The following is a 115,343-nucleotide window of genomic DNA, read 5'->3' as shown; positions in this document are numbered from 1 at the left end:
TTTGCGAGGATGGACTAACAATTGAAGAGACAATAGGAAATGTATTGGAGTTATTTGAAGAATAGGAGGCACAGACCTCCTATTTCGGTTTATAATTTGGAAAAATAATTTTACAAAAATACATTTTGTGTTATAATAGCAAAGAAGTATAAATAATATTGGGAGAAATATGACTGAAAAAGATTCAGTATCGAATGGAAATCTGATAATTGAGGTGTGAAATGGAACAGTATATTATTAAGGGTGGAAATCCGTTAGTAGGGGAAGTAGAGATAGGCGGAGCAAAGAATGCAGCATTAGCTATTTTGGCGGCAGCAATTATGACAGATGAGACTGTTACGATAGAAAATTTACCGGATGTCAATGATATTAATGTATTGTTGGAAGCGATGGCAGGGATAGGAGCCACTATTCAGCGAGTAGGCCGCCACACAGTACGGATTAATGGAGCAGGTGTGCAGGATTTCAGTATTGAGTATGATTATATTAAGAAGATTAGAGCATCTTACTATTTGTTAGGGGCGCTACTTGGCAAATATAGAAGAGCGGAAGTTGCACTTCCGGGGGGATGTAATATTGGAAGCAGACCAATTGATCAGCATTTAAAAGGATTCAGAGCCTTGGGAGCCGGAGTGGAAATTGAGTATGGAAAGATTATTGCCGAGGCTGAGAAGCTAGAGGGAACGCATCTTTATTTTGATGTTGTGAGTGTTGGAGCTACAATCAACGTGATGATGGCTGCTGCGATGGCGGATGGTATTACGATTCTTGAGAACGTTGCGAAAGAACCACATGTAGTGGATGTTGCGAACTTCCTGAATAGTATGGGAGCCAATATTAAAGGCGCTGGAACAGATGTCATCAAGATTAAAGGTGTGGAAAAGCTTCATAAGACAGAATATTCGATTATTCCAGACCAGATTGAGGCAGGAACATTTATGTTTGCGGCAGCAGTGACAAAAGGTGATGTGACTGTTTTGAATGTAATTCCAAAGCATTTAGAAGCGACGATTGCGAAGCTTGAAGAGATTGGATGCGAAGTGGAGGAGTTTGATGATGCAGTGCGTGTAGTTGCAAAGACACGTTTGAAGCATACACAGGTAAAGACACTTCCATATCCTGGATTCCCAACAGATATGCAGCCACAGATTGGTGTGACGCTTGCACTTTGTGAGGGAACAAGTATTATTGCAGAGAGTATTTTTGAAAATCGTTTTAAATATTTAGATGAATTGGCTCGTATGGGAGCGATAGCTAAGATTGAAGGAAATTCTGCAACGATTGAAGGTGTTGAGAGATTTTCGGGAGCAAGAGTAAGTGCTCCGGATTTACGTGCAGGTGCAGCGCTTTGCATCGCAGGACTTGCGGCAGATGGAATTACGATTGTGGATGATATTGTTTACATTCAGAGAGGATATGAGAGGTTTGAAGAAAAGCTTAGAAGTCTTGGCGGAATGATAGAACGAGTGTCCAGCGAAAAAGAGATTCAAAAGTTCAAGTTGAAAGTGAGCTAAAACAGAAGAGTGAAAGGGGTGAATGTATTGCATTCACCTTTTTGTACATTAAACAAGAAGGAGTAAAAAGAGATGGCGGAAGAAAACAGAAAGAAACATCATCGGGGAAGAAAGAAGAAAAAGGGTGGAAGCAATATTGTTTCGAATATCATCCTTGTAATTGCAATTGTAGTATTTGCGGTTTCGGCGTACAAATTATATGGTATTTTTTCGGAGTACAATAAAGGGGACAAAGAATACCAAAAGATTCAGGATTTGGTCATCAATACAGACAAGAAGGATGACACGAAAGAAGAGACATTTTCCGTTGATTTTGAAAAATTATTGGAAATGAACTCTGATGTGGTGGGATGGATTCGGTTTGACGAACCGTCGGAGATCAATTATCCGGTTGTTCAGGGAAGAGATAATGAAGAATACTTAAAAAGAACATTTGAAGCTAACACAAATAAATTGGGAACACTGTTTGTGGATGTGAATAATCCGGGAGATTTTTCGGGAAGAAATACATTCATTTATGGACATAACATGAAGAATGGATCCATGTTTGCGCAGTTGTTGAAATATAAAGATGACAGTTTTTACAAAGAACATCCATATTTTTACATCTATACACCGGACGGAAAAGTAAGAACATATGAGATTTTTTCAGCAGGCGTAGTAAAAGATACTTCCGACAGCTATATTATGGAATATTCAGACGATGCGGCGTTTCAGACTTATATCGATTACATAAAGCAGCAGTCGGCATATCCGACAAGTGCTGAAGTGACGACAGCGTCTAAGATTGTAAGTCTGTCAACGTGTACTAATGTCAGAGATGATGAACGTTTTTTGGTACATGGAGTGATGCTCAAAGAAGAAGCAGTAAAATAGGAAGGGGCAGAATATGGCTGATATGTATGAAGTTGGCGATGTTGTGAGGCTGAAAAAAAAGCATCCATGTGGAAGCTTTGAGTGGGAGATATTAAGAGTCGGTGCTGATTTTCGTCTCAAATGTACAGGATGCGGACATCAGATCATGATTGCGAGAAAGCTTGTAGAAAAGAATACAAGAGAATTAAAGAAAAAATAATAAAGTGCTTGCGCCGAGCTTGAAAATGTGGTAAAATGCCAAATTGTGATATATTATTTTATTCCTTGTTCCTGAGACATTCAGGAGCCAGAGACCATAAGGAGGTGCAAGTGACATGAACAAATATGAATTAGCAGTTGTTGTCAATGCAAAAATCGAAGACGACGCTAGAACAGCTACAATCGAAAAAGTGAAAGAATTAATCGCTCGTTTCGGTGGTAACGTAACTGACGTTGATGAATGGGGTAAGAAAAGATTAGCTTACGAAATTCAGAAGATGAAAGAAGGATATTACTACTTCATCCACTTCGAATCTGATGCTACAGTTCCAGCTGAGATGGAAGCAAGACTTCGTATCATGGATAATGTACTCAGATATTTATGCGTTAGACAGGAAGCATAAGAGAAGAGAGGAAATCGTATGAATAAAGTAATTTTAATGGGACGTTTAACAAGAGATCCAGAAGTTAGATATTCGCAGGGCGAGAGTGCAAATGCAGTTGCCAGATATACATTGGCAGTTGACCGCCGTTTTAAACGCGATGGAGATGCAACAGCAGATTTTATCAACTGTGTATCTTTCGGAAGAGCGGCAGAATTTGCAGAGAAGTATTTGCGTCAGGGAGTAAAGATTGCGGTAACCGGTCGTATTCAGACGGGAAGCTATACGAACAAAGACGGCGTGAGAGTTTACACAACAGATGTTGTTGTTGAGGAACAGGAATTTGCAGAGAGCAAAGCAGCCAGCGCATCAAACAGTGGATACCAGGCAAGTCCTAGTCCATCACCAAGTGCAGACATTGGAGATGGATTCATGAATATTCCAGACGGAATTGATGAGGAATTACCATTCAGCTAGACGATATTGATTGTGTAGTAAATTTTAACAGTCGTATTCGATGAGTAAAATAGGAGGTATTGACAATGGCTTACGATAAAGGTAATAAAGCAGATTCTCCAATGAAGAGAAGAGGCGGACGCAGAAGAAAAAAAGTTTGTGTATTCTGTGGAAAAGAAAATAACGAAATCGATTACAAAGATGTGGCTAAATTAAGAAAATATGTTTCTGAAAGAGGAAAAATTCTTCCAAGAAGAATCACAGGAAACTGTGCAAAACATCAGAGAGCTCTTACAGTAGCAATCAAGAGAGCAAGACATATTGCTTTAATGCCATACGTTCAGGAGTAATTTATTAAGTAAAGAAACTGTTGCTTTCGCAAATATTATTTGCGGGGCAGCAGTTTTTTTGTATAGAAAATACAAAAAAAGAAATGTAGAAAGAAGGTATCTGTTATCTATTGATGTATTGATGGAGGAACATAGCATTTTGTAAAAGAACTAAGGATTTTATTTGCACAATAGATATATTTTTTTGTACAAAAAACCACAAATGCAAAAAGTATATTGATAAAAATTAGTTATTTGGTATAATCTGAAATGAAAGTAAGTAGATTTGGTTGTCAAAACGACTAATCGAAAAATAGGAGGTAAAATATGAAGAAGAAAATGGTCTTAAGACTATTGAGTCTGGCTATGGTTGCATCTATGACAGGTACAATGCTTCCGTCGAATCTTCAGATTGTATCAGCAGAAGACGCTGTAGTTGCAGAAGAAAAGACAGAAAAAGCAGAAGAGACAACAGTGCTGGAAGATGGAATCAATGATAAGTGGACTCAGGAAAACAAAGTTGGTGAAGATGCTGTTTGTGCAGTAGAAGATGGATGGCTTCATTTAAAGTCTGGAAAAGGGAATGGAAACGATCCGGGAACAAAACCAGCAATGTTTGTGAATCCTAACGTATTCGATTTTACGAAAGAGGGTTATTTTGAATTTACGATGAAATCGAATAATGAAAATACTGATCAGAATAATAGTGACAGATTTGGTATTTATCTTGGATATAATACAGACACAACAGGACTATTCATTGGCTATGATAATGGCGGATGGTTCTGGCAAAAGTATGGTTCACCAAATAGTCCGTGGTATAAGGGTGAAAGAATATCAGCACCAACAAAGGAAGCAGAAGTAAAAGTACGTGTTGATTGGACAGCTGATAAAAAAGTGACTGTGAAAGTGAATGATAAGGTGGCTTTTGCAAATGAAGAATTTGCAAGCATTGCTAATTTGGGGAATAAAATTGCGTTCAAATGTGGAAGCTTTTCTCAAAAAGTGTCAGATGTATTTTTGAAAGACATCCACTATACAGAACAAAAAGAAGCTGCAAAATATGCTGTAACTGGAAAAGTAACAGACGCAGATGGAAAAGCTTTAGAGGGAGCAACGGTCACAGCGGGAGATCAGACAGCAAAAACAGGAAAAGATGGTAGCTATTCTTTAAATCTGACAGCTGGAACATACGAGCTGAGTGTGAAAAAAGGCGGATATTATACAAAAACGCAGAACATAACAGTAAAAGATAAAGAGTTGGAAGTAGGAACTCTCAAGATTGAGAAAATTGCAGAGACGGAGGAAACAGAAATACTGTCTACAGATGACATGGATGTCTATGTGGCAAAAGATTTCCCAAATGTCGTAAAGTATCAGATGAAAAAGGGAGACCTGAAAGGAAAAGTTTTTGAAGGTCAGAGTTACAAGCTTGATACAATCCGTATCAATGGAACAGATGTAAAACTTTCTAAAGATGATGTAAAAGCAACATTTGAAGGTAAAAAAGCAACTTATGTAATGACTGTAAAAGATGAAGCAAAGAACATTGACGCAGTGATCACAGCAGAGTTAGTTGCAAAAGATAACACAGTTGCATTTGAGATCACAAAAGTTGAGAACAAATTGGATGAAGCTGCTCCGGGAAAAGAAGTAGCAGAAGGAAAATTAGGACATCCGATTCAGACAATCGAGATTCCAAACCACAGCCTTGTATCTGTAAACAGTAAACAGGAAAATGCGAATTTGATGGGAACTGCGATGTCTACAAAGACACAGGTAAGCGGTGATGAGTATGTGGAAGTGACAGCCGACACAGAAATTCGTAACAGAGATTATATGTATGCGTTTGTTTCCAATGATGAGATGAGTGCCGGTCTTTGGAGTAACTCAGAGTATGAAGGACGTAATGCTGGAGCAAGTTCTTCAGGTGGTTCTAGCAATACAAGAGTTATGTCTACATCGGAACAAAAAGATGGATATGTATCTATGGGACTTGGAAGTTCTGCATGGTATTGGCACAGAGTAATGACAGACTCTCACAACCGTACATGGGTATTAGAAGAGACAGAAAATCCAAAGATGAAAGTTACGATTACAGGTGATATCAACGAAGATAAAGATATTGACTGGCAGGATGGTGCCATTGCATTCCGTGATATTATGAATAATCCATTCAAGAGTGAGGAAGTTCCGGAATTAGTTGCATATCGTATCGCAATGAACTTTGGTTCTCATGCACAGAATCCATTCTTAACAACATTGGATAACGTAAAACGTGTGGCAATGCACACAGATGGTCTTGGGCAGTCTGTGTTGTTGAAAGGATATGCAAATGAAGGACATGACTCTGCACATCCTGATTATGCAGACATTGGTAAGAGAATCGGTGGACCAGAAGACATGAAGACTTTGATGGAAAAAGGTGCTGATTACGGCGCAAGATTTGGTATCCATGTCAATGCAGGTGAGATGTATCCGGAAGCAAAAGCATTTAAAGATGACAATGTTCGTCGTAATAAAGATGGAAGTCTACGTTATGGATGGAACTGGATCGATCAGGGAATCGGACTTGACAGTATCTACGACCTTGCAACAGGTGAGAGAGAAGCTCGTTTTGATGAACTCCACAAAATCCTTGGTGGAGATGGAAAAGATATGCTTGACTTCATCTATGTAGATATCTGGGGAAATAACACAGGTAGCCCGAATGATGACTCTCAGCAGACACGTAAGTTGTCAAAAGAGATTAACGACAATGGATGGCGTATGTCCAACGAATGGGGTGGAGCTAATGAATATGACTCTACATTCCAGCATTGGGCAACAGACCTTACATACGGTGGAAAAGACGCAAAAGGTGAGAACAGTGATGTGATGCGTTTCTTGCGTAACCACCAAAAAGATTCATGGGTAGGAGATTATCCGTCATATGGCGGTGCGGCAGTAGCTCCACTTCTTGGCGGATATAATATGAAAGACTTTGAAGGATGGCAGGGACGTAATGACTATGATGCGTATATTACCAACCTTTATACACATGACTTGACAACAAAATTCATCCAGCACTATGAAGCTGTGGACTGGGTAGACGGAAAACCAGTTAATGTAGGCGGGGCAGCAAACTGGACACCAGAGATGAAGATCACATTGAAAGATAAAGATGGTTCTACATTAGTTCTTGAGAGAGGATCAAACGATCCAAGCAGTGCGGCATATAGAGACAGAACAATGACTTTGGATGGAAAAGTGATTGCGAAAGGTGCAGTATCACAAGGTGACAGAACAGACGATGATATCCGTAACGGCAACAAGAAAGGAACAGAGACTTATCTGTTACCATGGATTTGGGATTCGCAGACAGGAGAAAAAGTAAAATCAGAAGATGAAAAACTGTACCACTGGAATACACAAGGTGGAACAACTGAGTGGGAACTTCCGAATAGCTGGGCAGGTCTGAAGGATGTAAAAGTATACAAACTGACAGATCTTGGGAAGACAGATGAGAAGACTGTAAAAGTCGTTGGCGGAAAGATTACATTAGATGCAGAATCAGAAGTTCCATATGTAGTATGTAAAGGTGAAGAAGGAAACATTGAGGTAACCTGGAGTGAAGGAATGCACATCGTAGATGCAGGATTCAACAGTGGTAGCCTTAATATGTGGAAAAAAGAGGGCGAAGGAACAGCTGAGATTGCAAAGAGTCAGCACAGTAATCCAATGATGAAATTGGACGGAAAAATTTCTATGACACAAGAACTGACAGATTTAGAAGCTGGAAAACAGTATGCAGTTTTAGTAGGTGTGGATAACAGAAGTGATGCAAAGGCATCTGTTGAAATCAAGTCAGGAGACAAAGTGCTCGGATCTAATTACACAACACGTTCCATTGCAAAGAACTATGTAAAAGCATACACACATAATACAAACAGCTCCACAGTAGATGGAAACAGCTATTTCCAGAACATGTATGTATTTTTTACAGCGCCGAAGTCAGGAAAAGTAACACTCACAATTTCACGTGCGGCAGGAGAGGGATCTTCTTACTTTGATGATATTCGTATCGTTGAAAATGATTCTAAGAACATTACAACAAACGATAAAGGTCAGGTTGTAAAATTTGAGCAGGATTTCGAGAAGAGCGTACAGGGACTTTATCCATTCGTTGTTTCTGGAATCGAAGGTGTAGAAGATAACAGAATCCACCTTTCTGAGAGACATGGTGACTATACACAGGCAGGCTGGGATGTGAAGAAGATGGATGATGTTCTTGGCGGTGACTGGTCAGTGAAGATCAACGGATTGACACAGAGATCTACATTGGCATACCAGACAATTCCACAGAACTTCCGTTTTGAACCAGGTGTGACATACAATGTAAGTTTTGACTATCAGGCAGGTAGTGACGGAATCTATGCAGCAGCAGTAGGAATCGGCGAATATAACGGAAATGTTCAGCTTACAGAACTTCCAAAACACATGGGAGCAGATGCAGATGGACACTTCACAACTCAGGTTACAGGTGATTCTACAGGACAGACATGGTTTGGTATTTACTCTACGGACAAAGCACCGGATCTTCAGGGAGCACAAGGTTCGGCACAGAACTTTGGCGGATACAAAGAACTTGTTCTTGATAATCTTGTAATCGAAAGAGTGGAGGAAGATGTAACAGAAGATTCTTTGAAAGGATTACTTAAAGACGCAGAAGGTAAATATAACGAAGCAGACTATAGACCAGAAGTATGGAATAACTTCCAGAAAGAGCTTGCAAAGGCACGCGTTGCTCTTGACAAAGACAACTCTACACCGGAAGATATCGAAAAAGCGTACTATGCATTAAAAGCTGCAATGGTTACAATGGATAACTCAAAGGGTCTTGATGCAACAGATGCCTCAAGAGATATTTCAACAGAAGGTATGACTGCTACAGCAGGAAGTGAACAATCTCAGACAGGCTCAGAAGGACCTGCAAGCAATGTATTGGACGGTGATGAGAACACAATCTGGCATACTGTATGGGCGGGAACACCTATTGAGAACCATTGGATTGATATTGCAACTGCTGAACCAACGACAGTAGGTGGAGTGAGACTTCAGCAGAGATCTTCAAAGAATGGTGTAATCAAAGAAGCACAAATATGGGTGAAGACAACAGATGCAGCCAATAATGCGAAAGAAACAGATGCGGAAGGATATGTAAAAGTAGCAGACGCAAGCTTTGGCGGAAGCGGATGGCAGGTAGTTACATTTGAAGACGTTGAGAATGTAACAAACGTTAAAATCAAACCAACAGCTACATTAGGGGATACTCCAAACAAGTTCTCGGCAGCAGCAGAAATTCGTTTGATGGGTGCAAAACAGGAAGTAGAATTTGAAGTTGATAAAACAGGCTTAAAAGAAGCGATTAAAGCAGCAAAAGACTTAAGCGCAGAAGACTACACTCCGAATACATATAAAGTATTATTAGACAAGATTAAAGAGGCAGAGAAAGTTGATGCTGATGAAGCTGCGACAGATTATGATGTGCTTCTTGCGATTGCGAATTTAGAAGAAGCAATTGAAGGTTTGGTAGTAGTAGAAAGACCAGAAGCAGGTGATAAAACAGCATTAAATGATTTGATCGCACAGTACAGTGGATTGAATGCAAAAGACTATACAGCAGAGAGCTGGAAAACATTTGCAGATGCATTGGAAAATGCAAAAGCAGTTGCAGCAAAAGAAAATGCAAGTCAGGGTGAAATTAATCAGGCAGTAGCAAGATTAACAGCTGCACATGCAGGTCTTGTGAAGGTAACTGACGAGACAACAAAAGCAGATAAGTCTAAACTTCAGAAGTTCTATGATGAATGCGTTGCTTACTACAAAGAAGCAAATCATTCAAAAGCAAACTGGAAAGCATATCAGGAAGCACTTGCTACAGCGAAAGCAGTTTTAGCTGATGGAAATGCAACACAGAAAGAAGTAGACAGTGCATTAGAAAAATTAATCGATATTACAGCTAAGATGAATGCTGAATTGAAAGATTCTTCGAAGGCACCAAAAAATCCATTGACAGGTAAAGACAATGTTGTTAAGACTGGCGACACAACATCTCCAATTGCATGGACAGTTGCAGGGTTAGCAGCAGTTCTTGCAGTCGTAGCGGCATTCTTTGCAAGAAAAAGAAAAAACACTAGATAAACAGCTGAATAGACTGTAGTTAAAGGGAGCACGATAGTGCTCCCTCTTTGTGCGTGCTTTTTTACTTTCCTTATAAGCAAAATGGTGGTATAATACAAATTGAAACTTTAGGATTTTGAGGGCAAAGAGATGAAAAAAGACGTACACTTAAAGGGAATGCTGAGGCTATATATGCAATGGCCGGCGATTATGTCAATATTGTTGATTGCAATGAATTTGTGGATATATTCTGTGGACAAACGTGCAGGGATAATTATGAGTTTGTGTGTTGCAGTGTATATTGTGATAGTCGGAGTGTTATATTTTTATAATAAGACGATTATTTTTTCAGATCTGGTTGATTTCGCGGCTCAGTATGGTTCCGTACAGAATGTGTTGTTAAAGGATTTACAGTTTCCGTATGCGATTCTTTTAGAGGATGGACAAATTATATGGAATAATACTTGCTTTTCAGCAGTATTTGGGAATGAGGCAAAAGCAGGAACATATCTTAGCAAATATATTCAGGAATTGAACCGAAGCGTATTTCCGAAAGACGAAGATAAGCCAATTGAAAAAGAAGTAAGTTATAATGGAAGAGACTACCGTGCGGTTATGTCTAAAGTACCGGTGAAAGATTTGCAGGAAGCGGAGAATATCTTGCAGATGAGAAAAGGGCGGGAATATTTTGTGACTGTTACATTGAATGATGTAACAGAACTGAATGAGTATATCCGTTCCAATGAAGATCAAAAGCTGGTTGCAGGATTGATTTATATCGATAACTATGATGAAGTTATGGAGAGCATTGAGGAGGTACGTCAGTCATTGCTTGTCGCGTTGATTGACAGAAAGATTAATCAATATATGTCTATTAATGACGGAATTGTTAAAAAGATGGAGAAGGACAAATACTTTTTCGTAATTAAAAAGGCATATTATAAAGAGATGGAGAAGAACAAATTCCCTGTATTGGATGAGGCGAAAAGTGTAAATATTGGAAATACAATGCCGGCTACATTGAGTATCGGCATAGGAATAGCAACAGATACTTATGCTCAGAGCTATAATTATGCACGTGTAGCGATTGATTTGGCACTTGCACGTGGTGGTGACCAAGCAGTTATAAAGAGTAGTAATGGAATTACGTATTTTGGTGGTAAGCGGGAGCAGACGTCAAAGAATACGAGAGTCAAAGCAAGAGTAAAGGCGGAAGCACTTCGAGAGTTCATCACGGCGAAGGATCAGGTTATTGTCATGGGACATAAGATTGCGGATGTGGATTCGTTTGGGGCAGCGGTTGGAATTTACCGTGCTGCGCTGACGATGGAGAAGAAAGCTTACATTGTGTTGAATGATATTACGACATCTGTCCGCCCGCTGTATCAGGCGTTTTGCGAGAGTCCTACATATCCGGACGACATGTTTATTCGATCAGAGGATGTGAGTGATGTTATCAATGACAGTACAGTTGCAGTTGTTGTTGATACGAACAAGCCAGAGATGACAGAATGTCCTGAGTTGCTTAAGATGACAAAGACGATAGTTGTATTTGACCATCATAGACAGAGCAGTAATATTATTGAAAATACAGTTCTTTCTTATATTGAACCTTATGCTTCGTCTTCGTGCGAGATGGTAGCAGAGGTTCTACAGTATATTACGGATGATGTGCGTATCACGAATGTAGAAGCAAACAGTATGTATGCCGGAATTGTGATTGATACCAATAATTTCATGAGCCGTACAGGAGTACGAACATTTGAGGCGGCTGCATTTTTGAGAAGATGTGGTGCAGACATTACTTATGTGCGAAAGATTTTCCGGGATAATATGGAGTCTTATCGTGCAAAGGCAGAGATTGTAAGCAGTGCGGAAGTGTTCTGTGACGAGTATGCAATTGCAAGATATGAGAATACAGAAGTAGATAGTCCGACGATTATTGGCGCACAGGCGGCAAATGAGTTGCTTAATATTGATGGTATTAAGGCGTCGTTTGTATTGACAAAATATAATGGAAGGATTTATGTAAGCGCAAGGGCGATTGATGAAGTAAATGTGCAGATTATTATGGAACGTGTCGGTGGTGGAGGACATATGAACACTGCGGGAGCCCAATTCCAACATACGAATATGGAAGAGGCAATCGAGACGCTGAAAGAGACAATCTATAAGATGAAAGAAGAAGGAGATATTTAGTTATGAAAGTAATTTTGTTAGAGGATGTAAAAGCACTTGGTAAAAAAGGTCAGATTGTAAATGTAAATGACGGATATGCAAGAAATTTTATTCTACCTAAGAAATTAGGATTGGAAGCAAACAACAAAAATCTGAATGATCTGAAATTAAAAAAGGCAAATGATGAAAAAATCGCACAGGAACAGCTGGAAGAAGCTCAGGAACTTGGAAAGAAGATTGAGGCAGGAAAAGTGGAGCTTGCGATTAAAGTAGGAGAGGGCGGCAGAACATTTGGTTCGGTATCTACAAAGGAAATCGCAGCTGCTGTAAAAGAACAGATGGGATATGATATTGATAAGAAAAAGATACAGTTAAAAGAAGCGATCAAGACGCTTGGAACACATAATGTACCTGTGAAACTTCACACGAAAGTAACAGCAGAATTAAAAGTGGTCGTGAAGGAAGCGTAGGAGGCAGACTATGGAAGAAGCACTCATAAAACGAGTTCTCCCACACAGCATTGAGGCTGAGCAGGCAGTCATTGGGGCGATGCTGATGGATAAGGAAGCAATACTGACGTCTTCTGAGATCATCAGCGGTGAGGACTTCTATCAGTCAGCATATGGAATTTTGTTTGAGACTATAGTGGAATTGTTCAATGAAGGAAAACCGGTTGATTTGATCACTTTACAGAACCGTCTCCGGGAAAAAGATGTGCCGGCGGAGGTTAGTAGTTTGGAATTTGCGAGAGACTTGCTGAGTGCAGTACAGACATCTGCAAATGTCAAATATTATGCGGAGATTGTCTCGGAGAAAGCGATGTTGCGCCGCTTGATTAAGCTCAATGAGGAGATTGCCAATATCTGTTATTTAGGTAAAGAGCCGTTGGAGGCGGTGCTTGAGACAACCGAGAAAAAGGTGTTTGAACTTGTTCAGAGAAGAAATACCGGAGATTATGTGCCGATTAAAGATGTCGTCCTAAGTGCATTGGAAAAGATTGAAAAGGCATCAAAGACAAATGGAAGTGTTACCGGAATCCCGACCGGATTTTTGGATTTGGATTATAAGATGTCAGGACTTCAGCCTTCGGATTTGATTCTTGTGGCTGCAAGACCGTCTATGGGAAAGACGGCATTTGTGCTGAATATTGCGCAGAATGTGGCGTTTAAAGAGAATAAAACGACTGCCATTTTCAGTCTGGAGATGTCAAAAGAGCAGTTGGTAAACCGCCTGTTTTCTCTGGAGTCTCAGGTGGATTCTCAGTCGCTTCGTACAGGTAACCTGAAGGATTCGGATTGGGAAAAGCTGATTGAAAGTGCGGGAATCATCGGGAAGTCGAATCTGATCATCGATGATACACCGGGGATTTCGATTTCGGAACTGCGTTCAAAATGCAGAAAGTACAAGCTGGAACATAATTTGGAATTGATCATTATCGACTATTTGCAGTTGATGACAGGGCGTGTGGGAGGAAGAAGCGAGTCCAGACAGCAGGAGATCTCAGATATTTCGAGATCGTTAAAAGGTCTGGCGAGAGAGCTGAACGTGCCGGTGATTGCATTATCGCAGTTAAGCCGTGCGGTAGAACAAAGACCGGAGCATAGACCGATGCTTTCCGACTTACGTGAATCAGGAGCAATCGAGCAGGATGCCGATGTGGTAATGTTTATTTACCGTGATGACTATTATAATAAAGACACAGAATTAAAAAATGTAGCAGAGATTATTATTGCAAAACAGAGAAATGGTTCGATTGGAACAGTCAATTTGACATGGCTTCCGAACTATACGAAGTTTGCGAATTATCTGAAACAAGATAGCTGAGTATTTAGGGGACTATTCTACGAAATAGTCCCCATTTGTTATATGTTATTTCACTTCTTTTTTTCGTTTTGAAACTATAGTGAATGCAAGTAGTGCGAATATAGCCGTGAAGGCTGGTATTGAGGTATGGCTGCTGTCGCCCGTTGCTACTGCATTTTGTTTTGTATTTTGACGCAAATCCTTTGGCACATCATTATCAGACATTTTCTGTTTGTTCATAACAATTACGTAATCGGATGCATGGCTGAATGTCAACGTTACATTTCCGTTCTCATCAATCATTCCTGCATTGATAAATACAACCTTTCCGTCACTGTCATAGTAGAACAAATTACCGTACTGTCCGTGGTATTGGCTTCCGACGTTGATTGTCAGACTTGCCTTGAAACCAAAATCTCCATTGTGTGTCAATGATAACTGCTGAGTCGGATTATCACCTGCTAGAGATTGAATTACTTTATTTGGAATGGCATTAGAATTTTGTTTTACTTCCAAATTGATGTCTTTCAAATCTTCTGCAAGAATATCTTTTCCGTTGATTGTCCAAGTATATCCACCCATATCTAACTTGATCTCAACATCTTTGCCCTGTACGGCTTCTAAAACATCTTTCGGAACGACCGTGGCGCCATCCATAGAGATTGTAATGCTTTCGCCACCGGAAGCATTGTTCAGATCGTTTACAACATTGTCAATCACATCTTGAGGAAGCTGTGGATTAGTTGGCTGTTCAGGAACAACTGGCTCTTCCGGGTTAGTCGGTTTGTCTGGCTCTTCCGGGTTAGTTGGCTTATCTGGCTCTTCTGGCTCTTCTGGATCAGTTGGTTTATCTGGCTCAGAACCATCTTTGTCACCATATCCATAAAAGTGCATATCGTGCTCTACCTTGAAAGTAGTTTCTTCTGTAGGTTTTTGAACCCATGTTATATTTTTATAGCCATCGAAAGAACTTGGTATTGTTACAGTCTCACCTTTTTCGGCAAGCTGACAGTAGATATATTCAAAGTCAGGTTCTCCACCGCCGTACGAACCAGGATTTTTAAACATGTCATCTAAGACATAACGAACCATATAATTTTCATATTCTGCATTCAAGTAAACTTCTTCATAGTTTGTAGAAATTACTCCTGACTTTTCGGAAATGTTCCAACCACTGAATCGAAGTCCTTTATACATAGAAGGGAGTTCTTGATTGCGTAAAGTCTGGTACGCTGTCTCGTAGGTTGTGCCTTTCTCCAAGACGAGTGCTTTTTCAATTGACCAGAGTTGTTGCCCTTTGGTGTCATAATAAAGTTTTGTAGGATTTATGACAACCTTTCCGGTGTAAGAAGCACTGAATCTCAGAGAAACTCCGCCTGCTTCACCGAGAGGAGTGTCTAAGTCCGGCAAATAACTTGTAGTTTCCCATGCTTCAAATTGGACTCCAGACAGACCGTCTTTTATCTGATATTGCTCTGCCTGCTCGATAGCCTGTTGATAAGTTGTTCCCTTGTCAAAGAGTAACGTATCTTGGGCATGGTTCCAAATTCCTTCATGATTCAAGTATCCGTACGATGCGTTTACAATATTTTTATTGTAGACAGCCTGAACAGATAGATAAATATTTCCCGCAAGAGGTTTATTCGCATCGGGAATATTTGTAATTGTCCAATGATCAAACTGTAAATCTTTATAAGTTGTCTCCGGGGCAGGTTGTTTTGCAAGATACTCTTCTACATCCTTATATGTGCTTCCATTTGGAAATAGAATGATATGATTGCTATCGTATTCCCATCCACCATTTTCATTTACATATTCATAAGAAAAAATTACTGGAGTTTTTTCATATTTGGCGTATAAGCTTATATATGAATTGCTTATAATAGGTGTGTTTTCGTTAAAGTCCTGTCCGTTTTGATCTACCCATCCAATCTGTTTTAATCCCTGATATCCGTCTTGCATTTCAGGTACTGTCAGTCCGGTTTCTTTCCAGGTTGTTCTTCGTTCCACATCTGCCTTTGAAAATTCTTTTACAGTATTCCAAGTGCCATCTTTTCCAAAAGCATGAAATCTGACATTTACATTATAAGTTGGGGTTACAAATGTTGTTCCATCTGTCACATTCACATAGAACGGATAGTCTGTAGTCAAATCAGGATATTTTTTGGATGCATCTGCTTTCATGTTTGAATTGTTTCGTACATCGATATCCGACAAAAACCATTCACATGGGTAAGTATCTTCTGTGACCTCAAAGACTCCTGTATATGTACTGCTTTTTGCATCATATTCTAATGACACAAATTGAGACCATGTGTCAATATCAGCAGAAGGTCTGAAATAAGCAGAACCATAGTCTCCCATTGTTTCTTTGCTTTCTACTTTGACAGATAATGTGACTTTTTCTCCCTTTTTCAATACTTCTCCATTTTTTTCTAATGAAATAGAAGTGATCTGTGGAATGGAGCTTTGAGACTCTGGAACTTCAAACCAAAAGTTTTTCATATTCTCCATTTGAAGATTCCATGTTGCACCGTCAACATTTTGATAAATCGCATTTAATTCCCATTTCCCGGCAGGATAATCGGCATAAACGAGTCCTTTGTACTTTCCGTCGGTGCTGTCAAAATCTGCCGTAGTTCCAAAGGTGTGATGATTTGCGTCATTTCTAAATTCAACTGTAATACCGCTTTCATCTGTTGGAAGTGTATCTCCCTCTAATTCAAATGAGTAGGCAAGTTGGGTTCCCGCTTCTACAGTTTGCTGATTAGAAGCCAGTGTGAAATTTCTGACGGATACAGTTGGAAATTCAGAAAGCTCAATTTTAACAGCATATTTATGAGTACCAGCACTAGAATCCCAACATTCCCAGTTTACATAATTTGAATTTTTATCAACAGCTTTAATAGTAGTGATAACAGCTGAGTCAACATTTCTTTCTGAAAGTGTGCAAGTCAACTCATATCTCTTTTCAGTCTCATCATAAGTGCATGTGAGAGAATTTCCGGATACATACTGTCCACCTTTTTGATAATTCAGATAAGCGTATATTGAGTTAATACCACTATCTGCATCGTAGGCATACACATAAAATTTAAGCGTATCCCCCACTTTTAAAGTCTGCCCGTTTTGAGGAAATTCTACTCTTTCAATTACTGGTTTTGTAGTGTCATATTGGTTGTCAGCAACGGTCTGAACGGAATCCCCTTTATCCCCTTCTTTCTGTGCTGTCTGAGTATCATCGGTCTGCTCAACCGACGGTTTTGCTGAAGTTTCTTCAGCGCTTGCAATTCTTGGGACTGCCATTGACAGTATAAGCGACATGGCAAGTAGAACTGCACTGCATTTTTTGAGTTGTTTTCGTTTCTTCATGTTCCTTTCTCCTTTTTCCTCTTGATTTTGAAAGATGATGTCCCAATGTTACGTTTGCCAAAACTTTTCTTTCTATAATCTAGTATAACTCTGAATATATTTTTTCAAGGGAAGATGAAGTAAATGTAAAAAATGGCATAAATTAGTAAAAAAATAGTGTTTCATTTGGAAAAATATGCTAATATAAAAAAGTAAAATAAAAGTGTACAAAGTAAAAAGAACAAAAATTGTACGAAAAAGGAAAGGAGAAAGTATGAAAAAGTTAATGAAAAAACTTTCGGCAATCTTATTAGTAGCTGCTATGGTGTGCACAACATTCCTCAGTTATATGCCATCACTGGATGTGTTGGCAGCACCAAAGATGATGGCGCATCTGAAAGCCGGAAGTGGTAATGCAAATGGGCATTTTGGCAGTGCAACGCCGGAAGCATTTGTTTTGTCTAGTCAAAAGGTTACTGGAGAAGATTTAAGTGCAAAGATAAAGGTGGCGAGTGAAAAGGCTCAGACAAGACTACGCTTTGTGACGAAGTATGTGGATGATACACATTGGGGGTTCTTAGCTTACGATGGGGCAAGCGGATGGTTCTACCAGTATAAGAATGGAACAGCAGAAAGTTGGCCTTCGTTAAGTGATCTTCCGGTTGTGAACAAAGAAGATGTGTTAAGTATTAGCACTTCCTATAAAGAAGATGGTCTTAACATTACAGTGGAAAATGAGACTACAAAACAAAGTGGGAAAGCTGTGGTAAATAATGAAAATGTTACAGCTTTGAAAACACAATCTGGAAAGATTGGATTTGGTGCCGGAAAATACAATCAGGAGTATACAGATATTTATTTCTCAGATGTGAAAGCGGGTGAGACTGCATACACAGACTACAGCAGTTGGACTCTGTACAAAGACCTTGTAGGTCAGGTATGGGAACCATCTGTGGAAGTACCGGATGGCGGAGATGGAGGCACAGATCCGGAACCACCTTCAGGTGAAGGGAGAGCATGGATTGAACTAAAAGGTGGAAGCAACAATGGTGGCGGACACGCCTATGGCGATGCGAGCAAAGCTGCACCGGTACTGCTTCTTGATGATGACAAGAAGATGGAAGAGTCAGGAGAACTTTCACTTGCTGTAAAGCCAAGCGGTAACTGGGGAGTATTCTATACTTATGTAAATGATAATAACTGGCTGTATGTTGGATATGATCCGAGTAGTAAATGGTATTATCAGTATAAGCTGAATGGGGAAGAAAGCTATCCGGGAATTCCTGGTCTGCCGACGCCGGTAGAAGGAGAAGAGCTTCAGATGTCTATCTCATTAAACAGAGAGACATTATCCGTGACGGTAAACGGAGTGACGCAGCGTGTGACAAATCAGTCATTGATCAAATTCAGCGAGCAAAATGCTGGAAAAGGTCGTTTTGGTGTGAAAACAAACGGTGCAACAACAATTTCTTTTGCCGACGTTAAATACGGAGAAGAAAACTGTATGGAAGACAAATGGGTATTCTGTGCAGAGCGTGATGGACAGAGTTTTAAGAAAACATATTCGAAACTTGTACCACTTACAGGTACTGTTACGGAAAAAGGAAAAGGTGCATTGGCTGATGCAACTGTTCGTGTGGGAAATAAGTCTGCAACAACTGATGCAAATGGAAAATATCAGTTTGACGGATTGGAGCTTGGGACTTATAACATGGCTGTTTCCAAACCAGGATATCAGGCGTTTTCCGGTGAAGTAAAAGTAGAAGATAAAGAGAACAATGTAAAAGATATAGAACTGGAATTAAAAGCTCCGTTGGATCTGACTAAATACGATTCGATTTCATCTGACGAGATGAAAGTATATATTGGAAAAGAGTTTCCGGTTGTTGCAAGATACCAGATGCTTGCAGATGGACAGGAGATTGCAGATACATATTTCCGTGGAAATGAGACAGAGTTGAATCAAGTGGCGATTAATGGTGTTTCTATTGTTCCGACAGTGAAAGTAAAAGAGACCACAGCTGATTCTAGAACATATGCGATGCATATGGAGAAAGACAATATCAATTTGGATATGGATGTCAAAGTCAGCGTAAAAGAAAATGACCTGACTTGGGAAGTTGTAAAATTAGAAAAGGCAGAAGGATGTGCGAAAATCGCAACAATAGATGTTCCGGGACTCAACCTCCTGACTGTAGATGCAGTGGAGACAGGAGCGAACTTTGCAGGAGCAAAGACATCTACAACAACAACTGCTTCTGGAGATGTGTTTATTGATTTTAAAGATGGATTTGTACCATCTGAGACAGATGGATATCTGTATGGATTCCTGACAAATGAAAAACTAAGCGCAGGTCTTTACAGCAATTCCGAGATAGAAGGAGACAAACGTGTCATCCGCAATAATGGCGCAGATACAATGAGTCTTACAAGCTCTGCATGGTACTATGAATTAGGAGATAAAAACGGACAGAAGAATGCTTCAAAATACGATGCTTATCCGGTAAGTGAACTTCCGTGTACAAAAGTTGCAATCGCAGCAGATGCAAACGGCGATGAGACAATTGACTGGAATGACGGTGCACTTGCATTCCGTGATATCATGAACATTCCATATGGCTCAGAAAATATCAAAGATTTAGTAAACTATCGTATTGTTATGAACTTTGCAAGTATGGCATCGAACCCATACCATACAACAGCAGATAATATTAAGAAAGTATATCTTGCAACAGACGGTCTTCCACAGGCAGTTATGTTGAAAGGATACGGCAACGAAGGACATGACTCTGCAAACTCTGAGTATGCTGATATTGCAGAAAGAGAAGGCGGAGTGGAAGATTTTCAAGAGTTAATTAAGATTGCACATGACTATAATACTGAGATTGGTATTCACGTCAATGCACAGGAAATCTATCCGGAAGCAGCATCTTTCAATGAGAAGATGATTGAAGGATCTTCAAGTTATGGATGGGGTTGGTTAGACCAGTCTGTGACAATTAATAAGCTGTGGGATTTATCAAGTCAGGCAAGATGGAAACGTTTTGTACAGTTGTATGACAGAATTAACAATACAGAGCACCTGAGTATTAAATGGCCGGAAGCTGTTAAAGACTCTCAGGGAACAGTAGATGCTTCAAAAGCGGAATTAAAGAAAGAAGCAGAATCGCTGGAAGATAATATGGATTTCATTTATCTTGATGTATGGTATCAGGATGCGTGGGAGACAAGAAGAATCGCAGAAGAAATCAATTCATTAGGATGGAGATTCTCTACAGAGTTCAGTGCACAGGGGGAATATGATTCTACATGGCAGCATTGGTCTACAGATGCAGCGTATGGTGGAGCAACTTCAAAAGGATTTAACAGTGATATTATTCGTTTTATCAGAAATGATCAGAGAGATTCTCAAGTATTGAATTATCCACAATTTGGTGGAACAGCAGACAATCCGTTGCTTGGCGGATATCGCCTGTATGGATTTGAAGGATGGGGCGGAGATAAAGATTACGACAACTACATTCTTCAGACATTTAACCAGAACTTACCGACAAAATTCTTACAGCACTATTATGTGACAGATTGGGAGAATTACGAAGAAGGAAAGTCTCCGGTTGGAAACCATGAAAAACAGATCACATTGAGAAATGATAATGGCGATAAGGTTGTTGTCACAAGAAATGAAGAACAGCGTAATGATGAAAACATTGAGCGTACAATTACATTAAATGACAAGAAAGTATTAGATGATGTAACATATCTGCTCCCATGGACAGACAATCAGAATGGCAATGAAAAGTTATATCATTGGAATCTGGACGGTGGACAGACAACATGGGAACTTCCAAATGGATGGGAAGGACTTGCAAATGTTGTGATGTACGAGCTTTCTGACCAAGGACGTATCAATGAGACAAGCGTGGCTGTATCTGGCGGTAAAGTGACATTGGATGCAAAGGCTGCTACTGCTTATGTTTTAGTAAAAGGCAATGCGGCAGGAGTGAAAGAACTTGCAAATGATTTTGGAGAGTACGATTATGTGACAGATCCAGGATTCAATGGCTATGCAGCCGGTGAAAGATTATCTGCAGATGAGTGGTCAGGAGATATCAATGACAATGCAGTTGTAGTAGAAAAAGCAGACACAGGTGATCAGAGATTGGCATTTAACAGTCCTATGGATAGCGTATCTGTGACAACTACAATTTCAGGTTTGAAAAAGGGTACAGATTATGTAGCAGAAGTTTATGTGGAAAACAACAGTGATGCAAAAGCTTCGATTGAAGTCAATGCAGGAGAAAAGAAAGTTTCTAATTATACAGAGCGTTCGATTCTCAATAACTATGTAAAGAGTGACCAGAAGAACGGAAGCAAGATGCAGCGTATGCAAGTTTCCTTTACGGCAGAGAGCGAGACTGCACAGTTGACACTTTCCAGGGCTTATGGTGATGGCTCTACTTATATGGACGACATTCGTGTAGTGCAAAAATCTTTGAATAACTTCCAAAAAGATGGTGTGTTTAAACAAGATTTTGAGACAGTCGTACAGGGATTGTATCCATTTGTATTGAGTTCGGCTCAGGGAATCTCTGACCCGGTGACACATTTGTCTCAGAAAAATGAGCCATATACACAGGCAGGATGGGGCGGAAGACTTATTGATGATGTCATTGAAGGTGAATGGTCGGTGAAGCATCACGGAGCAAACACGGGCATTATTTATCAGACACTTCCACAGAATTTCCGCTTTGAGCCGGGTAAAGTGTACACGGTAGAATTTGATTATCAGTCAGGTCCGGATAAAGGATATGCAATGGTAATCGGTGATGGAACAACTTACACAGCTCCGACAGAAGAAAATTGTCTTGCACAGGCGCGCGGTAAGAGTGAGCATGTGAAAATGGAAGTAGTCGGCAGCGGAAGTGGGCAGACATGGATTGGTCTTTATTCGAATGGAAAAGCCGGAAACACAAAGGTCGGCGAGACAGACTTTACATTGGATAATCTTGTAATCACAGAAGAGAAAGATGCAGTATCCGTTATATTGGAAAATACAGAACTTTACAAAGGTGAGACAGCAAAAATCTATGGCAATAATCTGGATCAGATTACATGGAAAACAAGTGATGACAAAGTTGCAGTGGTAGACAAAGAAGCGGGTGTTGTAAAAGCACTTTCAGCGGGAACAGCAACTTTGACAGCAAAATTGCCAAAAGATAAAGAAGTTACATTTGAGGTGAAGGTGGCAGACAGCGCTGTCATAGAGATTCCAAGAGAGGAATTGAAAGATATGACATCTTCTGCAAACACAGAGGAGACTCAAAGTGAGAATGCGGGAGCAATCAATGCTTCTGATGGAGACACATCTACAATCTGGCATTCAGGATACAGTGGAGGACAATTTGTAGTAAGCAAAGATAATCCGGCAGTTCTTACAGTAGATTTGGGAAAAGAATTGTCCGTAGATGGATTCAAATTCCAGCAAAGACCGTCAACAGCAAATGGTATAGTATATCAGTATCGCTATGAAGCGTTTGATGAGGCAGGAAATAAAGTTGCTTCCAGTGAGACAATTTCCGTTGATGATGCACAGAGAGCAGGCGGAAAGTGGATTACAAATATGTTTGAAGATGTCTCTGGAGTGAGAGATGCTAAGCGTATGGTAAGAACAATTAAGATTTACGTAGAAGAAGGAAAAGGAAACTTTGCGGCAATTGCAGAAGTAGTCCCACTTCGTATACAGAAGGTTGCAGAAACAGTAACATTAGATGATGCTACAATCAAGGCTGGAGAGAAAGTGAAACTGGAAGTAAAACATGAAGAAGGTACTATTTTGACAGGACTTGTATGGACTTCTTCGAATGAAAAGATTGCAAGAATCAATCAAAATGGAGTGGTCGTTGGAGTGGAAGCCGGAACAGCAACGATTACAGTTAAGAATGCGGCAGGATTAAAGGCGGAATGTACAGTGACAGTTATACTGAATACAGAAGTGTTAAAAGCTTTAATTGAAGAGTATGAGAAGTTGGATCTGTCTCAGTATCAAGATGGAAAAGAGAAGGAAACATTCATACAGGCATTGAAAAATGCAAAAGCAGTTATCAATACAGCAAAGACTCAGGAAGAGATTGATGCAGCGGTAAAAGCATTGCAGGAAGCGAAAGGTGCTTTGAAACCGATTGATAAACCACAACCATCTGTAGATAAATCAAAATTAGAAAAATTCTACAAAGAATGCCTTGCCTACTATAAAGAGATGAATCATTCAAAAGAAAATTGGGCAAAATATCAGGCGGTACTTGCCGATGTAAAAGCAATTCTTGAGAATGAAAGCGCAACACAGAATGATGTTGATAATGCATTGAAAGCACTTATAGATATTACAAAAGTAATGAACAAAGAGCTGGAAGATGCAGGTAAAGAGCAAACAACACCAGAAACAGGAGGAAATGGTGGAAATAACGGTAGCAACAACGGTGGAAATGATAGCGTGACAACTGGTGATATGACAACATGGGGAATGACAGCTGTTATAATGCTACTGGCTGCAGGTGCGGTAGTTGTTGTGATCAAAAAAAGAAGCAAAATAAGTTAAATATAAAACATTATGTATACTAAATGACACGAATCATTTTTTTGATTCGTGTCATTTTATATAAAATGATTATTTTTATGGATAATAATGGAAAAAATATGTTAAAAAGTTAAAAAGTGTGGTATAGTGAAAAGTGTATATGTGCAAATTGCAAAAAAAAATGAGGAGGGTAGAGAAAGAATAGGAAAAAATGTAAAAATATTAAAAGGGAAATTATGAAAAGAAAACATTTGAGACGTGCTTTGGCAGGTGCATGTGCTGTAGTTGTGGCAACATCTGGAATGGCATTTCCACAAGCAAGTGCACAGGAGAAAGAAACAAACAATAATGAATTGAAACTGTGGTATAACAGTCCTGCAGCTGATAGCTATGATGGATGGGAAAAATGGTCTCTGCCAATAGGAAATAGTGGAATTGGTGCGAGCGTATTTGGCGGAGAGACAAAAGAGCGTATTCAGCTGAATGAAAAATCATTATGGTCAGGGGGACCAAGTGACAGCAGAAAAGATTACAATGGAGGTAACTTAGTACAACAAGGGAAGAACGGAGAGACACTCAAAGAAATTCAAAAATTATTTGCGGAAGGGAATAACAGTGCCGCAAGTGCAAAATGTGATCAGCTTACAGGTGTTTCTGATGATGCCGGAGTGAATGGATATGGATATTATTTAAGTTACGGAAATATGTATCTTGATTTTGACTATGCTTCAAATGCTGAAGTCAGTAACTATGAGAGGTATTTGGATCTGAATACTGCTATTACAGGCTTGGAATACGACAAGGGCGGCACACATTACACGAGAGAGAATTTTGTGAGTTACCCTGACAATGTTCTTGTGACAAGATTGACAGCAGATGGAGATGAAAAACTCAATCTAGATGTCAGTGTGAAGCCGGATAATGAAAAAGGTGGCGGAAGCAATAAGCCACAGGAACAATCTTATAAGAGAGATTGGGAGACGACTGTAAAAGATGGGTTGCTCTCCATAGATGGACAGTTGAAAGATAACCAGATGCAGTTCAGTTCTCATACAAAGGTTTTAACTGAAGGAGGAAAGACGGAAGATAATAAAGATAAAGTAACAGTAAAAGATGCAAAGACTGTTACAATTATTACGTCTATCGGAACGGATTATAAGAATGATTATCCAGAATACCGTACAGGAGAGTCAAAGGAAGAAGTGTCAAAAAGAGTGAAAGCTTATGTGGATAAGGCTTCTGCAAAATCATATGATACTTTGAAAGAGGCTCATGTAAAAGATTATTCATCTATTTTCGGGCGTGTAAAACTTGATCTTGGACAGGTTCCATCTGAGAAGACTACCAATGAATTGTTAAATGCATATAAAGCTGGAAATGCTACGGATGCAGAACGTCGTTACTTAGAAGTGATGTTGTTCCAGTATGGACGTTATCTGACCATTGAATCTTCAAGGGAAACTCCAAAAGATGATGCGTCGAGAGCGACATTGCCATCGAACTTACAGGGAATTTGGGTTGGTGGAAATAATTCTGCATGGCATTCAGATTATCATATGAATGTAAACTTACAGATGAATTATTGGCCGACCTATTCAACAAATATGGCAGAGTGTGCAGAACCACTCATTGATTACGTGGATTCTTTGCGGGAACCGGGACGTGTGACTGCGGAAGTTTATGCGGGAATTAAGAGTGAAGAAGGTCAGGAAAATGGTTTCATGGCTCATACACAGAATAACCCATTTGTATGGACTTGTCCGGGATGGGCATTTAACTGGGGATGGTCACCGGCAGCAGTACCGTGGATTTTACAGAACTGTTGGGAGCACTATGAGTATACCGGTGATTTGGAGTATATGAAAGAAAACATTTATCCAATGATGAGAGAAGAAGCAATTCTGTATGATCAGATGCTTGTAAGAGATAAAGATGGGAAACTAGTGTCAGCTCCAAGTTACTCACCAGAGCATGGACCAAGAACAGAAGGGAATACATATGAGCATACTTTGATTTGGCAGCTGTATGAGGATACAATCAAAGCAGCAGAGCTTCTCGGCGTCGATAAAGATAAAGTGGCGCAGTGGAAGAAAAATCAAGCTGATTTGAAAGGACCTATTGAGGTCGGAGCAGATGGACAGATTAAAGAATGGTATGAAGAAACAACTTTAGGAAGTGTACCGGGAAGTGATGCGGCAGGACATAGACATTTATCGCATATGCTTGGATTATTCCCAGGAGATTTGATTTCTGTAGACACACCGGAATGGTTTGAGGCTGCAAGAGTATCTATGGAATACCGTACAGATGAAAGTACCGGTTGGGGTATGGGACAGCGTATTAATACATGGGCAAGACTCGGAGATGGAAATAAGGCTTATAAATTAATCACAGATTTGTTCAAAAAAGGAATTTTGACAAACCTTTGGGATACACATGCACCATATCAGATAGACGGTAACTTTGGTTATACATCAGGTGTAGCTGAGATGTTATTGCAGAGTAATATGGGATACATCAACCTTCTTCCGGCATTACCGGATGTATGGGCAGATGGAAGTGTAGATGGATTAATTGCACGTGGCAATTTTGAAGTCAGCATGGATTGGGCAGATGGTGCTGTAACAAGAGCTGATATTTTATCAAAGAATGGAGGAACAGCAACAGTTCAGATGGATAATGCATCTCTTGCAACAGTTGTTGATGAAGAGGGAAATGTTGTAGAACTGAAATCACTCAGCAAAGATAAGATTTCTTTTGAGACAAAAGCCGGAAAGACATATACAATCAAGGATGTTCCAAAATCTATTACTATTCCATCTGGTCTGACAGTAGAGCGTACTGTGGACGAAGGAATTGATCTTACATGGAATGCGATAGATGGAGAAGGTGTTAAATATAACGTGTATCGTCAGATTGATGGTGGAGATGTTCAGAAAATTGAAACAGGTCTTTCAGAGACAACTTACAGGGATACAGCGATTGATGAACACTTTGAAAACATTCAATATCAGGTGTCTGCGGTTGTAGGCAAAGAAGAATCTGAAAAAACAGAGAAAGTATCTGTGAGAGATTTAAGGAATATGGCGGGTATGATTGATAACGCAGATTCTCGAATTGTATACGAAGGAGGATGGGGAAATTGGACACAGCCAGAAGGAAACTACAATGATACCTGTCAGTTTATCAATTCACCAACGGGTGGAGAGACTGCGACTTTGGAATTCGTAGGAACCGGAATAGAAGTGATTACAGTTACCAATGCGGATAGAGGACTATATGAAGTATGGATTGACGGTAAGAAGGATAAGGATGTAGATACTTATTCAGCACAGACAAAACGACAAGTAAAAGTATATGAGAAAACGGACCTAGAATATGGAAAGCATACGATTAAATTAGTTGTTAAAAATGAAAAATCTGAAGCCAGCAGAGGAACAAAGGTTGAGTTGGATGCATTTAAAGTGCTGGATAAGACAGCGGAGCAGCCAAGTGAAGTAAAAGTATCCAGCGTATCAGGAATTACGACTGTTGGAAAAGCAAATAGTACAGTTCAGATGAAAGCTGATGTACTTGCGGCAGTTGCAAAAGCAAGAAAAGACACGAAAGCGGAAGTGAAAGACCAAAGTGTTACATGGTCTTCGTCAGATGAAAGCATCGCAACAGTTGATGGAAATGGTCTGGTAACATTTAAAGAGAAAAATGGAACTGTGAAGATTAAAGCGGTATCGAATGCAGATACTTCTAAGTTCGGAGAACAAGAGTTTAAAGTGGCAATCAAGAAAGATGGAGAAGTCACAGAAACGATTGTAGAAGATGGAACAGTGCCGGCAAGTGGAACTGAGGGAACGAAAAATCCGAATATTACATGGAGTGAGCATAACTGGAGTAACTGGGCGGGTGAGCGAGATAAACATCATGGTGGTACAAAGACGGAGTGTAGTGTAAAAGGCGCCTACTTTGAATACAAGTTTAGCGGAACCGGAATTGAAGTATATGTTCAGAAACATGAGAATTTTGGAGCGTTAGAGGTATTTATCGATGGTACAAGCTATGGAAAGCAATCTTTGAATGGGTCTAGTAGTGGAGACAATCAGCAACTCTTATTTTCAAAGAAAGATTTACAGAATAAAGAGCATACAGTAAAATGCGTGATTGTTGAAGAACGTGGAAAGACACAGGCAAACCTTGATTACTTAAAAGTGCTCAAACCAGCACAATCTGTTACAGTAGATAAAGCTAAATTACAGGATGTAATCACAGCAGCTTCTCAATTGTCGGAAACAGCGTATGATGAGACAAAATGGGCAACGTTCAAGAATGTATATAATGAAGCAGTAGCAGTCATGAACAAAGATAATGCGACAGACCAAGAAGTTAAAGACGCAGTGAAGAAATTGGAAGATGCGATGCAAGCGCTTGGAAAAGCACAGGCACCAGTTGTAGACAAGGAGCAAGGAAAAGCAGTCTTAGTGGAAAGCACTTCTGTTGCATTAAAATGGGATGCGGTACGTGGAGCTACTTCTTATAAAGTTGTATACGGAGACAAAGAACTTTCAGCAAATGAGGAATATTTGAAAGTGACAGATCTGAGCCCTGCGACAGAATATACATTCAAAGTGTATGCGGTCAATGAAGGTGGAACATCCCAAAAAGCAATTGAAGTGAAGGTGACAACAACAGCAAAAGAAGAGAATGTAGTTGTACCGGAAGTAACGGATATTCAGAAAGTAATCTTAGATGGCTCTTCTGTGAAATTGGCATGGAAAGCACCAAAAGAAACAGAAATAGGCGGATATATTATTTATGTCAATGGAGAAAATGCTGCTACAGTTGATACAGAAGAATATACGATGAAGAATTTAAAAGCAGGCGAGACATATGTTGTAAAAATCATTGCAGTAGATAAAAACAATAACCAATCACTGCCGACACAATTTTCATTTGTATTTAGTCAGGAAGAGGGACAGAAAATTGTAGGAGTTGGAACACTTGAGCCTATCGAAGTTTCAAAAGGAACAGCATTTAAGGATTTGAAACTTCCAGAAAAAGTTACTGTTACATTAGAGAAAGTAAGATTAGATGCAGAACTTGTAGTAAAATGGACTGAAGGAAATTATAATGGAGATGTAGCAGGAACTTATACATTAGAAGGAACACTTCAATTGATAGATGGCATTCAGAATCCGAAAGACATGAAAGCAGAAATAGAAGTGACAGTAAAAGATTCAACTACAGATCCGAATCCAGATCCAAAACCGGATCAGGTGGATAAAAAGGCATTGAAGAGTAAGCTGGATGAAGTAAACAAGTTTACAAGCGACTTAAAAGAAAACGTATACACGAAGAAATCAATTGAGGCATACAAGGAAGCATTAAAAACAGTTCTTGTAGATGCACAGGCTGTATATGATGATAAAGATGCGAAACAAGAAGAAGTAGACAGTGCGGTTTCTCAGCTTACAAGTAAGTTTGAAGAAGCGAAAAAACTTCTGAAAAAAGTTGACAATCCAACACCGGAAAAGCCAGACAATACAAATAAAGACAAAACGGATAAAAATACACCAACTACAGGAGACAACAATTCCTATTTGTGGTTAATGTTATTTATGTTGGCTTCAGTTGGAACCGTCGGTATTGTGAGCAGACGTAAAAGAACAAATTAAATTGATTAATATGGGCTATCAGTTAATATGGATTTTTAGCCCATTCATTTCAAAATAGAAATCTCCCGTAGAATTCAATGCTTTTTAGCATCTTGTTTTCTACAGGAGATTCTTCTTTATCAGGAGTGGAGAGATGACTTCGGCGACGTATGGAACAGCGATTCAGGTAGATCTGTATAATGCAGATACTCATCAGGTAGCTAATCAACTAAGGGGAGCATTTCAATATGATGGAACAAGAAGAATAAAAGGGAGTAAGAAAGTATTTAGTTTTTATCTAAAAGGAGAGAATCCGGGTGCTCCAAAAGGCACTGTGTTTCAAAACGTAATAACTTTTCAAATTTCTAAAAATCGCTATTAACTGATAGCGATTTTTGTATATAATTGTATTTTGAATGAAAATATAATGGGCGAAATAAATTAAAAAAATGATTTTATGGTGAAAAAATTGTTGTATTTGCCATGCTAAATAGATATAATAAAAAGGAAAATTATGTAAATAGCATTATTTTAGGAATGCGGAAAGTGAGAAAAAGCATGATGAGATGGAAAAAGCAAGGTAAAACATGCGTTAAAAGAGTGCTTGGCGGAACGATGGCAGCAATGTTAGCGGTATCTGGAATGAATTTGACAGGGACATCAACTGCACAAGCGGCTTCCGTAAAGACAGAGCAAGATCCGATGAAGATTCGTTTTGATGAACCATTATCAAAGGGAGAGCTGACAGGCTCTTCAGGAAACTTTACAGGGGCAGGAAGTGATACAGACTGGTGGCAGCAATTGTCTCTTCCGATTGGAAACTCTTATATGGGGGCAAATGTATACGGCGAAGTGGAGAAGGAACATCTTACCTTCAACCAAAAGACATTGTGGAATGGTGGACCTTCCGAGACACAGGAACATACGGGAGGAAATATCGACAAGGTTGGAGAACAATCGATGTCAGATTATGTGAAATCAGTACAAAATGCATTTCTGAACGGAGATAGCAATGCATCAAATATGTGTAATTCATTAGTTGGAGCAAACACAAGAGAATATGGCGCTTATCAGGGATGGGGAGATATTTATCTTGATTTTGACCGCATAGATCCGCCAAAAGAAGATAGTCAAATTATCGGCGATAATAGCGACCAGATTACATATGGTGATGGTTGGGCTTCATATCCACAAGGCAGTTGGGAAGGTGGTTCAGAACACTATAATCCAAATCCGGGAACATTGACTGTAAAATTTACAGGAACCGGAATTCAGATGATTGGTGTAAAAGGTCCGGATATGGGAAATTTCACAGCAGTTGTCGATGAAGATGAGAAGACAAAAGTTACAGGAACGATGACTCAGGAGACAAGACAGGAAGGACAAGTTCTTTTTGAAATCTCTGGATTGGAATATGGGGAGCATACATTAAAATTTGAATCTTCTGCAAATGGAACTGCTAAGAAGACATCATTTGATTGTTTCAAAGTGTTAGAAGGTGAGACAATCGATTGGAATCCGACAAGCCAAAGCGATAAGACTCAGTTTAAGGGAGAATGGGCTCGTTACGACCGCAGCAAAGAAACTGATGCTAATTCTTGGTTTGGCAAGGATGAGGTATTTGTAGATGCTGCTAAGGCAGAGAATGCAACGATTACTTGTAAATTCAAGGGAGCAGGATTTGAGCTTTTTGGAGCAAAAAGTAATGCAGTTGGAAAATTCCAATACCAAGTAGACGGCGGAGAGTGGAAAGAAGTAGATACAAACGATAGTGCATTTGCAAGACAAAGCCTTTTGAAAGTGAATGGACTTGATAAATCGAAGGAGCATACACTTACGATTAAAGGCGTAAAAAACAACAAAGTATCGTTTGACGGTATCGTGACAACGATGAAAGAGACAGAACCTGAAAAACCGCAGGAAGAACATACAGAGACAACGAATTATGAAAGAGCGTTGGATATCGATACAGCACTTGCAACAGTGTCTTATGATAGAGATAATACACATTATTATCGTGAATATTTTGCAAGTTATCCGGACAATGTGATCGCGATGAAACTGACGGCTGAGGAAATCAAAGGCTCAGAAGGAAAGATGCGTCCATTAGAGTTTGAAGTGAGTTTCCCTGTAGATCAACCAAGCAATGCAGCTCTTGGAAAAGAAGTGACGTATACAACGACAGATGACTCTATTGTTGTTGCAGGTAAGATGAAAGATAACGGTCTGAAATTAAATGGAAGACTGAAAGTCGTAACAAAAGATGGAAAGGTTGCTCCAATGGAAGATAAAGAAGGAACACTTTTTGTCAGTGGTGCAACAGAAGTATACATTTATGTGACAGCAGATACAGATTATGAGATGACATATCCAAAATATCGTACCGGAGAGTCTGACGCAGAACTTGCAAATGATGTGAAAGCGGTCATGGACAAAGCAGTAGAAAAAGGCTATGACAAAGTAAAAGCAGATGCTCAGGCTGATTATAAGAATATTTATGACAGAGTAAAGATTGATTTTGGTCAGGAAGTATCAGATAAGACAATCGATGAATTGATCAAAGCATATAAAGATGGTAAGGCAAGCACAGAAGAAAAAGCCTATTTAGAGACGATGATTTTCCAGTATGGACGTTACCTGCAGATTTCTTCTACAAGAGAAGGAGATAAACTTCCGGCAAATTTACAGGGAGTTTGGCTAGATTGTACAGGTGCAGCAAATAGTCCGGTAGCATGGGGAAGCGATTACCACATGAATGTAAACCTTCAGATGAACTATTGGCCAACCTATGTGACCAATATGGCAGAGTGTGCAGAGCCATTAATTGACTATGTAGAAGGGCTTCGTGAACCGGGGCGTATCACGGCATCTACTTATTTTGGAATTGATAACTCAGATGGAAAACAGAATGGTTTCATGGCAAATACACAAAATACACCATTTGGATGGACTTGTCCTGGTTGGGCATTTAGCTGGGGGTGGTCTCCTGCAGCAGTTCCGTGGATTTTGCAGAATGTATATGAAGCATATGAGTATTCAGGTGATATAGAAAAATTAGAATCTGAAATTTTCCCAATGTTGGTGGAAGAAGCAAAGTTCTATATGTCAATCTTAAAAGAAGTGACGGATGCAGACGGAACAAAACGTTATGTAACAATTCCGGCATACTCACCAGAGCATGGTCCATACACAGCAGGAAACGTATATGAAAATGTACTTGTATGGCAATTATTTAATGACTGTATCGAAGCGGCAGAGGCGCTGAATGCAAACAAGGCAGGAACAGTTTCAGACGAACAGATTGGGGAATGGACGAAATATCGTGATGGATTAAAGCCAATCGAAATCGGAGAGAGTGGACAGATTAAGGAGTGGTACGATGAGACTGCACTTGGTCAGACAGCAAGTGGAAAGATTTCAGGATATGATCCAAAACACCGCCATATGTCGCATTTACTTGGTGTATATCCGGGTGATTTGGTAACTGTAGAAAATAAAGCTTATATGGATGCAGCAAAAGTTTCTTTGACAGAACGCGGCGATAATGCGACAGGATGGGGAATCGCACAGAGATTGAATACATGGGCAAGAACAGGTGATGGAAATCACTCTTACCAGATTATCAATCAGTTTATTAAAACAGGTATTTATTCAAACCTCTGGGATTCTCATGCACCATACCAGATTGACGGAAACTTTGGATTTACAAGCGGTGTGGCAGAGATGCTATTACAGTCTAACGCAGGATATATCAATCTGCTTCCAGCGATGCCGGATAATCAGTGGACAACTGGTTCTGTGAGCGGACTTGTTGCAAGAGGTAACTTTGAAGTAAGCGAGAGCTGGAAAGATGGAGCTTTGACAGAAGCAACTATTCTTTCTAAAAATGGTGGAACTTGTACGGTACAGGCCGGAGATTGGAAATATGTTGAAGTAAGAGATAGCAAAGGCGATAGAGTACCTGTATCAGATGTTGAAGGAAAAGACGGACGAGTTACTTTTGAGACTACAAAAGGAGAACGCTATGTTCTGACAAAATCAGAAACCCCGAGTGCTGAAAATGTGATTGTTACATTTAAAGACGGGGACAAGACGATTGAGACAAAAACGGTAGTCAAGGGAGAAGCGATTGGAAGTCTTCCACAAGCACCGGAAAAAGAAGGGTATACTTTCAAAGAATGGAATACCGAGAAAGATGGCAAAGGTGACATTGTCACAGCAGAGACAACAGCTGAGGGAGACATGACAGCATATGCAATATTTGAACAAAAGGGTCCGGTAAGTCCAGAAAAACCGGACAAGACAGAAGCACAGAAATATTATGATGCGTGTTTAAGCTATTATCTAAAAGGCGATTATACAGCAGAGAGTTGGAAGGTTTATGAGTCTGCTATGAATGCGTTGAAAGCTGCACTTGCAGATGAAAATATTTCAAAAGAAGATTTGCAGGCGGCAATAGATGCAGTTGCAAAAGCAGCAAAAGAGTTAAAGGCAATAGAAACTTCAGCACCAGATGAAAATAAAGATTCCAATGAGTCAAATAAATCAAATGATGTGAAAACTGGAGATACAGTTTCGGTAGGGGGGACTGTGAGTGGACTTGCAGTGGCGATTTTAGCGATAGCAGTGGTAATTTTAAAAAAAAGAAGAAAATGCTAAAATGAATTAAGGCGGTTCGGAATTGAACCGCCTTAATTAGTGTCGTATATTTTGTTTATGTCTCGAACAGTTTTCTCAACTTCCTAATTGGTGCAGAACGCGAAGATTCTTTGCGATAAGTCTGTTGTTGACGGATTAGATGATCAAGTTTCTTATAACGATCTTCTTCCTGCCGATCCTGAGCTTGAAAAAGATAATTCATTTCTTTGAGGATGCTTTGGGAAATAGCCTGACTGACAGATTCCTCAAGAAGTTTATTGTTTTCAAGCAGTGCATTTTGAAAGACTTCTTCTATTTGCGATTGAATTTTTTCCAATGACTCATTAGAAGGCATATCCGGTTGTTCTTCAACAGTGGAGTTTGAAACAGTTAGCTCTTCTTTAGTTTCTTTTTGAAGTTTAAGTTTATCTCTCGTTCGAAGCATATCAGGGATGAGTCCCTTTAATTCTTTCAATTGTATTCCTTGCTCTTTTAGTTCTTTGATACAGCAAAAAAGCTGTATGTCATCTTCTGTATAGTACCGATGTCCCATTTCCGTGCGCCCTATAGATAGTGAAAGTTCTTCTTCCCAATATCTTAAAACATGGGTTTCAACATTCACACGTTTGGCAGCTTCTGAAATCATATAATGAACTTCGCCCATACAATATTAACCCCCTATTAAATTAGAATGAATATGTAACACATATATCATACCATAAGATAGTCCATAAACTATAAAAAACCGCTCATCAAATTTCGACAGATTTTAAAGAATCAAGAGGTTAGGAGTGAACAGTAATAATGATTACTTTTTGAGGATAGTTTGTGTTAAGTTGTATTAGCTACTGAAAAAGCTTGATAGTTTACTAGAAACTCTGAGAAACCGGATTATCTGCCAGTCTATTACAAATCAAAAATCAATTTAGAACTCAGTAAAACACAGATTAAATTTACCGAGGAATTCTTATAGAATAAATATTGAAAATAATTTTATGCAGTTCAAACGGTGGCTATTGACAAAAAGATATAGGCATGTGACAATAAATTTATCCGATAAATGATACCGGAGAATTAAAACAAAAGAAGGAAGGAAAAGAAGTGTGAAAAAGAAAAAGTTAATGAGCTTATTTGCGGGAACACTGGTGTTCTCAATCGCGTGCTCTACTGTGTTCACTTCGCCGATGAGTGCAGTTTTGGCTGAAGAGCAGGCGGTGGGGGAAAGCGGCTCAGAACGGGAAAGAAAAGCAGCAGACGCATCTGTGGAAGAAGGTGTGATTGCCAAAAACCCAAACATTCAGTACTTGTCGGATTTGAAAGAAGAGTCTGCAAGCGTTGGATACTGGGGGCAGATTTTTAAAGACTGCGTTGTCAATAAGGGCAACGAAAAGAAAGATAATCTCTGGGTGCGTTATAACAATGAGACGTTGAAGTTCGCAAAAGGTATTGGCGCACATGCGACATCGACAGTTATCTATAATATTACGGATGTTGTAAAGACAAAGAAGTATTTTGTAGGTTATTTGGGAATTGATGCGAGAACAACTTCCAGTGACGGCGTTACATTCAAGATTTCTCTTTCTGATGACAACAAGAATTGGGAGGAGGTATATAATAGCGGAGTTGTCAAAAATGAGGCTAAATATGTCAAAATTGATCTTAAAAATAAAAAATATATTAAATTTTATGCAGATCAAAATAAAAGCAATGGAAGTGACCATGCAGTTTATGCCAATGCAGGATTCGTGGCAGAGAATTATAAGCCGTCGGACGGTTATGATCTTCCGGTGCAGACAGTGGAAGAGCTTGATGCGGAGTTGAGTAAAATTGATTACAATAATGAACAGCAGGTAAAAGATAACACGCATAAGATTTATCAGCGGGAACTTGTGGACAAGGCAGGTTTTTACACGCTTCACAACGTGTATACGATGCAGAATGGCGTCTACAAAGATGCGATTGATTATCTCTTGAAGAATGAGGATGCGCTGTCGTATTACATCAATGGCGGTCCGAAGCCGGCGCAGGGAACTTACTACAACTCGCTCGTGGCATTTGGAAAGATTTACAACGCGCATAAAGCAGATTTTGAAGACAAGAGTGAGAATAACTTTAATCTGCGTCTTGCAATCTCGGTAGCCTCAGTCTATGCGAATCCGGAGGGAGTCCGTTTTTGGAATGGAAAATATCAGGGACAAGACCCGGCGAAGCGATATGCGACTTATAAAGAGCTGTCTAAAGACGGTGGAAGGATGGATGCAGGTGCGGCTGTGGCGGCTGAGAATAAGATTGATAATGGGAAGTGGTCTGCGAAAGAATTTCGTGCACTGTCAGTGCCGATGATGCGCTGGGTGGTTGACGCCCGCATGAACGAGGATGAGTTCTACTGGCTTGCGGACTATTCCATGGCATGGGGGAAAGAACATAAAAAAAATTTCCTGGATTCTTATATGTATATGAAATATGAATTGAAGGATTGGAAATACGAAGACGAGAAGTATTACAGCGCAGAGAACAAGCAGAAATGGACAACAAAATATAAGCTCGACGGATATTTTGACGAGGATAAGAAATACGGAGCTTCAGTGAATGGCAAGAAGATTATCCGTCTGTGGACAATTTGGGAAGAAGGCGGCGTGTGTGGGGCCTTTGCGAAGTCGTACACGAACCTTGCGGAAGTATTCGGGCGTCCATCTATTACATGCGGACAACCGGCACATGCAGCGGCAGTTACATGGATGTGGAATCCGAAGGGCGGAAAAGCCGGCACAGGACAGTATGAGTGGCACATTCAGAATGACGTATTTAACTGGCGCGAGACACACAGCGAATATTCAGACTATATGCTTGGCTGGGGAAATCGGACGAAAGATAAAGACGGTCAGGCGTCAAGTTATGTGACACTTGTGACGGATGTATTGGAAGGCAAATGGGATACATATGTAGAGGCAAAGAAATATACGCTTCTTGCGAATAGCTTTACAGATGCAGCGAAAAAAGAAGAGATTCTTAATAAAGCGCTGAAAAAAGAACCAAAATTCTTAGACGCATGGTATGGCAAGTTAGATATGCGCCTTGACAATGAACAACTTACAAGCGAGCAGGCGTTAAGCTTTGCGAAGGAGATTGAGCGTACATTCAAATACTATCCGATGGTTATGAGTGATCTGTTATCAGAGATTCGGGCGAAAGTAACAGATACAAGTCACCAGATGGAATTGGATACGCTGCGTCGTAATGCGTTGCTAGAGGCATCAACACTAAAAGATAATGATTATGAAAAGAGTGGAACAAGACAGCCGAACGTGGCAAGAATTGTTGCGGAGGGATTGTTAAAGGGCGACACGACTGCTTTGGCGAGCTTCTCATTTGACGGTGAGGATGCAGGGAAACTGGTACTTAACAGCAACTATGATACGTCTACTGTTCGTGTGAGATATAGCTTGGACGGCGGAAAGACATGGACAGAGGCGACATTGCAGGGCACAGAAGAGCATAAGATTTCACTGGCAGACAAGTTGGCAGAGATTAAGCCGGATACGGATATTAAGGTTGGTCTGGTAGGAACAGATGTCGTTCACACGATTGACATTTTACCGACAGAGTCGCCGAAGAATAAAGTATACTTGAATGATCAAGAAGACTTGTTCGTCGGAGATGTGAAGAGCTTGGAATACAGCAAAGACGGCGGCAAGACATGGCAGGCATATCCGCAGGATGGACTGAAAAATGAGCTTCGTTTCACTGGAGATCAGAATGTGTTGATTCGTTATGGGGCTCACGGAACCTATGTGACAGGGGAGTCGGAAGCGTATGCGTTCAAGACAGCAGAGGTGAATGAGAAAAATCAGTACTTGCAGCTTCAGCATGTGACGCTGGAAAAATTCTCTTCACAGAATAATAACACAACAGAGGCGGCAGCGAATCTGCTCGACGGAAATCCGAATACAAAATACCACTCTAATTACAATATCACGGATGAGAAAGAACTTGTATTCAAATTTGATCAATCACGCTATATTTCATCAATCGAATATGTGCCATCTTCATCTGTGAATGGACGTTGGAAACAGGTTAAGATTTTTGGAAGTAACGATGGAGCGGCATGGAAAGAACTGACGACAAGCGAAGTGTTGGAAAATAACATGAATGCAAAACAGATTCCATTGAACTCGGATGAGGCATGGACTTATCTGAAAGTGAAAGGTCTTGAGACATACAGCAGTGACAGTCGTAAAAATATGTTCTTCAGCGGAAGTATGGTAAATTTCTATGAGGATGTTACAAAAGATGTTGTGGAAGCGCCGCAAAATGTAGCGGTAAGTGAGGTCAAAGAGACTTCTGCGACTGTGACATGGGATGCAGTGGAAGGCGCAAAGGGATACAACGTATATGTTGACGGAGAGAAAGTGAATACGGAACTTGTGACAGAGACAAGCCGCGCACTGACAAATTTGACAGCCGGCACAAAATATACAGTTTCTGTTGAGGCAATCAGTGAAAAAGATACGCTATCTGCGAAAACGAGTGTGGAATTTACAACTGCACAACATGTTGCTGCAAAACCGACAGAAGTAAAAGCAAATAGAGTCGGTGAGACAACAGCGACCATCATATGGAAAGGGGTAGCCGAAGCTGATGGTTACAATATCTATGTAGGCGATGAGAAAATGAATCAAGAGCTTGTGAAAACGACAAGCTATGACTTGACAAATCTGGCAGCGGAGACAGAATACACGGTATCAGTTGAGGCGGTTGAAAAAGATGGAGCGGTTTCTGAAAAAGCAGCTGTGAAGTTTACCACTGCGAAACATGGAGAAGAAATTTTCGTAGAAAAACCGACAAAAGTAAAAACAGATCAAGTTGGTGAGACAACAGCAGCCATTACATGGGAAGCAGTAGAAGAAGCAGAAAGTTATAACATCTATGTCAATGGTGAGAAAAAGAATGAAGCGCCGGTGACAGAGACAATGTATGAGCTGGTTGGTCTGACAGAGGGAACAAAGTACAAAGTTGCAGTAGAGGCTGTTGGAAAGAACAATGTACTTTCTGAGAATGCGGAAATAACGTTTACTACGAAAGAGCATGTTGTGGCTGTGCCGACAGAAGTAGAGGCAATAAATATCACCGAGACAACAGCGGATATCACATGGAAAGCGGCAGCTGGAGCAGAGGGGTATAATATCTATGTTGGCGACAAGAAGGTGAATACAGAACTTGTTATAGGAACAGACTATGACTTGACAGGTCTTGAGGCTGGAAAAGAGTATACTGTATCTGTTGAGACTGTGGAAGCAGGTGGAAAAGTTTCTGAAAAAGCAGCTGTGAAGTTTACCACTGCGAAACGAGAGGAAGTTGTTGTGCCAACACCGGAAGAAGTGAAGGCAGACAAAATTACAGCGCATTCTGCGGTGATTACATGGGCAGGCGCAGAGGGTGTTGCCGGATACAACGTGTATGTGAATGGAGAGAAGATTAATACAGAGTTGATAACAGGAACAAGCTGTGAATTGAAAGATTTGAAATCTGAAACAGTGTATACTATAAATGTGGAGGCTGTCGGATTAGACAATCAGACATCAAGTCAGACGACAATTACATTTACGACTGAGAAAGAAGATACAACAATGCCAGACGGTGGAGGGACATCCGGGACACCAAATGGAGCGGATGAGACACTAGATGGTGGTGATAATACAGTAGATTCAAACGACAAGATAGCAGGTAGTGGAGATACGTCATCTGAAAAACCAAATGGTAATGGTGGAAAACCAGCGCCACAGACAGGGGATATCTCAGGAGTTGGAAATTCTATGATGATGCTTGGGGTTTCCGTAAGTGCAATTTTAGCAGCAGTGAAAAGAAAGATTCAAAAGTTCTAAATCAGCTTTATGAAAGGGAAATTATCTTTTATACAGATAACGTTAAAAGGGGTTGTCGGGAAATGATAGTCCTCAACAGAGAGAAAATGATTAACGACAATCTAGTCTATACTCTGAAAAAAGTAATGGATTTAGATTTTCTAGCTTATTAGCCAATTGTTCAGACAAGGGAAGAACCGGGTATAATCCAATTATGATGTATGCTGTAGTTACTTACGCAAACATGCGTGGGATAAGAGCCGTTGACCGTATTAAAATTGACATCCGAAGTACAAAGTAAGAGAGGTCATTGAAAAAAATCTGACGCAGACTGCAGCGGCTGTGAGTATAAAGCTAAATGTCTTTAGCAATATAATGCCGAAAAAGTGTGTTTTCAAAAATGCAGTTGAGGGGTTTTTGTGCCCTAAAATACATACAGAAAAGAAAAAATACGAATCTCTCGTAGAAAATCAGGTATGAAAAACACTGATTTCTATGGGAGATTCGTATTTTAAGATTTAGAGGCTAAAAATCGATATTAACCGACAGCCCCTTTTTGTTTTGGTGATCACTTTTCGATTATTTATTATTCAGCAGAAATTGCTCCTGTTGGGCATTGTGCTGCACAAGCGCCACAGTCAACACATGCATCTTTATCGATTTCGTAGTGGTCAGCACCCTGAGAAATAGCTCCTACAGGACATTCAGCTTCGCAAGCTCCACAGCTTACGCATTCATCACTAATTACGTGTGCCATAGTATGTATCCTCCTTTTTGTACATTTGATAGATATGAAATATATCTACCCTTTCATTTATTTTAATACAAACAGACTAAATATACAAGCGATTTTATGCTTTCAATTTAGTACATTTATAGGCAGACAAAATAATATTTTTTGCTGCTGATGCCTCTTCCTTAGTTGCTTCCGGTGTATCTTTTAAAGGATAATCCATGTTAAGATTTTCGTATTTTACTTTTCCCATGGAATGATACGGAAGCACGTCCAATGCATGGACATTGTTCAGTGTACCAAGAAAATGCCCTAATTCTTCCAAGTATTCTTTATATAAAGTAATCCCTGGAACTACAACATGACGAATCCAGACTGGAATATGCTTTTTATCAAGATATCTTGCAAATGCAAGAATACGCTCATTCGAATGAGCAGTAAGTTCTTCATGTTTTTGAGGATTGATGTGCTTGATGTCAAGCATAATTAAATCTGTCACTTCAAGAAGCATATCTAGTTTCTTCATAAATGTCTCATTATCTGGTTGAAACATGATACCGGAAGAATCAATACAAGTGTGAATTCCATCTTTGTGAAGTTTGGTAAATAGTTCAATGAGAAAATCCATCTGCATCATAGGTTCTCCACCAGTCACAGTAACACCACCGTTGTGATAAAATGGCATATTACTGTAGAAGCCTTCTAACACTTCATTTACGCTCATCTGAGTGCCTTTATTTGGCTCCCAAGTATCTGGATTATGACAATAGAGACATCTCATAGGACAACCTTGGAAAAAGATTACATAACGGATTCCGGGACCATCTACTGTACCGCAACTTTCAATAGAATGAATATAACCTTTGGTCATAAAAAAGTCTCCTTTCGCAAACCGTACCTTTTGGCGCTTCTTTTGTTGCTACGCAACTATGTTTGCTCATATACGTTCGTCCACCTCATTAGTAGAAAACCGGCCAGGTTTCCATGCGAGCATGATCCTGTCCGGCTTTTACTAATGTGTGAACTTTATCTCTTACATGCCTTCGTGGAATGTACGTGAGATAACATCGTCCTGCTGTTCTTTTGTTAATTTGATAAAGTTTACAGCGTATCCTGAAACACGTACTGTTAATTGTGGATAGTTTTCAGGGTGTTTTTGAGCGTCTAATAAAGTCTCTCTTGTAAATACGTTAACGTTTAAGTGGTGTCCACCTTGTTCTACGTATCCGTCTAACATGTTTACTAAGTTATCTACTTGTTGTTGGTTTACTGCCATCTTAAATTCCTCCTTCAATATTATTCGTTGTCGATGCTTTCCATGATGTTTGGAATATTGCAAGCCTGATTTCCGCATTCTTCGATTCTGTCAAGATCTAAGTCTCCAACGAATATCTGGTCTTCTTTTCCAAGAGCACCTGGAATGATTGAGAATGTATTTGAAATACCGTCTTGTGCGTGTCTGAATGGAATCTTAGCAACTGAAGCGAGTGATGCTAAAGCACCGTGAGTATCACGTCCGTGCATTGGGTTAGCACCTGGAGCTAAAGGCTCTCCCATTTTTCTACCATCTGGTGTATTACCAGTTTTCTTACCATATACTACGTTAGAAGTAATTGTTAAGATAGAAGTTGTTGGCACACCTTGGCGGTATGTATGGTGTTTTCTTACCTTGTCCATAAATGAACGGACAATTTCAACTGCGATTTCGTCAACACGGTCATCATTGTTACCGTATTTCGGGAATTCACCTTCTACTTTGTAGTCCACAACTAATCCGTCTTCATCTCTTACTGGTGTTACTTTTGCATATTTGATAGCACTTAATGAGTCAGCAACAACAGAAAGTCCTGCAATACCTGTTGCGAAGTAACGTTTTACTTCTCTGTCATGAAGTGCCATCTGAAGTTTTTCATAGCTGTATTTATCATGCATGTAGTGGATAATGTTCAATGTATTTACATAAAGTCCTGCTAACCATTCCATCATGTCATCGAATTTTGACATTACGTCATCGTAGTCAAGATATTCGCCTTCAACCGGACGGTATTTTGGTCCAACTTGAACTTTCAGTTTCTCGTCAACACCACCGTTGATTGCGTATAATAAACATTTTGCAAGGTTTGCACGAGCTCCGAAGAACTGCATCTCTTTACCAACTTTCATAGAAGATACACAGCAAGCAATTGCGTAGTCATCTCCGTGAGTCTGACGCATTAAATCATCGTTTTCATACTGGATAGAAGATGATTTGATTGACATCTTAGCACAGTATTCTTTGAATGCTTTTGGTAAACGTGTTGACCAAAGGACTGTTAAGTTCGGCTCTGGAGCTGTACCCAAGTTATCCAATGTATGAAGGTAACGGAATGATGTCTTTGTAACAAGTGGACGTCCGTCAACACCAACACCGGCAATGGATTCTGTTACCCATGTAGGGTCACCTGAGAACAATGCGTTATATTCTGGTGTACGTGCAAATTTTACAAGACGCAACTTCATAATAAAGTGGTCAATGTATTCCTGAGCTTGTTCTTCTGTGATTAATCCTCTGTCTAAATCACGTTGGATATAGATATCAAGGAATGTAGAAGTACGTCCAAGGCTCATAGCTGCACCATTTTGTTCTTTTACAGCTGCAAGGTATCCGAAGTATAACCACTGGATTGCCTCTTTTGCATTTGCAGCAGGTTTGGAAATGTCATATCCGTAAATCTGACCTAATTTTGCTAAGTCTCCAAGTGCACGGATCTGTTCTGACAATTCTTCACGAAGACGGATGTTTTCACCAGTCATTCTTACTAAAGAAGTAGCAAGTTGTTGTTTTTTGTCTTCGATTAACCAATCTGTTCCGTATAATGCAACACGGCGGTAGTCACCGATGATACGTCCACGTCCGTATGCATCTGGAAGACCTGTGATGATAGCTGATTTTCTGGCTAATCTCATCTCTGGTGTGTAGGCATCAAATACCCCCTGATTGTGTGTCTTTCTATATTCAGTAAAGATTTTTACAACTTCAGGATCTACTTCGTATCCATTTTCATGGCATGCGTTCTGAGCCATACGGATACCACCAAATGGTTGAAGAGAACGTTTGAAAGGTTTATCTGTCTGGAAACCAACGATCTGCTCTAGGTCTTTGTCTAAGTATCCCGGTCCGTGAGAAGTGATTGTAGATACGATCTTTGTATCCATATCTAATACTCCGCCTGCTTCACGCTCTTGTTTAGAAAGTTCCATAACCTGAGCCCAAAGTTTTGTAGTAGCTTCTGTAGGTCCGGCTAAGAAAGAGTCATCTCCTTCATACGGAGTATAGTTTTCCTGAATAAAGTTACGGACATTTACAGATGTACGGTTCCAACGTCCCGGTTTGAACCCATCCCAATTAGAATTCCAATTTTTTTCCATTGGTAAAATCCTCCTGTTAGATATAATTTATTAGATAAAAAATGAATAATATTTCAATCGAACTCATTATAACTTAGATGGTAATGTAACGCAAGGCATATATTGTACAAAAACGGATACAGTATACAATTTTTGATAAAAATTTATCAAAAATTAGAATGGTGATAAAAATTAAGAAATAATTTATCCCATTTTTTTTGATTTTGGTGTATAGTGGTAAAGGATAAATTTAAGAATTGACTTAGGAGAATTATAAATATGAAGAAAAGATGGAAAATAATTGTAGGAATTCTTTGTATTGCTCTAATAGGAACAGCATGTTCGAAAAAAAAGGTAAACGATGGAGAAGAGCAGCAGACAACCATTAACAAGACTGGAAAAGAAGAAAATGAGAATCAGAGTAAGCTTGATGTACTTCGTCCGATTGCATATTCGAATGTTGAGAATCTGAATCTGGAACCAGGGTCATATATCTCTATCATAGGAAGAAACAGTGGTGACAGTTATTGGAATGAAGTGAAAGCAGGTGCGGAAAGAGCTGTTGCGGATATAAACTCCATGCTTGGATATAAAGGAGATGACAAGATTCGTTTGAATTTTAGTGGACCAAGCGAGAGCGATGATGTGGATGAACAGATTAATATTTTAGACGAAGAACTTGCCAGATATCCGATTGCAGTTGGGATTTCAGTGGTAGATGCGACAGCATGCGAGGTACAATTTGATCTTGCTGCAGAGAATGATATTCCGATTGTGGCATTTGATTCGGGAAGTGAGTATCAGGGAGTCGTAGCTACATGTTCCACGAACAATCAAGAGGCTGCAAAGACGGCGGCGTCAAAGCTTGCTTCTATCATGGATGAAAATGGGGAAGTGGCATTGATTATGCCGGATTCTCAGGCTATGAATACGAAGGAAAGAGAAAAAGGCTTCCGGGACGAAATTGCAGCATCGTATCCGAATGTGCAAATTGTGGATGTGTATTACATGGATCAGTTAGAGGAGAAGGCAAAGGCGATTGCGGAAGAAAAGAACGCAGCTAAAGCAGAGGGAGAAGAAGAGGTTCAGGCGGAATCACTGACACAGGAAGATGTTATAAAATATATTTTGGAGCAGCACCCGAATTTGAGAGGAATTTGTGCGATGAATCTAGGCGCGACAAAACTGGTAACAGATGTGTTGACTGAGTTGGAACGGGATGATATGAGTGTGGTTGCATTTGATGGTGGGAGCGATCAGATGAAATTGTTAAAAGAAGGCAAGGTGAATGGTCTGATTGTACAGAATCCGTATGGAATGGGATATGCGACTGTTGTTGCAGCGGCGAGAGATGTGTTAGATCTTGGTAATGAAGCGGTGATTGACAGTGGATATACATGGGTAACAAAGGAGAATATGAACAAGAATGCAATAAAAAGGATGCTTTATTAAGCATCCTTTTTAGCTCTTTTTAGCGAAAATGTAAATTCCGTGCCTACACCTTCGGTACTCACGACATTGATATTTTGCTTGTGTGCCTGAATGATTTCTTTTACGATGGAAAGACCAAGTCCCGTTCCTTTTTTGTCCTTTCCACGAGAGAGATCAGATTTGTAAAAACGCTCCCAGATTTTATTCAGACTTTTTTTGGGGATGCCGATTCCGTGGTCTTTAACAGATACAAACACCTTTTCATTGTGTTCTGTTGTTTCAATTATAATTTCGGAATCGTTTGGACTGAATTTGATTGCATTATCCAAAAGGTTATACAGAACCTGCTGGATTTTTCGTTTGTCTGCAGAGACATACAGTGTCTTTGCTGCAAAAAGCAGTTTGATAGAGATATGTTTGGCTGTACAGGTTCCTTCAAACGTAGCTGCTGTATTTTTGATGACTTCATGAATATCAAAGGACGTTTTTTCAAGAAGTAAATTCTTAGTATCAAACTGGTTCAGCGTCAGAAGATCCTGGGTTAAGTCGGTCAAACGTTCTGTCTCGAATAAAATAATCTTGAAATATTTGTCCTGCATTTCTACTGGAATTGTTCCGTCTGCCATCGCTTCCAAATATCCTTTGATGGATGTAAGTGGAGAGCGAAAATCATGGGAAACATTAGCAACAAATTTTTTTTGATAGTCATCCATATCTTTTAATTGCGTAGACATATAGTTTAGGGAAGCAGACAAATATCCAATCTCATCCTGTGTGTTGACCGGTATCTCGTACTCCAAATTGCCAGAGGCATATTGCTTTGCTGCTTCTGTAATTTTCCGAAGAGGGCGGTAGACAAAGAACTGAAATGCCGCCAGAATGGAAAAAGAAAGCAGGTAGATGACGAAAGCAGTAATATAAACCGGAAGTAAAAGAGTCTTACATTCTTCTTCTAAGTGTGAAACCGGTTTGTGAATGAGTAGATATCCTTTCACAACATAGCCGTTTGTCACAGGTGTAATGGTTGTAATCATATTTTCATCAAAATAATTGTGGTAGTTACCAATCTGATAAGTATCACTTCCGTTTTCGGCCGGATTAAAATTATCAATTTTATCTGGAGCCAAAGGCTGCCCGGATAAAGTAGAGGAGGTAATCAGTGTTCCATCAGCTTCCACAAACCATAAATTAGCAGTAGTATATTTTTGCATTCCTTCTAATTGCATATGGACATCTGGAAAAGAAATATCTTCTGAAAAATATTGGGGAAGATATTCCGAGGATAAGGTCGAAGCGTCGGTGTAAAGCCTCTCAGCAGTTGTTTTTTCCAAACGATAGGAGAGCATTTGAGGAGCAATTGCGGATACTGAAAATAAGATCAAGAACCCAAATGCAATGTAAACAATAAAAAATTTTAAATGTAATGCACTGCGCATATTATTTTACCTCGAATTTATAACCAATTCCCCAGACAGTGGCAAGTCCCCAGGTATCATGGTTCTTAATCTTTTCGCGAATTCTCTTAATATGGACATCGACAGTCCGCGTATCACCGACATATTCATATCCCCAGATTTGATCTAAAAGTTGTTCTCTCGTAAATACCTGATTTGGAGAAGAGGCCATGAAATACAAAAGTTCAAGTTCTTTTGGAGGCATCTCCACCTGTATGTTGTCGACAACAACAGAATAATTTGTAAGGTTGATGACGATCCCTGGATAGGAAACGCATTTGCCCCTTTCTTCAGAAGAGGTATCCGATTTTCCGGACTGATATCTTCGGAGTACGGCTTTTACACGGGCAACTAATTCCTTGGCATCAAATGGTTTGATAATATAATCATCTGCACCTAGTTCCAGACCGAGTACTTTGTCGAACACTTCACCTTTGGCTGATAGCATGATAATTGGAACGTTTGATTTGGAACGAATTTCTCGGCAGACCTGATAGCCGTCGATTCCCGGCAGCATCAGATCTAAAAGAACTAGATTCGGACTGTAACTGTCAAAGGCAGACAGTGCATCTTCACCATCGTGAACCATCATTGTATCAAAGCACTCTTTTGTAAGGTAGAGTGAGATTAGCTCTGCGATATTCTCGTCATCATCTACGATTAGTATTTTTTGTTTTGTTAACATTGACCTTCTCCTTTTCCATTGCGACTAAATGACTATTTGAATTCTACGATTGTAACACCGGCATCCCCTTCACCAAAAGCACCAAGACGGTAGGATTTCACATGTTTTTGGCGTTTCAGGTAGCTGTGGATTCCGTTGCGAAGCGCTCCGGTTCCCTTTCCATGGACGATACGAACAGGACTCACATGCGCAATGTATGCATCATCCAGATATTTATCCAGTTCGGCGATAGCCTCATCCACAGTCTTTCCAAGGAGATTGATCTCCGGGCTTACTGCAAGCGATTTGCTCATCTTCATCTTGCCGGTGGAGGTACGTCGCATCTGTTTGGCTGTGATGGTCATCGGTTCCTCGATGATCTCTAAATCCGAAATGTTCACTTGCGAACGAAGGATTCCCATCTGTACAAAAAGATTTCCTTTGGCGTCTGGGAGGGAGCTTACCGTTCCGGTCAGATTCATGCTGAGAACTTTCACGGACTCTCCTAATCTGAAATCGCTTGGTTTGTGCTGTTTCTTTGGTTTCTTCTTTTCCAATGTCATGCCGGATTGTGTCTTTGCCATTTTTTTGCGTAAACGTTCCCGTTCTCGTTCCATATCGGCTGCAGAGATATTTTCTTTTCCGAATTTTCGGAACTGCTTCATCGTCTCATCGGCAACTTCTTTTGCTTCACGCAGGATGGCATTGGCTTTTTCGTTTGCTTCTTTTATAATACGTTCTTTTTGTTCGGCTAATTTTTCCTGTTTGGCATCAAGACTATGTTTTAGCTTTTCAATCTCGCGTTTATAAGAGGCAATCTCAGCCTGCTCTTTTTCGATGGTGCGTCGGCTTGTCTCTAAATCGGCAAGTAAGTCTTCAAAAGATTCGTCTTGTTCAGACAGATGGCTTTTCGCACTTTCAATAATATAATCTGGAAGTCCAAGCTTGCTGGAAATGGCAAACGCATTACTTTTTCCCGGAATACCAATCAATAAATGGTAAGTTGGACGTAACGTCTCTACATCAAATTCACAGCAGGCGTTTTCCACACCTTTGGTGGATAGTGCAAATACTTTTAACTCACTGTAGTGCGTTGTTGCCATCGTTCGGATTCCTCTTTCATGCAAATAAGAAAGGATTGCGATTGCAAGCGCTGCTCCTTCTGTTGGATCGGTTCCTGCACCGAGCTCATCAAAGAGTACAAGAGAACGGTCGTCTACATCCTGCAGGAAAGATACGATATTCGTCATGTGTGAAGAGAATGTACTGAGACTCTGTTCAATACTCTGCTCATCCCCGATATCGGCGTATACATTTTCGAATACAGAAAGCTTGGAGCGGTCAAGTGCAGGAATATGCAAACCTGCCTGCCCCATCAGTGTAAATAAGCCGACTGTTTTTAAGGAAACAGTCTTACCGCCCGTGTTCGGCCCGGTCACGATGAGGAGATCAAATTCCTTACCGAGCATAATCGTAATCGGTACGACTTTTTTCTTATCTAAGAGTGGATGGCGTCCTTCACGGATATGAATATATCCGTCTGTATTAAAAATTGGACGGCTTGCATTCATGGAAAGTGCCAGAGCACCTTTTGCAAAAATAAAATCCAGTTCTCCGAGAATTGTGTAATTGCTGCGAAGTTCTTCGATGTATTCCGCAGCATCCACACTGAGTCTTGCCAGAATAATCTGAATTTCCTCCTGTTCCTTTCCGTAAAGTTCTTTTAAGTCATTGTTAAGTTTTACGACAGCCATCGGTTCAATAAAAAGTGTGGAACCGGTAGAAGACTGATCGTGAATCATTCCACTTACCTGACTGCGGTATTCTGCTTTCACCGGCAGGCAGTAACGGTCACCCCGCATTGTGATAATTGGATCTTGTAAATAGGAACGAAGCGACCCATTGACAAGGGAGGTCAACGTGGAATGTACTTTATCGTTGATCATTCCGATACTTCTGCGGATATGTTTTAAATTGCTGCTTGCATCATCACTGATCTCATCTTCTTCGATAATGCATCTTCGTATCTCGGTTGTAAGTGGAGTAAGCGGAGCTAACTGCTCGAAATAGCTGTCGAGGCAGTCGGCAAGTTCGTCCACGGTATCATGACGTCCGTAAGATTTGGCACGCCCCGCAGTCTCTGCTAATTTGCAGATGCGAAGAAGTTCTGCGCTGCTAAGAGCCGCACCGATCTCAAGGCGTTTCATGGAGTCTTCCACAGAGTAACATCCACTAAAAGAAGGTCGTCCTTTTTTCACAATTCGTGTAAATGCGGCGGCAGTCTGTTCTTCTGCTGTATTGATTTCTTCTAAGTCAGTCATAGGCAACAAAGTCTTGCAGCGTCTTTTTCCGCTGTCCGAAGATGCCTGATCTGTCAGAAGATTGATTATTTTGTCATATTCTAATTTTAATAATGTTTTTTGATTCATTTTTCTCACCCTGAGTATATTTTAACCTATTTGAGTTGCAAAGGAAAGAAGAAATATTGTATACTATAAAAAGGATTAGAAATAAGGAGAAATGAGTATGTCTATGGAAACGGATCACGGACCAGATCAGGAGCCGGAGAAATATTCTTTTTTACAAGAAAAAATCAAGGATGAAGTATTTAGCAGGAAAAAGGTGTTATATAAGATATCTTGGTTGGTTGGAAAAGGACTTCTCTTTGGAGTTACTGCCAGCATTGGTTTTTTTGCGTTAAAACCATGGGCAGAATCTACATTCCAGAAAAATCCGGATAAAATTGAAATTCCGAAAGATGAAGATATACAAGATACATTAGCAGAAGATACTCAGCCAGTGCAGCAAGAACTCACAATAGAAAGTTATAAAGAATTGAACAGTCTCCTTACACAGACATCTATAGAGGCAAAAAAGTGTGTAGTAGAAGTGGAAGGAATGCATGAAGATGGAAATCTGTTGAAAGAGGACGCTGGTGACGATTATAAAAGGGCAGGTGTTATTGTTGCAGATAATGGACAGGAACTTCTTATATTAACAGACGTGGGTGTGTTGACGGATGCATCGGAATTACAGGTCAGATTTGCAGATAATACAAGATATGTTGCGACGCTGAAAAAGAAAAGTGCAAACATCGGTATGGCGATTGTCGGGGTGGACAGAAGTTTGATAACAGACGCGACATGGTCAAGAATTAAGGTGGCAGATCTTGGCAATTCCAATGCGATGAGTCAGGGAAAAGCAGTGATTGCGCTCGGCAATCCATTTGGGTATAGTGATGGGATGGGTGTTGGAATCGTAAGCTCGATTCAGGAGAGCGTGATGCTCGCAGATGGAGAGTACAAAGTGATTGTGACAGATATGCCGGGAACAGCTCAAGGCAGTGGAATATTGTTTAATGTGGATGGAGCTGTTGTTGGAATTATTAATCCAAAGCTTGGTGGAGATATGGGCGTGATGACAGCATATGGAATTTCTTCACTTAAAAGCGAGATTGAACTGATGTCAAATGCAAAGGAAGTTCCATATATCGGAATTGTCGGGACACTAGTTACAGAGGAGATTTCGGCAGCTCAGAACATACCGAAAGGTTTTTGTGTAACAGAGGTGGAGACAGATTCGCCAGCGATGAAGGCGGGAATTCAAAATGGTGATATTATCACACACATAGATAAAAAGAAGATAGAATCTGTTGTCGGGTATCACAGTACAATGATTACACAGGATGTCGGTACCGAAGTTACGCTGACAGGGCAGCGTCGGGGGGCTGAAGAATATGTGGAGATTGAATTTACCGTCACAATCGGAATAAAAGAATAGAAAGAGGAAAGATATGAGATTTATTAACACATTACGCGAGGGAGAGACAATCAGGGGCATCTATTTATGCAAGACAAAACGCACGGCAGAGACAAGAAATGGGAAGCCGTATGATAACTTACTTCTTCAAGATAAGACAGGAACTTTGGACGGAAAAATCTGGGATCCAAATTCGGGGGGGATTGCAGATTATGATGAGATGGACTTTGTGGAAGTTCTTGGAGAGGTAATCAACTATAATAACAATTTACAACTCAATATTAAACAGCTTCGCAAACCATACGAAGATGAATACAATCCGGCAGATTATATGCCGACTACAGAAAAAAGCGTAGATGGCATGTATGAAGAACTGTTATCTTATATTGGTAAAGTAGAGAATACATATCTTCATCAGTTGCTTGAGTATTATTTTGTGAAAGATGAGGCGTTTATCAAACGTTTCAAAAATCACTCAGCAGCAAAGAGTGTGCATCATGGATTTGCGGGCGGACTTTTGGAGCATACATTGAGTATCTTGAAAATGTGTGAGTATTATGTCAGTGCATATGAGATTTTGAATCGAGATTTGTTATATACAGCAGCTATTTTTCATGATATAGGAAAGATAAAAGAGCTGTCATCCTTTCCAGAGAATGATTACACAGATGACGGGCAGTTGTTGGGACACATTGTGATCGGGGTTGAGATGATTGGAGAGGGAGTGCGTACGATTGACGGGTTTCCGCAAAAGCTTGCAAGTGAATTGAAACACTGCGTAATTGCACATCATGGGGAGTTGGAATATGGTTCTCCGAAAAAACCAGCACTTGCCGAGGCGGTAGCATTGCATTATGCAGATGCGACAGATGCGAAAATGCAGACGCTGACAGAGATATTTAAAGAAAAAGAAGGCAATAAGGATTGGCTCGGATACAGCCGTTTGTTTGAATCGAATTTAAGAAGGAGTAGTATCTAAAAGATTGAGTTTGATTAGGGGGGATTGAGAAATCCCCCCTAAATCATTGTAATTAAGTATTAAATGTATTATAATAAATAATACTTAAATTATGACGAAATAAAAGAGGTGATTGTATGATTTTATCATTAGATATGGGAAGTGATATTCCAATCTATGTGCAGCTGCGGAACCAGATTGTGACAGGCATCGGTAGGGGGGAGTTAAAAGTGGGAAACCGACTCCCGACTGTTCGGCAGCTTGCACAGGATGCGGGGGTAAATGTGATGACTGTCAATAAGACGTATCAGTTGTTGAAGATGGAGGGATTTGTTGAGATTGATCGAAGAAAAGGGGCGACAATATGTCCGGCGTGGGAGACTGCAGGACGATTTCGAGAAAAACTGGAATCTGAGTTGGAACTGCTTTCAGCGGAAGCGTGCCTAAAGGGCATGAGTCAAGAAGAATTTCTGAAAATTTGCAAAGAGATGTTTCAAAATATGCATCCGACGTCAGTGGAGGGGTGAGTTTTATGGAAATGGCAATTATAATGTCGATTATTTTCTTGTTTACAGATGCGATGATGGTTGGAGTCTGTATGTTTGCATATGGGGGAAAAGAAGAGTACAGTGAAGGGATGATTTTTGGTGTTCACATTCCGAAAGGGAACGTGGAAGAAGAGGTTGTACAAGTAATCGCACAGAAATATAAAAGGCAGTTCAAAAAATTTCAACACTGGAACATGCTTTTGGGAATATTGGTATGTGGGTTGGCATTTGTCAGTATGGGAATTTTTATGATTGCTTGGACAGTCTGGCTTATCGAATATATTGGGGGAATCTATTGGTTTGTCTATGGGACACACCAGAAAATGTATCAATTGAAAGTGGAAAGGGGATGGATTGTGGAGACGACGAAGCAGACAATCTATATTGATACAGAGGTTTCTGTGTATTCGGATAAAATGCCGTTGCCTAAAAAATGCTATATTCCTATATTTTTGTTGACTGTTGTGATGATGCTCTTTCCGCAGATGAAAAAATATCTAAGAGAAGATGTAACTGGTTATGTGCTGTTTGGAATTGCGGTTGGAATGAATTTGTTTTTCTTACTTTTTCACTGGTGGGTGGAACGAAGACCGAATGTAGTATATAGTAAAGACAGTAAGACAAATTTGGCATTGAATCGATTAACGAAGCGAACATGGACGATGTGTCTGTTTATCTGTGCAGCAGTGAATACGGCGGCATGGGTATATATGTCTATCTGTATGATGAAAGATCAATGGCTGGCCACGGGGGACTTTTTTGTATATATTGCATTACACATGACTGCCGGTATATTTCTTGCGGGGGACTATGTTGGCTTTTGAAGAAGAAAAAAGAGATTGCATCTACGGATGTGGAAATGATTGAAACGGATGATGATGTGTACTGGAAAAATGGATGGTACAGTAATCCTCACGACAAAAGGCTGTTTGTGCAGGATTGCATGTGTGGTATGAATTATTCTATGAATATGGCGAAGACATCGGCGAAAATATTTACGGCGGTAATAAGTGCCGTGGTCATAGGATGTGCTGTATGGATTGCAGCGATTTTAGTTGAATTTGCGACCACAGAGGTGACAGTCGAAATGAAAAATGGTATTATGGATATACGTGCAGCTTCTTATGATTATCAGATTAAGACAGAGGATATTCTGGCTGTAAAAATGATAGAGGAAATGCCGAAAGATAATTTTTACAGGAGTAACGGTGGAGATACTGACAAGTATTTAATTGGACATTTTAAAGGAAAAGAAATTGGAAAATGTATGTTGTTTCTTTATAAGGAAGAAACTCCGATTTTGGAAATCCAATTAAAAAATATGACCGTATTCTTAAACAGTGAAAATGAAAAAGAGACAGAGGAGTGGTATAACTATGCGAGAGACCGTGTTGTTGATTAATTTTGAAGATCAGAAACAGTTGAGAGAACTGAAAATGATTTTGTTTACACTAAAGATTCGAATGAAGAAGGTTGAGAAAGAAGACTATTTACAACAGATTGGCTATTTGGCAGGGATAAAAGAAATGGAAGGCATAGAGGCAGTTTATGAAGGAGAAGAACTGGAAAAAGAGATGATGGTATTCGCTGGAATATCCAATCAAAGACTTGATCAGATTCTCCTTATGATGAGAAAAAATGGAGTAAAGCGAGTAGATTATAAAGCGATTCTGACCGAAACGAACAAGACATGGACAGTTCCAAGGCTCTATGAAGAGATTTCGAAAGAGCATGAGCAGATGCGTAGAGTATAATAATGCCAAAGATTTTTGTGTGAGAGATGGAAAATATGGATAGAATTGATAAAAAATAATGAAAAAACCAGTTTGAATTGTTGAAAATGTTGGTCTGATGAGATATAATAATATGCAGTTCTAAGAAAATGATACTAAAAAGATTGGGGGATACTATGGAAAGAAAAGAGATTAGACGCGTAGTAGCGTCGGCATTGGCAGCAGTGTTAATTGCACCGAGCTTTGGCAGTATGACTGTTGCGTATGCAAAAGAAGCGCAGAACCCAGTAAATCAAGAAACACAGATGTCATCAGACAAAGAAGTGGTATATGTGAATACATATAGTGATGCCACAGTGCGAGAACAGAATTTTGATGATAACTGGAAATTCTATCTGGGGGATGCGAGTGGCGCAGAAGGCAAAAACTTTGATGATTCTCGTTGGAGAAATGTAAATTTACCACACGATTACAGCATTGAGCAAGAGTATTCTAAATCAATGGAAGCAGAAAGCGCTTATCTTCCAGGAGGAACAGGCTGGTACAGAAAGCACTTTATAGTGTCGGAAGACATGAAGGGAAAAGAACTCCGCATTGATTTTGGTGGCGTTTATATGAATGCTACCGTGTGGGTGAATGGTGAAAAGCTTGGTACGCATCCATATGGATACACACCATTCTCGTTTGATATTACTGACTTGGTAGAATACGGAAAAGAGAATGTAATTACAGTGAAGGTGGATCATAAGACACCTTCAAGCCGCTGGTATTCAGGAAGCGGTATTTACCGCAGCGTGAATCTTTCTGTAATGGACAAAGTTCACGTAGACTTGTACGGAACAAAGATTGAGACACCGAATTTGAAAACAGAAAAAGGCGGAACTGTAAATATGTCTGTAAAGACAACAGTTGCCAATGAAAATAAAGAGGCTGCAAATGTTGTGCTTACACATACAATTTACAAAAAAGGAACAGAGGACAGCATCGGAACTGTGACAACAGAGGCGAAGTCGATTGAAGCAGGACAAAGAGCTGATATTGAAGCGACTCTGCCGGCAAATAAGCCTGCTTTATGGAGTACAGAGAATCCAAATCTTTACACTGTTAAGACGGAAGTGAAGGTAGGGGATACTGTGGTAGATACATATGAGACAGAGTATGGATTTCGCTATACAGAGCAGAATGGAAGTACCGGATTCAAACTGAATGGTGAACCGATGAAGTTGAAGGGTGTATGTATGCACCACGATCAGGGTTCGCTCGGTGCGGAGGCGAATCGTCGTGCAATCGAACGTCAGGTAGAGATTCTGCAAGAGATGGGTTGTAACTCTATCCGTGTGACACATAACCCGGCGGCAGACGAATTGATTGAGATCTGTAATGAAAAAGGTATGCTTGTCATCGAAGAGGCATTCGACGGTTGGATGTATAATAAAAATGGTAATAATCAGGATTATGCAAATTGGTTTGAAAAGGCAGTTGAAGAAGATAATAAGATTATCGGCGGAGACGCACAGCCGTTAGAAGCAGCATCAAGTGATGACATTCTTGGAAAAGTGGGTGGATTGTCATGGGCGCAGTTTGATTTGACAAGCATGATTAAGCGCGGACAGAATGCTCCATCGATTATTATGTGGTCTTTAGGTAACGAGATATGGGAAGGCGCTGGTGGTGAAAATGATTTCCCGAAAGTTGCGGAGACGCTGATTGATTGGGCGAAGAAGCTGGACAGCTCTAGACCGGCGACTATTGGTGACAACAAGCTGAAAGCGCAGAACCCTAATTCATGGGCGATGGCAGCTTCATTGCAGAAAGCAGGTGGGGCAATTGGTGCTAACTACTGTGATGCAGAACAATATAAGACGGTGCATGACAAATATCCAAACACGATGTTATATGGTTCGGAGACTGCATCAGCAATCAACAGCCGCGGCGTATACTACAAGGCGGATGGCAATGAATCGAATCAGGATTTGACTTCTTACGATGAAAAGTCAGTCGGCTGGGGAGCGGTAGCAAGTTCTGCTTGGTATGATATTATTACGAAAGACTATATGGCGGGCGAGTATGTATGGACAGGCTTCGACTATCTTGGAGAGCCGACACCGTGGAACGGTACTAATGGAGGCGCGAAAGGAACATGGCCTTCTCCGAAGAACTCATTCTTTGGTATCGTGGATACGGCAGGACTTCCGAAAGATTCTTACTACTTCTATCAGAGCCAGTGGAATGAGGGTGTGAATACACTGCATGTGCTTCCGGCATGGAATCAGGATGTTGTGGCAAATGTGAACGGACAAGTTCCGGTTGTCGTATATTCCGATGCGGCAGCAGTAGAGCTGTTCTTTACACCGGCGGGAAGCGATGAGAAAAAATCACTTGGTAAAAAGACATTTACAGAGAAAACGACGGATGCAGGATACAAGTACCAGATATATGAAGGGGAAGGCAAGAGTAATACAGCGCATAAGAATTTGTATCTGACATGGAACGTTGCCTACGAAGACGGAACGATTACAGCGGTTGCATATGACAAGTCCGGCAAAGAGATTAAAGAGACGGAAGGGCGTTCTTTCGTGACAACAACAGGTGACGAAAAGAAACTAGATGCAAAAGTTGACCGCAAAGAGATTGATGCAGACGGAAAAGACCTTGCATATGTTCAGGTGGACGTGACAGACAAAGATGGTAATATCGTACCGGATGCAAAGAACCGTGTGACGTTTGATGTGGAAGGTGACGGAGTTCTTGTTGGTGTGGATAATGGATGGCAGACAGACCATGATTCTTATCAGGCAGATAATAGACGGGCATATAATGGTTCTCTGATTGCGATTGTACAGTCTACAAAGACAGCAGGAGAATTTACGGTAACTGCGAAAGCAGATGGTTTAGAGTCTGATGCTGTGAAAGTGACTACAAAAGCAGTTGGTGATGGAGAAGAGACAGAAAAACGTGTGGACAGCTTCTATATGTCAAAGACATATTATGTGAAGACAGGCAATGAAGTGGTGCTCCCAGAGAAGATTGAGACTCGTTATACAGACGGCGCATCGGAGGAACTTCCGGTAGTTTGGGAAAAGAAAGAACTTCCAGAAGAGGGTGTGGTTGGTATAACAGGCACAGTGAATGGTCTTTATTCGGTGTCCGTAATCGTGTATGTAATCGACCAGCTTGGCGGTCTGATGAACTACACAACGACAACACCGGTTGGCACAGTGCCAGTAATTCCAGAAACAAGACAGGCGATTGCGGCAGACGGAACAATTATGGATGCCTCATTCCAAGTGGCATGGGAAGATGTGGCAGAAGATGCTTATAACAAAGAAGGTTATGTAACTGTACATGGAGTTGCAACTGTTCTTGGTGATGTGTTGCCGGTGACAGCGACTGTACGTGTGCAGAATGAACAGATTAAGATTGAAGGAAGTATTGATAAATATTTGACGTTGACACAGAATATTCCAGAAGGCAGCCAGTCAGATACATTGACAGCTATTTGGGATGGAAAGACAGAGATTGGTTCAAATACAGGAGGCGGACCAAATCCGACTGCTTGGACGAACTACCAGTATTCTCAGGAAGGTCACAATACTGCAGAGATTACATTTGAATATGCAACACAGCAGAGACTTGGAGAAGTGGTGATTCACTTCTTTAAAGACAGCAATTCCGCAACTTATCCGGGTGCGGGCAAGACAGAGATTTATGTTGCTGAATCGGCAGACGGACCATGGACTAAAGTGGATACAACAGAGAAGATTGGCGAGGAAAAGAATAATGTAAAACCATATACATATTCATTTGCGCCAGTGACAGCAACATTCATAAAGTTCAAACTGACCAATGCAGAGAAGCAGACAAAAGCAGACGTGAAACCATGCACGGGTATTACAGAGATTGAGATTAAAAAAGCGGTGGGAAGCTTTGTGACAAATACAACAGCAGGCTTAGAATCTTTGGTTGTGGATGGAAAAGAAGCGACAGAAAAAGATCTTGAGGCAGGCACATATTACTTGCCGGCAAAAAGTGCAACTGTAACAGCAACAGGCGCAGATAATGCGTCGGTGACCGTTCTTCCGGCAAACGATAAGAAGATTCTTGTATTGCTTGAATCGGAAGACCATAAGACAAGAGATGAATTTACTGTATATTTGGAGCAGGAAAAGCCACTCGCTCCAGAAGATAGCAGCAAAGACTATCCGGTGAACAAACTGACGGCATTTGCGGATAGCGCATTCGCCGGAACGGGAACTGAAGGACCGGCGAATTTGGTTCTTGACAATAATGCTAGTTCACATTGGCATACAAATTATGCTAATGGTTCACAGGACGGAAGCGATGTCGAGAAACGCTGGGTTGGCTTGAGACTTGACAAAGCGTCAGAAGTGACCGGTATCCGTTATCTTCCAAGAAATGGCAATGGAAATGTTACAGAATATCGTGTAGAATATCGTGATACGGAGAATGGTGAATGGAAAGAAGCGACAAAAGGAACATTTGAAAATCCGAGTTCGGGATGGAAGTTAGTGACATTTGATGCTGTGACAGCAAAAGAGGTACGCTTGGTGGGCGTTCACACAAATGCAGCGGATGGCGCAGATAAACATATGACAGTGGCAGAACTTCGTGTCGTATCTACAGAGACGACAGGAGCGGGAACGTCAGAGGATTATCCGGTAGGGAAGATTACGGGAACAGCAGGAAGCACGCAGGGCAGTAACCCAGTGGAGAAAGCGTTGGATGATAATACAGGAACATGGTGGCATACGTCATGGGCTCAAGATTCTAAACCTGAAAAAGCTGATCTTTGGTATCAGATGGAACTAAAAGAGACGGTGAAATTAGACCAATTGCGTTATTATCCTAGATATGAGAGTGATGATGTAAGTAAGGGACATCAAAACGGATTTATAAGCAAATACAAAGTGGAAGTAAGCACAGACAAACAGAAATGGACGACTGTTGCGACAGGAGATTGGACACCGAAAGCGGGATGGCTGGAAGCAAACTTTAATGAGCCGACAGAGGCAAAATATATAAAAATCACAGGCGTAGAGACGATGTCAAATGGTCAAAAAACAACATCAGACATGGCTATCGCAGAAGTCCGCCTCCGCATGGTTGCTGATGAAAGCACAGAAGAACCGAAACCGGGAGACAGAACAAAGCTTGATGAGGCAATCAAAGCGATTGAAGAAGAAGGATTGAAAGAAGCGGATTACACAGCATACACATGGAGCATTCTCCAAGATAAATTAGGTGAAGCAAAGAAAGTCAACAACAATGAAAAGGCAACACAGGAAGAGGTTGATGATGCACTGAAGGCTTTGAATGCGGCAAAAGGTTCTATTGTGAAGAAAGCAGATAAAACAGAACTTACTAAGGCAATTCAGGCGGCAAACGCTTTGAAGCAAGAGGATTATACAGCGAAATCTTGGGAGGCAATGCAAAAAGTATTGGCTATTGCGGAGACAGTTCTGAATGGCGAAAATGTAACACAGCCTTCAGCGAAAGCGGCAACAGATGCGCTGAACAGAGCGGTTAAAGAACTTGTTTCGGCTTCGGCAGAAGCGACAGTTACAATTGATATTGATGGAACTGTGACAGAAGAAAAAATCCTTAAGGGAGAAAAACTCGGAGAGGTCCTTCCGAAAGATCCGGCTAAAGATGGATACACATTCCAAGGCTGGTTTACACAAAAAGATGGAAAAGGAGACAAAGTTACAGCTGAGACAATTGTAAAAGATGACATGAGTATTTATGCATACTTTACAAAAGATGGAGGTACAAATCCACCGGAAAAAGGCGAGTTTACAGTTACATTCAATGTAGATGGAAAAACTCAGGAAGTAAAGGTGGAAGAAGGAAAAGCAATTGGAGACAAACTTCCTGAAAATCCAACAAAAGACGGATACACATTTAAAGGCTGGAACACGAAAGCAGATGGAACAGGTACGGTAGTGACAAAAGATACAATTGTAAATGCAGATATGACCGTATATGCAGTATTTGAAGAATATCCGGTGCCTCCGACTCCAGAAGAAGTAGACAAAGAAAAAGCACAGAAATATTATGATGACTGTCTTGAGTACTACAAGAAAGACAACTATACAGCAGAAAGCTGGAAAGTTTACGAAGAAGCTATGAACGGATTGAAAGCAGCTCTTGCAAATGAAAACATTTCAAAAGAAGATTTGCAGGCAGCGGTTGATGCGGTTGCAAAGGCGGCGAAAGAACTGAAAAAAGTGGATGTTGTAACACCTGACAAGGACAAAGATAAAAATTCTAAAGGTGATGGTATTAAGACGGGAGATAACACCTCAATAGGTGCAATCATAGGAGTTGTAGTTGTGGCAGTTCTTGCAATTGGTGCAATTGTTGGTGTGATTATCAGCAAAAAGAGAAAAAAATAAATCAGCATATTGAGAAAATCGATATGAAAAAATAAGACTTGACGCCCATTCGCTGGTATGGTACACTGTACTAGCGAATGGAAGTAGGTCTTTTTTTTATGCCTAAAATTGGGCGGTCTCGCAAACTGCCAAGTAACATGTAAAAGAAATAAATAAAGCGAGGTGGAAGTTGTGCGCACAAGAATCACATTGGAATGTACAGAATGTAAACAGCGTAACTACAATATGACAAAGGATAAGAAAACTCATCCGGAACGTATGGAAACAAAAAAATATTGTAAGTTCTGCAAATCACACACAATGCACAAAGAAACAAAATAGTTTGTGGAAAGGAAGTGAATGGAATGGCTGAAAAAAAAGAGAAAGCCAAAAAGACAAGCTGGTTCAAAGGTCTTAAAGCAGAGTTTAAAAAGATCATTTGGCCGGATAAAAAAACACTTGCTAAGCAGACTGTGGCAGTTACGGCGTGCTCAATAGTATTAGGAGCGATTATTGCGGTTGTTGATGTCATTGTGAAATATGGTATTGACTTCTTGGTGAAGTAATAGCTGCCAGCAATTATGAAAGGTGATTTTATGTCAGAAGCAAAATGGTATGTAGTTCATACCTATTCTGGGTATGAAAACAAAGTAAAAGCAAACATTGATAAGACGATTGAAAACAGACACCTTGAGGATCAGATCTTAGAAGTAAGAGTTCCTATGCTGGAAGTTGTTGAGATGAAAAACGGAACGCAGAAAGCAGCTCAGAAAAAAATGTTCCCTGGATACGTGATGATTCATATGATTATGAATGATGATACATGGTATGTCGTGAGAAATACTAGAGGGGTGACAGGATTTGTAGGTCCGGGATCCAAACCGGTTCCGCTTACAGAGGCTGAGATTGATGCTCTTGGAATTATGGATGCAGACATTGTTGTAGACTTTGAGATTGGTGAGGTTGTAAAAGTTACCAAGGGAGCATGGAAAGATACGGTTGGAGTAATCCAGGAAGTGAATGCTCAAAAACAAAGTCTTGTAATCAATGTAGAATTGTTTGGTCGTGAAACGCCAGTAGAAATAAGTTTCTCAGAAGTGAAAAAAATGTAACAAGTAAAAGTGGGAGGGAAATCCCCGCGAATACCACAAGGAGGTACACAAAATGGCAAAAAAAGTACAAGGTTATATTAAATTACAGATTCCAGCTGGAAAGGCAACTCCAGCACCACCGGTTGGTCCAGCACTTGGTCAACATGGTGTAAACATTGTTGAATTTACAAAACAATTCAATGCTAAAACTGCAGATCAAGGTGATTTGATCATCCCTGTAGTTATCACAGTTTACAATGATAGAAGCTTTAGCTTCATCACAAAGACACCACCGGCAGCAGTTTTGATTAAAAAAGCTTGCGGATTAAAATCTGGTTCAGGTGTTCCAAACAAAACAAAAGTAGCTAAGATTACAAAAGCTCAATTGCAGGAGATCGCTGAATTAAAAATGCCAGACTTAAATGCTGCAACAGTAGAAGCTGCTATGAGTATGATCGCAGGAACATGCAGAAGTATGGGTGTAACAGTAGAAGAGTAAAATTGTAAACATGTAACGTGGGAGGGGCTCTCCCGATATTACCACTAGGAGGTTATTGAATATGAAACGAGGAAAGAAATATGTAGAAGCTGCGAAATTGATCGAAAGAGGAAATCTTTACGACAAAGAAGAAGCAGTTGCATTAGTTAAAAAATCTGCAGTAGCGAAATTCGATGAGACAATTGAAGCTCATATCAGAACAGGTTGTGACGGACGTCATGCAGACCAGCAGATCCGTGGTGCTGTTGTATTACCACACGGAACAGGTAAAAAAGTTCGTATCTTAGTATTTGCAAAAGATGCAAAAGCTGAAGAAGCAAAAGCAGCAGGAGCAGATTACGTAGGAGCAGAAGACTTAATTCCGAAGATTCAGAACGAAGGATGGTTTGAATTTGATGTTGTAGTTGCTACACCAGATATGATGGGTGTTGTTGGACGTCTTGGTCGTGTACTTGGACCAAAAGGTTTAATGCCAAACCCGAAAGCTGGTACAGTAACAATGGATGTTACAAAAGCTGTTAACGATATCAAAGCTGGTAAGATCGAATACAGATTAGATAAGACAAACATTATCCATGTGCCACTTGGAAAAGCTTCTTTCACAGAAGAACAATTAGCGGACAACTTCCAGACGCTTATTGATGCAATTATGAAAGCGAAACCAGCAGCTGTTAAAGGACAGTACTTAAAGAGCGTTACTTTAACATCTACAATGGGACCGGGTGTGAAAATTAACCCAGCTAAATTAGTATAATTGATATTCAAAAATATATGAAAAGAGTTATTGCCAGACTGGTTTTCGGTCTGGTAATAACTTTTTATATTACCGGGAGTCACTTGTTTTGGCTCTACCTATAAATAATTATTTAAAGAATTTGAAAAACAGCTTGACATATAGAAAAAAACATGATAATTTGTATTAGGAAACTGCCGAAGACAGTAGGTGCCGAAAGGCATAAGTAGTGAAACGCCTACCGAGGAGATTTGAATTCGATGAATTATGTGAATTTACTGTCCTCTTGTCGTATGGCGAGAGGATTTTTTATCTTTATTCGAACGGCGGTACACAATAATCTATAAGGAGGTGCACCATTCGTGGCAAAAGTTGAATTAAAACAACCAATCGTTGCAGCAATCGCTGAGGACGTAAAAGATGCAGCATCAGTTGTATTAGTTGATTATCGTGGATTAACTGTAGCTCAGGATACAGAATTACGTAAACAATTAAGAGAAGCAGGAATCATCTACAAAGTTTGCAAAAACACAATGATGAAAAGAGCGTTCGAAGGAACTGATTTTGCAGGATTGAACGAATACTTAGAAGGACCAAGTGCTATTGCTATTTCTAAAGATGACGCTACAGCACCAGCTAGAATTATTTGCAAATTTGCAAAAGGAGCTGAAAAATTAGAAGTAAAAGCAGGTGTGGTTGAAGGAACAGTATATGATGTTGCTGGAGTTCAGGAATTATCAAAAATCCCTTCAAGAGAAGAATTACTTTCCAAATTCCTTGGAAGCATTCAGTCACCTATTACAAACTTCGCTCGTGTTCTTAATCAAATCGCTGAAAAAGGTGGAGAGGCAGTAGAAGCTCCAGCTGAAGCAGCAGAAGAAGTAACAGCTGAGTAATTGTAAGACTCAGAGAAGATTCAAGAAGAATCAGACAGGATACAGTCCTGAAAATCAAAACATTTAAAACAATGGAGGTAAATAAAATGGCAAAATTAACAACAGCTGAAATGATCGAAGCGATCAAAGAATTATCAGTATTAGAATTAAATGAATTAGTAAAAGCATGTGAAGAAGAATTTGGTGTATCTGCAGCAGCAGGTGTTGTAGTTGCAGCAGCAGGTGGAGACGCAGCTGGAGCAGCTGAAGAAAAAGATGAATTCAACGTAGAATTAACATCAGCAGGAGCATCTAAAGTTAAAGTAATCAAAGTTGTTCGTGAAATCACAGGACTTGGATTAAAAGAAGCTAAAGAAGTCGTAGACGGAGCTCCTAAAGTAATCAAAGAAGGTGTTTCTAAAGCGGAAGCTGAAGAAATCAAAGCTAAATTAGAAGCAGAAGGTGCATCTGTAGAATTAAAATAATTGTTTTGATCGATAGAGACAAAATATATTTTGGGGCGTTGTAAGAATTAACTTGCAACGCCCCAATTCGATTAAACAGAAATATTAATAGAAACACTAACAGTAACAGGCGAAGTTTCGATGGAAGAAGCGGGTGAAACTGGTGTATAACTCGGTGGAAGAGCCGATGGTGAAGAAATCTGTGCTCCTATGATATTCTGATATTTGAGTTCTTCTGCAGATGGATTTGGAAAAATATCGTCCATGCAAATCGTCTGGCAATGTTCCTGCCCTTTGCGAGCAATCCGTTTTTTTTGTAATTGTTCGGTTAGAAGTTTTTCGAGTTTTATTTTTTGCCGTTTGGCTGCGAGTTTTTTTTGCTCATAGATTCGTTCTTCTTTGTGAAGTCTTGCAATTTTAATATTTCCATTTTGAATCACTGCTTTTATTTTTCGGATAATGGATGCGGCTTCTGCCTTGTCTGTGACTTCCAGTTTTACTTTTGATATTTCGCTGTATTTGGATGCGATGAGTCCGCGTACAGAAGTTACATTTTTGGCGTTGGCGAGACGCATCATATTAGAGCTATGAGAATATTTGTAAGGTGTTTTATAGGGTGTGTCTTTCTTTGTCTCATAATGTGAAAAGTCAAATCCATAAGGATTTTTCTCGGAAGATGGAACATAAGGAAATTGTTCACGATTTTCTGAGGATGCTGTCCATGTGGATAAATTGGCATTTTCATCTAACACTAATCCCATAGAAGTCAGTGTTTTTCCCGATAACAATGTTTCGAATTGAGCGTTTTCCTTATACTTTGAGAAATTATCCAATATGCCTGTAACTTTGTTATAGACAGATGTATCTGCAAGCATTTTGTCTAAAAGCTCCGGTGCGATTATAACATTGTTTGTTCCGCTGGATGCAGAAGCGTAGTCTTTTAACTCCGATTGATTAGCAAATGATAAGAATGTAAAATTTAGATGGTTGTACTTGCTCTTCAGTTCATCTATGAGGCTGTCTACGGTTTTGAATGTGTCGGAACCAGAGGGGATTTTCGAATTTTCAAAGGAAGAATGTATCTGAGGGGAATTGCCTGATAAAGCCTCTAATTTCAATTCTTGACCTCCTTTCTGTTATGAATGTCTTTGATTAATATATCGGTTTTAAATCGCAAAAATAAAGTCTTTCTAAAAAATAATTGACAAGCCTGTTTTTTTGTGGTAGGGTTAAAGATGCACTATTGTGGAGTAGTATGGACTATTGAATGCAATGTAACCCAGAAAAATATATATACGAGGAGTGAAACGTCAATGGAGAAAAACAGAATTCGTCCCATCACAAACGGAAAAAGTTCGCGTATGAGCTATGCAAGGCAAAAAGAAGTATTACAGATGCCGAATTTAATTGAAGTTCAGAAAAATTCTTATCAGTGGTTTCTGGACGCAGGATTAAAAGAAGTGTTTGAAGATATTTCACCAATCTCTGACTACAGCGGTCATCTGAGCCTTGAGTTCGTAGATTTTACACTATGCGAAGATGATGTAAAGTACACCATCGAGGAATGCAAAGAGCGTGATGCAACTTACGCGGCACCTTTGAAAGTGAGAGTAAGACTTTATAATAAAGAAACAGATGAAATTAACGAGCACGAGATTTTCATGGGAGATCTTCCGCTTATGACAGCGACAGGTACTTTTGTGATTAATGGTGCTGAACGTGTTATCGTAAGTCAGTTAGTTCGCTCTCCTGGAATCTACTATGCAATCGCGCACGACAAAGTAGGTAAAGAATTATATTCTTCTACAGTAATCCCAAATCGTGGTGCATGGTTAGAGTATGAGACAGATTCGAATGACGTATTTTACGTTCGTGTTGATAGAACAAGAAAAGTACCGATTACAGTGTTAATTCGTGCACTTGGTATCGGAACAAATCCAGAGATCTTGGAACTGTTCGGTGAAGAACCTAAGATTTTAGCAAGCTTTGGAAAGGACGTTGCTGAGAATTATCAGGAAGGTCTATTAGAGTTATACAAAAAGATTCGTCCGGGTGAGCCTCTTGCGGTGGACAGTGCAGAGAGCCTTATCACAAGCATGTTCTTTGATGCAAGACGTTATGACCTTGCAAAAGTAGGACGTTACAAATTCAATAAGAAGTTAGCGCTTCAGAACCGTATCACAGGTCAGGTATTGGCAGAGGATGTTGTGAATGCGATGACAGGTGAAGTGGTTGCTGAAAAAGGTGAGAAGTTATCGAGAGAAAAAGCCACAGCAATCCAGAATGCGGCAGTTCCATATGTATGGATTGACGTAGAAGGTGAGGAACGTAATATCAAAGTGCTTTCTAATATGATGGTGGATTTGGGAGCGGTTGTAGATATTGATCCAGAAGAGGTTGGCGTGACAGAGGCAGTGTACTATCCGGTGCTTGCTGGATTATTAGAAGAAACAGCTGGGGACATTGACGAATTAAAAGAAGAGATCCATAAAAATATACATGAATTGATTCCAAAACATATTACAAAAGAAGATATTTTAGCGTCTATCAACTATAATATTCATTTGGAATATGGAATGGGAACAGATGACGACATCGACCACTTAGGTAACAGACGTATCCGTGCGGTCGGAGAATTACTACAGAACCAGTACAGAATCGGTCTGTCAAGATTGGAAAGAGTGGTTCGTGAGAGAATGACGACTCAGGACTTAGAGGGAGTTTCACCACAGTCATTGATTAATATCAAACCGGTAACAGCAGCTGTAAAAGAGTTCTTTGGTTCTTCACAGCTGTCACAGTTCATGGATCAGAACAACCCTCTTGGTGAGTTGACGCATAAGAGACGTTTGTCTGCACTTGGTCCAGGTGGTCTTTCAAGAGACAGAGCTGGATTCGAGGTGCGCGACGTGCATTATTCTCACTACGGAAGAATGTGTCCTGTTGAGACACCGGAAGGTCCTAACATCGGTCTGATTAACTCGCTTGCGACTTATGCGAGAATCAATCAGTATGGTTTTATTGAAGCACCATACCGTAAGATCGACAAGACAGATCCGAAGAATCCGGTTGTGACAGAAGAAGTAGTTTACATGACAGCAGATGAAGAAGATAACTATCATGTGGCGCAGGCTAATGAACCTCTTGATGCAGAGGGACATTTTATTCACAAAAATGTGGCTGGTCGTTATCGTGAAGAGACACAGGAATATGAAAGAACAGCATTTGATTACATGGATGTATCACCGAAGATGGTATTTTCCGTGGCGACAGCGCTGATTCCGTTCCTTGAAAATGATGACCCTACCCGTGCGCTTATGGGATCAAACATGCAGCGACAGGCGGTGCCTCTTATGATGACAGAAGCTCCGGTTATCGGTACAGGTATTGAGACAACAGCAGCGGTAGACTCTGGTGTATGTATTGTGGCAGAGCAGGCTGGTGTGATCGAGCGTTCTACTTCGAAAGAGATTGTTGTAAAGCATGATGATGGAACAAAGAAAACATATAAATTGACAAAATTTTTGCGCAGTAACCAGAGTAACTGCTACAACCAAAGACCAATCGTTGTCAAAGGGGAAAAAGTAGAAGCCGGACAGGTGATCGCAGATGGTCCTTCGACATCTAATGGTGAGATGGCTCTTGGTAAGAACCCATTGATCGGTTTCATGACATGGGAAGGTTACAACTATGAGGATGCTGTATTGCTGAGTGAAAGATTAGTACAGGATGATGTGTATACATCTATTCATATTGAAGAGTATGAGGCGGAGGCGCGCGATACGAAATTAGGACCTGAGGAGATTACACGTGATATTCCGGGGGTCGGTGATGATGCGCTTAGAGATCTGGATGATAGAGGTATTATTCGTATTGGTGCAGAGGTTCGTGCAGGGGATATCTTAGTTGGTAAAGTAACTCCGAAGGGAGAGACAGAACTGACAGCAGAAGAGAGATTACTTCGTGCAATCTTTGGAGAAAAAGCAAGAGAAGTAAGGGATACTTCCCTGAAAGTACCTCACGGAGAATATGGTATCGTTGTAGATGCGAAAGTATTTACAAGAGAGAACGGTGATGAGCTTTCACCAGGAGTAAACCAGGCAGTTCGTATTTATATCGCGCAGAAGAGAAAGATTTCTGTTGGTGATAAGATGGCTGGTCGTCACGGTAACAAGGGTGTTGTTTCCCGTGTACTTCCTGTAGAAGATATGCCATTCCTTCCAAACGGACGTCCGCTTGATATCGTGTTGAATCCGCTTGGTGTGCCGTCGCGTATGAATATCGGACAGGTGCTTGAGATTCACTTGAGTCTTGCAGCGAAAGCACTTGGATTTAATATCGCAACACCGGTATTCGATGGTGCGAACGAGATCGATATTATGGATACATTAGATCTGGCAAATGACTATGTAAACCTTGAATGGGAAGAGTTCGAGAAGAAACATGGTGAAGAGTTACTTCCGGAAGTATTACAGTATTTATCAGATAACAGAGAACACAGAAAATTGTGGAAAGGTGTTCCGCTGTCACGTGATGGTAAAGTTCGTCTTCGTGATGGACGTACAGGAGAATACTTTGACAGCCCTGTTACAATCGGACACATGCACTATCTGAAACTGCACCACTTAGTAGACGATAAGATTCATGCTCGTTCTACTGGTCCTTACTCACTGGTAACACAACAGCCGTTAGGTGGTAAGGCTCAGTTTGGTGGACAGAGATTCGGAGAGATGGAAGTTTGGGCACTGGAAGCATATGGTGCATCATATACATTACAGGAGATCTTAACTGTGAAATCGGATGATGTTGTTGGTCGTGTGAAGACATACGAAGCAATCATCAAAGGAGATAATATACCAGAACCGGGTATTCCGGAATCATTCAAGGTACTCCTGAAAGAACTTCAGTCATTGGGACTTGATGTGAGAGTATTGCGTGAAGATCAGACAGAAGTTGAGATTATGGAGACAATCGATTACGGTGAAACAGATTTACACTCCATTATTGAAGGAGATAGAAAGTATAACTCTGAGAATGAATCTTATGGAGAGCATGGCTTCAGCCAACAGGAATTTGCAGGTGAAGAGCTTGTGGACGTAGAGGAAGAGGAATTTGAAGAACCGGATGACATCGATTTTGACGATATGTTAGACGAAGAATAGGAGGATTGCCAATAATGCCAGTAACAAATAATGAACCAGCATACCAGCCGATGACCTTTGATGCGATTAAAATCGGTTTGGCGTCACCTGAAAAAATCTTGGAATGGTCAAGAGGCGAAGTAACAAAACCAGAGACAATCAACTATAGAACTTTGAAGCCGGAAAAGGACGGACTTTTCTGCGAAAAGATTTTTGGACCTAGCAAAGACTGGGAATGTCACTGTGGTAAATACAAAAAAATCCGCTACAAAGGTGTTGTGTGTGACAGATGTGGTGTTGAAGTAACAAAGGCAAGTGTTCGTCGTGAACGTATGGGGCACATCGATCTTGCCGCACCGGTATCACATATTTGGTATTTCAAAGGAATCCCAAGCCGTATGGGATTGATCCTTGATTTATCACCGCGAACACTGGAAAAAGTATTATACTTTGCATCTTATATCGTATTAGACAAAGGTGAGACAGATTTACAGTACAAACAAGTATTGTCAGAGCAAGAGTATCAGGAAGCAAGAGAAAAATGGGGAAGCGCTTTCCGTGTAGGCATGGGAGCTGAATCTATTCAGGAACTTTTGCAGGCGATTGATTTAGATAAAGAATATGAAGAGCTACAGGCAGGCTTAAAAGGAGCTACGGGACAAAAGAGAGCGAGAATCGTAAAACGTCTTGAAGTAGTGGAAGCTTTCCGTGGTTCAGGAAACAAACCGGAATGGATGATCATGACAGTCATTCCAGTCATCCCACCGGATTTGCGTCCGATGGTGCAGTTAGATGGTGGACGTTTTGCAACATCTGACTTGAATGATTTGTATAGAAGAATCATCAACAGAAATAACCGTCTGAGAAGACTGTTAGAGCTTGGGGCACCGGATATTATCGTGCGTAATGAAAAGAGAATGCTTCAGGAAGCTGTTGATGCGTTGATTGATAATGGTCGTCGTGGCCGTCCGGTAACAGGACCTGGTAATAGAGCGTTAAAATCATTGTCCGATATGTTAAAAGGTAAGTCTGGACGTTTCCGTCAGAACTTACTTGGAAAACGTGTTGACTACTCAGGACGTTCCGTTATCGTGGTAGGACCGGAACTTAAGATTTATCAGTGTGGTCTTCCAAAAGAGATGGCGATTGAGCTCTTCAAACCATTTGTTATGAAAGAGTTAGTGGCAAATGGTACTGCTCATAATATTAAAAATGCAAAGAAAATGGTAGAGAGACTTCAGACGGAAGTTTGGGATGTTCTAGAAGATGTTATCAAAGAGCATCCGGTTATGTTAAACCGTGCCCCTACCCTCCACAGACTTGGTATTCAGGCATTTGAACCAATTCTGGTAGAAGGTAAGGCAATCAAGCTTCATCCACTCGTATGTACTGCGTACAATGCCGACTTTGACGGTGACCAGATGGCTGTCCATCTTCCACTTTCCGTAGAAGCTCAGGCAGAGTGCCGTTTTTTACTGTTATCTCCGAACAACTTACTGAAACCGTCTGACGGTGGTCCGGTAGCCGTTCCTTCACAGGATATGGTTCTTGGTATTTACTATCTGACACAAGAAAGACCGGGAGTAAAAGGAGAAGGAAAGTGCTTCAAGAACTTAAATGAAGCAATTCTTGCATATGAAAATGGAGTAATCACACTTCATTCGCGTATTAAAGTACGTGTGACAAAGTCAATGCCAAACGGCGAGACACTTACAGGAAATGTAGAATCTACACTTGGACGTTTCTTGTTCAATGAGATTATCCCTCAGGATTTAGGTTTTGTAGACAGAAGTATTCCGGGCAACGAATTGTTGTTAGAGGTAGATTTTCTCGTAGGTAAAAAACAGAATAAACAGATTCTTGAAAAAGTTATCAATACACATGGAGCAACTGTTACAGCAGAGGTACTTGATAAGATCAAAGCGACAGGATACAAATATTCTACAAGAGCTGCGATGACGGTATCTATTTCTGAGATGACAGTGCCGCCACAGAAACCACAGATGATTCAGGAAGCACAGGATACTGTGGATAGAATCACAAGAAACTTCAAACGTGGTCTTATCACAGAGGAAGAGCGTTACAAAGAAGTTGTTGAGACATGGAAGAATACCGATGATGCACTTACAAAAGCGCTTCTTGACGGACTTGATAAATACAACAACATCTTTATGATGGCGGACTCCGGAGCCCGTGGTTCTGACAAGCAGATCAAACAGCTTGCAGGTATGCGTGGTTTGATGGCAGATACAACAGGTCGTACAATCGAGTTGCCGATCAAGTCAAACTTCCGTGAAGGTCTTGACGTACTCGAATACTTCATGTCTGCGCATGGTGCTCGTAAAGGTCTTTCCGATACAGCGCTTCGTACAGCCGATTCAGGATATCTGACAAGACGTCTTGTTGACGTATCTCAGGATTTGATCATCCGTGAGATTGACTGTGTGGAAGAAGGGGCAGAGATTCCGGGAATGTATGTAAAAGCATTCATGGATGGAAAAGAAGAGATTGAAAGCTTACAGGAACGTATCACAGGACGTTATGTATGTGAGACAATTTATGATAAAGATGGAAATGTCATTGTAAAAGCAAACCACATGGTAACACCAAAACGTGCAGAACAAGTAATGAAATATGGTGTGAGCAAAGACGGCGGTCCAATCACAGAAGTGAAGATTCGTACGATTCTTTCTTGTAAATCACACATCGGTGTCTGCGCGAAATGTTATGGTGCGAACATGGCGACAGGTGAGCCTGTTCAGGTTGGTGAAGCTGTTGGTATTATCGCAGCTCAGTCAATCGGTGAACCGGGTACACAGCTGACCATGCGTACATTCCATACCGGTGGTGTTGCCGGTGGCGATATCACACAGGGTCTTCCTCGTGTCGAAGAGCTTTTTGAGGCAAGAAAGCCAAAAGGACTTGCAATTATTACAGAATTTGGTGGAACTGCTACAATTAATGACACAAAGAAGAAGCGTGAGATTATTGTTACGAATAATGAGACGGGAGAATCAAAAGCCTATTTGATTCCATATGGTTCAAGAATTAAAGTTCAGGATGGAGCAGAATTAGGCGCTGGAGATGAATTGACAGAAGGTAGCGTGAATCCTCATGATATCTTGAAGATCAAAGGCTTACGTGCAGTACAGGATTATATGATTCAGGAAGTACAGCGTGTATATCGTCTTCAGGGTGTAGAAATCAACGATAAGCATATTGAAGTTGTTGTTCGTCAGATGTTGAAGAAGATACGTATCGAGGAAAATGGTGATTCTGAGTTCTTACCGGGAACAATGGTGGATACACTTGATTTTGAAGATACAAATGAAAGACTGATTGCAGAAGGAAAAGAACCAGCAGTCGGAGAACAGGTAATGCTTGGTATTACAAAAGCTTCTCTTGCTACGAACTCCTTCTTGTCAGCAGCTTCTTTCCAAGAGACAACGAAAGTTCTGACAGAGGCGGCAATCAAAGGGAAAATCGATCCGTTGATTGGTCTGAAAGAAAATGTAATTATCGGTAAATTGATTCCGGCTGGTACAGGTATGAGAAAGTATCGCGATGTAAAATTAGATACAGAACTTGACATGGATGATGAGATTACTTTGGAAGATTTTGAGGAATTATCAGAAGAAACCGTGGAAGAGAGTGTTGTGGAAGAAATTTTAGAAGAAACCACAGAGGAAATGGAAGAGGAAGTTACAGAAGAAAATGCGGAGGAACTGACTGTTCAAGAATAGAGAAAAAGGAATGTGCTTTGCACATTCCTTTTCTGCGGTCAGAAGAGGTGAGAGAAATTGAATAATAATTTGGTGGAAGAATTTTCATATGACACAAAATTGTTATATGATGCTTTAGTTCGAAGTACAGATGAATTTATTTATATCTGTAATATGAAGACAGGTGTATATCGTTATCCTTCTGTAATGGTAAAAGAGTTCCATTTTCCTGGGGAACTGTTGAGAGATCCATTTCCCTATTGGAAAGAAGTGGTACATCCTGAAGATTGGGAACATTTTTATTTGTCGAATAAGGAACTTGGAAAAGAGGGAAGAGATAATCATCTTGTAGAATTCCGAGTCAAATCAAGAGATGGGGAGTATCGATGGATGAAATGTCGGGGATATCTGATGCGTGACGAGAACAATGAACCGGCAGTTTTTGCCGGAGTTTTAAGTAAGCTTGACAGAAAGCCGAGAATTGATGCACTTACTTCACTTTACACAAGTGAGGTTTTTCTAGAAGATTTCACTAAAATGTTGGAAGAAAATGTATTTGGTGAGATTGGAATGTTTATTTTAGGAATTGACACATTTCGAAATATTAATGAAGCTTATGGAAGGCAGACCGGAGATAAGGTGTTAAAGACAGTGGCAAAATTAATTTTAGAGTTGGTGCCGGAGGGAATTCGTGTCTATAGGTTAGAAGGAGACCATTTTGGAATTCTTGTGAAATATCCGAATGAAGAAATGGTGAAAAAATTGTACGATGCGATACGTTCACGTAGCCAGTGCTACAGGGGAAACGGAAAGCGGAGACTTTTGATGACGGTGTCCGCAGGATATGCAGAATATCCGAAAGATGCAGGTTCTTTTGTTGATCTGTATGAGTATGCGGACTATGCGCTGCAATATGCTAAGGAAAACGGAAGAGACTGCCTGCAACTGTTCTCGCAAGAAATGTTGGCGTACAGGTCCAGAGAACTGGATATTCTCCGTCTGTTAAAGGAAGATATTTCGGATAATTTTCGAGCATTTTCTTTAAAGTATCAACCGATTGTAGAAGGAGAGACGAAAGAAGTCATAGCTGTGGAAGCACTTTTGCAGTGGGAGAACCCTCAGATTGCAAATCTAGAGTATGATGAGTTTAGTAAGTTTTTGGAAAAGAACAGGCTATTGAATCCAGTCGGACGATGGATGTTCCAGACTGGATGCATGGCATTGAAAAAATGGATGTCAGAGGGGTGGAATCTGGCTTTGAACCTGAATGTGTCTTATGCACAGCTTTCGGATTGGAATTATATTCAGGAAATTATAATGATCGTAAAAAACTCGCGGGTTCCATCGGAAAAGATAGTAATTGAAGTGGTGGACAGTTATTTTATCAGCGATATGAAGATTTACGAACAGGCTTTCAGGGCTATCAAAGAAAGCGGGATGAAGATCATGTTGGATGATTTTGGCGCAGATTACGCATCGATTGGTCTGCTGAAAAACAATCTGGTAGATATCGTGAAGGTGGACAGGACAATCGTGCGCCGTGTCGTCAACAGCAGTTTTGATTTGGATTTCATTCGGTTTATAGTAAAAATATGCCATGATATGGAGATAGAGGTCTGCCTCGAAGGAGTGGCAGAGATGGAAGAATTAAAGCTCGTAGAAGATATGATTTTTGATTATATGCAGGGGGATTTGTTTGGAAAAGCGACCGATGCCAGATTGACTTTTAAATAGCGGGAGCTTATAATGAATTTGACTAAAAAAATGAAGACGAGGTGTGTAACCATGGATCAAAACAAATTAAACAGAGTATTAGAATCAATGAAAGAGACAGGAATTGAGCAACTGCTCATTTCAGACCCGGCATCTATCAATTATCTGACAGGACGCTATGTAAACTGTATGGAAAGAATGCAGGTATTGTATCTGGATGTGGAAGGAAATCACAAATTTGTTATCGGAAAGTTATTCCCACAACCTGAGATGGGAGTAGAAGTTATTTACTTTGACGATACAGAGGACTGTGTAGCAAAATTAGCAAGTTACATGAGAAAAGGAACAAAAATCGGAGTTGACAAGATCTGGCCTGCAAAATTTTTACTTCGTCTGATGGAGCTTGGCGTGGGAACAGAATATATCAATGCTTCATTCATCGTTGATAATATCCGTCAGATTAAGAGTGCAGAAGAACAGGACTTGATGAGACAGGCTTCCAGATTGAATGATCTTGGGTGTGAAAAACTGATTCCGCTTGTATCAAAAGGTTATACAGAACTTGAGATGGGAGATAAGCTTTTAGAGATCTATCTGGAACTCGGAGCAGAAGGACACTCATTTGAGCCAATTATCGCATATGGAGATAATGCAGCTGACCCACATCATGAGTCAGACAATTCTACAGGAAAAGTCGGAGATGCGGTAGTGCTTGATATCGGATGTATCAAAGACGGATACTGTGCAGATATGACAAGAACAGTGTTCATCGGAGAGGTATCTGACGAAGCGAGAAAGATCTATGAGATCGTTTTAGAGGCAAACAGACGTGGAATTGCAGCGGCAAAACCGGGAGCAAGATATTGTGATGTTGACAATGCAGCGCGTGACTATATTACAGAGATGGGATACGGAGAATATTTCACGCACAGAACAGGTCATAACATTGGTATGGAAGTTCATGAATACGGTGATGTTTCTGGAATCAATGAAAATGTATTGAAACCGGGTATGTGTTTCTCAGTGGAACCAGGTATCTACGTTCCGGGTGTAGCAGGTGTTCGTATTGAAGATTTGGTACTGATTACAGAAGACGGATGTGAAGTACTGAACAATTTAAGCAAAGAATTAACAGTTGTACCGGTTTAAGGAGTAAAGATGACAGATTTAGAAAAGATTATTTCTTATTTTAAACAGATTTCAAAAATACCAAGGACTTCAGGAGATGAGCAGGCAATTAGTGATTATTTGGTGGCGTTTGCAAAAGAACGTAATCTTGAAGTGATTCAGGATGAATACAACAATGTCATTATTAAGAAACCTGCGTTTCCTGGAGAAGAGCATAGAAGACCAATTATTTTTCAGGGACATATTGATATGGTCTATGTGAAGACCGAAGATTCCGATCATTGTTATGAAGATGGAATTGGGGTGCTTGACAATGGAGAGTTCCTTTACGCAAAAGATACGACACTTGGGGCAGATAACGGAATTGCAGTTTGCTATGCATTGATGCTTTTGGACAGCAAAGATATCAAGAACCCGCCGTTGGAATTCATTTTTACGGTGGATGAAGAAGTCGGCATGAAAGGTGCAGAGAATTTAGATATGAGTGTGCTGGAAGGAAAGGCGCTGATCAATCTAGATTCGGAAGAAGAGGGAATCTTTTGTGTCGGATGTGCCGGTGGAGTGCGCAATACATTTGAACTTCCGATAGAAAGAGAAGAAAAGCATGGCAAATATGTGCCGGTGGAAGTGTCATTCGGCAAATTGAAAGGTGGACATTCCGGCGCGGATATTCACTTAGAGAGAGGAAATGCAATCAAGCTTTTAGGACGAATCCTCTATGCGCTGAACGATTTCGATTTTGAAATCGGGGCAGTAGAGGCGAAAGGAAAGATGAACGTCATTTGCCATTCTGCAAAGATGGAATGCTTTGTGAGACCGGAAGATGTAGAGCGATTTACAGAACGCCTGAAAGCATGCGAAGCTATATTTCAGAATGAATTGCAGTTCTCAGATGAAGTAGAGATTCTTAGCAAGATCAAACCAGAAGTGGACAGCTGTATGGTTTACACAGAAAAGACAGCTTGGAATGTGAAGAATGCGTTACTGCTTTTGCCAAATGGAATCATAAGCTGGTCAATGGGCGTAAAAGGTCTTGTTCAGACATCGACAAACTTAGGTGTGATGGAAGAAGAAGACGGAAAGCTTGTGATTGGAAGTCTTGTCAGAAGTTCGGTAGAGTCACAGAAATCCATTGTTAAGAGCCAGATTGAAGCAGTTGCAGATGTACTTGGTGGAAAGAGTATCTCTTCAAGTGATTATCCGGGTTGGGAATTTAAAAAAGAATCGCCACTGCGTGATCTTGCAATTGAAAAATATGAAACGTTATTTGGAAAGAAGGCGGTGATCGAGGCGATTCATGCAGGGCTGGAATGTGGCTTCTGGGATGGTAAGATGGAGAATGTAGATATTATCTCTATGGGACCAGATATGATGGATGTGCATACGGTCAAGGAGCGTGTGTCGAAACAGTCTATTGACAATGTATGGAAATTATTGAAAGAGATTGTCGAAGCATATTAAAAGTGATTTTAAAAGAAAAAGTCATCGGAATCTTTTTAGAGACCGATGATTTTTTCTTTTGTTTGGGGAAATTAACGATGTTTCATGCGAAGATAGTCGGAAAGAACAGCAATGAATTCGGAATTTGTAGGTTTGCCAGTGGCGGGATTGATACTATAACCAAATAAAGAGGTGATAAATTCTGCGTTTCCTCTTGTAAATGCGATTTCAATTGCATGCCGTATAGCTCGTTCAACTCGACTTGAAGTTGTGTTGTTTTTTGTCGCAATCTCCGGATACAGTACTTTAGTGATTGAGTTGATGGTATCTCGGTCGCGCATTGTGATGTGTACTGCATCTTTTAAGTACTGATACCCCATGATGTGTGATGGAATACCAATTTCGTGAATGAGTGATACGACATGGGTTTCCAAATGTTCGCCAGAAGTGTCGTGTATAGCTTCGGGAAGGGTAAAAGACGTATTGATATCAGTGTCTTTTGTAAGTCTGGATAGTTGTTTTAGAATTTCCAACATATTTGAACTGGAGATTTCTAAATTCAATTGAAGTTTGTAAGGTCCTGAGTAATGCATAATTATTCTCCTAATTCTTTAAAATATTTGTGTGTTTTTCAAACTGTTCCTATTATCCTATGACTTATGACAAAATACAATTGTATATCTTGGCATTATTTGCCAATTCTTAGTGTTATGGGGGAAAAACAAGAAATAGAATAACTTATTGTAGAATTATTGAGAATTTACTCAAAAATAAAGAGTATTTACAGAAAGTAGGATTTGTATTAGAATAGATGAGAAAAGTTTTGGAAAAGGAGTTTGGAAAAATGAGTATTTCAAGAGAACAGGCACATGGTATTTTGATGAAATATATGAAAGGAGAGGCTTACATTCAACATTCTTATGCGGTGGAGGCGATTATGAAAGGGATTGCAAAGAGACTTGCGCCAGAGGAAGAAGAGTTTTGGGGAGTTGTAGGTTTGTTGCATGATCTAGATGAAGAACATTGTGATTGGAAGAACCATCCGGAAGTACACGGACCTACTTCTGTTGAAATTCTGAAAAAAGAAGGAGTGGATGATAAGGTGCTACATGACGCAATCTGTGCACACAATCCAAAATGTGGTGTAAAAGCAAAGACGAATCTTCAGTACGCAGTGCTGGCGGCAGACCCAATGAGCGGATTTGTAAAGGCAGTTGCACAGATTTATCCGGATAAGAAGATTGCAAGCGTAAAGCACAAATCCGTTATGAAACGTTTTAATGAGATGAGATTTGCGGCAGGTGCGAACCGTGATTACATGGAATCCATCGAGTTTACAAAGTTAAGTCTGGATGACCTGATTGATATTGCATTGGAAGAGATGGGAAAAATTTCAGATGTATTAGGACTATAGCAGATGGTAATGTTTCTGTTTGTTTTGCTCAACGTTTTGATGCGAAAACAAAATAGTGTCGAGAGAGAAGGAAGGAAAAATATGGTGGATTTGTGTCTTTATACGACACTTCCCTTTCATATTTTGAATTCCTTTTTTGTCGGTTGGAAATAAGAATAGAGGAGTGTTTTGTTTTGAGAAAAAAAAGAAAAGAGTGGGGAAAATCGTTGAACAACAGACTTATGGGACTTATCGTGCTATGTGGGATTGTGCCGGTGCTCTTTATTGTCCTATTTGTAACAAGCTCCTATAGACAGGGAATTATCGAAAAGACAGAATCTATGGTGGAAAGTGAAATGAAATATGTCACATCACTGATTTCCGGGAGACTGAACCATGCAATTGAAATTTGCAAGGCAGCAACGTATGATGAAGAATATGAGGATGCGTGGATAGAATATCACAGTGGGGAAAAGTCAGAAAATGTATTTTATGAGCGTGTAAAAAAACGTCTCGACCGGATGTTTCAACTGGATCAGAGATATGATGCGCTTTCATTTTATGAGGTGAACCAAGAAGGACCTTTCTGTTATAGTGCGAGGCAAGAGTCTACTTATTTTGACTATATGGAAAAGATAGATCCTACAATTCAGGAATTTAGACAGCAGGACTGTTCGGATACACAGATATTTGTGATTAGTGGGCGCATTTTTATTGTGCGTAATTTGTATACTGATTTTGAAAATGAGAAATTTGGAACGTTGGCAATTGAGATGAATGTATCCAGATTGTTTCACGATATCAAATCCCAAATTGCAGAAGAGACTGCTATTTATTTGGATCAATCCCAAAATCGGGTGATGATACATGGAAATATTGAGGGTGAATGGCAGAAAGAAATTGAAGAAAAGCTTTTAGAAAAGTTTGATCAGAATCAATCGGAACAGTATATTAGCATACATAATCTGGAGTACAGCGGCTATATGAGAAGTCATGGGCAGAACGATTATAATCTGGGGATTATCTATATGTCACAGAATAAGCAGTTGTATATTGAAGTATATGAGTTTTACAAAGCCATTATTTTTATTATTCTAATTATGATACCATTGCTGATATATGTATTTTATTTTTTGAGACTTCATATATCAGAGCCGATTACAAAGATGATTGAAGCATCAAAAGCGATTGAGCGAGGGGCAATAGGGACAGTTGTGCAGGATGAAAAGATGCCCAATATCGAGTTTGAATATTTGCGGGAAGCATTTAATAAGATGTCAAAACAAGTGAAATATCTGTTTGATTATGCTTATGATGAAAAAATGGCAAGGAAAGATGCAAAAATCATGGCGCTTCAGGCGCAGATCAATCCTCATTTTTTAAATAACACGCTGGAAATGATGAACTGGCAGGCAAGAATGTCAGGCAATCTGGAGGTGTCGAGCATGATTGAATCTTTAGGGGTTGTGCTTGATTATAATATGAATCGGGAATCAAAGCGTCTGACAACGCTTTCGCGGGAACTTCGCTGTGCGGATGCATATTTTCATATTATATCAAAGCGTTTTGGAAAGAGACTTACCGTGGAGAAGGAGATTGATCAGAAACTGCTTCCTGTCAAAGTTCCTCAGCTTGTGCTCCAGCCAATGATAGAGAATGCGGTCGTTCACGGTATTGAACAAATAAAACAGGGGATGATCAAAATAAAAATATACAGTAATGCAGAAAATCTGTATCTTCAAGTAATGAATAGCGGAAAGCCACTCACAAAGGATGTAAAAGAAAAAATAGAGACATTATTGAATCAGAAACCTGAGGAAGTTGCCGAGGGAAGGGGACATCATATTTCGCTTGCAATTCGAAATATCAATGAACGAGTGAAACTGATTTATGGAGAACAGTATGGTCTTTGTATTGAGCAGAAAGGAGAATATATTGTCTCTACAATCACAATTCCGATGGGTGAGGAGAAAAGCCATATGGAACAGGATAGCCGAGAAAATGTGAGGAAACGTTTGGAAGAGACAGGGCGTTTTTAGATGCGATTTTAACTAAATTGAAGGAAAAGTTTTGACAAGTTTTAGTGGATGTGTATAATAAAAGATGGTTTGTTGATGTAAGGCAGAGGGTGTGAGAAGTGAACAAAGTAGTAATTGTTGATGATGAATCGATTATCGTAGAAGGATTATGCAAGACACTTCCTTGGGAACAGTGGAATTGCAAAGTTGTTGCAACAGCAAGTGATGGGGAAGAAGGTCGCAAGATTATCGAACAGTATCAGCCTGATCTTGTTTTTTCTGATATTGCCATGCCGGGAGTTGACGGGTTAAAGATGATAGCAGGCTTAAAGTCAGAGTTTCCGGATATGGAGATCAGTATTTTGACCGGATATCGCGATTTTGAATATGCACAGGAGGCAGTGCGGCTTGATGTGCGCAGATTTCTTTTGAAACCATCCAGCATGGAAGAAATTGAAGAAGCGGTAGAGGCAATGATTCAAAAACTTGAAAAGAAAGCAAAACTTCCTAAGGCGGAAGAGCCAAAAGAAAAGTGTGAGATGGCGAATAGTTTTATTGTAAAAAATGCAATGAAATATATAGAGATGCATTATGCAGAGCGGCTGACTCTATCGGAAGTGGCAGAGCAGACTTATGTGAGTCAGTGGCATTTGAGCAAATTACTGAATAAACATATGGGACACAGCTTTTCAGAACTTTTGAATATGACAAGGATTAGAAAGGCGCAGGAGCTGTTGAAAGATCAGTCCCTTCGAATTGGTGAGATTGCAGAGTTGGTAGGTTTTCTGGATATGGCTCATTTTTCCAGAGTATTTAAGAAAATTGCCGGAATGTCGGCAAATGAATATAGAAATATGATGAGTTAGCTTGAAAAGAGTAAGGAATAATTGAGTTTTTGGGATTATTTCTTATTTTTTTGATTTCGATACTTGACTTTTGGGAAGAATCATACTACACTGTCTAAGTGTGCAAAGAAACGCGTTGTTTTTTGTGCACTTAGAACTTAGAATAAGTTTAAACAGCAACCAACAGTATTCATAGGAGGTGAAAGGAATGCCAACATTTAACCAGTTAGTAAGAAAGGGACGTCAGACTTCTGTAAAGAAATCAACAGCACCAGCTCTTCAGAAAGGATATAACTCTTTAAGAAAGAGAGCTACGGATGCTTCAGCACCACAGAAGAGAGGTGTTTGTACAGCAGTTAAGACAGCTACACCTAAAAAACCTAACTCAGCTCTTAGAAAGATTGCCAGAGTTCGTCTTTCTAACGGTATCGAAGTAACAAGCTATATCCCAGGAGAGGGACATAATCTTCAGGAACATAGTGTTGTTCTTATCCGTGGAGGTCGTGTTAAAGACTTACCAGGTACAAGATACCATATCGTTCGTGGAACACTTGATACAGCAGGTGTTGCAAAGAGACGTCAGGCTCGTTCTAAATACGGAGCTAAGAGACCAAAAGACGCTAAGAAATAGAATATTAGCAAGTGCATAGCGCGAGTGTAGTGCGAACTACATTTTATGTAACAATCGTATCACAAACAGAACTATGATTCCTGTAGGTTGCGGGTTATATCGATAGATAGTAAGTCCCGCGCGAACACATTCATATTTCAGAAAATGTGAGTACCGATGAATTAATTTTATTAGAAATGAAAATTTCGAAACCATAATTAAGGAGGGAAGAACCGTGCCACGTAAAGGACATACTCAAAAAAGAGACGTATTAGCGGATCCATTATACAACAACAAAGTGGTTACAAAACTTATCAATAACATTATGTTAGATGGTAAAAAAGGTGTAGCACAGAAGATTGTATACGGAGCATTTGAAAGAGTTGCTGAGAAAGCTGATAAACCAGCTATCGAAGTATTTGAAGAAGCAATGAACAACATTATGCCGGTACTTGAAGTAAAAGCAAGACGTATCGGTGGTGCAACATACCAGGTGCCGATCGAAGTAAGAGCTGACAGAAGACAGGCTTTAGCGCTTCGTTGGATTACATTGTATTCTCGTAAAAGAGGAGAAAAAACAATGGAAGAAAGATTGGCAAACGAAATTCTTGATGCAGCTAACAACACAGGCGCATCTGTAAAGAAGAAAGAAGACATGCACAAAATGGCAGAAGCAAACAAAGCATTTGCTCATTACCGTTTCTAATTTCAGCTTGCTGAAATTGATTCAAATAATAGGAGGAAAAAATCTTGGCTGGAAGAGAATATCCATTAGAGAGAACAAGAAACATCGGTATTATGGCTCATATTGATGCTGGTAAAACAACAACAACAGAGCGTATCTTATACTATACTGGTGTTAACCATAAAATTGGTGATACTCACGAAGGTACTGCTACTATGGACTGGATGGCTCAGGAGCAGGAAAGAGGTATCACAATCACTTCAGCAGCTACAACATGTCACTGGACATTGCAGGAAAACTGCAAACCTAAAGCTGGCGCTTTAGAGCACCGTATCAACATCATTGATACTCCGGGACACGTTGACTTTACTGTAGAAGTTGAGCGTTCACTCCGTGTACTTGATGGTGCAGTAGGTGTATTCTGTGCAAAAGGTGGAGTTGAACCACAGTCAGAAAACGTATGGCGTCAGGCTGACACATACAACGTACCAAGAATGGCATTCATCAATAAGATGGACATTTTAGGTGCCAACTTCTACGCAGCAGTTGAACAGATTAAGACAAGATTAGGTAAAAATGCAATCTGCATTCAGTTGCCAATCGGAAAAGAAGATGACTTCAAAGGAATCATCGATTTATTTGAAATGAAAGCTTATATCTACAATGATGATAAAGGTGATGACATTTCTATCGTTGATATTCCGGAAGATATGAAAGATGATGCTGAGTTATATCGTACAGAATTAGTAGAAAAAATCTGCGAATTAGACGATGATTTAATGATGGCATATTTAGAAGGAGAAGAACCATCTGTAGAAGAATTGAAAGCAGCATTAAGAAAAGGAACATGTACTTGTGCAGCTGTTCCGGTATGCTGTGGTACAGCTTACAGAAACAAAGGTGTTCAGAAACTTCTTGATGCAGTTATCGAATTCATGCCTTCACCACTTGACATTCCTGCTATCCAGGGTGTTGATGAAGACGGAAACGATGTTGTAAGAGAATCTTCTGATGAAGGTCCTTTCTCAGCATTAGTATTTAAGATTATGACTGACCCATTCGTAGGTAAGTTAGCATACTTCAGAGTTTACTCTGGAACAATGAACTCAGGTTCTTATGTATTGAATGCAACAAAAGGAAAGAAAGAACGTGTTGGACGTATCCTTCAGATGCATGCAAACAAAAGAGAAGAGCTTGACAAAGTATATTCAGGAGATATCGCAGCTGCGATCGGATTCAAATTCTCTACAACTGGAGATACAATCTGTGATGAACAGCATCCGGTAGTTCTTGAATCTATGGAATTCCCAGAGCCGGTTATCGAGTTAGCTATTGAACCAAAAACAAAAGCTTCTCAGGGTAAACTTGGTGAATCCTTAGCAAAACTTGCAGAAGAAGACCCGACATTCCGTGCTCATACAGATCAGGAAACAGGTCAGACAATCATCGCTGGTATGGGTGAGCTTCACCTTGAAATCATCGTAGACAGACTTCTTCGTGAATTCAAAGTAGAGGCGAACGTAGGTGCACCGCAGGTTGCTTACAAAGAATCATTCACAAAAGCAGTTGATGTAGACAGCAAATATGCAAAACAGTCAGGTGGACGTGGACAGTACGGACACTGTAAAGTTAAATTTGAGCCAACAGATGTCAATGGCGAGCAGACATTCTTCTTTGAATCTACAGTAGTAGGTGGAGCGATTCCAAAAGAATACATTCCAAAAGTAGGAGAAGGTATTGAAGAAGCTATGAAATCTGGTACACTTGGTGGATTCCCGGTAGTTGGTATTAAAGCTACTGTATACGATGGTTCTTACCATGAAGTCGATTCAAGTGAAATGGCATTCCATATTGCCGGATCTTTAGCATTCAAAGATGCTATGGCAAAGGCGGCTCCGGTACTTCTTGAGCCAATCATGAAAGTTGAAGTAACAATGCCGGAAGAATATATGGGTGATGTTATCGGTGACATCAATGCACGTCGTGGACGTATCGAAGGTATGGATGACTTAGGCGGCGGTAAGATCGTAAGAGCTTACGTTCCATTGTCAGAAATGTTTGGATACTCTACAGACTTACGTTCAAGAACTCAGGGACGTGGTAACTACTCTATGTTCTTTGAGAAATATGAACCAGTACCGAAGAACGTTCAGGAAAAAGTATTATCTAATAAAAATGCATAATTCTTACTAATTTTCGGGACGAAAATCTTAAAAAGACTTGAAAATCTATATGATTTGAAATATAATCAGAGATAACCGAGTAAATCAAAAATATGAAAAAAGCCCCTTTATAAGGGGCATATAATTAAGGAGGATTATTCAAAATGGCTAAAGCTAAATTTGAAAGAACAAAACCACATGCTAACATTGGTACAATCGGACACGTTGACCATGGTAAAACAACTTTAACAGCTGCTATCACAAAAACTCTTGCAGCAAGAGTTGCTGGTAACGCTGCTGTAGATTTCGAAAACATCGACAAAGCTCCAGAAGAAAGAGAACGTGGTATCACAATTTCTACAGCTCACGTTGAGTACGAAACAGAAAAACGTCACTACGCTCACGTTGACTGCCCAGGACATGCCGATTACGTTAAAAACATGATCACAGGTGCTGCTCAGATGGATGGTGCTATCCTTGTTGTAGCTGCTACTGATGGTGTTATGGCTCAGACAAGAGAGCACATCTTACTTTCTCGTCAGGTAGGTGTACCTTACATCGTAGTATTCATGAACAAATGTGACATGGTTGACGATGAAGAATTATTAGAATTAGTAGAAATGGAAATTCGTGAATTATTAGATGAATACGAATTCCCAGGAGATGATACTCCAATCATCCAGGGATCAGCTCTTAAAGCTCTTGAAGATCCAAACGGAGAATGGGGAGACAAAATTATGGAACTTATGGATGCAGTAGATAGCTACATTCCAGATCCACAGAGAGCAACAGATCAGCCATTCTTGATGCCAGTAGAAGACGTATTCTCTATCACAGGACGTGGTACAGTTGCTACAGGTAGAGTAGAACGTGGTACACTTCACGTATCTGACGAAGTTGAAATCGTTGGTATCAAAGAAGAATCTCGTAAAGTTGTTATCACAGGTATCGAGATGTTCCGTAAACTTCTTGACGAAGCTCAAGCTGGTGATAACATCGGTGCATTACTTCGTGGTGTTCAGAGAACTGAAATCGAAAGAGGACAGTGTCTTGTTAAACCAGGTAGTGTAACTTGCCACCACAAATTCACAGCTCAGGTTTACGTATTGACAAAAGATGAAGGTGGACGTCATACACCATTCTTCAACAACTACAGACCACAGTTCTACTTCAGAACAACTGACGTAACAGGTGTTTGTAACTTACCAGAAGGTACAGAAATGTGCATGCCTGGTGACAACGTAGAAATGTCAATCGAATTAATTCACCCAGTAGCTATGGAACAAGGTTTACGTTTCGCTATTCGTGAAGGTGGACGTACAGTAGGTTCAGGAAGAGTTGCTACAATCATTGAGTAATCGTTGATTTGTGATTTGAACTAATTGAATTTATACCCCGGAAACGCAAGTTTCCGGGGTTTTTCTTGAATTTATAAGAAATACAAGCAGCTGAATACACAGAAATAGCAAATTGAATAAGGAAGATGAAAGAGGAAATCTAACGATATAGGATTTAGAATAAAATATTCACTTGCAAATTTTGGCAAAAAGTGCTTTAATAAAATTAATATTATACAGGCGGGTTGTTACTTTTTAGGCAAAACCGAACTTTTGGAACAGAGTATATAATGTAAAATTGTATAGTCTGTTCCAAAAGTTCGGTTTTTTAGTGCAAAGCAGAATATTTTCCTGCTGTAAAGATTCGTCTGATAATAAATAATGAGGAGGAAAGATATGAAGAAAAAAGGAACATGGATGCGTGCAAGTGCAGGCGCCCTTTCTGCGGCAATGGTATTGGGGTCTGTAACTGTAGCGCCGGCTGTAAAGGCAGAAAATGTGGAAGAGAAAGCGGGTTATGAGGTTAACTATGCTCTTAATTCAAAAGTAACTGCGAGCAATCAGGAACTGGCAAATCAGTGGGGACCGGAGAAAGCGGTAGATGGCATTGTGAATCGTGATGCTGAGAAACCGGAACAGTCACGCTGGTCAACAGCACAGAGCACCACACAGGAAGCGAGAACGTTGACATTAGACTTGGGGGCTGTAAAGACATTCAGTCAGTTTGTAATTGAGTGGGAGAGAACCAATATTACAAATTTCAAGATTTCTGTTTCTGACACAGAAGATGGTACTTATAAAGATGTTTATGTAAAGGAAGATGGTAAGAATATTACATCTCTTACAAGCAGGATCAATCTTGAGAAAGCTGCAACAGGACGTTTTGTTCGTTTGACGGTGAACGGGTATACGTTGAACCCGGGTAACTGGCAGTCTGTATCTCTCTATGAGTTCAAAGTACTCGGAGAGGCTGAGAACTTGAGTGAAGGTGCAACAGTAGCAGCAGACGGATATGAAGATAATCTTGAAAAATTCCAACCTAGTAAAGTAGTTGACGGAGATGATACAACGCGTTGGGCAAGTCCGGCTAAGTTAGGACAACACTGGATTAGCTTAGATTATGGAAAAGAAATTTCTATCCAGTCATTCAAGATTCACTGGGAGCGCACGAATGCAACAAAATATCGTTTGGAAAAATCGTCAGACGGTACAAACTGGGAGCCGGTTGTAAGTTTTGAGAAAAAACCAGACAGCTATCAGCAGATTATCAACTTAGATGAACCGATCAACACACAGCATGTACGCCTTTTCATTGAAGAATTCGATCCAAAAGGGGCGCCGGAAAACGGAGCTGAGGTAACATGGAACACAGTTGGTATCTGGGAGTTTGAGACTTATGCCGGAAAATTAGAAGAGCCGGAAAACACTCAGGATCCACAGGAAGTTGCAGATAACTTAGAGCTGCCTGAATCGATCGAAGGTGATTCTAAGAAATTTACAATGCCGGAAGTTCCGGAAGGGTTTGAAATAAGCTTTGTCGGAGCAGACTATGAGCAGATTTTAGACAGAGACTTGACAGTTTATCAGCCGTTGGTTACACAGCAGATTAAGATGAACTTCAATGTAAAAGCAGAAGGAAAAGATGGAAAAGCAGTTGACTCGAAAGAATATACAATGACTGTTACCGGTAAATACGAGCAGGAAGAGGGAGACAACGCAAAGCCAGCAGTAATTCCGGAACTTGCTGAGTGGAAAGGTGCAAAAGGCGGAGAGTTTGCAGTGAAGGACGGCAGCCGTATCGTTGTTGCAAACAAAGATAAAGCAGCGCTTCAGAGAGCGGCAACAGAGTTCCAGAAAGATTATAAAGATTTATTTGGAAAAGATCTTGAAATTGTATATGCGGACAGCGCAAATGCCGGAGATTTCTTCTTTACACTTGTAGAAGCAGGAACAGGTCTGAAAGAGGAAGGATACAATCTGAAAATTGATGATTCAGTTACAGTGGAAGCAGAAACTTCAACAGGTGCATACTGGGCAACAAGAAGTATTCTTCAGATTTTAAAACAGACAGATGGAACAATCGCAAAAGGTGAGGCGCGTGACTATCCAAAATACGAAGTGCGTGGATTCATGCTTGATGTCGGAAGAAGACCATTCTCTAAGAAAATTGTCAATGAAGTTGCAAAGACAATGGCATGGTACAAGATGAACGACTTACAGCTTCACTTAAATGACAACTATATCTTCTTGGAAGATTACACAACTGCAGGAGAAGATCCGATGACTGCATATGAGGGATTCCGTTTGGAGTCTGATATCAAAGCAGATGGAAATCTGAATAAGGCAGATTTGACAAGTGATGACATGTACTGGACAAAAGATGAGATGCGTCAGGTGATTCAGGATTACCGTGAAATCGGTATGGATATTGTACCTGAGTTCGATACACCGGCACACTCTCTTGCATTTACAAAGGTTCGTCCAGACCTTAAAATGGGTGGAAATGGACGTGAGAATGATCACTTTAATTTGGCAACTCCTAGTGGGGGTGATGCAAGTGAAACGCCATATGCGAAGTCTTTAGAATTTGTAGAAGGTCTTTGGGATGAATATTTGGAAGGTGAGAATCCTGTATTCGATGAAGAGACAATTGTTAATATCGGAACAGATGAATATTCAGAAACATATAAAGAACAGTTCCGCCAATTTACAGATGATTTGTTAGCACATGTTCAAGAGAAAGGTAATCAAGTTCGTCTTTGGGGAAGTCTTACTGCAAGAAAAGGTCAGACAGATGTAAGAAGCGAAGATGTACAGATGAATATCTGGAATGACGGTTGGGCAAATCCAAAAGAGATGTACAAAGAAGGATATGATCTGATTGATATGAACGATGGAACAGTTTACATTGTTCCGGCAGCCGGATATTATGGTGATTATTTGAATAAACAGCACTTATACAGCAATTATGATCCGGCAAAACGTATGGGAGTTCCGGTTGGTTCTGAACAGACACTCGGTGGAGCTTATGCAATCTGGAATGACATGGTAGATAAGAAAGCGAATGGTCTTTCTGAGATGGAAATTTATGACCGTTTCAACGATGCAGCTCCATTCTACGCATCAAGTTTGTGGGGAGATGAAGAAAAGACTTACGCAGAGGCAACAGAAGTCAGCGAAGCAGTTGGAGAAGCTCCTCGCACAAACGCATACGATAAAGTGGACAGCAAAGGTGACACAATCGTTTCTTATGATTTCGATGAAGGATTGAATGACGAATCCGGAAACGGATATGATGCAAAAGATGCAGTGAATGCAAAAGTAGAAGATAAAGCATTTGTATTGAACGGAAAAGAAAGCTATGTTTCTACTCCGCTTGACCGTGTTGGCCCTGGAAAGGAACTTTCTTTCGACATTACAATGAAAAAACCTGGAATGCCTGGAGAAATTTTATTCGAGGCAGACGCAGAATATGGAACATATGATATCCGTATTATGGAAGATGGAACACTTGGATTTACAAGAGAAGGTTATGACTATTCCTTTGGATATAAACTTCCGGTAAATCAGAAAGTATCTCTGACAATCAGAACAGACGGAGATGTGACTTCTCTGATTGCAGATGGCAAGAAATATTCTGCAACAGGAAGCTACACATATGAAGGCGATTTGAAAGCATCTAATATCTCACGTGCGTCATTGTCATTGCCGACAGAACGAATTGGTTCTAAGACAAATGCGGTAAACGCAGTGATCGATAACATTGTGTTGACTTCTAAAGTGGTAAAAGAAGATTTGACAGAGGGAGCAATCGATTCAAAAGACTTCACAGTGACAGCTGACAACGAAAACTCAGATGGAAAAATTACAAATGCATTTGATAATAATATTTCTACAATCTGGCATACACAGTGGTCGCCAAACAAGAAACCACTTCCGGCTGTGATCACAATTGATATGAAGAAGAATTACGATATCAATGGATTCTACTATATGCCAAGACAGACAGGAAATAATGGATATATCTTAGAATATACATTGGAGTATCAAGATGCTTCCGGAAACTGGCAGAAAGCTGTAGATAAAGGAACATGGTCTTCTAATGGATCTGAGAAAAATGTGAGATTTAAACCAATCAACACATCAAAATTAAGACTGACAGTTACAAAAGGACAGAATGATTTCGGTAGTGCGGCAGAGTTCAAAGTGCTTGGAGGAACAGAGGACTTGACAAAAGTACCACTTCGCATCAGCACATATGTGGAAGGAAAAGGAACAGCAGAAGTTTCAAAAGAGCAGATTAACAAAGGCGAGGAAGTTACATTTACTGCAAAAGCAGATAAAGGAAACAAATTCGTTGGCTGGTATGACATTTTCGGAAACGAAGTGAGCAAGGAAGCTTCTTACAAAGTAACACCGGAGGATAACCTGACATTGGTTGCTAAGTTTGAAGAATCTGACACACCGGTAGATCCGGATGAAGTAAACAAAGACAAATTGGAAGACTTAATCAAAGAAGCAGAAAAGATGGATCTGAGCGGATATACATCAGAGAGCATAAAAGTATTTGAAGATGCACTTGCTCAGGCGAAAGTAGTTATGGAAGATCCGGAAGCTGATCAGGATGCTGTAGATGCAGCAGAGGGACAGTTGGCAGCAGCAGTTGAACAGTTAGAAAAAGCTGACAAACCTGTAGTACCGAGCGAAGTAGATAAGAGCGCTTTGGAAAAATACTACAATGAATGTGTTTCATACTACAAAGAAGCTGACTACACAGCAGACAGCTGGAAAGTATATAAAGAAGCACTCACAAATGCCAAGACAGTGCTTGATGATGAAGATGCAACAGCAGAGGAAATCAAGGCAGCTACGGAGAAACTTGCAAAGGCGGCTAAGGATTTAGTGAAAAAAGAGGAAAATAAGAAACCAGATACTCCGTCTACCGGTGGCTCAGATGAAACTGGAAAGAAACCGGTGACAGGAGATTCGACTGCGGCGCCAATGATGATGGTTCTTGCGGCAGCAGCATCCGTAATTGCAGGAAAAGAAATCCTAAAAAAGAAAAAAACGGTTGAATAATAAAATAGCCGGCAATGAAAGTTGCCGGTTGTTTTAAAAGGGAAAAGGGAAAAGGAAAAAGAAAAAAGAAATGAAAAAGAAAATATATAAAGGATTTCATAAGATTCTTGCAGGAATATTTGTATTGAGTCTTGTGATGACTTCGATCCAGGTACCGACACTTGTCGCTGCTGGAGAGAAAAAAGGAGAGGAAAAATTGGTGAATATCGCACCGGAATCAGAGATTACAGTCCCAAGTTCGGAAGCGGGGAAAGAAAAAGAAAATCTGGTTGACGGTGACGATACGACCTTGTGGGTGCAAAACGGTGATACATGGCCGAGTGAGGTATCATTGAAGCTGCCTGCAGATAATACAAAAAAGATTAAAAAAATCGTTGTAAAGTTTGAACAGGGACATACTCCTTGGACGGTGGATATTCAACTGTCACATGCATTGAATAACGTCACGAGTGATCTTGTTGTGGATGATACAAAAGTGAATCACTGTTTTGATGATGTCTATGAATTTGAATATGAGACACCTTTGAATTTTACACACACGTATATTACATTGTCTAATCCGCAAAACGATGGACAGCCGGGAGCGTTCTGGCCGGCTATTGCAGAGGTGGAAATCTGGACGGAGGCATCTTCCGAGGAAAGTGATCTGACCAATGTGGCGCCGCAGGCGGCAATCACATCTGTTGGCGGGGATGCCGGAGTAAAAAGTAATCTGGTTGATGATAATTATGAGACGTTGTACGTTTACAACAATGGAGGTATCTCCGGTTTGAAAGACGGAGCATGGATCGAGATGGAGCTCGACAGAGAGTATCCGGTAAAATCTATGGAGGCGGCTTTTGAACTTGTGGATCCGGATGAAAATGGCTTTGAATTTACATTTGACGTACTTGGGAAGAGTAAAAATGACACCGAGTGGCAGACGTTATTTGCAGGAGTGAAGGCAACGCGTCTGGAGGATGGACATATTCAGACATTATCTTTAGACAGTGTCAAGAATTTAAAGAGCATTCGCATCAATGTGACTGATATTGCGAGCACAGGCGGAGATCCGTGGCCGGCGCTGGCGGAATTTAAAATCTTTGCAGATGCAAACGGAAGCAATGTAGAAGATACTGAGAGTATCGCATATAAAAAACCGGTTCATACTAACACAGGTCAGTCTACAGTATCCAGAGTGAATGATGGCTCTACAACGAATGTGTGGTCGGGGGACAGATATCCGGCATACATTGATATTGATTTGGAGAAAAATTATAATCTGGATGAGATTCAAGTGTTTACACCGTCCACAGGATATTCCCAGTATTCGATTTATACGAGTATGGACGGAAGAGATTTTGATAAGCTTGCGGAAAAAACAAGTAAAGAAAGCTGTCCGGCAGACGGTGAAAAATACGCTGCTGATGGAAAAGAAGCAAGAATTGTTCGTGTATATATGGAATATCAGTCGACTTCGGAAAAGTCTTTGATCAATGAGATCCGTGTGCTTGGAAAGGAAAGCGGAACGAAAATTCAGGAGACACCAAAAGTTCAGGTGGAAGATTTTGCAGGTTCCGCATATGATGTGCAGATTACAGAACAAGATACGATTGATGAAGTGAAAGGGATCATTGAAAGAAGAATCGGCTCAGCGTATGTTGACTGGTTTACCTTGGAAGTGGCAGAAGGCGACAATGCATATGATTACTTTGAGTTATCTCAGAAAGATGGAAAGATTCACATCAAAGGAAACGATGGTGTCTCTCTTGCGACGGGGCTGAACCATTATTTGAAATATTATTGTAACGTAAATATTTCTCAGGTTGGGGATCAGGTGAAGATGCCAAAGAGCATTGTTCCAATTGAGGGAACGGTACATAAAGAGACAAAATTCCCGGTCCGCTATTCTTATAACTACTGTACGCTTTCATATTCCATGGCGTTCTGGGGTGAGAAAGAATGGAGAAATGAATTGGACTGGCTTGCATTGAATGGTGTAAATGTTGTTCTCGATGCAACAGCGCAGGAAGAAGTGTGGAGAAGGTTTTTAGGAGAACTTGGATATTCGCACGAAGAAGCAAAAGATTTCATCGCAGGGCCTGCATACTATGCATGGGCATATATGGCAAATCTCTCCGGATTTGGAGGACCGGTACATGACAGCTGGTTCACGGAGAGAACAGAACTTGCGAGAAAAAATCAGCTTATTATGAGAAAACTTGGCATGCAGCCGGTACTGCAAGGTTATAGCGGTATGGTTCCTGTTGATATTACAGATAAAGACCCAAGTGCACAGGTAATCAAGCAGGGGACATGGTGTTCGTTCCAAAGACCGAGTATGCTGAAGACAGATAGTGAGACATTTGACAAATATGCGCAGTTGTTCTATAAGGTACAAAAGGAAGTATATGGAGATGTATCTGACTACTATGCAACAGACCCGTTCCATGAAGGTGGAAACACAGGTGGTATGAGCCCGACAGTCATTGCCGAGAAAGTGTTGGCAAACATGATGGAGGCAGACGAAAATGGTATCTGGATTATTCAGTCATGGCAGGGAAATCCGTCGACGGCTCTGCTTCAGGGATTAGATGCAGCACGTGACCATGCGCTTGTACTTGATCTCTATGCAGAGAAAACTCCGCACTGGAACGAGACAGATCCTGGCTCTTACGGTGGAGCAGAAGGCGGTGGAGAATTTTTGAACACTCCTTGGGTTTACTGCATGCTGAATAACTTCGGAGGGCGTCTCGGACTGCACGGACATATTGAGAATTTTGTAAATGGTGTTGCGCAGGCAGCGGCACAGGCGGACCATATGGCGGGAATCGGTATCACACCGGAAGCATCTGTGAATAATCCGGTACTGTATGATCTGTTCTTCGAGACAATCTGGTCAGATGATGGTGAGAATTTATCAGCGATCAATCTGGACGAATGGTTCAAGGATTACACAACGAGAAGATATGGGGCAGAGAGCCAATCGGCGTATGAAGCAATGCAAATCCTGAATGATACTGTGTATAATCCAGAGCTGAATATGAAAGGACAGGGAGCGCCGGAGTCGGTTGTCAACGCCCGTCCGGGATTAGATATTGGAGCAGCTTCCACTTGGGGAAATGCGGTGATTGATTATGATAAGGCTGAGCTGGAAAAAGCGGCAGCACTGTTGCTGAAAGATTATGACAAATTAAAAGACAGTGCCGGTTATCGATATGATCTTGCAAATGTATTAGAGCAGGTGTTATCGAACACTGCGCAGGAATATCAGAAGAAGATGGCAGATGCATTCCGCGAGGGGGACGCTGAAAAATTTGAAAAAATGTCAAACAGTTTCCTTGAAATTATTACAAAGGTAGAGGAAGTAACTGGAACACAGGAAGAATTTATGCTTGGCACATGGCTGGAATCGGCGAAAGCACTTGCGAAAAATGCAGACGATTTCACAAAAGAATTGTATGAGCTAAATGCACGTGGTCTTATCACAACGTGGGGAAGTATCGAGCAGGCAAACAGTGGAGGCTTGATTGATTATTCCAATCGTCAGTGGTCAGGACTTACAAGCGACTATTATAAACCACGCTGGGAAAAATGGATTGCCGAACGGAAAAAAGAATTGGCAGGAGAAGAGTCAAAAAATTACTCAGCAGCAGATTGGTTTGAAATGGAATGGGCGTGGGCTCGGAGCAATAACGAATATCCAACGAAAGCAAACGGTATGGATTTGGAAAAGCTGGGGACAGAGATTCTTGATAAGTATTCTGTAAGCCAGATTCCGAAAGATCCTGCAGAGAACAATGAGTTTGATATCTCTCTGGAAGGAATGACTGCAACTGCCGGAAGTGAGCAGGCAGGAAGTGAGACGGAAGGCTTGGCAAATTATGTTCTGGATAACAATACAGGAACGCTGTGGCATTCTTCATGGGCTGGGGCAGAGAGAGAAGACCTGTGGATTGATATCCGGCTTCCGGAAAAACAACTGGTGGATGGAATCCGTTTGTTGCCAAGAACAAGTGGAACAAATGGAGTTATCACAAAATACAGAATTGAAGTGAGTGCTGACAACGGACAGAGTTATCAGGAAGTGAGCAGTGGAACATGGAGTTCTGGAAACAGTTGGAAAAAGGCAAGTTTTTCAGAAGTGGAGGCAACAAATGTCCGTGTCTATGCGGTAGAGTCGCTTTCGACGGATTCTAATAATTATGCTTCCGCTACTGAGATTCGCATTACCGGACCGAAAAAGGTAGAAGTGCCGGTTGACAAGGCAGAACTACAGGAAGCCTATGATAAGGCAGCTAAAATGGATCTGAGTATGTACACAGAACAGAGCCGCAAAGTGATGGAAGATGCAATTGCAAACGCAAAAGCAGTATTGGACGATGAAAAGTCAGCACAAGAAACAGTTGATGAAGCATTAAAACGGCTGCAGGAAGCAGAAAAAGGGTTGGAGTTGATTCCGAGCACGCCTGTGAAAAAAGAAGATCTTAAGAAGAAACTGGATGAGGCAGAACAATACAGGAAAGAGCTTGATTCCTATACACCTGTAACGAGAGAAGCTTTTGTGAAAGCTTATGAACTTGCAAAAGAGGTATATGAGGATGAAAAGGCAACTCAGGAAGCGGTAGATGCAGCATTTGGACAATTGCAGAAGGCGATTTTTGATCTGAGACAAATTCCGAGCAAGGAAAAATTAGAAGAGTTGATCAAAGATGTGGAACAAATGGATCTTACAGGATATACTGAGGAATCAGCAGGCAAGGTGGAATCAGCATTGGAGTTTGCAAAGAAAGTTGCATTTGATGAGAATGCGACAAGTGCTGATGTGAGAAAGGCATCAGATATGCTGAGAGCGGCAGTTCAGGGATTGGAAGAAAAATCTGAAAGTGGCACAACACCGGATAAGCCGGAAAGTGGAAATCAGAAAGAAAATCCAAAAGAAAATCCAAAAGAGCAATCGAGTGTGAAAACAGGAGATAACAATTCTATGATTGTTTGGCTTGCAGTAGCAGTATCGATGTTAGTTGTCCTAATGGAAAGAAAGAGAAAAGAGAAGCGATAGTATTATAATAAAGAAGAAACCGGAGCTTTTGCTCCGGTTTCTGTTTGCGTATATAGAACTATGAAAGTTTTTTCGCATCTTTGAAGAATGTAAGTGCTGTGTAAATCATTACTACGATAACAATCCATGTCAACACTGTAGTTGGCATCTCTTTTACTAAGAAGTAAGCGATGAATACACCGATCATACCACCAACTGTTAACATAACAGAAGCTTTTCTGTCGTATTTTCCTTCTTTGATGAATTTGATACCACAAGATGGCATTAAGAATGCACAAGAACCCATCATAATAGGGAATGCAGATTTAATATTCATACCAAGTGCACCAATCATAGCCATACATGGAGCGTAAAGTCCAACACCGATTGTCATTAATGCACCTAAGAAGAAGTTGATTACGATACCAAGAACAAGTTTTACGCCTGTAAGACCTGTAGCTGTTCCGGCAGCACCGAATGGTCCAACTTCCATTAATTTACAACCCATCATCACTGCAAGGAAAAGTAATGCAACACCTAAAGCGATACGGATCTGTTTTACAGGAAGTTTTGAAACGATACCTGCACCGATGTAAGAACCGATTGCAGCTGCTGCAAGTAAACCTACTAATGTAACTGTGTCTAAGTCAATCAATCCAAGGAAGAGTACGAATTCTGTTACGACAGGAATCGCATCTCCGACGTTCAAAGTACCTGGCATTACTTCGTCATCACAAGACTTTGTAAATTTGAAACCTGCCTGAGTGGTAGCGAAACTACCAATTCCTAATGTATCGAAAAAGTTAGTGATAATACCAATAAGTAACAATGAGATAACTTTCTTGCCTGTAAATTCTTCTTTATGTTTGATACAGTCGGCAATCCAGTAAATAGCAAAAACTGCAGTATAAGCAATAATAACGATACGTAAAATAAGAGTAGCGTTCATATAATATCCCTCCAGATTAAATATTAAATTTTCAAAATTGGTAAAAAATAGAGACATATCAAAGAGATAGTATATGCAAAGCCCCCGATATTGAATATACCTTGTTAAAAATATGTCTTTATCTATTGATAATTGTAACAAGTTTAATAGGAAAAGTCAATGGATTCAAAGGTGAAATTTAGTTCAGTAAAGTGCCGAAAAAAGCCTAAGATTCAGCGTTTCTTCCTATTTATAAATATGAGGATAACGGTTTGACTGCAAAAGCTTGGAACAGTGGTATAATAGTCGGTTTTGCAGCAGATTTATGAGAAATTTTCTCTTGTAAACAAACTGGCAGAAAAAAATAAAAAAAAGTCTTGAAAAATGAAAAGAAATCATGTATACTAAAAAAGCTGTGACATGATAGCGTTGAAGCGTGAGGTTGCTACTTATAATAGTAGGTGTTCCGTGGAGCGAATGTCAAGTTAGGAAACTGGCGACAAGTCACTGTACGAATCAATAACAACCGATGAAAAACGGTAACAACGTGTGAGTTCTCACGACACACACGGGAGAGTGTACAGTCACCGCTTGTCGTACTTGAGTTTAATAGTACGAAAAGGAGGCGACTTTTTTTATGGCAAGTCAAGTAATGAGAATTACACTGAAAGCATATGATCACCAATTGGTTGATGCATCTGCAAAGAAAATTATCGAAACTGTAAAGAAAAATGGATCACAGGTGAGCGGACCGGTACCACTTCCAACTAAAAAAGAAGTAGTAACAATCTTAAGAGCCGTACACAAATACAAAGATTCCAGAGAGCAGTTCGAGCAAAGAACTCACAAAAGACTGATCGATATCATCACACCAACACAGAAAACTGTTGATGCATTATCAAGATTAGAGATGCCAGCTGGTGTTTATATCGACATCAAAATGAAAAACAAATAAGAGTTCGATCAAATTAAGAGACAGTAAGTATCCTATAATTTAGGATGAACACGAAAGTGTTCCGCTGTAAATCACAGGAGGTAATAATAATGAAGAAAGCTATCTTAGCTACAAAAGTCGGAATGACTCAAATCTTCAACGAAGACGGAGTGTTAACTCCAGTAACTGTTCTTCAGGCTGGTCCTTGTGTAGTAACACAGATCAAAACAGTTGAGAACGACGGTTACAGTGCTGTTCAGGTTGGTTTTGTTGACAAAAAAGACAAAATCGTGAACAAAGACAAAAATGGTAAAAAAGAGATTGTACACAGACATGGTACAACAAAAGCAGAAAAAGGACATTTTGACAAAGCTGGTGTTTCAAGCAAGAGATTTGTAAGAGAATTCAAATTTGAAAATGCTGAGGAATTTACATTAGCACAGGAAATCAAAGCTGACATCTTTGCAGCAGGAGACAAAGTAGATGCTACTGCAATCTCAAAAGGTAAAGGATTCCAGGGTGCGATCAAGAGACATAACCAACACAGAGGTCCTATGACTCACGGTTCTAAATTCCATCGTCATGCAGGTTCTAATGGTGCTGCATCTGATCCAAGTAAAGTATTCAAAGGTAAAAAGATGCCAGGACACATGGGAAGCAAGAGAATTACAATTCAAAATCTTGAAATCGTAAGAGTAGATGCTGAAAACAACTTAATCTTAGTAAAAGGATCAGTTCCGGGACCTAAGAAATCTTTAGTAACAATTAAAGAAAGCGTAAAAGCAATCTAGTCTTTAATAGGAAAGGAGGAACACACAGATGGCAAACGTATCTGTTTATAATATCGAAGGTAAAGAAGTTGGAACAATCGACTTGAATGATGCTGTATTCGGTGTTGAAGTAAATGAACACTTATTACACATGGCAGTTGTGAACCAACTTGCAAATAAACGTCAGGGAACTCAGAAAGCAAAAACTCGCTCAGAAGTTTCAGGCGGTGGTAGAAAACCATGGAGACAAAAAGGAACAGGTCATGCAAGACAAGGTTCTACAAGATCTCCGCAATGGACAGGCGGTGGAGTTGTATTTGCTCCAACACCAAGAGACTACTCTTTCAAATTAAATAAAAAAGAAAAGAGAGCAGCTCTGAAATCAGCTCTTACAACAAGAGTATTAGAAAACAAATTCATCGTTCTTGACGAAATGAACTTTGGTGAAATCAAAACAAAGAATTTCCAGAACATGTTAAACAACTTAGAAGTATCTAAAGCATTAGTAGTGTTAGAAGACGGAAACACAAACGCAGCATTATCTGCAAGAAATATTGCAAATGTGAAAACAGCTTGGACAAATACAATTAATGTGTACGATATCTTAAAATACAACACAGTAATCGTAACGAAAGCTGTTGTTGCAACAATCGAGGAGGTGTACGCATAATGGCTAACATTCAATATTATGATGTAATCCTTAAACCAGTAATTACTGAAAAATCTATGGAGCTTATGGCTGACAAGAAATACACTTTCTTAGTTCACACACAGGCAACAAAAAATCAGATTAAAGAAGCAGTTGAAAAAATGTTCGCAGGAACAAAAGTAAAAAGCGTAAATACTATGAATCTTGATGGGAAAACAAAAAGACGTGGTATGACATTTGGAAAAACTGCTAAGACAAAAAAAGCAATCGTTCAGTTGACAGCTGACAGTGCTGATATCGAAATTTTTGAAGGACTGTAAGAAACAGCCTGATATATTGAAACCATACGGATTAAAACCGTGATAATAAATAATCGTAAACGAAAGGAGTGACAGTAATGGGAATTAAAACATATCGCCCATATACACCTTCCAGAAGACATATGACAGGTTCTGATTTTTCAGAAATCACAAAGACAACTCCAGAGAAATCTTTGTTAGCTTCTAAAAGCAGAACAGCTGGTCGTAACAATCAAGGTAAAATCACAGTAAGACACCGCGGAGGCGGAGCTAAAAGAAAATATAGAATTATCGACTTTAAGAGAAAGAAAGATGGTATTCCGGCAACTGTAATCGGAATCGAGTACGATCCAAACAGAACAGCGAATATCGCGCTTATCTGCTACGCAGATGGTGAAAAAGCTTATATTCTTGCGCCTCAAGGCTTAACAGATGGAATGAAAGTAATGAACGGACCGGAAGCTGAAGTGAGAGTAGGAAACTGCTTACCACTTTCTGAGATCCCAGTAGGTACACAGATCCACAATATTGAGTTATATCCAGGAAGAGGCGGACAGTTAGTTCGTTCAGCTGGTAACAGCGCTCAGTTAATGGCTAAAGAAGGAAAATATGCAACATTAAGATTGCCATCAGGCGAAATGAGAATGGTGCCGATCATCTGTAGAGCATCAATCGGTGTTGTAGGTAACGGAGATCACAACCTGATTAACATTGGTAAAGCCGGACGTAAACGTCACATGGGTATCAGACCTGCAGTTCGTGGTTCTGTAATGAACCCTAATGACCATCCACATGGTGGTGGTGAAGGTAAGACAGGAATTGGTCGTCCGGGTCCATGTACACCTTGGGGTAAACCGGCACTTGGTCTTAAGACAAGAAAGAAAAACAAACAGTCTAACAAGTTAATCGTTAGAAGAAGAGATGGTAAAGGTATTAAATAAATCAGTTTACAAGGAGGTTAGAACCTATGGCTCGCTCACTTAAAAAAGGACCATTCGCGGATGAAAGCTTACTGAAAAAAGTAAAAGCTATGAACGAAGCAGGTGACAAATCAGTTATCAAAACTTGGTCACGTCGTTCTACTATTTTCCCACAAATGGTTGGACATACAATCGCAGTTCATGACGGAAGAAAACATGTACCTGTATATGTAACAGAAGATATGGTTGGACACAAACTTGGAGAGTTTGTTGCAACAAGAACATACAGAGGACATGGAAAAGACGAAAAGAAATCAAGAGTTCGTTAATTAATCGTAATTTGAAAGGAGGGTTCATCCATGGCAAAAGGACATAGATCCCAGATCAAAAGAGAGAGAAATGCAAATAAGGACACTAGACCATCAGCTAAGTTATCTTACGCTAGAGTTTCTGTTCAGAAAGCATGTTTCGTATTAGACGCCATCAGAGGTAAGGATGTACAAACAGCACTTGGTATTTTAACATACAATCCAAGATATGCTTCTAGCTTAATAAAGAAATTATTAGAATCAGCAATTGCAAACGCTGAGAACAACAACGGTATGAATGTTGAGAACCTTTACATTGAAGAATGTTACGCAAACAAGGGACCAACAATGAAGAGAATTAAACCGAGAGCACAGGGTAGAGCTTACAGAATCGAAAAGAGAATGAGCCACATTACTTTAGTGCTGAATGAAAGATAAGGAGGGCAATAATGGGACAGAAAGTTAATCCTCATGGCTTGAGAGTCGGTGTTATCAAAGATTGGGACTCTAAATGGTATGCAGAAGATAAATTTGCAGATTATTTAGTAGAAGATCATAAAATCAGAACATTTCTGAAAAAGAAATTATACAGCGCAGGAGTTTCTAAGATTGAGATCGAAAGAGCTTCTGACCGTGTGAAAATCATCATCTACACAGCAAAACCGGGTGTTGTAATCGGTAAAGGTGGAGCTGAGATTGAAAAAGTGAAAAAAGAACTTCAACAGTTCACAGATAAAAAATTAGTTGTTGATATCAAAGAAATCAAAAGACCAGATAAAGATGCTCAGTTAGTAGCTGAAAACATTGCATTACAGTTAGAGAACCGTATCTCTTTCAGACGTGCTATGAAATCTTGCATGTCAAGAACAATGAAATCTGGAGCACTTGGTATCAAAACAGCAGTATCAGGACGTTTAGGTGGAGCTGATATGGCTCGTACAGAGTTCTACAGCGAAGGAACTATTCCACTTCAGACACTTAGAGCTGATATTGATTATGGATTCGCTGAAGCAGACACAACTTACGGTAAAGTAGGTGTGAAAGTTTGGATTTATAAAGGCGAAGTTCTTCCAACGAAAGCAACTAAGGAAGGGAGCGATAAATAATTATGTTAATGCCTAAAAGAGTAAAACGTCGTAAACAATTCCGTGGTTCTATGAAAGGAAAAGCTTTACGTGGAAATAAAATCACAAATGGTGAATATGGTATTGTTGCAATGGAACCATGCTGGATCCGTTCAAACCAGATTGAAGCTGCCCGTATTGCGATGACACGTTACATCAAACGTGGTGGTAAAGTTTGGATTAAAATATTCCCTGATAAACCTGTAACTACGAAACCAGCTGAAACACGTATGGGTTCTGGTAAAGGAACTCTTGAATACTGGGTAGCAGTTGTAAAACCAGGACGTGTAATGTTTGAACTTTCAGGAGTACCTGAAGAAGTAGCTCGTGAAGCATTACGTCTTGCTATGCACAAATTACCTTGTAAATGTAAGATCGTTTCTCGCGAAGATTTAGAAGGCGGTGATAACAGTGAAAATTAATACATTTGTAAAAGATTTAAAAGGAAAATCAGTTGCAGAATTAAACGAAGAATTAGTAGCTGCTAAAAAGGAACTTTTTAACTTAAGATTCCAAAACGCAACAAATCAATTAGAAAACACAAGCAGAATTAAAGAAGTAAGAAGAAATATTGCTAGAATTCAGACAGTTATTACAGAAGCTTCTAAAGCTGAATAATAATGAGATTGTGTTGAAAATTGTGAAAGGAGCAAAACTGTGGAAAGAAATTTAAGAAAAACACGTGTTGGTAAAGTTATCAGCAACAAAATGGATAAAACTATTGTAGTTGCAGTTGAAGACCACGTTAAACATCCTCTTTACAACAAGATCGTAAAGAGAACATATAAATTGAAAGCACATGATGAAGCAAATGAATGCAACATCGGTGACAAAGTAAAAGTTATGGAGACAAGACCATTATCAAAAGATAAAAGATGGAGACTTGTTGAAGTTATGGAAAAAGTAAAATAGTATTGAAGGAGGTTTACCTGCATGATACAGCAAGAAAGTAGACTTAAAGTAGCAGATAATACAGGTGCGAAAGAATTACTTTGCATTCGTGTGTTAGGTGGTTCTACTAGAAGATATGCAAACATCGGTGATGTAATCGTTGCTTCTGTTAAAGATGCAACACCAGGTGGCGTTGTTAAAAAAGGTGATGTGGTAAAAGCTGTAGTTGTTCGTACAGTAAACAAAACTCGTCGTAAAGACGGTTCATACATCAGATTTGATGAAAATGCTGCTGTAATTATTAAAGATGACAAAAACCCAAGAGGAACTCGTATTTTTGGACCAGTAGCAAGAGAGCTTCGCGATAAACAATTTATGAAGATTGTTTCATTAGCTCCGGAAGTACTATAAGGAGGTGCCAAAGGATGTCAACTATGAAAATCAAAAAAGGTGATACTGTTAAAGTAATCGCTGGAAAAGATAAAGATAAAGAAGGCAAAGTAATTGCTGTTAATAAAAAAGATAACACAGTATTAGTTGAAGGTGTAAACATGCTGACAAAGCACACAAAACCAAGTGCTGCTAATCAGAATGGTGGCATCATTCATCAAGAAGGACCTATTGATGCATCTAACGTAATGTATCTTCATAAAGGAAAAGCTACAAGAGTAGGCTTCAAAATGGATGGAGATAAAAAAGTACGTGTTGCAAAATCAACAGGCGAAGTTATTGACTAATCTAAGGAAGGAGGAAATAAACTTTGAGTAGACTGAAAGAACAATACCAGAACGAGATCGTTGACGCAATGATCAAAAAATTTGGTTATAAAAATATTATGGAAGTGCCAAAACTTGATAAAGTTGTTATCAACATGGGTGTTGGCGAAGCAAAAGATAATCACAAAGTTTTAGAATCAGCTGTAGCTGACCTTGAGAAAATTGCAGGTCAGAAAGCGGTTCTTACAAAAGCGAAAAAATCAGTAGCTAACTTCAAACTTAGAGAAGGTATGGCTATCGGATGTAAAGTTACATTAAGAGGAGAAAAAATGTATGAGTTCGTTGATCGTCTGATTAACTTAGCATTACCTCGTGTACGTGACTTTAGAGGTGTTAATCCTAACGCATTTGATGGAAGAGGTAACTATGCTCTTGGTATCAAAGAACAATTAATCTTCCCTGAAATCGAATACGATAAGGTTGATAAAGTAAGAGGTATGGACGTAATCTTTGTTACAACAGCTAAGACAGACGAAGAAGCTCGCGAATTGTTGACTCAGTTCAATATGCCATTTACAAAATAGTAGGGAGGAAATATTTCATGGCAAAAACATCTATGAAAATCAAACAACAACGTAAACAAAAATTCTCTACTAGAGAGTACAATCGTTGTAGAATCTGTGGTCGTCCACATGCATATTTAAGAAAATACGGAATCTGCAGAGTATGTTTCCGTGAATTAGCTTACAAAGGACAAATTCCAGGAGTGAAAAAAGCTAGTTGGTAGGTACTGAGCACTTAATGAGTGCAGTAGCACGAATTTAGTACGAAGACCGTTCTTTGAACTTGGCGAGGTATTGTCGAGCTTAGTGAAAAGAACTTCCGTAACTTAGTGAAGAACTAGGATATCCGTAGTAGAAGTGGTCGGTTTTCTCCGGCTGCATCTGAAGGATGTAACAATAAAAGCAAAGAATAAGGAGGCAACTTCAAATGACTATGAGTGATCCAATCGCAGATATGCTTACAAGAATTCGTAATGCAAACACTGCTAAACATGATACAGTAGATGTTCCAGCGTCCAAAATGAAAATCGCTATCGCTGATATTCTTTTAAACGAAGGATACATTACAAAATATGACATCGTAGAAGACGGAAGCTTTAAGACAATCCGTATCACATTAAAATACGGTGCTGATAAGAATGAAAAAGTTATTACAGGTCTTAAGAGAATTTCTAAACCAGGACTTCGTGTATATGCAAATAGAGACGAACTTCCAAGAGTTTTAGGCGGACTTGGAACAGCTATCATTTCAACAAATCAGGGTGTTATTACAGATAAAGAAGCTAGAAAACTTAACGTAGGTGGAGAAGTTTTAGCATTTGTTTGGTAGCCCGAAAGCAACTGAAAACAGAGAAGCCATAGCCGCTTCTCCGAAAATTTAAGTGTAGGAGGTAAGGGTATGTCACGTATAGGAAGACTGCCAGTAGCAATTCCAGCAGGTGTAACTGTTGAAATCGCTGAGAATAACAAAGTGACTGTAACAGGTCCAAAAGGAACTCTTGTAAGAGAACTTCCAGTAGAGATGGAAATCAAAAAAGAAGGCGAAGAAGTTGTAGTAACGAGACCAAGTGATTTAAAGAAAATGAAAGCTTTACACGGTCTTACAAGAACACTGATCAACAACATGGTTGTTGGTGTTACTCAGGGATATGAAAAAGTTCTTGAAGTAAACGGTGTTGGTTACAGAGCCGCAAAATCAGGAAACAAATTAACATTAAACTTAGGATACTCTCATCCAGTAGAAATGATTGATCCAGAAGGTGTTGAGACAGTACTTGACGGACAGAACAAAATTACTGTAAAAGGTATCGATAAAGAAAAAGTAGGCCAATACGCAGCTGAAATCAGAGATAAGAGAAGACCAGAACCATACAAAGGTAAAGGTATTAAATATGCTGATGAAGTTATTAGACGTAAAGTTGGTAAGACTGGTAAAAAATAATTAAGGAGAGTGTGAAGATGGTTAGTAAAAAATCAAGAAGCGAAGTTCGTGTAAACAAACATAGAAAATTACGTAACCGTTTCAGCGGAACTGCTGAAAGACCACGTTTAGCTGTGTTTAGAAGTAATAATCATATGTATGCTCAAATTATTGACGATACAGTTGGAACTACTCTGGTATCAGCATCTACTGTACAGAAAGATGTAAAAGCAGAATTAGAAAAAACTAACAACGTTGATGCAGCAGCATATTTGGGAACTGTAATTGCTAAAAAAGCAATTGAAAAAGGTATTAACACTGTTGTCTTTGACAGAGGTGGATTTATCTACCAGGGAAAAATCAAAGCGTTAGCAGATGCAGCTAGAGAAGCTGGATTAGAATTCTAGGAGGAGGAACACACATGAAACAAAATCGTATTGATGCTAGTCAATTAGAACTAACAGAAAAAGTGGTATCAATCAAACGTGTAACAAAAGTTGTTAAGGGTGGTCGTAACTTCAGATTCACAGCTTTAGTAGTTGTTGGTGATGGAAATGGCCATGTTGGTGCAGGTTTAGGAAAAGCTACTGAAATTCCGGAAGCAATCCGCAAAGGAAAAGAAGATGCTATGAAAAAACTCATTTCTGTTTCCTTAGATGAAAACGAAAGTATTACACATGATTTGATTGGTAAATTCGGAAGTGCTTCAGTATTACTGAAAAAAGCTCCGGAAGGTACTGGAGTTATCGCCGGAGGACCGGCTCGTGCGGTAATTGAGCTTGCAGGTATCAAAAACATCCGTACAAAATCATTGGGATCTAACAATAAACAAAACGTAGTACTTGCTACAATTAATGGATTAAGTCAGATCAAGACTCCAGAAGAAGTAGCTAAGCTTCGCGGTAAATCTGTAGAAGAGATCTTAGGCTAAGGAGGAGATTGAAAATGGCAAATTTAAAAGTTACATTAGTAAAATCTACAATCGGTGCTGTACCAAAACACAAAAAAACAGTTGAAGCTTTAGGTCTTAAAAAACTGAACAAAACAGTTGTTTTACCAGACAACGCTGCAACAAGAGGAATGGTACAACAGGTAAGACATTTAGTAAAAGTAGAAGAAGTATAAGAAAAAGATAAGGAGGTGTCACGATGGACTTATCAAACTTAAGACCAGCAGAAGGATCAAAACATAGTGATAATTTCAGAAGAGGCCGTGGACACGGTTCTGGAAATGGTAAGACTGCCGGAAAAGGACACAAAGGTCAGAAAGCACGTTCAGGCGGCACAAGACCAGGTTTCGAAGGTGGACAGATGCCATTATATAGAAGAATACCAAAAAGAGGTTTCACTAATAGAAATACAAAAGAGATCGTTGGTATTAACGTAAGTGCATTAGAGGTATTCGATAACGATACAGTTGTTTCAGTAGAGACTCTCATTGAGGCAGGTATTGTGAAGAATCCTAGAGATGGAGTGAAAATTCTTGGAAACGGAGAATTAACTAAGAAACTTACAGTTCAGGCAAATGCATTTAGTGCAAGTGCAGCAGCTAAAATTGAAAGTCTTGGTGGAAAAGCTGAGGTGATCTAATGTTAAAGACATTTCGGAAAGCATTCCAAATAGAAGAAATTCGAAAGAAAATTTTCTATACATTTGCAATGCTGGTCGTTGTTAGACTTGGATCGCAACTGCCGACACCGGGAGTAGATCCAACATTTATTCAAAATTTCTTTGCAAATCAGACTGGGGAAGCGTTTAACTTTTTTAACGCTTTCACAGGCGGTTCATTTGAACAAATGTCAATATTCGCTTTGAGTATTACGCCGTATATTACATCGTCAATTATTATGCAGCTGCTTACAATTGCAATTCCAAAATTGGAAGAGATGCAAAAAGACGGTGAAGAAGGAAGAAAGAAAATTGCAGCATTTACGCGTTATGTGACAGTTCTTTTAGCTTTGATTCAGTCAACCGCTATGGCAGTTGGATTCGGACGCAGCGGATTACTTGTGGAATATAATTTTGTGAATGCAGCAATTGTAGTTCTTACTTTGACAGCTGGTTCCGCATTCTTAATGTGGATTGGTGAGAGAATTACAGAGAAAGGTGTTGGAAATGGTATTTCTATTGTATTGTTAATCAACATTCTTTCACGTATTCCAGATGATTTCAACACATTATATAACCAGTTTATGAAGGGGAAAAGTCTTGCAACAGCTGGACTAGCCGCTTTGATTATTGCAGCGATTATTATCCTTGTTGTTGTATTTGTTATCTTCCTTCAAGATGGACAGAGAAAAATTGCAGTTCAGTATTCACAGAAAATTCAGGGAAGAAAGAGCGTAGGTGGTCAGTCTACATTCATTCCGTTGAAAGTGAATACAGCAGGAGTAATTCCAGTTATTTTTGCATCTTCTTTAATGCAGTTTCCAATCGTAATTGCATCATTCCTTGGAAAAGGTGATGGGGATGGTATTGGAAGTGAGATTTTAAAGGGATTGAACTCAAATAACTGGTGTAATCCAGAGAATATTAAATATTCATGGGGATTGATTGTATATATTATTTTGACAATTTTGTTTGCATATTTTTATACATCAATCACATTTAACCCACTGGAAATTGCGAATAATATGAAAAAGAGCGGTGGATTTATTCCAGGTATCAGACCGGGAAAACCAACTGTAGATTACTTAGCAAAGATTTTGAGATATATTATTTTTATAGGTGCTATTGGGTTAGTAATTGTGCAGGTAGTTCCATTCTTCTTTAACGGAGTATTGGGAGCACAGGTTTCATTTGGTGGAACTTCTATCATCATCATTGTGGGTGTTGTATTAGAGACGTTGAAACAAATAGAATCACAGATGCTTGTACGTAACTATAAAGGATTTTTAAATAGTGGAAAAGGTTCTGTAAGCAGTAACAGTTTCCTTGGATACTAAAAAATATATGTAGGCAAGTAATTGTTTAGCATTTAGCTCGTTGAATTTCAGTCTTGGTATGAGAGAAGTTCAGCGAGTTAAAATGCTATATAGATGTTTTTATGGAGGAGAGCATATGAAAATTATAATGTTAGGTGCACCTGGTGCGGGAAAAGGGACACAGGCAAAGAAAATTGCTGAAAAGTATTCGATTCCTCATATCTCTACAGGAGATATTTTTAGAGCAAATATTAAGAATGGGACAGAGCTTGGAAAGAAAGCAAAGACATATATGGATCAGGGACTTTTAGTGCCGGATGAACTTGTTGTAGACTTGGTTGTAGACCGCGTGAAACAGGATGATTGCAGTAATGGTTATGTCTTAGATGGTTTCCCGAGAACTATTCCTCAAGCAGAGGCTCTTGACAAAGCTTTGGCAGCGATGGGAGAGGCGATGGACTTCGCGATCAATGTGGAAGTTCCAGATGAAAATATTGTCCGCCGCATGTCAGGACGCAGAGCATGTGTGGACTGCGGTGCTACATATCATATTGTATATGCACCTACAAAAGAAGAAAATATATGCGATAACTGTCATGGAGAATTGATCTTAAGAGAAGATGACAAGCCGGAGACAGTACAGAAACGTCTGAATGTATATCATGAACAGACACAGCCATTGATTGATTATTATACAGAAAAAAATATTTTAGTAGAAGTAGATGGTACTGTAGATATTGATGAGGTATTTGCTGCTATCGTAAACGTGTTGGGAGCGTAAACGTTATGCCAGTTACAATAAAATCAGCAAGAGAAATTGAATTGATGAAGGAAGCCGGAAGAATCTTGGAGATCGTTCACGATGAATTGGGGAAAGCATTACATCCGGGAATGACAACACTTGATATTGACCGTTTGGGGGAAGAGATTATACGCAGCTATGGATGCGAGCCTTCTTTTTTGAACTATAACGGGTATCCGGCATCGATCTGTGTTTCTGTAAATGATGAAGTTGTTCACGGAATTCCAAGTGCTAAAAAAGTCCTGAAAGAAGGAGATATTGTAGGTTTGGATGCAGGAGTTATCCATAAAGGTTACCATTCAGATGCGGCGAGAACCCATGGAATCGGAGAGATCAGCAAAGAGGCAAAGGACTTGATCCAAGTGACAAGAGAATGTTTCTTTGAGGGCATAAAATATGCAAAAGAGGGTAACCATCTATTTGAGATTTCTTCTGCAATAGGAAGACATGCAAAAGAACATGGATATGGTATTGTCCGGGATCTATGCGGACATGGTATCGGTGCAAAGCTACATGAGGCTCCTGAAATACCAAATTACGAAATGGATCGAAAAGGAATAAAACTTCGAAAAGGAATGACTCTGGCGATAGAACCAATGATCAATATCGGGGGTTATGCAGTTGACTGGTTGGACGACGATTGGACAGTTGTGACAAGGGACGGTTCGCTGTCAGCACACTATGAAAATACGGTGCTGATTACAGAAGACGAACCAATACTTTTGACCTTATCGAAGTAAAAGAGGATGCAGTATGGAAAGATATGAAATTGGAATGCTTGCAAGATCCAAAGCAGGACATGATAAAGGACATGTATATGTAATATTTCAGGTAGATGAAACATATGTATATTTGATGGATGGTTCCAGCAGAAAACTAGAGAACCCGAAAAAGAAGAAAAAGAAACATGTACAGCTCATTTGTGAAAAACATGAGTTGTCCGGGCTTGATGATGTTGCAATAAAGCGAATACTAAAATTATTTGATAAGGAAACAGGGAGGAATTAGAAATGTCAAAAGCTGATGTAATTGAAATTGAAGGAACAGTAGTAGAAAAATTACCCAATGCAATGTTTAAAGTAGAATTAGAAAATGGTCACCAGGTATTAGCGCATATTAGTGGGAAACTGCGCACAAACTTTATCAAGATCCTGCCGGGAGATAAAGTAACTTTAGAACTGTCTCCGTATGATTTGACAAAAGGAAGAATTACTTGGAGAGATAAATAAAAAAGTATTGACTTTAAATAAAAAATAATGCTATAATGTAAAACGAACGTTTTCTAGTATTTAATATTAGAAAACGTGGTAAATACAGGCAAAGCAGTGGATGAAAGGAGGATTTGACGTGAAGGTTAGATCATCAGTTAAACCAATTTGCGAAAAATGCAAAATCATTAAAAGAAAAGGAAGCATCAGAGTAATCTGTGAAAATCCGAAACACAAACAAAGACAAGGATAATTATCGTTGTCGATTTTGTGCGTGAGAGCACAAACATTATTTAGGCGGCTGTAGTGTGACACGCCAGGCGGTGTGGAAGCACTATTAATATACAGGGAAACTATTCCTCGATGTATATTGCTTATAATACCCGGTGTCATTTCCGGGAAAGGCTGTAGTATCTAGCAGCTGGGTACGTTATGATGTACCCCAATTTGAGACAATATTAACCAATGGGAATAAATATCTGCACACATTTCAGACGATATTTTATCGGGCTGCAGTTATTTATTTACTAAAATTCAAGATGGAGGAAAATTACATGGCTCGTATTGCTGGTGTAGACTTACCAAGAGACAAACGTGTAGAAATCGGTTTGACTTACATCTACGGAATCGGTAGAGTAAGCGCAACAAAAATTTTGGAGGCAGCTGGAGTAAATCCAGATACTCGTTGTAGAGACTTAACAGACGAAGAAGTAAAACAGATCAGTGCTGTTATCGATGAAAGCTATCAGGTAGAAGGTGATCTTCGTAGAGAGATTGCTTTAAACATCAAGAGATTACAGGAAATCGGATGCTACCGTGGTATTCGTCATAGAAAAGGACTTCCTGTTCGCGGTCAGAAGACAAAGACAAACGCAAGAACAAGAAAAGGTCCTAAGAGAACTGTTGCAAATAAGAAAAAGTAGAGCACTTAGCGAAAGCAAGTTGTTAAACGCAGCTTGAGGTTAGTGCGAACTTTGTTCTTCGGAACTTAATGAGTGCGAGGAGTACCGAAGCACGAATTTAGTAAGAAGAACTACCTTATGAAAAGAAACAATATAACAAAAACAAAGAAAGTAGGTTAGTTTAAATGGCTAAAAAAGTTACAAAAAAAGTGACAAAGAAACGTGTCAAGAAAAACGTTGAACGCGGACAAGCACACATTCAATCATCTTTTAATAATACAATCGTAACATTAACAGATGCTCAGGGAAATGCTCTTTCATGGGCAAGTGCTGGTGGTCTAGGATTCAGAGGTTCAAGAAAATCTACTCCTTATGCAGCTCAGATGGCAGCTGAGACAGCAGCTAAAGCAGCATTAGTACATGGTCTTAAATCCGTAGACGTTATGGTAAAAGGACCAGGTTCTGGTAGAGAGGCAGCGATCCGTGCATTGCAGGCATGCGGTATCGATGTAACAAGTATCAAAGATGTGACTCCGGTTCCACATAACGGATGTCGCCCACCAAAACGTAGAAGAGTGTAATAGGAGGATATAGAACATGGCAGTAAATAGAGTTCCAGTTCTTAAAAGATGTAGATCACTTGGTATGGATCCAATCTATTTAGGAATCGATAAAAAATCTAACAGACAATTAAAAAGAGCTAATAGAAAAATGAGCGAATATGGACTTCAATTACGCGAAAAACAAAAAGCGAAATTTATCTATGGCGTTTTAGAAAAACCATTTAGAAATTACTTTGCAAAAGCTTCTAAAATGAACGGTATGACAGGTGAAAATCTTATGATTCTTCTTGAGTCAAGATTAGACAATGTTGTATTCCGTATGGGATTCGCAAGAACAAGAAAAGAAGCAAGACAAATTGTTGACCACAAACATGTATTAGTAAATGGTAAACAAGTGAATATCCCATCTTACTTAGTAAAAGCTGGAGATGTTATCGAAATCAAAGAAAAACACAAAGGTTCACAGAGATATAAAGATATCTTAGAAGTAACAGGTGGAAGATTGGTTCCAGAATGGTTAGATGTGAATGCAGAAGGCCTTCAGGGAACTGTAAAAGAACTTCCTACAAGAGAAGTTATCGATGTTCCTGTAGACGAGATGTTGATTGTCGAATTATATTCTAAATAATCCCTAGGATTATTTAGAAACTGATTCACCCTCAATACTTTAATAACCCAAAAGGAGGGGCTTTGTAGTGTTTGATTTTAATAAACCAAATATTGAAATTACTGAGATTTCAGAAGATAAGAAATACGGAAGATTTGTTGTAGAGCCTTTAGAGAGAGGTTATGGAACAACACTTGGTAACTCTTTGAGAAGAATTATGCTTTCTTCATTGCCGGGAGCTGCAATCAGTCAGGTGAAAATCGAAGGAGTCTTACATGAGTTCAGTTCAATTCCGGGAGTAAAAGAAGATGTTACTGAGATTGTAATGAATTTAAAATCATTAGCTATCAAAAATACTTCGGAAACAGACGAACCAAAGACTGCTTACATTGAGTTTGAAGGTGAAGGTGTAGTTACTGCAGCTGATATTCAGGTGGATCCGGATATTGAAATAATGAATCAGGACGCAGTTATTGCGACTCTGAATGGCGGAGCTGACAGTAAATTGTACATGGAACTAACAATTGCAAAAGGCAGAGGTTATGTGAGTGCGGATAAGAATAAAAAAGAGGATTTACCGATTGCAGTAATTCCGATTGATTCTATCTATACACCGGTAGAACGTGTGAATCTCACAGTGGAGAATACACGTGTTGGTCAGATTACAGATTATGATAAGCTGACACTTGATGTATATACAAATGGTACATTACTTCCGGACGAAGCAGTCAGTCTTGCAGCCAAAGTGCTCAACGAACACTTAAGATTATTCATCGATTTATCTGAAGTTGCTCAGGCAGCAGAAGTTATGATTGAAAAAGAAGACGATGAAAAAGAAAAAGTGCTTGAGATGAGTATTGATGAATTAGAACTTTCTGTTCGTTCATATAACTGTCTGAAGAGAGCAGGAATCAATACAGTTGAAGAGTTAACTAATAGAACTCCTGAAGATATGATGAAAGTACGTAATCTTGGACGTAAATCTTTAGAAGAAGTATTAGCGAAATTAAAAGAACTTGGCTTGGAATTGAGTCAAGGAGAGGAATAAAAAGAACTACCTTATAAATTAAAATGATGTCTCAGGTAAACCCGATGAGTGCTGAGACAGCACATGGCTAGTAAGCCCGAAGAAGCATAACCACGTGTCAAATGGAGGATAATTATTATGGCAAAATATAGAAAGCTTGGCAGAACATCAAGCCAAAGAAAAGCATTAATCAGAAATCAGGTAACAGCTTTACTTAACAACGGTAAAATCGTTACAACAGAAGCAAAAGCAAAAGAGATTCGCAAAGTTGCTGAAGGTCTTATCGCTTTAGCTGTAAAAGAAAAAGATAACTTTGAAGAAGTAAAAGTTATGGCAAAAGTTGCTCGTAAAGACAAAGACGGTAAGAGAGTAAAAGAAGTTGTAGATGGTAAAAAAGTTACTGTTTATGATGAAGTGGAAAAAACAATCAAAAAAGATATGCCTTCAAGATTACATGCAAGAAGACAAATGTTAAAAGTTCTTTATCCTGTAGTTGAAGTAAAAGATGGAAAGAAGAGAAGTGCAAAAGAAGTTGATTTAGTGGAAAAATTATTCACAGAGATCGCTCCTAAATATGAGAACCGTAACGGTGGTTACACAAGAATCGTAAAAATCGGTTTACGTAAAGGTGATGCCGCTATGGAAGTTCTTCTTGAATTAGTGTAAAAGAGGAATAGAAAAGAGACTGCAATCTGAGGTGACCCCTCAAAGTTAGACTTTCACGAGACGACTTCGGTCGTCTCGTTTTTCTTTATGCAGCTAGAAGATGGAGCCTGTATTGAACAGGACTCATCCATCCTAACT

General features: G+C 39.9%; 89 protein-coding genes, 1 pseudogene and 1 other annotated feature (1 of these 91 running past the window's edge). Of the genes and pseudogenes, 78 read left to right on the top strand and 12 right to left on the bottom strand.

Annotated features, from left to right (window positions below; translation table 11 throughout):
• The 11 genes from ACTQXY_RS00450 to dnaB form a co-directional block, all read left to right on the top strand.
• Positions 1-65, top strand: the 3' portion of a protein-coding gene (locus ACTQXY_RS00450; protein ID WP_441657814.1) for a shikimate kinase. It extends 433 nt beyond the left edge of the window; the window shows 65 of its 498 coding nt (coding positions 434-498); its start codon lies off the left edge, out of view; the stop codon is at positions 63-65.
• Positions 66-221: 156 nt separating this feature from the next.
• On the top strand, positions 222-1,514 hold the full coding sequence (locus ACTQXY_RS00445) for a UDP-N-acetylglucosamine 1-carboxyvinyltransferase (protein ID WP_441657813.1): 1,293 nt from the start codon (positions 222-224) through the stop codon (positions 1,512-1,514).
• Positions 1,515-1,586: 72 nt separating this feature from the next.
• A complete protein-coding gene (gene srtB / locus ACTQXY_RS00440; RefSeq protein WP_441657812.1) occupies positions 1,587-2,390 on the top strand; it encodes a class B sortase in 804 nt (267 codons plus the stop codon).
• Positions 2,391-2,403: 13 nt separating this feature from the next.
• Entirely contained in the window at positions 2,404-2,589 is a 186-nt protein-coding gene (locus ACTQXY_RS00435) for a DUF951 family protein (RefSeq protein WP_441657811.1), read from the top strand.
• 115 nt (positions 2,590-2,704) lie between these two features.
• Positions 2,705-2,992, top strand: a complete 288-nt coding sequence (gene rpsF / locus ACTQXY_RS00430) for a 30S ribosomal protein S6 (RefSeq protein ID WP_004612984.1) — start codon at positions 2,705-2,707, stop codon at positions 2,990-2,992.
• Positions 2,993-3,010: 18 nt separating this feature from the next.
• Positions 3,011-3,448, top strand: coding sequence for a single-stranded DNA-binding protein (locus ACTQXY_RS00425; protein WP_004612983.1), 438 nt, complete (start codon positions 3,011-3,013; stop codon positions 3,446-3,448).
• A gap of 65 nt (positions 3,449-3,513) precedes the next feature.
• A complete protein-coding gene (gene rpsR / locus ACTQXY_RS00420; RefSeq protein ID WP_004612982.1) occupies positions 3,514-3,777 on the top strand; it encodes a 30S ribosomal protein S18 in 264 nt (87 codons plus the stop codon).
• A gap of 306 nt (positions 3,778-4,083) precedes the next feature.
• Positions 4,084-9,939 carry an endo-alpha-N-acetylgalactosaminidase family protein gene (locus ACTQXY_RS00415; RefSeq protein WP_441657810.1) on the top strand — a complete coding sequence of 1,952 codons (5,856 nt, stop codon included), beginning with the start codon at positions 4,084-4,086 and terminating at the stop codon, positions 9,937-9,939.
• A 129-nt stretch (positions 9,940-10,068) separates the two neighbouring features.
• A complete protein-coding gene (locus ACTQXY_RS00410) occupies positions 10,069-12,117 on the top strand; it encodes a GGDEF domain-containing protein (protein WP_441657809.1) in 2,049 nt (682 codons plus the stop codon).
• A 2-nt stretch (positions 12,118-12,119) separates the two neighbouring features.
• Complete coding sequence (gene rplI / locus ACTQXY_RS00405) at positions 12,120-12,566, top strand: 50S ribosomal protein L9 (protein WP_022250258.1); 447 nt, start codon at positions 12,120-12,122, stop codon at positions 12,564-12,566.
• 10 nt (positions 12,567-12,576) lie between these two features.
• On the top strand, positions 12,577-13,920 hold the full coding sequence (dnaB, locus tag ACTQXY_RS00400; protein WP_441657808.1) for a replicative DNA helicase: 1,344 nt from the start codon (positions 12,577-12,579) through the stop codon (positions 13,918-13,920).
• Positions 13,921-13,965: 45 nt separating this feature from the next.
• Here the strand turns inward: dnaB and ACTQXY_RS00395 are convergent, their stop codons facing one another.
• Positions 13,966-17,271 (bottom strand): hypothetical protein, encoded by a 3,306-nt coding sequence (locus ACTQXY_RS00395; protein WP_441657807.1) that lies wholly within the window; start codon positions 17,269-17,271, stop codon positions 13,966-13,968.
• Between the two features lie 253 nt (positions 17,272-17,524).
• On the opposite strand from ACTQXY_RS00395, the gene ACTQXY_RS00390 reads away from it, so the two are divergent.
• From ACTQXY_RS00390 to ACTQXY_RS00375, 4 genes are all read left to right on the top strand, one after another.
• Complete coding sequence (locus ACTQXY_RS00390) at positions 17,525-23,845, top strand: endo-alpha-N-acetylgalactosaminidase family protein (RefSeq protein ID WP_441657806.1); 6,321 nt, start codon at positions 17,525-17,527, stop codon at positions 23,843-23,845.
• 215 nt (positions 23,846-24,060) lie between these two features.
• On the top strand, positions 24,061-29,490 hold the full coding sequence (locus tag ACTQXY_RS00385) for a glycosyl hydrolase family 95 catalytic domain-containing protein (protein ID WP_441657805.1): 5,430 nt from the start codon (positions 24,061-24,063) through the stop codon (positions 29,488-29,490).
• Between the two features lie 133 nt (positions 29,491-29,623).
• Positions 29,624-29,851: a hypothetical protein gene (locus ACTQXY_RS00380; RefSeq protein ID WP_441657804.1), complete on the top strand. Its 228-nt coding sequence runs from the start codon at positions 29,624-29,626 to the stop codon at positions 29,849-29,851.
• A gap of 176 nt (positions 29,852-30,027) precedes the next feature.
• On the top strand, positions 30,028-34,128 hold the full coding sequence (locus ACTQXY_RS00375; protein ID WP_441657803.1) for a glycosyl hydrolase family 95 catalytic domain-containing protein: 4,101 nt from the start codon (positions 30,028-30,030) through the stop codon (positions 34,126-34,128).
• A 55-nt stretch (positions 34,129-34,183) separates the two neighbouring features.
• Here the strand turns inward: ACTQXY_RS00375 and ACTQXY_RS00370 are convergent, their stop codons facing one another.
• Entirely contained in the window at positions 34,184-34,771 is a 588-nt protein-coding gene (locus tag ACTQXY_RS00370; protein WP_441657802.1) for a MerR family transcriptional regulator, read from the bottom strand.
• Positions 34,772-35,210: 439 nt separating this feature from the next.
• On the opposite strand from ACTQXY_RS00370, the gene ACTQXY_RS00365 reads away from it, so the two are divergent.
• Positions 35,211-39,989 carry a fibronectin type III domain-containing protein gene (locus ACTQXY_RS00365; RefSeq protein WP_441657801.1) on the top strand — a complete coding sequence of 1,593 codons (4,779 nt, stop codon included), beginning with the start codon at positions 35,211-35,213 and terminating at the stop codon, positions 39,987-39,989.
• A 92-nt stretch (positions 39,990-40,081) separates the two neighbouring features.
• Positions 40,082-40,242: pseudogene (locus tag ACTQXY_RS00360) on the top strand (transposase); the annotation flags it as partial.
• Between the two features lie 312 nt (positions 40,243-40,554).
• Here ACTQXY_RS00360 and ACTQXY_RS00355 read toward each other — a convergent pair.
• The 4 genes from ACTQXY_RS00355 to pflB all read right to left on the bottom strand — a co-directional run bounded on the left by ACTQXY_RS00355 (position 40,555) and on the right by pflB (position 44,109).
• Entirely contained in the window at positions 40,555-40,725 is a 171-nt protein-coding gene (locus ACTQXY_RS00355) for a 4Fe-4S ferredoxin (RefSeq protein ID WP_004612817.1), read from the bottom strand.
• Between the two features lie 94 nt (positions 40,726-40,819).
• Positions 40,820-41,572, bottom strand: a complete 753-nt coding sequence (pflA, locus tag ACTQXY_RS00350; RefSeq protein ID WP_441657800.1) for a pyruvate formate-lyase-activating protein — start codon at positions 41,570-41,572, stop codon at positions 40,820-40,822.
• Positions 41,573-41,734: 162 nt separating this feature from the next.
• Positions 41,735-41,977, bottom strand: coding sequence for an autonomous glycyl radical cofactor GrcA3 (gene grcA3, locus ACTQXY_RS00345; RefSeq protein WP_004612815.1), 243 nt, complete (start codon positions 41,975-41,977; stop codon positions 41,735-41,737).
• 20 nt (positions 41,978-41,997) lie between these two features.
• Positions 41,998-44,109 (bottom strand): formate C-acetyltransferase, encoded by a 2,112-nt coding sequence (pflB, locus tag ACTQXY_RS00340; protein WP_441657799.1) that lies wholly within the window; start codon positions 44,107-44,109, stop codon positions 41,998-42,000.
• A 258-nt stretch (positions 44,110-44,367) separates the two neighbouring features.
• Between pflB and ACTQXY_RS00335 the strand changes: the two genes are divergently transcribed.
• Positions 44,368-45,540, top strand: coding sequence for a substrate-binding domain-containing protein (locus ACTQXY_RS00335; protein ID WP_441657798.1), 1,173 nt, complete (start codon positions 44,368-44,370; stop codon positions 45,538-45,540).
• Here ACTQXY_RS00335 and ACTQXY_RS00330 read toward each other — a convergent pair.
• From ACTQXY_RS00330 to ACTQXY_RS00320, 3 genes are read right to left on the bottom strand one after another with little or no spacing between them, the layout of a single operon-like run.
• On the bottom strand, positions 45,537-46,955 hold the full coding sequence (locus ACTQXY_RS00330; RefSeq protein ID WP_441657797.1) for an ATP-binding protein: 1,419 nt from the start codon (positions 46,953-46,955) through the stop codon (positions 45,537-45,539). The genes ACTQXY_RS00335 and ACTQXY_RS00330 overlap by 4 nt on opposite strands.
• A 1-nt stretch (position 46,956) precedes the next feature.
• On the bottom strand, positions 46,957-47,658 hold the full coding sequence (locus ACTQXY_RS00325) for a response regulator (RefSeq protein WP_441657796.1): 702 nt from the start codon (positions 47,656-47,658) through the stop codon (positions 46,957-46,959).
• A gap of 32 nt (positions 47,659-47,690) precedes the next feature.
• The gene (locus ACTQXY_RS00320; protein ID WP_441657795.1) at positions 47,691-50,066 is read right to left on the bottom strand and encodes an endonuclease MutS2; all 2,376 of its coding nucleotides are present in this window, start codon (positions 50,064-50,066) and stop codon (positions 47,691-47,693) included.
• A 97-nt stretch (positions 50,067-50,163) separates the two neighbouring features.
• Between ACTQXY_RS00320 and ACTQXY_RS00315 the strand changes: the two genes are divergently transcribed.
• The 14 genes from ACTQXY_RS00315 (at position 50,164) to rplL (ending at position 64,713) form a co-directional block, all read left to right on the top strand.
• Complete coding sequence (locus ACTQXY_RS00315; protein WP_441657794.1) at positions 50,164-51,417, top strand: PDZ domain-containing protein; 1,254 nt, start codon at positions 50,164-50,166, stop codon at positions 51,415-51,417.
• Between the two features lie 13 nt (positions 51,418-51,430).
• On the top strand, positions 51,431-52,375 hold the full coding sequence (locus ACTQXY_RS00310) for a 3'-5' exoribonuclease YhaM family protein (RefSeq protein WP_441657793.1): 945 nt from the start codon (positions 51,431-51,433) through the stop codon (positions 52,373-52,375).
• A gap of 116 nt (positions 52,376-52,491) precedes the next feature.
• Positions 52,492-52,881, top strand: coding sequence for a GntR family transcriptional regulator (locus tag ACTQXY_RS00305; RefSeq protein WP_441657792.1), 390 nt, complete (start codon positions 52,492-52,494; stop codon positions 52,879-52,881).
• A gap of 5 nt (positions 52,882-52,886) precedes the next feature.
• Positions 52,887-53,726 carry a hypothetical protein gene (locus ACTQXY_RS00300; RefSeq protein ID WP_441657791.1) on the top strand — a complete coding sequence of 280 codons (840 nt, stop codon included), beginning with the start codon at positions 52,887-52,889 and terminating at the stop codon, positions 53,724-53,726.
• Positions 53,723-54,304, top strand: a complete 582-nt coding sequence (locus ACTQXY_RS00295; protein WP_441657790.1) for a hypothetical protein — start codon at positions 53,723-53,725, stop codon at positions 54,302-54,304. The genes ACTQXY_RS00300 and ACTQXY_RS00295 overlap by 4 nt, the downstream gene beginning before the upstream one ends.
• A complete protein-coding gene (locus ACTQXY_RS00290) occupies positions 54,279-54,656 on the top strand; it encodes a DUF3783 domain-containing protein (RefSeq protein WP_441657789.1) in 378 nt (125 codons plus the stop codon). Before ACTQXY_RS00295 ends, ACTQXY_RS00290 begins: the two co-directional genes overlap by 26 nt.
• 155 nt (positions 54,657-54,811) lie before the next feature.
• Positions 54,812-61,051: a discoidin domain-containing protein gene (locus tag ACTQXY_RS00285; protein WP_441657788.1), complete on the top strand. Its 6,240-nt coding sequence runs from the start codon at positions 54,812-54,814 to the stop codon at positions 61,049-61,051.
• A gap of 171 nt (positions 61,052-61,222) precedes the next feature.
• Positions 61,223-61,372 carry a 50S ribosomal protein L33 gene (gene rpmG / locus ACTQXY_RS00280; RefSeq protein ID WP_044987260.1) on the top strand — a complete coding sequence of 50 codons (150 nt, stop codon included), beginning with the start codon at positions 61,223-61,225 and terminating at the stop codon, positions 61,370-61,372.
• Between the two features lie 23 nt (positions 61,373-61,395).
• A complete protein-coding gene (gene secE, locus ACTQXY_RS00275) occupies positions 61,396-61,596 on the top strand; it encodes a preprotein translocase subunit SecE (protein ID WP_441657787.1) in 201 nt (66 codons plus the stop codon).
• A gap of 30 nt (positions 61,597-61,626) precedes the next feature.
• Positions 61,627-62,142: a transcription termination/antitermination protein NusG gene (nusG, locus tag ACTQXY_RS00270; protein ID WP_071144524.1), complete on the top strand. Its 516-nt coding sequence runs from the start codon at positions 61,627-61,629 to the stop codon at positions 62,140-62,142.
• Between the two features lie 52 nt (positions 62,143-62,194).
• Positions 62,195-62,620 (top strand): 50S ribosomal protein L11, encoded by a 426-nt coding sequence (rplK, locus tag ACTQXY_RS00265; protein WP_441657786.1) that lies wholly within the window; start codon positions 62,195-62,197, stop codon positions 62,618-62,620.
• Between the two features lie 61 nt (positions 62,621-62,681).
• The gene (rplA, locus tag ACTQXY_RS00260) at positions 62,682-63,374 is read left to right on the top strand and encodes a 50S ribosomal protein L1 (RefSeq protein ID WP_004612832.1); all 693 of its coding nucleotides are present in this window, start codon (positions 62,682-62,684) and stop codon (positions 63,372-63,374) included.
• Positions 63,375-63,532: 158 nt separating this feature from the next.
• Positions 63,533-63,673, top strand: a sequence feature (ribosomal protein L10 leader region).
• Positions 63,674-63,715: 42 nt separating this feature from the next.
• On the top strand, positions 63,716-64,249 hold the full coding sequence (gene rplJ / locus ACTQXY_RS00255; RefSeq protein WP_156556804.1) for a 50S ribosomal protein L10: 534 nt from the start codon (positions 63,716-63,718) through the stop codon (positions 64,247-64,249).
• An 86-nt stretch (positions 64,250-64,335) separates the two neighbouring features.
• Complete coding sequence (gene rplL, locus ACTQXY_RS00250; protein WP_022250263.1) at positions 64,336-64,713, top strand: 50S ribosomal protein L7/L12; 378 nt, start codon at positions 64,336-64,338, stop codon at positions 64,711-64,713.
• A 71-nt stretch (positions 64,714-64,784) separates the two neighbouring features.
• Here the strand turns inward: rplL and ACTQXY_RS00245 are convergent, their stop codons facing one another.
• Positions 64,785-65,810 carry a DUF6033 family protein gene (locus ACTQXY_RS00245; protein WP_441657785.1) on the bottom strand — a complete coding sequence of 342 codons (1,026 nt, stop codon included), beginning with the start codon at positions 65,808-65,810 and terminating at the stop codon, positions 64,785-64,787.
• Between the two features lie 195 nt (positions 65,811-66,005).
• Between ACTQXY_RS00245 and rpoB the strand changes: the two genes are divergently transcribed.
• From rpoB to ACTQXY_RS00220, 5 genes are read left to right on the top strand one after another with little or no spacing between them, the layout of a single operon-like run.
• Positions 66,006-69,854, top strand: coding sequence for a DNA-directed RNA polymerase subunit beta (gene rpoB / locus ACTQXY_RS00240; protein ID WP_441657784.1), 3,849 nt, complete (start codon positions 66,006-66,008; stop codon positions 69,852-69,854).
• Positions 69,855-69,868: 14 nt separating this feature from the next.
• Positions 69,869-73,576 carry a DNA-directed RNA polymerase subunit beta' gene (gene rpoC, locus ACTQXY_RS00235; protein ID WP_441657783.1) on the top strand — a complete coding sequence of 1,236 codons (3,708 nt, stop codon included), beginning with the start codon at positions 69,869-69,871 and terminating at the stop codon, positions 73,574-73,576.
• A gap of 57 nt (positions 73,577-73,633) precedes the next feature.
• Positions 73,634-75,289, top strand: coding sequence for an EAL domain-containing protein (locus tag ACTQXY_RS00230; RefSeq protein WP_441657782.1), 1,656 nt, complete (start codon positions 73,634-73,636; stop codon positions 75,287-75,289).
• A 51-nt stretch (positions 75,290-75,340) separates the two neighbouring features.
• Positions 75,341-76,417, top strand: a complete 1,077-nt coding sequence (locus ACTQXY_RS00225; RefSeq protein WP_022249832.1) for a M24 family metallopeptidase — start codon at positions 75,341-75,343, stop codon at positions 76,415-76,417.
• A gap of 9 nt (positions 76,418-76,426) precedes the next feature.
• A complete protein-coding gene (locus tag ACTQXY_RS00220; RefSeq protein WP_441657781.1) occupies positions 76,427-77,857 on the top strand; it encodes a beta-Ala-His dipeptidase in 1,431 nt (476 codons plus the stop codon).
• 71 nt (positions 77,858-77,928) lie between these two features.
• Here ACTQXY_RS00220 and ACTQXY_RS00215 read toward each other — a convergent pair whose 3' ends face one another.
• Positions 77,929-78,429 (bottom strand): sporulation initiation factor Spo0A C-terminal domain-containing protein, encoded by a 501-nt coding sequence (locus ACTQXY_RS00215; RefSeq protein ID WP_441657780.1) that lies wholly within the window; start codon positions 78,427-78,429, stop codon positions 77,929-77,931.
• 251 nt (positions 78,430-78,680) lie between these two features.
• Here ACTQXY_RS00215 and ACTQXY_RS00210 point away from each other — a divergent pair, with 251 nt between their 5' ends.
• The 9 genes from ACTQXY_RS00210 to ACTQXY_RS00170 all read left to right on the top strand — a co-directional run bounded on the left by ACTQXY_RS00210 (position 78,681) and on the right by ACTQXY_RS00170 (position 97,006).
• The gene (locus ACTQXY_RS00210) at positions 78,681-79,250 is read left to right on the top strand and encodes an HD domain-containing protein (RefSeq protein WP_441657779.1); all 570 of its coding nucleotides are present in this window, start codon (positions 78,681-78,683) and stop codon (positions 79,248-79,250) included.
• Between the two features lie 173 nt (positions 79,251-79,423).
• The gene (locus ACTQXY_RS00205; protein WP_441657778.1) at positions 79,424-81,268 is read left to right on the top strand and encodes a histidine kinase; all 1,845 of its coding nucleotides are present in this window, start codon (positions 79,424-79,426) and stop codon (positions 81,266-81,268) included.
• 98 nt (positions 81,269-81,366) lie between these two features.
• On the top strand, positions 81,367-82,113 hold the full coding sequence (locus ACTQXY_RS00200) for a response regulator transcription factor (RefSeq protein WP_441657777.1): 747 nt from the start codon (positions 81,367-81,369) through the stop codon (positions 82,111-82,113).
• Between the two features lie 187 nt (positions 82,114-82,300).
• Positions 82,301-82,723 (top strand): 30S ribosomal protein S12, encoded by a 423-nt coding sequence (rpsL, locus tag ACTQXY_RS00195; protein ID WP_158370334.1) that lies wholly within the window; start codon positions 82,301-82,303, stop codon positions 82,721-82,723.
• 214 nt (positions 82,724-82,937) lie between these two features.
• Complete coding sequence (gene rpsG, locus ACTQXY_RS00190; protein ID WP_004611876.1) at positions 82,938-83,408, top strand: 30S ribosomal protein S7; 471 nt, start codon at positions 82,938-82,940, stop codon at positions 83,406-83,408.
• 44 nt (positions 83,409-83,452) lie between these two features.
• A complete protein-coding gene (gene fusA, locus ACTQXY_RS00185) occupies positions 83,453-85,570 on the top strand; it encodes an elongation factor G (RefSeq protein WP_083382645.1) in 2,118 nt (705 codons plus the stop codon).
• A 143-nt stretch (positions 85,571-85,713) separates the two neighbouring features.
• Entirely contained in the window at positions 85,714-86,907 is a 1,194-nt protein-coding gene (tuf, locus tag ACTQXY_RS00180; RefSeq protein ID WP_004611878.1) for an elongation factor Tu, read from the top strand.
• Between the two features lie 375 nt (positions 86,908-87,282).
• A complete protein-coding gene (locus ACTQXY_RS00175) occupies positions 87,283-91,965 on the top strand; it encodes a discoidin domain-containing protein (protein WP_441657776.1) in 4,683 nt (1,560 codons plus the stop codon).
• 70 nt (positions 91,966-92,035) lie between these two features.
• Positions 92,036-97,006, top strand: a complete 4,971-nt coding sequence (locus ACTQXY_RS00170; protein WP_441657775.1) for an alpha-N-acetylglucosaminidase TIM-barrel domain-containing protein — start codon at positions 92,036-92,038, stop codon at positions 97,004-97,006.
• Between the two features lie 58 nt (positions 97,007-97,064).
• Here the strand turns inward: ACTQXY_RS00170 and ACTQXY_RS00165 are convergent, their stop codons facing one another.
• Positions 97,065-97,934, bottom strand: coding sequence for a sulfite exporter TauE/SafE family protein (locus tag ACTQXY_RS00165; protein ID WP_044986798.1), 870 nt, complete (start codon positions 97,932-97,934; stop codon positions 97,065-97,067).
• A 616-nt stretch (positions 97,935-98,550) separates the two neighbouring features.
• Between ACTQXY_RS00165 and rpsJ the strand changes: the two genes are divergently transcribed.
• From rpsJ to ACTQXY_RS00005, 32 genes are all read left to right on the top strand, one after another.
• The gene (rpsJ, locus tag ACTQXY_RS00160) at positions 98,551-98,868 is read left to right on the top strand and encodes a 30S ribosomal protein S10 (protein WP_004607300.1); all 318 of its coding nucleotides are present in this window, start codon (positions 98,551-98,553) and stop codon (positions 98,866-98,868) included.
• A gap of 89 nt (positions 98,869-98,957) precedes the next feature.
• Complete coding sequence (gene rplC / locus ACTQXY_RS00155) at positions 98,958-99,638, top strand: 50S ribosomal protein L3 (RefSeq protein WP_044986800.1); 681 nt, start codon at positions 98,958-98,960, stop codon at positions 99,636-99,638.
• 28 nt (positions 99,639-99,666) lie between these two features.
• Positions 99,667-100,287, top strand: coding sequence for a 50S ribosomal protein L4 (gene rplD, locus ACTQXY_RS00150; RefSeq protein ID WP_004611883.1), 621 nt, complete (start codon positions 99,667-99,669; stop codon positions 100,285-100,287).
• On the top strand, positions 100,287-100,586 hold the full coding sequence (gene rplW, locus ACTQXY_RS00145) for a 50S ribosomal protein L23 (RefSeq protein ID WP_441657774.1): 300 nt from the start codon (positions 100,287-100,289) through the stop codon (positions 100,584-100,586). Before rplD ends, rplW begins: the two co-directional genes overlap by 1 nt.
• 77 nt (positions 100,587-100,663) lie before the next feature.
• Positions 100,664-101,506, top strand: coding sequence for a 50S ribosomal protein L2 (gene rplB, locus ACTQXY_RS00140; RefSeq protein ID WP_441657773.1), 843 nt, complete (start codon positions 100,664-100,666; stop codon positions 101,504-101,506).
• 26 nt (positions 101,507-101,532) lie between these two features.
• Positions 101,533-101,814 (top strand): 30S ribosomal protein S19, encoded by a 282-nt coding sequence (gene rpsS, locus ACTQXY_RS00135; protein WP_004611886.1) that lies wholly within the window; start codon positions 101,533-101,535, stop codon positions 101,812-101,814.
• A gap of 30 nt (positions 101,815-101,844) precedes the next feature.
• Entirely contained in the window at positions 101,845-102,231 is a 387-nt protein-coding gene (rplV, locus tag ACTQXY_RS00130; protein WP_004611887.1) for a 50S ribosomal protein L22, read from the top strand.
• Between the two features lie 11 nt (positions 102,232-102,242).
• Positions 102,243-102,899 carry a 30S ribosomal protein S3 gene (gene rpsC / locus ACTQXY_RS00125; RefSeq protein WP_004611888.1) on the top strand — a complete coding sequence of 219 codons (657 nt, stop codon included), beginning with the start codon at positions 102,243-102,245 and terminating at the stop codon, positions 102,897-102,899.
• Positions 102,900-102,901: 2 nt separating this feature from the next.
• A complete protein-coding gene (gene rplP, locus ACTQXY_RS00120; RefSeq protein ID WP_004611889.1) occupies positions 102,902-103,339 on the top strand; it encodes a 50S ribosomal protein L16 in 438 nt (145 codons plus the stop codon).
• Positions 103,329-103,535 carry a 50S ribosomal protein L29 gene (gene rpmC, locus ACTQXY_RS00115; RefSeq protein WP_441657772.1) on the top strand — a complete coding sequence of 69 codons (207 nt, stop codon included), beginning with the start codon at positions 103,329-103,331 and terminating at the stop codon, positions 103,533-103,535. Before rplP ends, rpmC begins: the two co-directional genes overlap by 11 nt.
• Before the next feature lie 39 nt (positions 103,536-103,574).
• Positions 103,575-103,829 carry a 30S ribosomal protein S17 gene (rpsQ, locus tag ACTQXY_RS00110; RefSeq protein ID WP_004611891.1) on the top strand — a complete coding sequence of 85 codons (255 nt, stop codon included), beginning with the start codon at positions 103,575-103,577 and terminating at the stop codon, positions 103,827-103,829.
• Positions 103,830-103,850: 21 nt separating this feature from the next.
• Positions 103,851-104,219 (top strand): 50S ribosomal protein L14, encoded by a 369-nt coding sequence (gene rplN, locus ACTQXY_RS00105; protein ID WP_441657771.1) that lies wholly within the window; start codon positions 103,851-103,853, stop codon positions 104,217-104,219.
• Between the two features lie 14 nt (positions 104,220-104,233).
• Entirely contained in the window at positions 104,234-104,545 is a 312-nt protein-coding gene (gene rplX, locus ACTQXY_RS00100; RefSeq protein ID WP_441657770.1) for a 50S ribosomal protein L24, read from the top strand.
• Positions 104,546-104,568: 23 nt separating this feature from the next.
• Complete coding sequence (gene rplE / locus ACTQXY_RS00095) at positions 104,569-105,108, top strand: 50S ribosomal protein L5 (RefSeq protein ID WP_004611894.1); 540 nt, start codon at positions 104,569-104,571, stop codon at positions 105,106-105,108.
• Positions 105,109-105,125: 17 nt separating this feature from the next.
• Positions 105,126-105,311, top strand: coding sequence for a type Z 30S ribosomal protein S14 (locus ACTQXY_RS00090; protein WP_004611895.1), 186 nt, complete (start codon positions 105,126-105,128; stop codon positions 105,309-105,311).
• 203 nt (positions 105,312-105,514) lie between these two features.
• Positions 105,515-105,916 carry a 30S ribosomal protein S8 gene (rpsH, locus tag ACTQXY_RS00085; protein ID WP_441657769.1) on the top strand — a complete coding sequence of 134 codons (402 nt, stop codon included), beginning with the start codon at positions 105,515-105,517 and terminating at the stop codon, positions 105,914-105,916.
• Between the two features lie 69 nt (positions 105,917-105,985).
• A complete protein-coding gene (gene rplF / locus ACTQXY_RS00080) occupies positions 105,986-106,528 on the top strand; it encodes a 50S ribosomal protein L6 (RefSeq protein ID WP_004611897.1) in 543 nt (180 codons plus the stop codon).
• A gap of 17 nt (positions 106,529-106,545) precedes the next feature.
• Positions 106,546-106,914 (top strand): 50S ribosomal protein L18, encoded by a 369-nt coding sequence (gene rplR, locus ACTQXY_RS00075; protein WP_004611898.1) that lies wholly within the window; start codon positions 106,546-106,548, stop codon positions 106,912-106,914.
• 14 nt (positions 106,915-106,928) lie between these two features.
• Positions 106,929-107,438, top strand: coding sequence for a 30S ribosomal protein S5 (rpsE, locus tag ACTQXY_RS00070; RefSeq protein WP_004611899.1), 510 nt, complete (start codon positions 106,929-106,931; stop codon positions 107,436-107,438).
• Between the two features lie 14 nt (positions 107,439-107,452).
• Positions 107,453-107,632 carry a 50S ribosomal protein L30 gene (gene rpmD, locus ACTQXY_RS00065; protein WP_004611900.1) on the top strand — a complete coding sequence of 60 codons (180 nt, stop codon included), beginning with the start codon at positions 107,453-107,455 and terminating at the stop codon, positions 107,630-107,632.
• A 23-nt stretch (positions 107,633-107,655) separates the two neighbouring features.
• Entirely contained in the window at positions 107,656-108,096 is a 441-nt protein-coding gene (rplO, locus tag ACTQXY_RS00060; protein ID WP_441657768.1) for a 50S ribosomal protein L15, read from the top strand.
• Positions 108,096-109,451, top strand: a complete 1,356-nt coding sequence (secY, locus tag ACTQXY_RS00055; RefSeq protein ID WP_441657767.1) for a preprotein translocase subunit SecY — start codon at positions 108,096-108,098, stop codon at positions 109,449-109,451. Before rplO ends, secY begins: the two co-directional genes overlap by 1 nt.
• A 115-nt stretch (positions 109,452-109,566) precedes the next feature.
• Entirely contained in the window at positions 109,567-110,211 is a 645-nt protein-coding gene (locus ACTQXY_RS00050) for an adenylate kinase (RefSeq protein ID WP_441657766.1), read from the top strand.
• A 5-nt stretch (positions 110,212-110,216) separates the two neighbouring features.
• Positions 110,217-110,972, top strand: coding sequence for a type I methionyl aminopeptidase (map, locus tag ACTQXY_RS00045; protein WP_441657765.1), 756 nt, complete (start codon positions 110,217-110,219; stop codon positions 110,970-110,972).
• A gap of 13 nt (positions 110,973-110,985) precedes the next feature.
• Positions 110,986-111,240, top strand: coding sequence for a KOW domain-containing RNA-binding protein (locus ACTQXY_RS00040; RefSeq protein ID WP_441657764.1), 255 nt, complete (start codon positions 110,986-110,988; stop codon positions 111,238-111,240).
• Between the two features lie 2 nt (positions 111,241-111,242).
• Positions 111,243-111,461: a translation initiation factor IF-1 gene (infA, locus tag ACTQXY_RS00035; RefSeq protein ID WP_004611906.1), complete on the top strand. Its 219-nt coding sequence runs from the start codon at positions 111,243-111,245 to the stop codon at positions 111,459-111,461.
• Between the two features lie 118 nt (positions 111,462-111,579).
• Positions 111,580-111,693: a 50S ribosomal protein L36 gene (gene rpmJ / locus ACTQXY_RS00030; protein WP_003497809.1), complete on the top strand. Its 114-nt coding sequence runs from the start codon at positions 111,580-111,582 to the stop codon at positions 111,691-111,693.
• Positions 111,694-111,994: 301 nt separating this feature from the next.
• Complete coding sequence (gene rpsM, locus ACTQXY_RS00025; RefSeq protein WP_022250477.1) at positions 111,995-112,363, top strand: 30S ribosomal protein S13; 369 nt, start codon at positions 111,995-111,997, stop codon at positions 112,361-112,363.
• 164 nt (positions 112,364-112,527) lie between these two features.
• Positions 112,528-112,923 carry a 30S ribosomal protein S11 gene (gene rpsK, locus ACTQXY_RS00020; protein WP_004607272.1) on the top strand — a complete coding sequence of 132 codons (396 nt, stop codon included), beginning with the start codon at positions 112,528-112,530 and terminating at the stop codon, positions 112,921-112,923.
• A gap of 16 nt (positions 112,924-112,939) precedes the next feature.
• Positions 112,940-113,533, top strand: coding sequence for a 30S ribosomal protein S4 (gene rpsD, locus ACTQXY_RS00015; protein ID WP_004611909.1), 594 nt, complete (start codon positions 112,940-112,942; stop codon positions 113,531-113,533).
• A gap of 67 nt (positions 113,534-113,600) precedes the next feature.
• Positions 113,601-114,560, top strand: a complete 960-nt coding sequence (locus ACTQXY_RS00010; RefSeq protein ID WP_441657763.1) for a DNA-directed RNA polymerase subunit alpha — start codon at positions 113,601-113,603, stop codon at positions 114,558-114,560.
• A gap of 117 nt (positions 114,561-114,677) precedes the next feature.
• On the top strand, positions 114,678-115,205 hold the full coding sequence (locus ACTQXY_RS00005; RefSeq protein WP_441657762.1) for a bL17 family ribosomal protein: 528 nt from the start codon (positions 114,678-114,680) through the stop codon (positions 115,203-115,205).
• The last annotated feature ends 138 nt before the right edge of the window (positions 115,206-115,343 follow it).

It is taken from the genome of Faecalimonas sp. LCP19S3_D12 (genome assembly GCF_052121495.1).
Lineage (GTDB): Bacteria > Bacillota > Clostridia > Lachnospirales > Lachnospiraceae > Faecalimonas.
This window is presented reverse-complemented; position numbering and strand designations above follow the sequence as displayed.

Bases quoted from the DNA above. Each gene is read 5' to 3' on its own strand.
- ACTQXY_RS00325 (WP_441657796.1), bottom strand. From the start codon at position 47,658: ATGTTAACAAAACAAAAAATACTAATCGTAGATGATGACGAGAATATC.
- pflA (WP_441657800.1), bottom strand. From the start codon at position 41,572: ATGACCAAAGGTTATATTCATTCTATTGAAAGTTGCGGTACAGTAGAT.
- rplA (WP_004612832.1), top strand. From the start codon at position 62,682: ATGAAACGAGGAAAGAAATATGTAGAAGCTGCGAAATTGATCGAAAGA.
- ACTQXY_RS00220 (WP_441657781.1), top strand. From the start codon at position 76,427: ATGACAGATTTAGAAAAGATTATTTCTTATTTTAAACAGATTTCAAAA.
- ACTQXY_RS00445 (WP_441657813.1), top strand. From the start codon at position 222: ATGGAACAGTATATTATTAAGGGTGGAAATCCGTTAGTAGGGGAAGTA.
- ACTQXY_RS00050 (WP_441657766.1), top strand. From the start codon at position 109,567: ATGAAAATTATAATGTTAGGTGCACCTGGTGCGGGAAAAGGGACACAG.
- ACTQXY_RS00005 (WP_441657762.1), top strand. From the start codon at position 114,678: ATGGCAAAATATAGAAAGCTTGGCAGAACATCAAGCCAAAGAAAAGCA.
- rplI (WP_022250258.1), top strand. From the start codon at position 12,120: ATGAAAGTAATTTTGTTAGAGGATGTAAAAGCACTTGGTAAAAAAGGT.
- rpsF (WP_004612984.1), top strand. From the start codon at position 2,705: ATGAACAAATATGAATTAGCAGTTGTTGTCAATGCAAAAATCGAAGAC.
- rpsC (WP_004611888.1), top strand. From the start codon at position 102,243: ATGGGACAGAAAGTTAATCCTCATGGCTTGAGAGTCGGTGTTATCAAA.
- rpsD (WP_004611909.1), top strand. From the start codon at position 112,940: ATGGCAGTAAATAGAGTTCCAGTTCTTAAAAGATGTAGATCACTTGGT.
- srtB (WP_441657812.1), top strand. From the start codon at position 1,587: ATGGCGGAAGAAAACAGAAAGAAACATCATCGGGGAAGAAAGAAGAAA.
- rpsM (WP_022250477.1), top strand. From the start codon at position 111,995: ATGGCTCGTATTGCTGGTGTAGACTTACCAAGAGACAAACGTGTAGAA.
- rpoB (WP_441657784.1), top strand. From the start codon at position 66,006: ATGGAGAAAAACAGAATTCGTCCCATCACAAACGGAAAAAGTTCGCGT.
- rpmD (WP_004611900.1), top strand. From the start codon at position 107,453: ATGGCAAATTTAAAAGTTACATTAGTAAAATCTACAATCGGTGCTGTA.
- ACTQXY_RS00395 (WP_441657807.1), bottom strand. From the start codon at position 17,271: ATGAAGAAACGAAAACAACTCAAAAAATGCAGTGCAGTTCTACTTGCC.
- rplL (WP_022250263.1), top strand. From the start codon at position 64,336: ATGGCAAAATTAACAACAGCTGAAATGATCGAAGCGATCAAAGAATTA.
- rpsK (WP_004607272.1), top strand. From the start codon at position 112,528: ATGGCTAAAAAAGTTACAAAAAAAGTGACAAAGAAACGTGTCAAGAAA.
- tuf (WP_004611878.1), top strand. From the start codon at position 85,714: ATGGCTAAAGCTAAATTTGAAAGAACAAAACCACATGCTAACATTGGT.
- rpsR (WP_004612982.1), top strand. From the start codon at position 3,514: ATGGCTTACGATAAAGGTAATAAAGCAGATTCTCCAATGAAGAGAAGA.
- rpsH (WP_441657769.1), top strand. From the start codon at position 105,515: ATGACTATGAGTGATCCAATCGCAGATATGCTTACAAGAATTCGTAAT.
- rplD (WP_004611883.1), top strand. From the start codon at position 99,667: ATGGCAAACGTATCTGTTTATAATATCGAAGGTAAAGAAGTTGGAACA.
- rplO (WP_441657768.1), top strand. From the start codon at position 107,656: ATGGACTTATCAAACTTAAGACCAGCAGAAGGATCAAAACATAGTGAT.
- ACTQXY_RS00040 (WP_441657764.1), top strand. From the start codon at position 110,986: ATGGAAAGATATGAAATTGGAATGCTTGCAAGATCCAAAGCAGGACAT.
- infA (WP_004611906.1), top strand. From the start codon at position 111,243: ATGTCAAAAGCTGATGTAATTGAAATTGAAGGAACAGTAGTAGAAAAA.
- rpoC (WP_441657783.1), top strand. From the start codon at position 69,869: ATGCCAGTAACAAATAATGAACCAGCATACCAGCCGATGACCTTTGAT.
- ACTQXY_RS00290 (WP_441657789.1), top strand. From the start codon at position 54,279: ATGCGAGAGACCGTGTTGTTGATTAATTTTGAAGATCAGAAACAGTTG.
- dnaB (WP_441657808.1), top strand. From the start codon at position 12,577: ATGGAAGAAGCACTCATAAAACGAGTTCTCCCACACAGCATTGAGGCT.
- rplB (WP_441657773.1), top strand. From the start codon at position 100,664: ATGGGAATTAAAACATATCGCCCATATACACCTTCCAGAAGACATATG.
- ACTQXY_RS00305 (WP_441657792.1), top strand. From the start codon at position 52,492: ATGATTTTATCATTAGATATGGGAAGTGATATTCCAATCTATGTGCAG.
- rplX (WP_441657770.1), top strand. From the start codon at position 104,234: ATGTCAACTATGAAAATCAAAAAAGGTGATACTGTTAAAGTAATCGCT.
- ACTQXY_RS00355 (WP_004612817.1), bottom strand. From the start codon at position 40,725: ATGGCACACGTAATTAGTGATGAATGCGTAAGCTGTGGAGCTTGCGAA.
- ACTQXY_RS00375 (WP_441657803.1), top strand. From the start codon at position 30,028: ATGATGAGATGGAAAAAGCAAGGTAAAACATGCGTTAAAAGAGTGCTT.
- rplP (WP_004611889.1), top strand. From the start codon at position 102,902: ATGTTAATGCCTAAAAGAGTAAAACGTCGTAAACAATTCCGTGGTTCT.
- ACTQXY_RS00390 (WP_441657806.1), top strand. From the start codon at position 17,525: ATGAAAAAGTTAATGAAAAAACTTTCGGCAATCTTATTAGTAGCTGCT.
- rpsL (WP_158370334.1), top strand. From the start codon at position 82,301: ATGCCAACATTTAACCAGTTAGTAAGAAAGGGACGTCAGACTTCTGTA.
- ACTQXY_RS00380 (WP_441657804.1), top strand. From the start codon at position 29,624: ATGACTTCGGCGACGTATGGAACAGCGATTCAGGTAGATCTGTATAAT.
- ACTQXY_RS00315 (WP_441657794.1), top strand. From the start codon at position 50,164: ATGTCTATGGAAACGGATCACGGACCAGATCAGGAGCCGGAGAAATAT.
- ACTQXY_RS00170 (WP_441657775.1), top strand. From the start codon at position 92,036: ATGAAAAAGAAAATATATAAAGGATTTCATAAGATTCTTGCAGGAATA.
- rplC (WP_044986800.1), top strand. From the start codon at position 98,958: ATGAAGAAAGCTATCTTAGCTACAAAAGTCGGAATGACTCAAATCTTC.
- ACTQXY_RS00165 (WP_044986798.1), bottom strand. From the start codon at position 97,934: ATGAACGCTACTCTTATTTTACGTATCGTTATTATTGCTTATACTGCA.
- rplW (WP_441657774.1), top strand. From the start codon at position 100,287: ATGGCTAACATTCAATATTATGATGTAATCCTTAAACCAGTAATTACT.
- ACTQXY_RS00330 (WP_441657797.1), bottom strand. From the start codon at position 46,955: ATGCGCAGTGCATTACATTTAAAATTTTTTATTGTTTACATTGCATTT.
- ACTQXY_RS00410 (WP_441657809.1), top strand. From the start codon at position 10,069: ATGAAAAAAGACGTACACTTAAAGGGAATGCTGAGGCTATATATGCAA.
- secE (WP_441657787.1), top strand. From the start codon at position 61,396: ATGGCTGAAAAAAAAGAGAAAGCCAAAAAGACAAGCTGGTTCAAAGGT.
- ACTQXY_RS00210 (WP_441657779.1), top strand. From the start codon at position 78,681: ATGAGTATTTCAAGAGAACAGGCACATGGTATTTTGATGAAATATATG.
- ACTQXY_RS00215 (WP_441657780.1), bottom strand. From the start codon at position 78,429: ATGCATTACTCAGGACCTTACAAACTTCAATTGAATTTAGAAATCTCC.
- ACTQXY_RS00370 (WP_441657802.1), bottom strand. From the start codon at position 34,771: ATGGGCGAAGTTCATTATATGATTTCAGAAGCTGCCAAACGTGTGAAT.
- ACTQXY_RS00225 (WP_022249832.1), top strand. From the start codon at position 75,341: ATGGATCAAAACAAATTAAACAGAGTATTAGAATCAATGAAAGAGACA.
- ACTQXY_RS00300 (WP_441657791.1), top strand. From the start codon at position 52,887: ATGGAAATGGCAATTATAATGTCGATTATTTTCTTGTTTACAGATGCG.
- rpsE (WP_004611899.1), top strand. From the start codon at position 106,929: ATGAAACAAAATCGTATTGATGCTAGTCAATTAGAACTAACAGAAAAA.
- ACTQXY_RS00335 (WP_441657798.1), top strand. From the start codon at position 44,368: ATGAAGAAAAGATGGAAAATAATTGTAGGAATTCTTTGTATTGCTCTA.
- ACTQXY_RS00385 (WP_441657805.1), top strand. From the start codon at position 24,061: ATGAAAAGAAAACATTTGAGACGTGCTTTGGCAGGTGCATGTGCTGTA.
- ACTQXY_RS00310 (WP_441657793.1), top strand. From the start codon at position 51,431: ATGAGATTTATTAACACATTACGCGAGGGAGAGACAATCAGGGGCATC.
- ACTQXY_RS00175 (WP_441657776.1), top strand. From the start codon at position 87,283: ATGAAGAAAAAAGGAACATGGATGCGTGCAAGTGCAGGCGCCCTTTCT.
- secY (WP_441657767.1), top strand. From the start codon at position 108,096: ATGTTAAAGACATTTCGGAAAGCATTCCAAATAGAAGAAATTCGAAAG.
- map (WP_441657765.1), top strand. From the start codon at position 110,217: ATGCCAGTTACAATAAAATCAGCAAGAGAAATTGAATTGATGAAGGAA.
- ACTQXY_RS00285 (WP_441657788.1), top strand. From the start codon at position 54,812: ATGGAAAGAAAAGAGATTAGACGCGTAGTAGCGTCGGCATTGGCAGCA.
- rplK (WP_441657786.1), top strand. From the start codon at position 62,195: ATGGCAAAAAAAGTACAAGGTTATATTAAATTACAGATTCCAGCTGGA.
- ACTQXY_RS00320 (WP_441657795.1), bottom strand. From the start codon at position 50,066: ATGAATCAAAAAACATTATTAAAATTAGAATATGACAAAATAATCAAT.
- ACTQXY_RS00435 (WP_441657811.1), top strand. From the start codon at position 2,404: ATGGCTGATATGTATGAAGTTGGCGATGTTGTGAGGCTGAAAAAAAAG.
- rplN (WP_441657771.1), top strand. From the start codon at position 103,851: ATGATACAGCAAGAAAGTAGACTTAAAGTAGCAGATAATACAGGTGCG.
- rplV (WP_004611887.1), top strand. From the start codon at position 101,845: ATGGCAAAAGGACATAGATCCCAGATCAAAAGAGAGAGAAATGCAAAT.
- rpsJ (WP_004607300.1), top strand. From the start codon at position 98,551: ATGGCAAGTCAAGTAATGAGAATTACACTGAAAGCATATGATCACCAA.
- rplR (WP_004611898.1), top strand. From the start codon at position 106,546: ATGGTTAGTAAAAAATCAAGAAGCGAAGTTCGTGTAAACAAACATAGA.
- rplF (WP_004611897.1), top strand. From the start codon at position 105,986: ATGTCACGTATAGGAAGACTGCCAGTAGCAATTCCAGCAGGTGTAACT.
- pflB (WP_441657799.1), bottom strand. From the start codon at position 44,109: ATGGAAAAAAATTGGAATTCTAATTGGGATGGGTTCAAACCGGGACGT.
- ACTQXY_RS00090 (WP_004611895.1), top strand. From the start codon at position 105,126: ATGGCAAAAACATCTATGAAAATCAAACAACAACGTAAACAAAAATTC.
- ACTQXY_RS00415 (WP_441657810.1), top strand. From the start codon at position 4,084: ATGAAGAAGAAAATGGTCTTAAGACTATTGAGTCTGGCTATGGTTGCA.
- rpsS (WP_004611886.1), top strand. From the start codon at position 101,533: ATGGCTCGCTCACTTAAAAAAGGACCATTCGCGGATGAAAGCTTACTG.
- grcA3 (WP_004612815.1), bottom strand. From the start codon at position 41,977: ATGGCAGTAAACCAACAACAAGTAGATAACTTAGTAAACATGTTAGAC.
- nusG (WP_071144524.1), top strand. From the start codon at position 61,627: ATGTCAGAAGCAAAATGGTATGTAGTTCATACCTATTCTGGGTATGAA.
- ACTQXY_RS00425 (WP_004612983.1), top strand. From the start codon at position 3,011: ATGAATAAAGTAATTTTAATGGGACGTTTAACAAGAGATCCAGAAGTT.